The sequence below is a fragment of the Streptomyces sp. NPDC016851 genome (assembly GCF_055562795.1).
In genome coordinates this window covers 1-114480 of the sequence record NZ_JBVHEP010000012.1, presented here as the reverse complement: position 1 = coordinate 114480, position 114480 = coordinate 1, and the positions used below count along the sequence as shown (strand labels likewise).

At 70.7% G+C, this 114480-nt stretch carries 94 protein-coding genes, 10 tRNA genes, 1 other RNA gene, 1 pseudogene and 1 riboswitch (1 of these 107 only partly in view); of the genes and pseudogenes, 58 read left to right on the top strand and 48 right to left on the bottom strand.

Annotation, left to right across the window (positions count from 1 at the left end; all coding sequences use genetic code 11):
- Both ACZ3I3_RS20830 and ACZ3I3_RS20825 read left to right on the top strand, forming a co-directional pair.
- On the top strand, positions 1 to 1889 hold the 3' portion of the coding sequence (locus ACZ3I3_RS20830; protein WP_467367097.1) for a hypothetical protein. The gene continues 859 nt to the left of window position 1, outside the view; only the last 1889 of its 2748 coding nucleotides appear in the window; its start codon lies beyond the left edge, outside the window; it ends in the stop codon at positions 1887 to 1889.
- A gap of 5 nt (positions 1890 to 1894) precedes the next feature.
- Entirely contained in the window at positions 1895 to 3514 is a 1620-nt protein-coding gene (locus tag ACZ3I3_RS20825) for an ABC transporter substrate-binding protein (RefSeq protein ID WP_467367095.1), read from the top strand.
- A 44-nt stretch (positions 3515 to 3558) separates the two neighbouring features.
- Here ACZ3I3_RS20825 and ACZ3I3_RS20820 read toward each other — a convergent pair whose 3' ends face one another.
- The gene (locus tag ACZ3I3_RS20820) at positions 3559 to 4152 is read right to left on the bottom strand and encodes a TetR/AcrR family transcriptional regulator (protein ID WP_467367093.1); all 594 of its coding nucleotides are present in this window, start codon (positions 4150 to 4152) and stop codon (positions 3559 to 3561) included.
- Positions 4153 to 4235: 83 nt separating this feature from the next.
- Between ACZ3I3_RS20820 and ACZ3I3_RS20815 the strand changes: the two genes are divergently transcribed.
- The 3 genes from ACZ3I3_RS20815 (at position 4236) to ACZ3I3_RS20805 (ending at position 5817) form a co-directional block, all read left to right on the top strand.
- On the top strand, positions 4236 to 4658 hold the full coding sequence (locus ACZ3I3_RS20815) for a DUF1707 SHOCT-like domain-containing protein (protein WP_467367091.1): 423 nt from the start codon (positions 4236 to 4238) through the stop codon (positions 4656 to 4658).
- Positions 4659 to 4750: 92 nt separating this feature from the next.
- Positions 4751 to 5086, top strand: a complete 336-nt coding sequence (locus ACZ3I3_RS20810; protein WP_274817472.1) for an ArsR/SmtB family transcription factor — start codon at positions 4751 to 4753, stop codon at positions 5084 to 5086.
- Positions 5086 to 5817 carry a cation efflux transmembrane domain-containing protein gene (locus ACZ3I3_RS20805; protein WP_467367088.1) on the top strand — a complete coding sequence of 244 codons (732 nt, stop codon included), beginning with the start codon at positions 5086 to 5088 and terminating at the stop codon, positions 5815 to 5817. The genes ACZ3I3_RS20810 and ACZ3I3_RS20805 overlap by 1 nt, the downstream gene beginning before the upstream one ends.
- A gap of 47 nt (positions 5818 to 5864) precedes the next feature.
- On the opposite strand, the gene ACZ3I3_RS20800 is transcribed toward ACZ3I3_RS20805, so the two are convergent.
- Positions 5865 to 6341: an ArsI/CadI family heavy metal resistance metalloenzyme gene (locus tag ACZ3I3_RS20800; RefSeq protein WP_467367086.1), complete on the bottom strand. Its 477-nt coding sequence runs from the start codon at positions 6339 to 6341 to the stop codon at positions 5865 to 5867.
- Positions 6342 to 6369: 28 nt separating this feature from the next.
- Positions 6370 to 7770, bottom strand: a complete 1401-nt coding sequence (locus ACZ3I3_RS20795) for an NAD(P)-binding domain-containing protein (RefSeq protein WP_467367313.1) — start codon at positions 7768 to 7770, stop codon at positions 6370 to 6372.
- A 141-nt stretch (positions 7771 to 7911) separates the two neighbouring features.
- Between ACZ3I3_RS20795 and ACZ3I3_RS20790 the strand changes: the two genes are divergently transcribed.
- The gene (locus ACZ3I3_RS20790) at positions 7912 to 8307 is read left to right on the top strand and encodes an ArsR/SmtB family transcription factor (RefSeq protein ID WP_467367084.1); all 396 of its coding nucleotides are present in this window, start codon (positions 7912 to 7914) and stop codon (positions 8305 to 8307) included.
- Between the two features lie 22 nt (positions 8308 to 8329).
- On the opposite strand, the gene arsB is transcribed toward ACZ3I3_RS20790, so the two are convergent.
- Both arsB and ACZ3I3_RS20780 read right to left on the bottom strand, forming a co-directional pair.
- The gene (arsB, locus tag ACZ3I3_RS20785; RefSeq protein ID WP_467367083.1) at positions 8330 to 9418 is read right to left on the bottom strand and encodes an ACR3 family arsenite efflux transporter; all 1089 of its coding nucleotides are present in this window, start codon (positions 9416 to 9418) and stop codon (positions 8330 to 8332) included.
- Positions 9415 to 9723 (bottom strand): ArsR/SmtB family transcription factor, encoded by a 309-nt coding sequence (locus tag ACZ3I3_RS20780; RefSeq protein WP_436728179.1) that lies wholly within the window; start codon positions 9721 to 9723, stop codon positions 9415 to 9417. Before ACZ3I3_RS20780 ends, arsB begins: the two co-directional genes overlap by 4 nt.
- A gap of 46 nt (positions 9724 to 9769) precedes the next feature.
- On the opposite strand from ACZ3I3_RS20780, the gene ACZ3I3_RS20775 reads away from it, so the two are divergent.
- The 3 genes from ACZ3I3_RS20775 to ACZ3I3_RS20765 all read left to right on the top strand — a co-directional run bounded on the left by ACZ3I3_RS20775 (position 9770) and on the right by ACZ3I3_RS20765 (position 15184).
- Complete coding sequence (locus tag ACZ3I3_RS20775) at positions 9770 to 10201, top strand: arsenate reductase ArsC (RefSeq protein ID WP_467367080.1); 432 nt, start codon at positions 9770 to 9772, stop codon at positions 10199 to 10201.
- A 432-nt stretch (positions 10202 to 10633) separates the two neighbouring features.
- Positions 10634 to 13549 (top strand): ATP-binding protein, encoded by a 2916-nt coding sequence (locus tag ACZ3I3_RS20770; protein WP_467367079.1) that lies wholly within the window; start codon positions 10634 to 10636, stop codon positions 13547 to 13549.
- A 144-nt stretch (positions 13550 to 13693) separates the two neighbouring features.
- Entirely contained in the window at positions 13694 to 15184 is a 1491-nt protein-coding gene (locus tag ACZ3I3_RS20765) for an aldehyde dehydrogenase (RefSeq protein WP_467367077.1), read from the top strand.
- A 375-nt stretch (positions 15185 to 15559) separates the two neighbouring features.
- Here ACZ3I3_RS20765 and ACZ3I3_RS20760 read toward each other — a convergent pair whose 3' ends face one another.
- The gene (locus ACZ3I3_RS20760) at positions 15560 to 16408 is read right to left on the bottom strand and encodes a hypothetical protein (protein ID WP_467367075.1); all 849 of its coding nucleotides are present in this window, start codon (positions 16406 to 16408) and stop codon (positions 15560 to 15562) included.
- A gap of 172 nt (positions 16409 to 16580) precedes the next feature.
- The gene (locus ACZ3I3_RS20755) at positions 16581 to 17132 is read right to left on the bottom strand and encodes a hypothetical protein (protein ID WP_467367073.1); all 552 of its coding nucleotides are present in this window, start codon (positions 17130 to 17132) and stop codon (positions 16581 to 16583) included.
- A 413-nt stretch (positions 17133 to 17545) separates the two neighbouring features.
- Here ACZ3I3_RS20755 and ACZ3I3_RS20750 point away from each other — a divergent pair, with 413 nt between their 5' ends.
- Positions 17546 to 18247, top strand: coding sequence for a restriction endonuclease (locus tag ACZ3I3_RS20750; protein ID WP_406008053.1), 702 nt, complete (start codon positions 17546 to 17548; stop codon positions 18245 to 18247).
- Positions 18248 to 18427: 180 nt separating this feature from the next.
- On the opposite strand, the gene ACZ3I3_RS20745 is transcribed toward ACZ3I3_RS20750, so the two are convergent.
- The gene (locus tag ACZ3I3_RS20745) at positions 18428 to 18691 is read right to left on the bottom strand and encodes a hypothetical protein (RefSeq protein WP_467367071.1); all 264 of its coding nucleotides are present in this window, start codon (positions 18689 to 18691) and stop codon (positions 18428 to 18430) included.
- Complete coding sequence (locus tag ACZ3I3_RS20740) at positions 18688 to 19494, bottom strand: hypothetical protein (protein WP_467367069.1); 807 nt, start codon at positions 19492 to 19494, stop codon at positions 18688 to 18690. Before ACZ3I3_RS20740 ends, ACZ3I3_RS20745 begins: the two co-directional genes overlap by 4 nt.
- Positions 19495 to 19704: 210 nt before the next feature.
- On the opposite strand from ACZ3I3_RS20740, the gene ACZ3I3_RS20735 reads away from it, so the two are divergent.
- The 5 genes from ACZ3I3_RS20735 to ACZ3I3_RS20715 all read left to right on the top strand — a co-directional run bounded on the left by ACZ3I3_RS20735 (position 19705) and on the right by ACZ3I3_RS20715 (position 26087).
- Positions 19705 to 20370 carry an HAD family hydrolase gene (locus tag ACZ3I3_RS20735; RefSeq protein WP_467367067.1) on the top strand — a complete coding sequence of 222 codons (666 nt, stop codon included), beginning with the start codon at positions 19705 to 19707 and terminating at the stop codon, positions 20368 to 20370.
- A gap of 929 nt (positions 20371 to 21299) precedes the next feature.
- The gene (locus tag ACZ3I3_RS20730; RefSeq protein WP_467367065.1) at positions 21300 to 22082 is read left to right on the top strand and encodes a hypothetical protein; all 783 of its coding nucleotides are present in this window, start codon (positions 21300 to 21302) and stop codon (positions 22080 to 22082) included.
- Positions 22079 to 23284: a hypothetical protein gene (locus ACZ3I3_RS20725; protein WP_467367063.1), complete on the top strand. Its 1206-nt coding sequence runs from the start codon at positions 22079 to 22081 to the stop codon at positions 23282 to 23284. Before ACZ3I3_RS20730 ends, ACZ3I3_RS20725 begins: the two co-directional genes overlap by 4 nt.
- Entirely contained in the window at positions 23281 to 24714 is a 1434-nt protein-coding gene (locus tag ACZ3I3_RS20720; RefSeq protein WP_467367061.1) for a hypothetical protein, read from the top strand. Before ACZ3I3_RS20725 ends, ACZ3I3_RS20720 begins: the two co-directional genes overlap by 4 nt.
- Positions 24711 to 26087: an AAA family ATPase gene (locus ACZ3I3_RS20715; RefSeq protein ID WP_467367059.1), complete on the top strand. Its 1377-nt coding sequence runs from the start codon at positions 24711 to 24713 to the stop codon at positions 26085 to 26087. The genes ACZ3I3_RS20720 and ACZ3I3_RS20715 overlap by 4 nt, the downstream gene beginning before the upstream one ends.
- 351 nt (positions 26088 to 26438) lie before the next feature.
- On the opposite strand, the gene ACZ3I3_RS20710 is transcribed toward ACZ3I3_RS20715, so the two are convergent.
- Both ACZ3I3_RS20710 and ACZ3I3_RS20705 read right to left on the bottom strand, forming a co-directional pair.
- Positions 26439 to 26675 (bottom strand): DUF397 domain-containing protein, encoded by a 237-nt coding sequence (locus ACZ3I3_RS20710; RefSeq protein WP_467367057.1) that lies wholly within the window; start codon positions 26673 to 26675, stop codon positions 26439 to 26441.
- A complete protein-coding gene (locus tag ACZ3I3_RS20705) occupies positions 26672 to 27553 on the bottom strand; it encodes a helix-turn-helix domain-containing protein (RefSeq protein WP_467367056.1) in 882 nt (293 codons plus the stop codon). Before ACZ3I3_RS20705 ends, ACZ3I3_RS20710 begins: the two co-directional genes overlap by 4 nt.
- Before the next feature lie 222 nt (positions 27554 to 27775).
- Here ACZ3I3_RS20705 and ACZ3I3_RS20700 point away from each other — a divergent pair, with 222 nt between their 5' ends.
- The 3 genes from ACZ3I3_RS20700 (at position 27776) to ACZ3I3_RS20690 (ending at position 30599) form a co-directional block, all read left to right on the top strand.
- Positions 27776 to 29116, top strand: a complete 1341-nt coding sequence (locus ACZ3I3_RS20700; protein ID WP_467367054.1) for a hypothetical protein — start codon at positions 27776 to 27778, stop codon at positions 29114 to 29116.
- 55 nt (positions 29117 to 29171) lie between these two features.
- The gene (locus tag ACZ3I3_RS20695; protein ID WP_467367052.1) at positions 29172 to 29876 is read left to right on the top strand and encodes a 2'-5' RNA ligase family protein; all 705 of its coding nucleotides are present in this window, start codon (positions 29172 to 29174) and stop codon (positions 29874 to 29876) included.
- A gap of 177 nt (positions 29877 to 30053) precedes the next feature.
- Positions 30054 to 30599, top strand: a complete 546-nt coding sequence (locus tag ACZ3I3_RS20690; protein ID WP_467367050.1) for a hypothetical protein — start codon at positions 30054 to 30056, stop codon at positions 30597 to 30599.
- A 93-nt stretch (positions 30600 to 30692) separates the two neighbouring features.
- On the opposite strand, the gene ACZ3I3_RS20685 is transcribed toward ACZ3I3_RS20690, so the two are convergent.
- Positions 30693 to 32000 (bottom strand): protein kinase domain-containing protein, encoded by a 1308-nt coding sequence (locus ACZ3I3_RS20685; protein ID WP_467367048.1) that lies wholly within the window; start codon positions 31998 to 32000, stop codon positions 30693 to 30695.
- A gap of 438 nt (positions 32001 to 32438) precedes the next feature.
- Here ACZ3I3_RS20685 and ACZ3I3_RS20680 point away from each other — a divergent pair, with 438 nt between their 5' ends.
- Complete coding sequence (locus ACZ3I3_RS20680) at positions 32439 to 33152, top strand: PaeR7I family type II restriction endonuclease (protein ID WP_467367046.1); 714 nt, start codon at positions 32439 to 32441, stop codon at positions 33150 to 33152.
- 79 nt (positions 33153 to 33231) lie between these two features.
- On the opposite strand, the gene ACZ3I3_RS20675 is transcribed toward ACZ3I3_RS20680, so the two are convergent.
- From ACZ3I3_RS20675 to ACZ3I3_RS20645, 7 genes are all read right to left on the bottom strand, one after another.
- Complete coding sequence (locus ACZ3I3_RS20675) at positions 33232 to 33957, bottom strand: PaeR7I family type II restriction endonuclease (RefSeq protein ID WP_328582913.1); 726 nt, start codon at positions 33955 to 33957, stop codon at positions 33232 to 33234.
- 13 nt (positions 33958 to 33970) lie between these two features.
- Positions 33971 to 35647: an Eco57I restriction-modification methylase domain-containing protein gene (locus tag ACZ3I3_RS20670; protein WP_467367042.1), complete on the bottom strand. Its 1677-nt coding sequence runs from the start codon at positions 35645 to 35647 to the stop codon at positions 33971 to 33973.
- A gap of 271 nt (positions 35648 to 35918) precedes the next feature.
- Positions 35919 to 37403, bottom strand: coding sequence for an SAVED domain-containing protein (locus ACZ3I3_RS20665; protein ID WP_467367040.1), 1485 nt, complete (start codon positions 37401 to 37403; stop codon positions 35919 to 35921).
- The gene (locus ACZ3I3_RS20660) at positions 37403 to 38323 is read right to left on the bottom strand and encodes an AAA family ATPase (protein ID WP_467367038.1); all 921 of its coding nucleotides are present in this window, start codon (positions 38321 to 38323) and stop codon (positions 37403 to 37405) included. Before ACZ3I3_RS20660 ends, ACZ3I3_RS20665 begins: the two co-directional genes overlap by 1 nt.
- Before the next feature lie 30 nt (positions 38324 to 38353).
- On the bottom strand, positions 38354 to 38869 hold the full coding sequence (locus ACZ3I3_RS20655; protein ID WP_467367036.1) for an HORMA-1 domain-containing protein: 516 nt from the start codon (positions 38867 to 38869) through the stop codon (positions 38354 to 38356).
- A 2-nt stretch (positions 38870 to 38871) separates the two neighbouring features.
- Complete coding sequence (locus ACZ3I3_RS20650) at positions 38872 to 39870, bottom strand: CBASS oligonucleotide cyclase (protein ID WP_467367034.1); 999 nt, start codon at positions 39868 to 39870, stop codon at positions 38872 to 38874.
- 230 nt (positions 39871 to 40100) lie between these two features.
- A tRNA-Ser gene (locus ACZ3I3_RS20645) sits at positions 40101 to 40188 on the bottom strand.
- Between the two features lie 73 nt (positions 40189 to 40261).
- Between ACZ3I3_RS20645 and ffs the strand changes: the two genes are divergently transcribed.
- The 6 genes from ffs to ACZ3I3_RS20615 all read left to right on the top strand — a co-directional run bounded on the left by ffs (position 40262) and on the right by ACZ3I3_RS20615 (position 49389).
- An RNA gene (gene ffs, locus ACZ3I3_RS20640) (signal recognition particle sRNA small type) lies at positions 40262 to 40356 on the top strand.
- Between the two features lie 89 nt (positions 40357 to 40445).
- On the top strand, positions 40446 to 42971 hold the full coding sequence (locus ACZ3I3_RS20635) for a DNA polymerase III subunit gamma and tau (RefSeq protein WP_467367032.1): 2526 nt from the start codon (positions 40446 to 40448) through the stop codon (positions 42969 to 42971).
- A gap of 154 nt (positions 42972 to 43125) precedes the next feature.
- The gene (gene purD, locus ACZ3I3_RS20630; RefSeq protein ID WP_467367031.1) at positions 43126 to 44376 is read left to right on the top strand and encodes a phosphoribosylamine--glycine ligase; all 1251 of its coding nucleotides are present in this window, start codon (positions 43126 to 43128) and stop codon (positions 44374 to 44376) included.
- Between the two features lie 439 nt (positions 44377 to 44815).
- On the top strand, positions 44816 to 46726 hold the full coding sequence (locus tag ACZ3I3_RS20625; protein WP_467367311.1) for a M48 family metalloprotease: 1911 nt from the start codon (positions 44816 to 44818) through the stop codon (positions 46724 to 46726).
- A gap of 218 nt (positions 46727 to 46944) precedes the next feature.
- Positions 46945 to 48420 (top strand): N,N-dimethylformamidase beta subunit family domain-containing protein, encoded by a 1476-nt coding sequence (locus ACZ3I3_RS20620; protein ID WP_467367030.1) that lies wholly within the window; start codon positions 46945 to 46947, stop codon positions 48418 to 48420.
- Between the two features lie 69 nt (positions 48421 to 48489).
- Entirely contained in the window at positions 48490 to 49389 is a 900-nt protein-coding gene (locus ACZ3I3_RS20615; protein ID WP_467367028.1) for a phosphoribosylaminoimidazolesuccinocarboxamide synthase, read from the top strand.
- Between the two features lie 53 nt (positions 49390 to 49442).
- On the opposite strand, the gene ACZ3I3_RS20610 is transcribed toward ACZ3I3_RS20615, so the two are convergent.
- The 8 genes from ACZ3I3_RS20610 to ACZ3I3_RS20575 all read right to left on the bottom strand — a co-directional run bounded on the left by ACZ3I3_RS20610 (position 49443) and on the right by ACZ3I3_RS20575 (position 54042).
- Positions 49443 to 49518, bottom strand: a tRNA-Gly gene (locus tag ACZ3I3_RS20610).
- Between the two features lie 22 nt (positions 49519 to 49540).
- Positions 49541 to 50161, bottom strand: a complete 621-nt coding sequence (locus ACZ3I3_RS20605) for a response regulator transcription factor (RefSeq protein ID WP_010045051.1) — start codon at positions 50159 to 50161, stop codon at positions 49541 to 49543.
- A complete protein-coding gene (locus ACZ3I3_RS20600) occupies positions 50158 to 51426 on the bottom strand; it encodes a sensor histidine kinase (protein WP_467367026.1) in 1269 nt (422 codons plus the stop codon). Before ACZ3I3_RS20600 ends, ACZ3I3_RS20605 begins: the two co-directional genes overlap by 4 nt.
- Before the next feature lie 22 nt (positions 51427 to 51448).
- Positions 51449 to 52252, bottom strand: a complete 804-nt coding sequence (locus ACZ3I3_RS20595) for an ABC transporter permease (protein WP_467367024.1) — start codon at positions 52250 to 52252, stop codon at positions 51449 to 51451.
- On the bottom strand, positions 52249 to 53220 hold the full coding sequence (locus ACZ3I3_RS20590) for an ABC transporter ATP-binding protein (RefSeq protein WP_467367022.1): 972 nt from the start codon (positions 53218 to 53220) through the stop codon (positions 52249 to 52251). Before ACZ3I3_RS20590 ends, ACZ3I3_RS20595 begins: the two co-directional genes overlap by 4 nt.
- A gap of 143 nt (positions 53221 to 53363) precedes the next feature.
- Positions 53364 to 53436: transfer RNA gene (locus ACZ3I3_RS20585), tRNA-Gly, on the bottom strand.
- 82 nt (positions 53437 to 53518) lie between these two features.
- A tRNA-Gly gene (locus tag ACZ3I3_RS20580) sits at positions 53519 to 53590 on the bottom strand.
- 134 nt (positions 53591 to 53724) lie between these two features.
- Entirely contained in the window at positions 53725 to 54042 is a 318-nt protein-coding gene (locus tag ACZ3I3_RS20575; RefSeq protein ID WP_356928543.1) for a histone-like nucleoid-structuring protein Lsr2, read from the bottom strand.
- A 267-nt stretch (positions 54043 to 54309) separates the two neighbouring features.
- On the opposite strand from ACZ3I3_RS20575, the gene purS reads away from it, so the two are divergent.
- The 9 genes from purS (at position 54310) to purM (ending at position 63295) form a co-directional block, all read left to right on the top strand.
- A complete protein-coding gene (gene purS, locus ACZ3I3_RS20570; protein ID WP_010045045.1) occupies positions 54310 to 54573 on the top strand; it encodes a phosphoribosylformylglycinamidine synthase subunit PurS in 264 nt (87 codons plus the stop codon).
- Positions 54570 to 55250, top strand: coding sequence for a phosphoribosylformylglycinamidine synthase subunit PurQ (gene purQ, locus ACZ3I3_RS20565; protein WP_467367019.1), 681 nt, complete (start codon positions 54570 to 54572; stop codon positions 55248 to 55250). Before purS ends, purQ begins: the two co-directional genes overlap by 4 nt.
- Positions 55247 to 57505, top strand: a complete 2259-nt coding sequence (purL, locus tag ACZ3I3_RS20560) for a phosphoribosylformylglycinamidine synthase subunit PurL (RefSeq protein ID WP_467367017.1) — start codon at positions 55247 to 55249, stop codon at positions 57503 to 57505. Before purQ ends, purL begins: the two co-directional genes overlap by 4 nt.
- 102 nt (positions 57506 to 57607) lie before the next feature.
- On the top strand, positions 57608 to 58108 hold the full coding sequence (locus tag ACZ3I3_RS20555; protein WP_467367015.1) for a helix-turn-helix domain-containing protein: 501 nt from the start codon (positions 57608 to 57610) through the stop codon (positions 58106 to 58108).
- Between the two features lie 23 nt (positions 58109 to 58131).
- Complete coding sequence (locus ACZ3I3_RS20550; protein WP_467367013.1) at positions 58132 to 58965, top strand: M23 family metallopeptidase; 834 nt, start codon at positions 58132 to 58134, stop codon at positions 58963 to 58965.
- Positions 58966 to 58974: 9 nt separating this feature from the next.
- Complete coding sequence (locus ACZ3I3_RS20545) at positions 58975 to 59772, top strand: maleylpyruvate isomerase family mycothiol-dependent enzyme (RefSeq protein WP_467367011.1); 798 nt, start codon at positions 58975 to 58977, stop codon at positions 59770 to 59772.
- A 37-nt stretch (positions 59773 to 59809) separates the two neighbouring features.
- A complete protein-coding gene (locus tag ACZ3I3_RS20540; RefSeq protein ID WP_467367009.1) occupies positions 59810 to 60589 on the top strand; it encodes an META domain-containing protein in 780 nt (259 codons plus the stop codon).
- Positions 60590 to 60652: 63 nt separating this feature from the next.
- Positions 60653 to 62182: an amidophosphoribosyltransferase gene (gene purF / locus ACZ3I3_RS20535; protein ID WP_467367007.1), complete on the top strand. Its 1530-nt coding sequence runs from the start codon at positions 60653 to 60655 to the stop codon at positions 62180 to 62182.
- A 45-nt stretch (positions 62183 to 62227) separates the two neighbouring features.
- Positions 62228 to 63295, top strand: a complete 1068-nt coding sequence (purM, locus tag ACZ3I3_RS20530; protein ID WP_467367006.1) for a phosphoribosylformylglycinamidine cyclo-ligase — start codon at positions 62228 to 62230, stop codon at positions 63293 to 63295.
- Positions 63296 to 63387: 92 nt separating this feature from the next.
- On the opposite strand, the gene ACZ3I3_RS20525 is transcribed toward purM, so the two are convergent.
- Together ACZ3I3_RS20525 and ACZ3I3_RS20520 are read right to left on the bottom strand one after the other, a co-directional pair.
- On the bottom strand, positions 63388 to 63639 hold the full coding sequence (locus tag ACZ3I3_RS20525; protein WP_391087973.1) for a DUF3073 domain-containing protein: 252 nt from the start codon (positions 63637 to 63639) through the stop codon (positions 63388 to 63390).
- A 299-nt stretch (positions 63640 to 63938) separates the two neighbouring features.
- Positions 63939 to 65042 (bottom strand): Leu/Phe/Val dehydrogenase, encoded by a 1104-nt coding sequence (locus ACZ3I3_RS20520; RefSeq protein WP_467367005.1) that lies wholly within the window; start codon positions 65040 to 65042, stop codon positions 63939 to 63941.
- A gap of 223 nt (positions 65043 to 65265) precedes the next feature.
- Here ACZ3I3_RS20520 and ACZ3I3_RS20515 point away from each other — a divergent pair, with 223 nt between their 5' ends.
- Entirely contained in the window at positions 65266 to 66111 is an 846-nt protein-coding gene (locus ACZ3I3_RS20515; RefSeq protein WP_356928533.1) for a DUF8083 family protein, read from the top strand.
- A 620-nt stretch (positions 66112 to 66731) separates the two neighbouring features.
- Positions 66732 to 66938 carry a developmental transcriptional regulator BldC gene (gene bldC / locus ACZ3I3_RS20510; protein ID WP_003949541.1) on the top strand — a complete coding sequence of 69 codons (207 nt, stop codon included), beginning with the start codon at positions 66732 to 66734 and terminating at the stop codon, positions 66936 to 66938.
- 461 nt (positions 66939 to 67399) lie between these two features.
- Here the strand turns inward: bldC and ACZ3I3_RS20505 are convergent, their stop codons facing one another.
- The 3 genes from ACZ3I3_RS20505 to hrpA all read right to left on the bottom strand — a co-directional run bounded on the left by ACZ3I3_RS20505 (position 67400) and on the right by hrpA (position 72063).
- A complete protein-coding gene (locus tag ACZ3I3_RS20505; RefSeq protein ID WP_467367004.1) occupies positions 67400 to 67612 on the bottom strand; it encodes a DUF6274 family protein in 213 nt (70 codons plus the stop codon).
- 314 nt (positions 67613 to 67926) lie between these two features.
- A tRNA-Asp gene (locus ACZ3I3_RS20500) sits at positions 67927 to 68001 on the bottom strand.
- Between the two features lie 93 nt (positions 68002 to 68094).
- A complete protein-coding gene (gene hrpA / locus ACZ3I3_RS20495; protein ID WP_467367003.1) occupies positions 68095 to 72063 on the bottom strand; it encodes an ATP-dependent RNA helicase HrpA in 3969 nt (1322 codons plus the stop codon).
- A gap of 261 nt (positions 72064 to 72324) precedes the next feature.
- Here hrpA and ACZ3I3_RS20490 point away from each other — a divergent pair, with 261 nt between their 5' ends.
- Complete coding sequence (locus ACZ3I3_RS20490) at positions 72325 to 72705, top strand: DUF3592 domain-containing protein (protein WP_467367001.1); 381 nt, start codon at positions 72325 to 72327, stop codon at positions 72703 to 72705.
- A 102-nt stretch (positions 72706 to 72807) separates the two neighbouring features.
- Here the strand turns inward: ACZ3I3_RS20490 and ACZ3I3_RS20485 are convergent.
- From ACZ3I3_RS20485 to ACZ3I3_RS20470, 4 genes are all read right to left on the bottom strand, one after another.
- A tRNA-Phe gene (locus ACZ3I3_RS20485) sits at positions 72808 to 72881 on the bottom strand.
- A 24-nt stretch (positions 72882 to 72905) separates the two neighbouring features.
- Positions 72906 to 72980, bottom strand: a tRNA-Asp gene (locus ACZ3I3_RS20480).
- A gap of 37 nt (positions 72981 to 73017) precedes the next feature.
- Positions 73018 to 73090: transfer RNA gene (locus tag ACZ3I3_RS20475), tRNA-Glu, on the bottom strand.
- A gap of 79 nt (positions 73091 to 73169) precedes the next feature.
- Positions 73170 to 74780: a metallophosphoesterase family protein gene (locus ACZ3I3_RS20470; protein ID WP_467366999.1), complete on the bottom strand. Its 1611-nt coding sequence runs from the start codon at positions 74778 to 74780 to the stop codon at positions 73170 to 73172.
- A gap of 83 nt (positions 74781 to 74863) precedes the next feature.
- Between ACZ3I3_RS20470 and ACZ3I3_RS20465 the strand changes: the two genes are divergently transcribed.
- From ACZ3I3_RS20465 to ACZ3I3_RS20445, 5 genes are all read left to right on the top strand, one after another.
- Complete coding sequence (locus ACZ3I3_RS20465; protein WP_059420586.1) at positions 74864 to 75214, top strand: metallopeptidase family protein; 351 nt, start codon at positions 74864 to 74866, stop codon at positions 75212 to 75214.
- Between the two features lie 87 nt (positions 75215 to 75301).
- Complete coding sequence (locus tag ACZ3I3_RS20460; protein WP_467366997.1) at positions 75302 to 75841, top strand: hypothetical protein; 540 nt, start codon at positions 75302 to 75304, stop codon at positions 75839 to 75841.
- 334 nt (positions 75842 to 76175) lie between these two features.
- Complete coding sequence (locus ACZ3I3_RS20455; protein ID WP_467366995.1) at positions 76176 to 78317, top strand: DEAD/DEAH box helicase; 2142 nt, start codon at positions 76176 to 76178, stop codon at positions 78315 to 78317.
- A gap of 159 nt (positions 78318 to 78476) precedes the next feature.
- A tRNA-Lys gene (locus ACZ3I3_RS20450) sits at positions 78477 to 78549 on the top strand.
- A 163-nt stretch (positions 78550 to 78712) separates the two neighbouring features.
- Positions 78713 to 79171, top strand: a complete 459-nt coding sequence (locus ACZ3I3_RS20445; protein WP_467366993.1) for a MarR family winged helix-turn-helix transcriptional regulator — start codon at positions 78713 to 78715, stop codon at positions 79169 to 79171.
- 9 nt (positions 79172 to 79180) lie between these two features.
- Here the strand turns inward: ACZ3I3_RS20445 and ACZ3I3_RS20440 are convergent, their stop codons facing one another.
- Positions 79181 to 80041, bottom strand: coding sequence for an RNA polymerase sigma factor SigF (locus tag ACZ3I3_RS20440; RefSeq protein WP_467366992.1), 861 nt, complete (start codon positions 80039 to 80041; stop codon positions 79181 to 79183).
- 328 nt (positions 80042 to 80369) lie between these two features.
- On the bottom strand, positions 80370 to 80864 hold the full coding sequence (locus tag ACZ3I3_RS20435) for a MarR family transcriptional regulator (RefSeq protein WP_399415717.1): 495 nt from the start codon (positions 80862 to 80864) through the stop codon (positions 80370 to 80372).
- Between the two features lie 165 nt (positions 80865 to 81029).
- Here ACZ3I3_RS20435 and ACZ3I3_RS20430 point away from each other — a divergent pair, with 165 nt between their 5' ends.
- From ACZ3I3_RS20430 to ACZ3I3_RS20410, 5 genes are all read left to right on the top strand, one after another.
- Positions 81030 to 82268: a PP2C family protein-serine/threonine phosphatase gene (locus ACZ3I3_RS20430; protein ID WP_467366989.1), complete on the top strand. Its 1239-nt coding sequence runs from the start codon at positions 81030 to 81032 to the stop codon at positions 82266 to 82268.
- A 116-nt stretch (positions 82269 to 82384) separates the two neighbouring features.
- Complete coding sequence (locus tag ACZ3I3_RS20425; protein WP_467367310.1) at positions 82385 to 83284, top strand: STAS domain-containing protein; 900 nt, start codon at positions 82385 to 82387, stop codon at positions 83282 to 83284.
- Complete coding sequence (locus ACZ3I3_RS20420; protein ID WP_467366987.1) at positions 83281 to 83724, top strand: STAS domain-containing protein; 444 nt, start codon at positions 83281 to 83283, stop codon at positions 83722 to 83724. Before ACZ3I3_RS20425 ends, ACZ3I3_RS20420 begins: the two co-directional genes overlap by 4 nt.
- Positions 83724 to 84167 (top strand): anti-sigma regulatory factor, encoded by a 444-nt coding sequence (locus ACZ3I3_RS20415; RefSeq protein ID WP_467366985.1) that lies wholly within the window; start codon positions 83724 to 83726, stop codon positions 84165 to 84167. Before ACZ3I3_RS20420 ends, ACZ3I3_RS20415 begins: the two co-directional genes overlap by 1 nt.
- Positions 84167 to 85243, top strand: coding sequence for a SpoIIE family protein phosphatase (locus tag ACZ3I3_RS20410; protein ID WP_467366983.1), 1077 nt, complete (start codon positions 84167 to 84169; stop codon positions 85241 to 85243). Before ACZ3I3_RS20415 ends, ACZ3I3_RS20410 begins: the two co-directional genes overlap by 1 nt.
- A gap of 362 nt (positions 85244 to 85605) precedes the next feature.
- On the opposite strand, the pseudogene ACZ3I3_RS20405 reads toward ACZ3I3_RS20410, so the two are convergent.
- From ACZ3I3_RS20405 to ACZ3I3_RS20395, 3 genes and pseudogenes are all read right to left on the bottom strand, one after another.
- A pseudogene (locus ACZ3I3_RS20405) lies at positions 85606 to 86100 on the bottom strand (MarR family winged helix-turn-helix transcriptional regulator); the annotation flags it as partial.
- A 116-nt stretch (positions 86101 to 86216) separates the two neighbouring features.
- Positions 86217 to 86858 carry a GTP cyclohydrolase II gene (locus ACZ3I3_RS20400; RefSeq protein WP_467366981.1) on the bottom strand — a complete coding sequence of 214 codons (642 nt, stop codon included), beginning with the start codon at positions 86856 to 86858 and terminating at the stop codon, positions 86217 to 86219.
- Positions 86859 to 87010: 152 nt separating this feature from the next.
- Positions 87011 to 87526, bottom strand: a complete 516-nt coding sequence (locus ACZ3I3_RS20395; protein WP_467366980.1) for a MarR family winged helix-turn-helix transcriptional regulator — start codon at positions 87524 to 87526, stop codon at positions 87011 to 87013.
- Positions 87527 to 87624: 98 nt separating this feature from the next.
- Here ACZ3I3_RS20395 and ACZ3I3_RS20390 point away from each other — a divergent pair, with 98 nt between their 5' ends.
- From ACZ3I3_RS20390 to ACZ3I3_RS20370, 5 genes are all read left to right on the top strand, one after another.
- Positions 87625 to 88785: a dihydrofolate reductase family protein gene (locus tag ACZ3I3_RS20390; protein WP_467366978.1), complete on the top strand. Its 1161-nt coding sequence runs from the start codon at positions 87625 to 87627 to the stop codon at positions 88783 to 88785.
- A 94-nt stretch (positions 88786 to 88879) separates the two neighbouring features.
- Entirely contained in the window at positions 88880 to 90100 is a 1221-nt protein-coding gene (locus ACZ3I3_RS20385) for an alginate lyase family protein (protein WP_467366976.1), read from the top strand.
- 54 nt (positions 90101 to 90154) lie between these two features.
- Positions 90155 to 90228, top strand: a tRNA-Met gene (locus tag ACZ3I3_RS20380).
- Positions 90229 to 90529: 301 nt separating this feature from the next.
- Positions 90530 to 90686: riboswitch (cyclic di-AMP (ydaO/yuaA leader) on the top strand.
- A gap of 11 nt (positions 90687 to 90697) precedes the next feature.
- Entirely contained in the window at positions 90698 to 91729 is a 1032-nt protein-coding gene (locus ACZ3I3_RS20375) for a M23 family metallopeptidase (protein WP_467366974.1), read from the top strand.
- 133 nt (positions 91730 to 91862) lie between these two features.
- Positions 91863 to 92807, top strand: a complete 945-nt coding sequence (locus ACZ3I3_RS20370; RefSeq protein ID WP_467366972.1) for an aldo/keto reductase — start codon at positions 91863 to 91865, stop codon at positions 92805 to 92807.
- Between the two features lie 33 nt (positions 92808 to 92840).
- Here ACZ3I3_RS20370 and ACZ3I3_RS20365 read toward each other — a convergent pair whose 3' ends face one another.
- From ACZ3I3_RS20365 to ACZ3I3_RS20350, 4 genes are all read right to left on the bottom strand, one after another.
- Entirely contained in the window at positions 92841 to 94259 is a 1419-nt protein-coding gene (locus tag ACZ3I3_RS20365; RefSeq protein WP_467366970.1) for a PrsW family intramembrane metalloprotease, read from the bottom strand.
- 73 nt (positions 94260 to 94332) lie between these two features.
- Positions 94333 to 95166 (bottom strand): tRNA (guanosine(46)-N7)-methyltransferase TrmB, encoded by an 834-nt coding sequence (gene trmB / locus ACZ3I3_RS20360; protein ID WP_467366968.1) that lies wholly within the window; start codon positions 95164 to 95166, stop codon positions 94333 to 94335.
- 390 nt (positions 95167 to 95556) lie between these two features.
- Positions 95557 to 96756 carry an L-2-hydroxyglutarate oxidase gene (gene lhgO / locus ACZ3I3_RS20355; protein ID WP_467366966.1) on the bottom strand — a complete coding sequence of 400 codons (1200 nt, stop codon included), beginning with the start codon at positions 96754 to 96756 and terminating at the stop codon, positions 95557 to 95559.
- 89 nt (positions 96757 to 96845) lie between these two features.
- Positions 96846 to 98267 (bottom strand): MFS transporter, encoded by a 1422-nt coding sequence (locus ACZ3I3_RS20350; protein WP_467366964.1) that lies wholly within the window; start codon positions 98265 to 98267, stop codon positions 96846 to 96848.
- 827 nt (positions 98268 to 99094) lie between these two features.
- Here ACZ3I3_RS20350 and ACZ3I3_RS20345 point away from each other — a divergent pair.
- Together ACZ3I3_RS20345 and ACZ3I3_RS20340 are read left to right on the top strand one after the other, a co-directional pair.
- Positions 99095 to 101212, top strand: coding sequence for an asparagine synthase-related protein (locus ACZ3I3_RS20345; protein WP_467366962.1), 2118 nt, complete (start codon positions 99095 to 99097; stop codon positions 101210 to 101212).
- 399 nt (positions 101213 to 101611) lie between these two features.
- Positions 101612 to 104917 carry an AfsR/SARP family transcriptional regulator gene (locus tag ACZ3I3_RS20340; protein ID WP_467366960.1) on the top strand — a complete coding sequence of 1102 codons (3306 nt, stop codon included), beginning with the start codon at positions 101612 to 101614 and terminating at the stop codon, positions 104915 to 104917.
- On the opposite strand, the gene ACZ3I3_RS20335 is transcribed toward ACZ3I3_RS20340, so the two are convergent.
- Entirely contained in the window at positions 104904 to 106919 is a 2016-nt protein-coding gene (locus ACZ3I3_RS20335; protein WP_467366958.1) for a sigma-70 family RNA polymerase sigma factor, read from the bottom strand. The genes ACZ3I3_RS20340 and ACZ3I3_RS20335 overlap by 14 nt on opposite strands.
- Positions 106920 to 107528: 609 nt before the next feature.
- Positions 107529 to 108308 carry a TetR/AcrR family transcriptional regulator gene (locus ACZ3I3_RS20330; RefSeq protein WP_467366956.1) on the bottom strand — a complete coding sequence of 260 codons (780 nt, stop codon included), beginning with the start codon at positions 108306 to 108308 and terminating at the stop codon, positions 107529 to 107531.
- Positions 108309 to 108683: 375 nt separating this feature from the next.
- Here ACZ3I3_RS20330 and ACZ3I3_RS20325 point away from each other — a divergent pair, with 375 nt between their 5' ends.
- From ACZ3I3_RS20325 to ACZ3I3_RS20315, 3 genes are all read left to right on the top strand, one after another.
- The gene (locus ACZ3I3_RS20325; protein WP_467366954.1) at positions 108684 to 110063 is read left to right on the top strand and encodes an NAD(P)/FAD-dependent oxidoreductase; all 1380 of its coding nucleotides are present in this window, start codon (positions 108684 to 108686) and stop codon (positions 110061 to 110063) included.
- Between the two features lie 173 nt (positions 110064 to 110236).
- The gene (locus ACZ3I3_RS20320) at positions 110237 to 111901 is read left to right on the top strand and encodes an ATP-binding SpoIIE family protein phosphatase (protein ID WP_467366952.1); all 1665 of its coding nucleotides are present in this window, start codon (positions 110237 to 110239) and stop codon (positions 111899 to 111901) included.
- Positions 111902 to 111922: 21 nt separating this feature from the next.
- Complete coding sequence (locus ACZ3I3_RS20315) at positions 111923 to 112084, top strand: hypothetical protein (protein ID WP_467366950.1); 162 nt, start codon at positions 111923 to 111925, stop codon at positions 112082 to 112084.
- Positions 112085 to 112127: 43 nt separating this feature from the next.
- On the opposite strand, the gene ACZ3I3_RS20310 is transcribed toward ACZ3I3_RS20315, so the two are convergent.
- Positions 112128 to 113393 (bottom strand): MFS transporter, encoded by a 1266-nt coding sequence (locus ACZ3I3_RS20310; RefSeq protein ID WP_467367308.1) that lies wholly within the window; start codon positions 113391 to 113393, stop codon positions 112128 to 112130.
- A 122-nt stretch (positions 113394 to 113515) separates the two neighbouring features.
- Between ACZ3I3_RS20310 and ACZ3I3_RS20305 the strand changes: the two genes are divergently transcribed.
- The gene (locus tag ACZ3I3_RS20305; protein ID WP_399415695.1) at positions 113516 to 114064 is read left to right on the top strand and encodes a MarR family winged helix-turn-helix transcriptional regulator; all 549 of its coding nucleotides are present in this window, start codon (positions 113516 to 113518) and stop codon (positions 114062 to 114064) included.
- Positions 114065 to 114480: the final 416 nt, after the last annotated feature.

Genomic DNA, 114480 nt, shown 5'->3' with positions numbered 1-114480 from the left:
TGCTGCGCGCCGTGCTCACGGACCGCCGGGGTGGACAGCGCGACCGCGTGGTCATCGTCGGCACGGCACGCCGGCCGGACGGCGGCGCCTTCCTGCACGGCGGCCTGCCGCCCGAGGAGTCGACGCCCCCGGCGGAGTACCGCCCCGCCGACGGCGCCCCGCCCGCCTGGTCCCGCCGCACGGACGAGGGCGCGGACCGGGCACCCCTGGCCGACGGCGTGCTCCTGCTGCGGATGCCGCTGCTCACCGGCGACCAGCTGCGCCGGGAGACCGTACGAAGACAGCAGCGCGCCGAGCCGGAGGGCGGCACGAACCGCCGCCGTATCGACGCCGCCGTGGCCCGGTTGAGCGGCGGCCGGCCGCACACCGTGATCCGCCTGGCCGAAGCCGCCGCCGCCTTCCGCATGCCGGCGGACGCCAACGACCGGGACATCCTGGACGCCCCGTTACGGCTCCCCGGCGACGACACCCTCGAACGCCCCGTCGCGGACGTCCTCCTGCGGGAACTGATCCTCGACCAGTTACCCGTACGGCTCCCGACCGAGCACCACGACCACTGGCTCGACCTCCTCACCCACCTCTCGGTGGCGCACGACCCGGAGTGCGCGGACGTCCTGCTCCGCCACCACCAGCAGGGCCACGTCCACCACCTGACCGCGCATCACGTCGCCCGGCTCCTCACCGACACGGGCTGGCCCAGCTGCGAACGCCACTTCATAGGCGACTTCGGCCTCCGCCAACTGCTGGTGCACCGGCTGTACGGATTACGCCCCGGCGGGGCCGCCTGGTACGCCGACCATCACCTGCTGCGCGACCACTATGCGCGGCGTGCGGTGGGGGAGACGGGGGGTTGGGGGAGCGCGGCTTCGGGTGGTGGGTCACCAGGTGGTGGGGTGCCGGGTGGTGGGCCGCCGGGTGGTGGGGCGCTGGGTGATGGGTCGCCGAGTGGCGGGTCGCCCGGTGGCGGGGTGCTCGGCGGTGCGGCCTCGCGCGGTGGGGTGCCGGACGGAGGGGCCGTGCCCGGTGGGGTGCCGGACGGAGGCGGCTTGCGAGGCGGAGAGCCGGGCGGCAGGGCCGTGCGCGGCGGAGCGCCGGACGGCGATTCCTCGCGCCACGGGGCGCCGGACGGCGGGGCGTTGCGCGGTGGGTCGCCGGACGGTGGAGGCCTGCGAGGCGGAGAGCCGAGCGGTGGAGCCTTGCCAGGCGGAGAGCCGGGCGGCGCGGCCGTGCGCGGCGCGGATCCGGACGGCGGGGCGTTGCGCGGCGGCGTGCCGGACGGCGAGGCCTCGCCCCAGGGGGCGCCGGGCGAGGGGACGCCGGGCACGGGAGGCCGGCGCGCCGGAGCCTCACCCGGCACGGCGTGGGGGACCAGCGGAGCGTGGGGCGGCGGCGCGGCCCGGCCCGGCAACGGGCCCTGGGGAAGCGGAGCCCCCGGCGGCGGTGCCTTCCGCTCGCTCACCGCCCACCGCATGAACCACCACCTGGTCTCCGGCGGGGTGGACGACGTCGTCAGCCACCTCGCCGCCACCCTCCCCGGCCGCCCCCGCGAGTGGTGCGCGGAGCTCCTGGAGATCGCCCAGGCGCCGTACCCGGGCGGGGCGGACGCCCGGCGGGAACGCGCCCAGGGCCTGGTGCCCGTGGACGGCCCCCCGCTGCGCCGCACCGTCGACCAGCTGCTGCACGCGGTCTGGCTGTGCGAGGAGCGGACCAGGCCGACCGGCAAGGAGACCGCCCGCACCCTCGCCAAGCTGCTGGACCTGCTGTCGATCATGGACTTCGAGGGCGCGGGTCTGCTCAGCAGGACGGCGACGGACTGGAGCGGACTCGCGGAGAACGAACAGCCCCTGTTGCGCTGCACCTGCACCGAACAGCTCCGGAGAAGGAGATAACGGGCATGCCCAGATGGCGGAAGATCCTCTTCTCACTCCTGGGCGCGGCGGCGCTCGCGGCCGGCCTGGTGCTCGTCTACCTGCTCGTCACCAGGCCGGACACCTGCGCGGACGGCGTGGAGCGGATCGACGGCGAGTGCATCGGCGTCAACGGCGAGGGCTACGACTTCGGCACCCCCGAGATCACCGACGTGGCCCGGGCCATCGCACGCGAGAACCGGAGGATCGAGAAGCAGCCGTACGTCACGGTCGCGATGATGCTGCCACTCCAGTCAGACCGGGAGGCCCTGCGCCGGCAGATGCGCAGTGACCTCCAGGGCGCCTACCTGGGCCAGCGCCAGGCCAACGCGGGCGAGGGCGAACCCCCGAAGATCCGCCTGGTGCTGGCCAACCCCGGACAGGACTACGGCCGTCAGGCCAAGGTCGTCGACACCCTGCTGCGGATGGCCGCCTCGCCCGAGGACCGGCTGCGCGCGGTCACCGGCTTCAACCTGAGCCTCGACGCCACCGAGGCGGCCGTCGCCCGGCTGACGGAGAACAAGATCCCGGTGCTCGCCGCCCGGATCAGCGGAGACCGGATCGCCAACGAGGACCGGCCGGACGGGATGGCGAAGCTCCGCTTCCCGGGTCTGGCCCGCATCCTCCCCACCAACCACGACGCGGCCCAGGCCCTGGCCAACTTCAACGGCGAACGCGGCCGGCAGAACCTCAGGACGGTCCTGGTCTACGACAAACGCCCGGACGGCTACAACGAGTCGCTGGCGAAGGCCTTCAGCAGGATCGAGGAGAAGGGCCCGGCCGGCCCCGCCGCGATGTCGTTCGAGTCCCCGTCGATCGACGAGGCGGGCTCGACCGGCAACCAGTTCACCCAGACGGCCAACAACATCTGCGACTCCCGGGCCGACACGGTCTACTTCGCGGGCCGCACCCTCCACCTGCGCATCTTCGCGCTGAAGCTCGCCGAGGTGGGCTGCAAGGACCGCCACTACACCATCGTCAGCGGCTCGGACGCGGCCTCGCTGCGGCAGGACATGACGGAGCGGGACTGGGCCAGACTCCGCGGCGACGACGGCAGGCCGAAGGTGACGGTGCAGTACGCGGCCCCCGCCCACCCCGACGCCTGGACGACGGAACTGACGGCCTGGACGAAGAAGTACAGGGCGACCCACGACCGCGAGCCGGCCGACCGGGACCTCCCTCAGTACCTGACCGAACCGAAGGCGGCCCTGGACGCCCTCAGGCAGCAGATCAGCGCGACCGAGAACGAGGGGATCAAGCTGGGCTCCACTCCCAACTTGGAGGACTCCCGGACGATGCTCGTCCACGACGGACTCATCACCATCGGCAAGGCCCTCCACCAGGCCCAGAGGAACGACCCGGAGTCGGTCCCCACCCGCGAGGACGTGGGCCGTCAGTGGCCCCTTCTGCAGTCCCGCCACCGCGTCCCGGGCACCAGCGGCCTGATCTGCCTCACCACGGGCGGCAACGCCTACGACAAACCGGCCGCGATCGTCGAACTGGACCCGGGCCGAAGGGGCCGCGGCACCCTGAAGTTCGTCGGCCTGGGCTGGCCGACGGGCAAGCCGCAACCGCAGAACTGCGTCATCCCCAGCAGCACTTCGTGAGGCCCTGAGGCCCTGAGGATCTGAGGACCTGAGGACCTGAGGGCTCAGCGGTCCGCCGGACCGGCCGCCCGTTCCGGAAGCAAGGCGTCCAGGGCCCGGTCCAGGACGGTGAGCAGGTGCTCGCGCTCCTGCGGGGTGTAGAGCATGCGCAGGGCCAGCCCGTCGGACACCGCGATCACGGCATCGGCGAGGACGGCCGCCCCGCCCCCGTGCCCGGCGCTCTCCAACCAGGCGGCCAGTGCTTGACGGATGTCCTGGTCGACCTGCTGCCGGATCGCGGCGAGGCGGGGGTGGTGCGCCGCGTACACGGCGAACGCGAGTTGCGTCGTGGCCTCGGCCCGCCGCTCCACGTCCACGGGAAGCGTGGTCAGGATCAGCTCCCGCAGCGCGCGCCGCAACGGCAGCGAGGTGTCCACCCCGGCCATCCGGCGCCCCACCCGTTCGCCGACCAGCTCGGCCGCGAAGGCGAGCATCTCGTCCTTGGTGCGGAAGTACTTCTGCACGGCTCCGGCGGAGCGGCCGGACGCGGCGGCCACGGTGCGCACGCTGACCTCGTCCAGGCCACGGTCGGAGACCAACTGGAGCAGGGCGGCACCGATCTGACGCCGCTGTTCCTCCCGGTCGACGGTCTTGGGCATCGTCACGCTCCCCTTTTAAGATACAGTCGTATTCTAAAGCGCCGTCAGGTCGGGTGCCCCACGGTGCCCGAGAGAGGACAATGATGGACGACCGACACGAGCCCGCCCCGCCCGCGCTGCGGGTCTCGGACAGTGACAGGGACAAGGCGCTCGCCGTGCTGGCCGCGGCGCTGGCCGAGGGCCGGCTCGATCCACCGGAGCATGAGGCCCGCGCCCAACGCGCCCTCCAGGCCCGTACGACCGCCGAACTGGCCGCCGTGACAACCGACTTGCCCGCCCTCGCGCCCACCCGCGCCGACCGGAACCGCAAGGACCTCCACGACTGGCTGACCGAATGGCGCTACTGGCTGGGCGGAGCGGTGATCCTCTCCGCCATCTGGGCCGCCCGGTGCGCCCAGCGGGGAGAACTGACCCACTACTGGCCGATCACGCCGTTGGCGGTGTGGGCGGCGGTCCTGATCGCCCTCGCCATCTGGCCACGCGGGTCGGACGGCACCGAAGACTGACCCGGCCGCGAGCCGACGGACCGGCTGTCACGGACTCCGCCGGTCGATAGTCCAAGGTTTCCTGAATTCAGGAATTAATGTACTGTCGCGCTGTGCTGACTGTTGCCCCCGACATCGAAGTGCTGGCCCGGTTCGGCCGCGCGCTCGCCGATCCGATCCGTTGCCGCATCCTGCTCGCGCTGCGCGAGGCCCCGGCCTATCCCGCCGATCTCGCCGACACACTCGGCATCTCGCGCACCCGACTCTCCAACCACCTCGCGTGCCTGCGCGACTGCGGACTGGTCGTCACCGTGCCCGACGGCCGCCGCACCCGCTACGAACTGGCCGACGAGCGCCTCGGGCACGCGCTGGACGACCTGCGCGCGGCCGTGGTGGCCGTCGAGACCGACCGCACCTGTGCGGAGGCCGACGACAAGGGATGCTGCTGATGACGGCGATATCCCTCGCCCCCTCACCGGCCCGCCGAGAGGAACTCGCCCGGCGCATCCGGCTGCTGGTCACGGTGACGATCGCCTACAACGTCATCGAGGCGATCGTCGCCATCACCGCCGGCACCCTCGCCTCCTCCACCGCCCTGATCGGCTTCGGCCTGGATTCGGTCATTGAGGTCTCCTCCGCCGCCGCGGTGGCCTGGCAGTTCTCCGCCCGTGAGCACGCCGTGCGCGAGGCGCGGGAGAAGACGACCCTGCGGATCATCGCGGTGTCCTTCTTCACGCTCGCCGCCTACGTCGCCGTCGACGCCGTACGCGCGCTGACCGGGGCGGGTGCGGGGGAGGCGGAGCGTTCCGTTCCCGGCATCGTGCTTGCCGCCCTCTCCCTCGCGGTCATGCCGTTCCTGTCGGCGGCCCAACGCCGCGCGGGCCGTGAACTCGGCTCGGCCAGCGCGGTCGCCGACTCCCAGCAGACGCTGCTGTGCACGTACCTCTCGGCCGTGCTCCTGGCCGGCCTGGTCCTCAACGCCACCCTGGGCTGGTCATGGGCCGACCCCATCGCCGCCCTCGTCATCGCGGCCATCGCCGTCAAGGAGGGCCGCGACGCCTGGCAGGGCAAGGGCTGCTGCGCCCCCTCGGCCGGGCCGGCCCCGGTCGCCGGCGCTGACACGGACGCGGACGCGAACGGAGCGTGCGACTGCCGCCCGGGTTGCGCCTGCTGCGCCTGACCCCGCCCCGGTCACGGAGCGCGGTGCCGAGGTCGGTCATCGCCGGATCAGCAGCAGCCGCCCGCGGCGGCCGGTGCGGCCGGTTCCCCGGCACCGGTTCCGGCCGGGGCCGGGTCGGCGCAGCAGGTACTGCCCCGCTGCTTGGCCAGGGAGTCGGCGTCGGCCTTGACGACGTACACCTCCCAGGGCTCCCCGCCGGGGCCGCGGACCCAGACCTTGTCCTGGACGGCGTAGCAACAGGTCGTGTCGTTCTCCACGTCGGTGGTCAGGCCCGCCTCGCCCAGACGTGCGGTGGCGGCGTGCACCGCCTCGGCCGTCCCGACCTCGACGCCGAGGTGGTCCAGGCGGGTCGCCTCATCTGCGGTGCCTTCGATGAGAACGAGCTTCAGCGGGGGCTCGGCGATGGCGAAGTTGGCGTAGCCGTCGCGGAGTTTGGCGGGTTCGGTGCCGAAGAGCTTGGTGTAGAAGGCCACGGACTCGGCGAGGTCGGGGACACGGAGGGCGAGCTGGACACGGGACGTCATGGCGAACCTCCTGGAGGGACAGGGGAGTTCAGCAGCCGCCGGAAGGGGTGGCCGGGGCGGCGGTGCCGATCTGCAGGGTGGACGGGGCGGCGCAGCAGCCTCCGCCCTCGGTGGCGGCCGTGTCGGGCTCGTCGAACAGCCCGGCCCCGCCGCACACACCCGTCTCGGGCAGGGTCAGTTCGACCCGCTCGGCGGCCTCACGGTCACCGGCGAGCGCGGCGGTGACGGAGCGGACCTGCTCGTAGCCGGTCATCGCGAGGAACGTGGGGGCGCGGCCGTAGGACTTCATGCCGACCAGGTAGACGTCCTGTTCCGGGTGGGAGAGCTCGTTCACGCCGTGCGGGTAGACGGTGCCGCAGGAGTGGACGTTGGGGTCGATGAGCGGGGCCAGGGCGGTGGGCGCCTGGAGACGGTCGTCCAGGCCCAGGCGGAGCTCGGAGAGGAAGGACAGGTCCGGGCGGAGACCGGTCAGGACGATCACCTCGTCGACCGGATCCAGGCGGCGCCCGTCCTCGGCGACCAGGACCAGCCGGTCCCCGTCCCGCTCGACGGCGTGCGTACGGAACCCGGTGACCGCGCTCGCGTGGCCTTCCTCCACCGCGGCCTTGGCGCGCAGGCCGAGGGCGCCCCGAGCGGGCAGCTCGTCGGCTTCCCCGCCGCCGAACGTAGAGCCGGTGATACCGCGGCGCAGGACCCACACCGCGTGGGTGCCCGGCTCCTCCTGCGCCAGGTCGGCGAGGGCGGCGAGCGCGGTGAAGGCGGAGGCTCCGGAGCCGACGACGGCGGTGCGCCTGCCCGCGTACCGGGCGCGGACGGCCGGGTCGCCCAGGTCGGGGACGCGGTAGGAGACGTGGCCGGCGGCGGCCCTCTCGCCGAGGGCGGGCAGCCCGTCGGCGCCCAGCGGGCCGGGCGTGGACCAGGTGCCCGAGGCGTCGACGACCGCGCGGGCGCTGATCCGTTCCTCACGGCCGTCGGCCGACAGGACATGCACCGCGAAGGGCTGCTCGTCGCGGCCGGAGTCGACGACGCGGTCGCGTCCGGCGCGGGCGACGCCGGTGACGGTGGCGCCGTAGCGGACCTTGTCGCCGAGGACGTCGGCGAGGGGCTGGAGGTAGTGCGCGGCCCAGTCTCCGCCGGTGGGGTACGTGGAGCCGTCGGGTCGGGTCCAGCCGGTCGGCGCGAGGAGCTTCTCCGCGGCCGGGTCGATGACCTCCGACCAGGTCGAGAACAGCCGCACGTGCGCCCACTCGCGCACGGCCGTGCCGGCCGACGGCCCGGCTTCCAGGACCAGCGGTTCGATGTCCCGCCCGATGAGGTGGGCGGCGGCAGCAAGGCCGACCGGCCCGGCTCCGATGACCACGACGGGCAGCTGACTCGTCGGCAGCTGACCAGTGGGCAGCTGACCAGTGGGCACGCTGTCGCTCGACACGGACACGAGATTCCCCTTTGATTCGACATCTGTCGATGGCTTGTGTTGCCAGCGTCCCACCTGCTTCGACAGCCGTCAACATAGACATTCATCGAATCCACCCCCTGGCCCCATTGATTCGACGCATGTCAACATAGACACATGCCGAATACGCGAGTGCTACCGCTGCTGGACGCCGAGGTCTCCGAGGTCGCCAAGGCCCCCGAGGCCGTGGCGCCGTGCTGCCCGCCCCTCACCGAACGTCCCTTCACCGCGGAGGAGGCGGAAACAGCCGCGCGGATGTTCAAGGCCCTGGGGGACCCGGTGCGGCTGCGGCTGTTCTCGGCGGTGGCCTCGCACGAGGGCGGCGAGGCGTGCGTGTGCGACATCTCCGACGTCGGCGTCTCGCAGCCGACCGTCTCGCACCACCTGAAGAAGCTGAAGGAGGCCGGCCTGCTGACCTCCGAGCGGCGCGGAACCTGGGTCTACTACCGCGTCGAGCCGTCCGTGCTGTCCGCGATGGGCAAGCTGCTGACCATTCCGCAGGCCGCAGCCTGAACCCACCGACGGAAACGCGATCTCAGGCGGAGCCGTTGGCGCTGAATTTCCGCCGCCAGGCCAGCGACACGTACACGAGCGCCACCAGGACCGGCACCTCGATCAGCGGCCCGACCACGCCCGACAGCGCCTGACCGGAGGTCACGCCGAAGGTGGCGATGGCGACCGCGATGGCCAGCTCGAAGTTGTTGCCGGCCGCAGTGAAGGCGAGGGTCGCGGTGCGGTCGTAGGCGAGGCCGATGGCCTTGCCGAGGGCGAAGGTGCCGAACCACATCACCGCGAAGTACACCAGCAGCGGCAGCGCGATGCGGACCACGTCGAGCGGCTGCGAGGTGATCGTCTTCCCCTGGAGGGCGAAGAGGATGACGATCGTGAAGAGCAGCCCGTACAGCGCCCACGGCCCGATCGCGGGGAGGAAGCCGCTCTCGTACCTCTCCCGGCCGAGCCTGCGCTCACCGACGCGACGGGTGAGGAAGCCGGCCAGCAGCGGGACGCCGAGGAAGATGACGACGTTCAGGGCGATCTTCCCCATGGAGATGTCCAGCTGCTCCCCGTCGCCCAGGCCCAGCCAGCCGGGCAGCAGATCGAGGTAGAGCCACCCCAGCAGGCCGAACGCCACCACCTGAAAGACCGAATTCAGCGCGACGAGCACGGCAGCGGCCTCGCGGTCACCGCAAGCGAGGTCGTTCCAGATGATGACCATCGCGATGCAGCGGGCCAGCCCGACGATGATCAGGCCGGTGCGGTACTCGGGCAGGTCCGGCAGGAACATCCAGGCCAGCGCGAACATCACCGCCGGCCCGACGAGCCAGTTGATGACGAGGGAAGAGACCATGAGCCTCTTGTCGCCGGTGACGGCGTCGAGCTTGTCGTAACGGACCTTGGCCAGGACCGGGTACATCATGATCAGCAGGCCGATGGCGATCGGCAGGGAGATGCCGCCGATCTCGACCTTGGCCAGAGCGTCGCCGAGGCCGGGGACGGCACGCCCCAGCCCCAGGCCGACGGCCATCGCGGCGAGGATCCACACGGCGAGAAAACGGTCGAGCGTCGACAGCTTCGCGACGACCGAGGACTCCTCGACGGTCGCGGCTGCTTCGGTGCGGGTCACGGGCAGGCCCTCTTCTTGCCGGCGGCGGTGCGTGCGGACTCGGCCAGGTCGGCGAACTGCCCGGCCAGCCGGGCGATGACGTCCGGGCGCAGCTTGTAGTACATGTACCGCCCGCACGGCTCCGTCTCGACGACCCCGGCCTCGCGCAGCACTCTCAGATGGTTGGACAAGTTGGTCTGCCGAGCACCGGTCTCCTCCACCAGGTGGGTGGTGCACAGCGTCTCTTCCGCGAGCAAGGTCACGATCCGCAGCCTGAGCGGATCGGCCAGGACCCGGATCAGATCAGTTTCGGCTGATGTCAGCATGGGCTGATACTTTCACACCAGTGAACCGCTGACGAAGGAAGAACCGATGTCCTCCAGCCCGCTCGCCTCCGTACTGTTCGTCTGCGTCCACAACGCCGGGCGTTCGCAGATGGCCGCCGGCTTCCTCCACCACCTCGCGGGCGACCGGATCGAGGTCCGCTCCGCCGGCTCCGTCCCAGGCGACAGGGTCAACCCCGCCGCGGTCGAGGCCATGCGGGAGATCGGCATCGACATCGCCACCGCCAAGCCGAAGATCCTCACGACCGAGGCCGTCCAGGCGTCCGACTACGTCATCACCATGGGCTGCGGCGACGCCTGCCCGGTCTTCCCCGGCAAGAAATACCTGGACTGGGCCCTGGAGGACCCGGCGGGCAAGGGCGTCGAGGCCGTCCGCCCCATCCGCGACGAGATCAGAACGCGCATCGAGGCGCTGATCACCGAGATCGACGCCGGGCCCGTGTCCCGTACCGGCACCTGAGACCCCACACGCCGAAGGGCCCCACCGCGAACGGTGGGGCCCTTCGACATCGTGCCCGGTGAGTCTGCCTCGGGGAGGCGCGCTTGCGGTTACGAGAAGGGGGAGCATCAGTGCCCGAACGCGCCCGAGCGCGCTGCGTACCTGCGCATGCTCCTGCACTGCCCCGGGTGCCCGGACTGCCGGGCCGTGGACGCCAACGGCGAGGCCATCGGTACTTGCGAGACCGCCGCCCGGCTCTACGTTCTGGTGTCCCGCCTGCTCCACAAGCTCCGCAGGGAGGCGGTCCAGCACATGGTTTCGTACGGTGAGAAGGAGATGGTGGGCGGCGGGAACAGCTGTCCGGAGACCGAGAGAGAGCCATCGCCATCGTGAAGCCGTCCGGCCGCACATGCGCGTGCGCTACGGAAGCGGGCCTTCGCCCGGTGGGCTCTGGTGCCTGACGGGCCGGGTCGGACCGGCGCCGAGCAACGACTGCTCGAGCGTGAGGGCGAGCTGCGGTGTCTCGGCGCGGCGCTCGTAAGGGCGAAGGCCGGCAAAGGCGCGGTCGTGGCGCTGGAGGGCTCGGCGGGGATCGGCAAGACCCGGCTGCTACGAGCCGCGATGGAGCTTGCGGCGGAGAGCGGCGTGGCCGTGGTCAGCGCTCGCGGCGGGCAGATGGAGACCGAGTTCGCCTTCGGCGTCGCCAGACAGTTGTTCGAGCCGGTCTTGACCGGCGCGGAGAACGGCGAGCGTGAGCTGTTGCTCGAAGGAGCTGCCGCTCCCTCAGCGTGGCTGCTCGGTGGCGGCCGCGCCGATCGTCTCGGCGAACCGGTCGGCGGCAGCGACGACCGCAGCTTCGCCACGCTGCACGGGCTCTATGGGTTGACCGCGAAGCTGGCGGCGCGAACGCCGCTGATGGTGGTGGTCGACGACGCGCACTGGGCCGATGTGCCGTCGCTGCGGTTCCTGGGCTATCTGGCTCGGCGCGTGCACGGGCTGCCGGTGCTGCTGACCCTGGCAGTGCGCCCGGAGGACCCCGGCGCCCACGGCCTGCTGCTCACGGAGCTGGTGGCGGGCTCGGAGGTCGACGTCGTCCGACTGGGCCCGTTCACGATCGAAGCGGTACGAACCCTGCTACTGGACGCATTCGAAGCAGTGCCCCTCGAGCCGGGGTTCGTCCGTGGTTGCTGGACGATGACGGGGGGCAACCCGTTCCTGGTCAGGCAGCTGATCGGCGCCCTGCGTGCCCGGGGTGCGCAGCCGACCTCGGCAGCAGTCGAGCAGGTTGGCGAGATGGGCGTGGAAACAGTGGCGCGGTGGATCAACCTGCGTCTGGCGGGCCTGCCGCCGTCGGCTACGGCGCTGGCTGCGGCCGCGGCGGTGTTGGGTGACGGAGCCGATGTAGTGCTGGCCGCCCGCCTGGCAGGACTCGATCCACCAAGCTGCGACGAGGCCGTGGACGGACTTGTCTCGATGAGTATCCTGCGCGTCGCCAATGGGCTGGGATTCGCCCACCCACTCGTACGCTGGGCGATCTATGCCGGGCTTCCCCCGCGTCGGCGGGCGCGAGTGCACCGGGACGCCGCCCGGCTGCTGTGGCACGCGGGGGTCGCGGTCGAGCACGTGGCGTCGCACCTGCTGGCAGCCGCCCCGGCCGGCGACGGGGAGGTCGCCGACATCCTGCTCGACGCAGCTCGCTCCGCGACCCAAAAGGGCGCACCCGACCTCGCGGTCCGCTACCTCAAGCGAGCCCTCGCGGAGTCGGCACCCGACGCGCCCAGGTCCGGGCTGCTGCGCGAGCTCGGTGCCGCCGAGCAGAACGCAGGCCAGTTCGAAGCGGCCGCAGAAGACCTGCGGCGTGCACTGAAGTGCACCGACGACATGGCGGCGAAGATCGAGATTGCGTTCCGCCTGCGCACGGCACTGGTGTGGTCGGATCGCGCGCAGGAGGTCGCACCCGCTCTGGACGGCCTCATCGCCGAGGCCACCGAGCGGGACTCCGAGGGCGCGCTGCTCTTGGAAGCAGCCGTGGCCGGGGCCTTGCAGGTGGACCTCTCGACGCCGCGCGAGCTACGCGGCCGCGTCCGGCAGGTCGTCGGGCCCGCCTTCGCCGGCGAACCCGTCCCTCCCCACATCTCCAGCTTGGCGGCGGTCGAGGCACTCTTCGCCAACGAACCGGCCACTCGTGTTCTCCGTCTGGCCGAGGAGGCGGTCCGCGGCTGGTACCAGGCGCCCGAGTTCGCACGTGGACCGATAAAGGCCCAGCTCTTCGTGGCGCTGATCCTGGCCGAGAGCCACTCGCTCGCCCGGCGGCTGCTTGACGACGAGGTGGCGGATGCACGCCGCCACGGGTCGGCCGCGCAGTTCCTGAACGCGGCTGTGCTCCGCTCGACGCTCTTCCACCGCGTGGGCATGCTGGCCGAAGCCGAGGCTGATGCCCGCGCCGCGTTGGAGGCGGCGCACCTCCATCCGGGGACCGGGCCGTCCGGCAGCCGGCCGCCGGCTCATTCCCTGCATGCTCCGATGGCGGTCGCCGTGCTGGTCGACACCATGATCGAACGCGGGGAGATCAGGGACGCCGAGCGGCTGCTGACCGAGACCGGGTTGGCCGACGCCGACAGTCCTCTGCTGCTCTTTTCCTTCCTGATCGGCGCGCGCGCCCGGCTGCGGGAGGCCCAGGGCCGGACGGCGGAGACGATCAATGAGCTCCTGGCCCTGGGCGCCCGGACGGAGGGCGCGGTCCTGACACCCGCACTCGTGCCGTGGCGATCGCGGGCGGCACTCGCGCTGGCAGGCACGGACACCGATGCGGCGCGTCGGCTGGCTCGTGAAGAGCTCGAGCTTGCACAGGCCTTCGGGGCGCCGGGAACGTTCGGGGTGGCCTTGCGCGCGGCCGCGCTGACGGGGGCCCCGGACGAGAGGGTGGACCTCCTGCGGGAATCGGTGGCGGTGCTCGAGGACTCGTCGGCGCGCCTTGAGCGGGCACGCTCCCTCGTCGAGCTGGGTGCTTCGTTGCGTCGCCGGGGCCGACGCTCCGAGGCGCGCACCGCGCTGGAGCGCGGAATGGACGGCGCATGGTCCTGTGGGGCGACCGCGCTGGCACAGCGGGCGAGCGAGGAGCTACGAGCCGGCGGTGCGCGACCTCGTCGGCTGGCGCTCACCGGTGTCGACGCACTCACCGGCGCCGAGCGCGGCGTCGCCGGCCTCGCCGCCCAGGGCCTCACCAACCGGCAGATCGCGGAAGCCCTCGTCATCAGCCTGCCCACCGTGGAGACCCACCTGCGCCACGTCTTCCAAAAGCTCGGCATCACCTCGCGCAAGCAGCTCGCAGAGCATCTCGACGGCTCGCACGAGCCCGCGTTCCCGTAGGCGAAATCGTCAGGGTTTCGCGTGGAAAATCTCAACGTCGGCTCAGTGATGTGAAGTCACCTCACGGCTGCCCACCATGGGACCGACAATCAAAGGCGGGCCAGGGCCGCGGTCTCCGACCCGCTGACGACAAGGAGGTCGGCGATGTCTTCGTACGCGACCATCCAAGCCTCGGCCCTCATCCAGGACCGACTCTTCATCGGCGGCGACATGGTCGAGCCGGAGTCCGAAGACCTGCTCGAGGTCATCTCTCCGGCGACCGAGGAGCAGTTCGGTTCGGCTCCCTCCGCCACACCCGCCGACGTTGCGCGAGCTGTCCGCGCGGCCCGTGCCGCCTTCGACGACGGACCGTGGCCGCGCATGTCGCCTCAGGAGCGAGCGGACGCCCTGGAGCCCTTCGCCGACCATCTCCGGTCGCGCGTCCCGGAGATCGCTCGGCTGATCACGGAGGAGATGGGCTCGCCGATCAGTTTCTCCCATCACCTCCAGGCACCGGTTCCCGTCATGCTCCTCGACTACTTCCGGGGGCTCGTCGCGACCTTCCCCTTCGAGCAGGACCGAGCAGGCCTCACCGGAACGTCTCGGATCCTTCGGGAGCCGGTCGGCGTCGTCGGGCAGATCGTCCCGTGGAACGCCCCACTCATCCTCACGATGGTGAACCTGGCCCCCGCCCTCATCGCCGGATGCACCGTAGTGCTCAAGCCGGCGCCCGAGACGCCGCTCGACGCGTACGTGCTCGCCGAGGCCGCGATGGAAGCGCACCTGCCTCCGGGTGTGCTGAACATCGTCCCCGCCGACCGCGCGAACAGCGAGGCACTGGTGCGCCATCCGCAAGTCGACAAGATCAGTTTCACCGGAAGCTCGGCAGTCGGGCGACGGGTCGCCGCCCTCTGCGGTGAGCAGTTCAAGCGGGTCACCCTGGAGTGCGGCGGGAAGTCGCCCGCCATCATCCTGGAGGACGCCGACCTCGACAGCGTCGTGCCGGCCCTCATGCCTTACGCGATCATGATGTCCGGCCAGCACTGTCTTGCGCAGACCCGGATCCTCGCGCCTCGAAGCCGCTACCGTCAGGTCGTCGACGCGATCTCCGAGGCGGCGGCCGCGCTGACGGTCGGTGATCCACACGATCCCGCCACCGAGGTCGGCCCACTGGTGGCGGAACGCCAGCGTCGGCGGGTCGAGGACTACATCGCGAGTGGGCGGCAGGAAGGTGCGGCGATCACGGTGGGCGGCGGCCGTCCATCGAGCCTGACGAAGGGCTGGTACGTCGAGCCGACGATCTTCGCCGACGTCGAGAGCCGCATGCGCATCGCCCAGGACGAAATCTTCGGTCCGGTACTCGTCGTGATCCCCTTCGACGACGACAACGACGCCGTCCGCATAGCCAACGACTCCAAGTACGGCCTGTCGGGAAGCGTGTGGACCGATGATCAGGACCGAGCCCTGCGGATCGCCCGCCGAGTCCGCACCGGAAGCCTGACGATCAACGGATACCGAATCGAGTTCGGCGCGCCCTTCGGCGGCTACAAGGAATCCGGGATCGGCCGGGAGTTCGGGCCCGAGGGACTCGGCTCCTTCACCGAGTACAAGACGATCAACCTTCCCAACGGAACGGCCCACGGACAACCAGACTGAGGAAACGGAGACGGACAACGCCGAAGGGCCCCACCGCGAACGGTAGGGCCCTTCGACATCGTGCCCGGTGAGGCACTGGCGGAGGATACGAGATTCGAACTCGTGAGGGGTTGCCCCCAACACGCTTTCCAAATGTTCGTCCGGGGGTTCTGGGGCGTACGGCAGCGTCCTGACCTGCGGTGCAGCTGGTCCGAGCGGGGGTTCTGAACGGTGCTGTACGCCGGTGAATGCAACCAGAACTGCAACCGCGGAAGTGGAGCCGCGTGAGCGTGCCAGCTTCTGCTCGTGGTTCCTGGTCAGCGGGGAATCGCCTTTTTACTCCCCGCTCTGAGACCAGGCAGCGGTGAGCGCGGTGACCGGGTCACTTCCTACTGGCTACTTCTGATCGGACGCGGTTGCGGCCGAGAGCCCTCTTTCGGGCGTCAGGTAGCCGATTCCGGCATCCACGATCCACTCGGCAGCCGTGGGATCGAGTTTCCACGGGCTCTCCAGCAGCGCGGAACGCAGAATATCGCGGTCCTCCACGGAGGGCGGCTCGACGCTCAGTCTCTCCCTGCGCTCCCCGTTAGAACCCCAATGGGGCTCGGTCGCATCGTCAAGGACGCGAATGAAACGTTCGACGCGGTCGGGCCATGTGGGATGCGCCCACCACTGGGAGCAGGCCAGGGCACCGTGGCAGGCGGTGCGGAGGAGGCCGAATCGGACGCCCTTGTCCTCCATCTGTCCGGTAAAGCCGCTGAGGGCCCGATCCGCGTGGTCCTCGTACTCTTCCAGGTCTTCCCTGGAACGAGCCAACTCGCCGAGAGTCATGCCGGTGGGGAGCCTGCGCTCAGCATTCGTCAGCCATCGGAAGATACGACCGACAAGGACGTCCACATCCTCCACGTCGGTCCCTTCCAGCGCGCTGCTGCTCGCCGAAATGATTCCGGACTCGATGCACCAACCCTTCAGACGTCGACGTACGGCATCCGTGGTGTAGCTGTTGATGCGCATCATGTCGCCGTCCGACAGTCGGCCTTCGGCGTGCCAATTCTCGACGCAGCTGTTCCGCCAGGCGCCGTTGGTGATGCCGATCGCCACGAGATCCAGCAACGTGGCCAGGTGGCTGGGGTCAACGCCGGCCTTGCTGCGAAGGGTCTCCTCCATGACCTCGTCGGTCATCATGGCCTGCGCTTCTTGAATCATGCGCTGCACCTCAGGGGACATGCCGTCGTCGTTAGCCATGCCAGGCGGCCTCTCGCGCGTTGTCGGGTGTGTGCAGTTGAGGGTAAGGGTGAGCAGTGACAGTGGCCGACTGGCAACGGCACTTTGCGCTTTGCCTAGTTCGGCCGCTGACCGCTCCTGAAGGGCACGGCCAGGGCGCGTGCTTTTGGGTTCTCAAGGTTGCTTTACGGAATCAGCGGTTGCGTCGGCGAGATGCCTTGGCTTGCTTCTGCCGCTTGCGCCGCGCTTCCGCCATCCGCCGCTGGGCTTTGAGCCTTGCAGTCTCTTCGGGAGTGCGCATCGCGAGGAGGAACGCAGCCTCTACCGCTGTCTCGTCGTCCAGTAGCCATGGAGGACACGTGCCGGTGAGGGTTTCGGTGTCTGCGTCCACGGCTTCCTTCAACGCGTCCAGCAGGTCCTCGCCGCGTTCGTACTCCAGCAGTTCGAGGGGATGGCCGTACACGCAGCCGGAACCGACCGGCGTCTCCCGGAACTCGCAGGAGTCGTAAGCGACGACGCCGCCCTTATGCCCGCGGGCTTCGCCAGACGGTATCTCTTCGCCATAGGAGTTGGCGCCTTGTCCGCGGCGAGCTTCCGGCCCTCCGAGGAAGGGGCAGACCATCGCGCTGTAGATCATGCATGACCGGTGCCCCGGCCCCTCCTGGGTTGGTGCCATGTTGAGGAACTTGTCACCGACTCCGCGTGAGAGCACTTCCGCCAACATCTCGGTTTCTTCGGTATCCACAACCCGCCACACCGGGCCGGGCGGCATCTCCCGGCCGCATACGGTGCATCTGCGCTGCGTCAGACAAAGGAACACACGTCTCATGCTCAGTGAGGCGAACTGGGGTATGCCTCCTTCCCACGGTGTGATCGCCGGGATGGGGTAGCCGCGAGGGTCACGTGGCCGAGCAGCAATTGCAGGAGGCATAGGCACATCGGAAGGGCGCATGTGACCCACAGTAGTTGCGCGATACTGCGTGCGACTGGCGATTGCTGAGACAGGCCACCTGGTAGGTCATCGATGCGCTCGAGTCGACGTCTGACGTTAGGTATAGGCCCGGCCATCTCGATCTGGCCATGGCCGACTTGCGCCCTTCTCACGCTGCCAGAGGCTGCCCAGACTGCCGTTCAGGACCTGGGGAAAGGGCTTCAATCATGGCTGGGCGTAGACAAGGTGCGGCTGCTCGCAGGCGGCGAGCAGCGCGGCTGAAGTCGGCGGCGGTCGGCGGTGGGCTGGCACTGGTCCTGCTGGTTGTCTTCTGGTCGGTCGTGTGGCCGTACCTCGTCGGGGTGTTGATCCTTGGCGGAGTCGCGGCGACTGGCTGGTGGCTGTGGCGTACAGATCGGCTCGTGCGCGGGCGGGACCGTCTGTGGCGGCAAGAAGAGGCGGTGAAGGCCGGTCACCGGACGCTCGCCGAGGTGGATGCGATGACCGGCACCGAGTTCGAGGAGCTGGTCGCGGAACTCTGTCGGCGGGACGGGTGCATGGAGGTCCGGCGGGTGGGCGGTGCGAACGACAACGGCGCTGACGTCGTCGGCCGCCTCCCGGACGGCCGGAGCGTGGTGATCCAGTGCAAGCGCTACGCGCCGACCAGCACGATCGCGAGCCGTGAACTGCGCGATCTGCTGGGCGCCAAGGTGCACTTCGCGGCTGACCTCGCCGTGTTCGTCACGACCACGCGGTTCAGCCGCCACTCAGAGAAGTTTGCGTTGCAGCACGGAATCCTTGCCGTGCACCGGGACCACCTCGGGCTGTGGAACAACGGGGCCTCTCTGCTGTCCCTGAGTGAGGTGAACGGCCAGGGGCAGGGCGACTCCCGTCACCGAGCGCGCTGGAAGCAGGCGTACGAGAAGTAACCGGCCTCGGGTAGAGCGAGGCCGGATCACGATCCTCGGCCACTTTGGTGCCGTACGCCTCCGGGCCGCGTAGGTAGAGCGCGGCTTGCACCGCCGTGCTCACCGTCATCCAGAATCCCTCGGCAAGGGGCTACCTGATCACCGCCTTGCACGCCGGACAGGCAGCGGAGACCGTGCGCTTCACGGAGCTCGGGTTTCCGCGCTCGTCATCGTCGTCGGCCCGGATGCCGGGCCTGGCCGCTGCAACGTCTCGCCGGCGTCTCCTAGGCTGAAGAGAAGCGCCAGGACGGTCATGACGCCCACTGCCGCTCCGATCGCGCCCACCAGGTCTCCTCGGGTGGAGGAACCAGTATGGGTCCGCGTGGTGTGCTTGTAGACGGCGAGCCCGACGACGCAGCCGATGACGAGGAGCATCACGGCTTCGGAGGAGATCTGTACGGTCATCGCTGGCCTGCCTCGAAGAACTGCGGCCGACTGATCTTCCCGCTCGCCGCGAGCACGCGAGCGGTTCCGCGGAGCCGGCGCAGCTGTCCCTCGACCGCGCGGGCGCTCATACCGCCCAGCAGAGCACCGATTTCGCGCTGGTTCAGCTCCGGACGGCGCAGCATGAGCGTGCAGATGGCAGCAGCCTCCGGGGTGGCCTCGCTGAGTATCCGCCGCAGCGTGTCACGCGAGGCGACCGTTTCGGCGGAGTCGTCGAACAGGCTGAGCTGACCGGGGAACACGGCGTCGGTCTCGGTGAGGTTGAGGAGCCCGTAAGCCATCACCTTCACTTCCCGGCGCCGCTTCCGGGACCAGGTCTTGAAGACGTCGCCGAAGGCCATGACGCATCCGCCCACGAAGAAGGTGAACATGCTGGCGCCCTTGTCCGGGTTCCATTCGCCGCCGCGCAGCGAGCGCTCCAGGAAGCGGGGTGCGGCCGCCGTGACGCTGTCCACGGCCAGGGCTTCGCGCACCTCTGAGGTTCGGGCGAGGATGGCCAGTTCGACCTCCGAGGCGTCGAAGGCCACGTTGTAGCGGTGGCAGTGATGGGAGATGGTGCCCGTGCGCATCCATGCCGTCAGGGTGCGGATGCCGTAGGTCCACAGCTCCTGGGCAAAGACGTCGTAGCGGGGGCCGCAGAACTCGACCCGCAGCAACTCGTCGTACAGCCTCCGGTCCTGCACGAGGGTCGGGGGAGGCGGATCGTCCCCGTCCTCGAATGGGATCTTCACCTTCAGCTCGGCCTCGTCGCCACTGCTGATCATTTTGAGCAACACCAGTCCTCGTACGGTAGTTGTAAGTCTGGCGACTCATATGGATGCGAAGACTCGAGACCCCACACTTTGCTGCGACTTTTTTCTGGCGTTGCCGACAATTTCTTGGGCGCTGTGCTTCGGCGGTCAGCGATGGCAGGACATGGAGCCTGCTCAGTGGGGTGGATCCGGAGCTGACGCTCGCGCACTGGGGTGCGGGATGTGCTGCAGCCCCTGGTTCTCTTCGACCTCGACAACACACTCGCGGACCGGCGGGGAACGCTCGCCGACTGGGCCGCCGAGTTCACCACCGAGCACGGTCTGGAGGACGAGGAGCAGGCGCACGTCCTAGGCATGGTGGCCGAGCCGGCCTATCCGTTTACCTTTCGTGATCCGGACCGGTACCGGCTGCCCATGTCGACGGCGGAGTTGTGGCGTGCGTACTGCAACGACATCTCGGCCTTGGTGTCGTGCCCGGCCGAGTTCCTCGACGGCTTGGACGAGCTGCGTGGGGCCGACTGGCGAGTGGGGGTGGCGACCAACGGCGCGGTGGACATCCAGCGCGCCATGCTGCGGGCCATCGATATCGCCGAGAGTGTGGACGGCGTCTTCGTCTCCGACGAGGCCGGCGCGCGCAAACCGCAGACCCGGCACTTCGTCCTGGCAGCGGCCCGCTGCGGCACCGTGCTGGGCGACGTCGGTTGGATGGTCGGCGACAACCCGGTCAACGACGTAGGCGGCGGACGCTCCGCAGGGCAGGCTGAGCACCATCTGGATCGGCAACGACCGCTCCTGGCCGCCGGACGGGATCACACGGTGCCGCATGCACGCGCCGCCATCGACCTGCTGCTTCTGCACTCCGCCGGCCACACGAGGACCACGGCATGACAGACACGATCGGGCTGCTACACCCCGGCAGCATGGGCTCTGCCTTCGGCGCCCAGCTGAGCGCGCGGCTACATCGTGCTGTGGTGCCCCGACGGACGCAGCGACACAACCCGCCGCCGGGCCGAGCGGGCGGGCCTCGAACCTGAGGCACTGCCCGAGCTCGTCTCCCGCTCCGACGTGCTGCTCTCCCTGTGTCCTCGCGCCGCCGCGGAGGAGACTGCAGCCCCGGTAGCCGAACTCGACATGGTCGGCGCGGGCACGATCTACATCGAAGCGAGCGCCGTCTCACAGTCGCGCGTGCAGCGCATCGCCGACCATTTGGACCCGATGCCGGTCATCGATGCCGTTGTGGTCGGATCGCCTCTGGTGGGCGGCAAGTACCCGACGCTCTATCTCCGGCCCCAGCAAGCAGCCAACCGGATCGCCGAACCTTTCACCGGCACCGATGTGCGGCCCCACGTCCTGGGCGGCACCATCGGCAAAGATGCTCAGCCGCACAGCTCGCCGAGGTCCGACCCCGTCCGATCACCGCAACTGAGATCAAGCACGACGAAGGGCCCCACCGTTCGCGGTGGGGCCCTTCGTCGTGCTTGGTGGGGCACTGGTGTTCGTCTGGGGGTTCGGCGAGGGCCGGGACGTTCTGACCTGCGAGGGAGCGGGTTCTCATGGGGGCTTCGGACGGAGCCGGACGGGGGTGAATGAGACCAAAACTGAGACCAGAGGTGGCCACGTTGCCCCTGATCAGCGACGGTCACGAAGCGTATGAGAGGGCATTGGCGACGAGCTCCCGCGCGGAGATCAGCCGGCGTCCGTGGGTGCAGTTTTTGCTACATCCATCTCTTTTCCGACGAGAGGCATCGCAAAGCTGGAAAAAGCTGGGAGACCCAGGAGGTATTGGCAATGCTGGGAGAGGCGGGTACTCTCGGGTGGTGCCTGAAGAACACTCCACCTCTGCTGACCTCGCCCGAGCGGTCGAGGAGCTGCAGCGCGCCCTGGCCCGCGCCCGCGGGCAGGACATCGACGCGACCCTGCTCGGTGCGGTCGACACCAGCCTCACCGAAGCCCGCAACACGGTCCGTGAACTGGCCCGCCCCACCGGGACCGGCACCAGGATCGGTAAGGCCAGCGTGCGTAGCCAGGTCATCGAAGCGCTCACCGACCTCGGCGTGCCGACCAGCGCCGCCCTCATCGCCGCCTACCACCGCGCCGTGTTCGACTCCGAGCTGCACCCGCGCGGGCTGACCTCGCTACGCCGTGACGAAGCCCGGACGCTGGACAGCAGCAGCTCCACGCCGGTACTGGTCGTACCGACCCTCACCCCCCAGCTCGCGCCTGCCCGCGGCCTGTTCGCCCTGTCGACCTGGCCCGGATGGCTGCGCATCACCGGCGTGTACAGCGAACGGGTCAACCACCTGCACGCCGTACGTCGGATGCTCGACTACCTGCAGAACCTGCCCGCGGCCGACGAGCAGCACCGCGCAGCGATCACCAGTGTGCTGCTGAACTTCGGGCAGAGCATCGACGGGCTCAGCTTCGCCGGCATCGACGTCGCAGCCGCCCGCGCGACCGTCGACCATCAGCTGGCCCTCATCGAGGGCAAAGACCGCGCCGACCGCGAGTCCGCCGCCGAACTTCTCGCCAAGGAGCCCGACATCACCGCGCAGTTGTTCGGCAAGAAGAGGACCCTGCGGGTCGTGGGAGGCGACAAGTGAACCATCGCGCCAACACCGGACCGGCCGCTGACCCGCGTCTCGACACAGTCCGCGGCACTCAGAAAGCGGTCCGGCTCAACGCCCGCCGGGTCGCCGGTATCGCCGACAACCCCGGCTGCCGGCTGCGCACGGTCGCCGACCTGGCCCGCATCAGCCTCGAGAAGACCTCTGAGTCCGCTGGCGTGCCCGCCCCGTACGGTCAGTCGCCGTTCGCGATCACCCGCGGCAACGCCTTCGAGCGGCGCCTCAAACGTGACACGAACTACGACATGCTCTTCGCCGCGCTCACCCAGGCGATCGGCCTGCCACCGGAACGGTACAGCGTCGAAGACCTCGGCGAGGACGGCCCGATCGGCCTGGCCGCGGTGCAACGCCGCGCGTACACCACAGTGCAGAAACTGCGCTGGATCCTCTCCGGTGACCCCGACGCCCCTGCCCTGCTCGATCACCCGGTGCTCACCCTCGTGGTCGCCGGTGAAACCGTCTACGTCGAACCCGACGCGCTTGCGCTGGTCGCCGTCGACGGCAAGTTCGTCCTCGTCGAGATCAAGTCGTTCCCGTCGGTCGACCAGGTCATCGACAAAGCCAAAGCCGCCGCCGCAGCCCGGCAGGTCGCCGTCTACGTGCACGCGTTGCGCCAGGTCGTCGCGGATCTTGGCCACGACCCGAACGTCATCTCCACCGACGCGGTCCTGATCACCCCGGAGAACACCACCACCAGCGCAGCCGTCGGCAGTCGGCTGCCGACGGCTGACCGGCTCATCCACCTGCAGCGGCAGCTGCAGCGCATCACTAGCATTAGCAACATCCTCGACGAGCTGCCGTCCGGGTTCACCCTCGACCCGCAGGCCGCCGACCTGGTCGGCCTCGACGACGACGCCCGTCAAGACGCACTCGCCGACAAGCTGCGACAGGTCCCCTCGAACTACGTGCCGGGCTGCCGGTCCGCGTGCGGGCTCGGCGAGTTCTGCCACCTCGAAGCCGTCACCGCCGGCAACCCCGTGCTGATCGGCCCGAGCGTACGCGACGATCTCGCCGGCATTCGCGACCTGCGCCAGGCCACCCGCATTGCCGCCGGGCAGCCGCTGCCTGCTGACACCGATGCGCCCGCCGATACGTCCCTGGCGCTCCGCCGCGCCCGCCGTATCGAAGACGCTGCCCGCGCCCGCGTCGCGGCCCGCCAGGCCGGAGGAGTCGCATGAGCCTGACCGCGCTGCGCCACGCCGAAGCGTTCGATACCGGCCGGGCCGTCCCGGCCGCCGCGCTGCGGCACCTGCACGTCGAGCAGAACCCGTTCGTCGTCGCGTTCCACGTCCTCGCCGGGGAACCGTTCGCCCTGCTCGGCATCACCTGGGGCACCGAACCGGCCCGGCCTGCTGGGTACGCCGTGGTCGCCGAACCCCGCAACCGGGACCTGCGGTACGCCGGCCTGGAAGCGTTCGCGCAGGCCCTCAACGACCACGTGGCCCCCTACCTGCAGATCAGCTACGACGGCCGGGGCCAGCCGCAGGCCGCCGCCGCCCCGCAGATTGTCGTCCCGAACGCCGCTGCCGCCGACGCGCTCGTGCAGATGGCCGGCCGCGGTGTGCGCTACTCGCCCGGCGCGCCGATCGCCGCGCAGTGGGCCGCCGCGCACCTGACGTTCCTCGGCCTGGAGTACGGCCGGGCTGGGCAGGCAATGCTTGTGCCCGCGACCACCGCACTGCGCACCCACTGGGTCACCGGGCAGGCCGGCGTCGAGGACGAGAATCTCGCCGCGTTGCTCGCCTGGATCGACCCGGACCCGGCACACACCAGCCGCGCGCAGCGGATCGCCGCGATCGCCGCCGCCGAGAAACACGCCTGGGGGCCGCTGCGCGACCCTGCCGCCGACCGGGACCTCATGACCCTGGTTATCACCCACGGCCGCGCCCGGCCCGGCCGGGCCCGCGACTTCGCCGCCCGCCGCATCATCGACGCGGTCATGCCGGAGCTGCGCCACGCCTACTCCGGCACCCACCGGGCGATGCAGCTGCTTCGCACCCTCGAACTCGCCCCCTCCGCCGCCGCCCGAGCCAGCACGGATCGCAGTAACTGGGCGTATTACGCCAAGCGGTGCACCGACGGGGTGCCGCGCTTCTCCGCGCGTGACTCCGTCGGCTGGGCACCGGTCAACGCCGCCGAACTCGAAGACGCTGCGAACGTCGTGCCCGCGCAGATGGCATATGACGACCCGCTGGTCATGGCCGTCGCCGAGGACACCGGCGCCGCGTTCACCGGCGAAGTCGTCTACCTCGACGAGGAGAACCGCGAACGCCGCAAACGCAACCGGGTCAAAGTGCCGATGATCGTGGTACGCACCCCGGACCGGCCCGCGTACCCGCGCGGCACCCGGGTCCGGTGGGCGGCACACCCGCGCGTGGTCGCTGAGATCCGCTCGGCCCAACCCGACCAGCGCCAGTCCGGCGACCACCCCGACGACCGGCCCTACCTCGTCGAGCTCGCCTTTCTGGCGAACTGGCGCGCCCAGCCGTTGCCGACCGAAGGGCAGTGCGTCACCTTCGCGACCAGTTCCCCCGAATCCTCCGGCCGGCTCGCGACCGGTCCGATCCCAAGCTCCTGGACACACGAACCACAGGGAGTGCCTGCATGAGCAGCCCGCAGCCGCCGCTGTCGTACGCGGCCGTCGCCGCCGCCGACCTCAACAACATCCTCGGACTGCTCAACCAGCTGCCGACCGACGACTCGGCCGTCATCGTCAAAGCACCTCCGGGTGCCGGGAAATCGACACTGGTCCGCGGGGTGGCTCGGGCGCTGGAAGCCGACGAGCTCGTCCCGATCGCGACGCAAACCAACGCCCAGGCCGATCAGCTCGTCCTGCAGCTGCACGCCGAGAACCCGACCCTGCGGGTCGGCCGCCTGTTCGCCGGTAACACTCCCGCCAACCAGGTCGCCGCCGCCGCGGCCATCAGCGGCGGGATGCTACTGGCCGCCAACAAGTACGGCGACCTCGTCCATGACGGCGCTCGCATCATCGTCGCCCCGGCCGCCAAGTGGGCGCACATCCAGACCAATGGGCCGTTCCCGTGGCTGATCGTCGACGAGTGTTTCCAGATGCGCGCCGATATGCTGCAGCGCATCGCCCCGAAAGCCCGCCGGATGCTGCTGATCGGGGACCCCGGCCAGCTGTCGCCGTTCACGGTCCTCGACACCGACCGGTGGCAGGCACTGCCGCACTCACCGATCCGCCCGGCGATGGACGTGCTGACCACCAACCGCCCGGGCCTGCCCGAATATGCGATGGGGGTGTCGTGGCGGCTGCCGCCATCCGCGGCCGGGCTCGTCGCCGACTGCTTCTACCCCGATGTGCAGTTCATCGCTGGAAGCATTCCGGCCGCGCGGACGCTGACCTTCACCCGCCCACGCATCGGCGCGACCGTCGCCGACGACGCCCTCGAGCAGGCCGCTGCGACCGGCTGGACGTACCTGGAGCTGCCCGGCCGGCACACCGCCCGCGCGGACAGCCAGACCGCGCAGACGATCGTCGACGTGGTCATCACCGCCCTCAACCGGCAAGGCACCGTCGTCTCCGAACTCGACCACGAACGCGGCGGCCGGCTGCTGACCGCCGCCGACCTGGCCGTGGTTACCACGCACACCGCCCAGGCGAACCTCGTCCTGACCGGCCTGGAAGACGCTGGCGTTGACACCAGCGCGCTGACCATCACCACCGCGAATAAGATCCAGGGCCGCGAGTTCGCGCTCACCATCGCCTGGCACCCGCTCGCCGGGCGGGTCGACGCGACCGAGTTTCACGTCGACCCGGGCCGCATGTGTGTGATGCTGTCGCGGCACCGGCACGCCTGCGTCGTCGTCGGCCGCGCCGGGACCGCCGACATCCTGCTCGAGCACCCTGACAACACCGACCTGATCATCGGCGAGCCCGAACCGCAGGTCGACGGAGTCACCGCCCACCACCAGGTCCTCGAGCGCCTCGGCGCGCACCGCATCCCCGTGGCCGCCTGACACAAGCGCGGACCACCAGCATCAGTGGCGTGGCGGCAGTTCGCGCCGACAGTCCTCGCTCAGGTAGCAGCCCACCCAGGCAAGCCCAACCGCGAGGTCGCCATGAGCGTGAAGGTGCCGACGCTGATCGGCGACAAGCGGCCCGCCGCACGCAGCACCATCACGTACGGCACCCTGCCGCCCGACGTCTAGCGCCACGCCCTGCATGCCCCGGCCCTGGACGGCACCGTGCCGCACACCGGCTACCTCGAGGCAGGGCACACGCACGTTTTGCAGGCGGCCTCAGTTAGCGCCACGCCGGTCGTGAGACCCGATACGCCTACGCCTACGACGACCGTCAAGGCTCTCTGCTCAGTGCCGATGCTCACCGATTGCCCCGCTGGCGATTCCGCCAACCAGCGCGCGCATCGCCGCCTTCGGGAAGAGCAACGGCCCTCGGCTGATGTCCTTTGAGTCGCGCACTACGGCGTGTTCGCCCACTTCCGCGACTTCCACGCAGTCGTTCGCACCCCCACTGTACGAGCTCTTCCGCCCCCGCGCGTGCGCGAGATCGACGTCGTGCGGGGTGGCCATGCGGGGCGTGCTCACTCTTCGAGCTCCTTGCTGATGCGTGCGATGCGGGTGCGGGTCTCCGATGGGTCGAGGGCGCTTTCCCTCAACTGATCGAAGATTTCCGTGTAGTTATCCACGTCCCCCGGCGACTCGAGATACACGGAGTTCTTGGGATTCTCCAGCCACACCAAGTTCGGCGTGGGGTGCGGGAACGTCAGGATGACGAACGGGCCGTACAGCCCGGGATGCGCGCCGAGCGAGAACGGCAGGAGCTGCAAGGTGACGTTCGGCCGATCGCTCGCCTCCACCAGCTTCCGCATCTGGTCGAGCATCACTTCTGCAGAGCCGACCGTCCTGCGCAGCACGGCTTCGTCGAGGATTGCCCAGAGTCTGGCGGGGGATTCACCATCCAGGCGGCTGTTCTGCCGCTCCATGCGGACCCTGACCAGGGACTCGACGTGCGGCGGGGACAGGTCCTTCCTCATCTGGGAGATCACCGCGCGGGCGTAGTCCTCGGTTTGGAGCAGCCCCGGCACGAGCATCGGCTGGTAGCTGGCGAGGTGCGTCGCGCCGGCCTCCAGCGCGAGGTACCCGTCGTAGCGGGTCGGGGTGAGCACTGTCGAGTACTTCCGCCACCAGGGCTTCTGCTGCTCCTTGTCCGCTCGCACGAGGTCGAGCACGTCGGCGCGCCGGTCCTCGTCCTTGACGCCGTACAGGTCCAGCAGAGCCCGGACGAGGACCGGCGTCGTACCGCGTTCGCCGTTCTCGATCCGGCTCAGTGACCCCTGGTTGACCTCCAGCTGATCGGCGACCTCGGTGAGGGTGAGCCCGGTCGCGTCACGCAGTTCCCTCAGCCGTGCCGCGAGCTGTCGCCGGTATACCGACTGCGGGACCAGGCTCCTCTTCAAGGCCATGCCGGAAGTCTCTCCGTACCGGCGACACCTCTACAACCCATACGGGTCAACTTCACCAGACATATTGCCTAGTTGGCGGTTGCGTCGGCATGCTGTCAGGAGTCACGGCGCGCGTTCGTACGGGCGTGCTCCGCAGCCGACCGATGGGCGAGCGTGGTCACGACCTTGCTACCGGCACGCGCCTCCACGGCGGTCCTGCACGCCGCACCAGGAGGGTGGGCCATGCCACGGACAACGCTGCTCCGACGGCTGCTCCAGCAACGGCACCTAACGACGCACGAGGCTTTCACCGCCCAGTACGAGCGGGCCGCCGCCCGGCTGGCAGAGCTCGACCGAGACCCCCGCCTGGCGTCCCTCCATGTCTCTCCACGCCAGTTCGACCGCTGGTACGGCGGGGAGTTGCTGACTCTGCCCCGTCCTGACGCCTGCCGAGTTCTGGAGCACATGCTGGGCAGACCCGTGTCCGAGCTGTTCTCCACGGCATACGACGGCGACTCCGCGCACGACCGCGACGAGGGGCCGAGCACGCGCCAGCAGGTGACGAGTGCCCCTCCGCCACGCGAGGACGACGAGAACCCACTGGACATCGTCGCCCAGACCCGGCAGCTCACGGCCAGCAACACCGACGACGCGACGCTCGCTTTCCTCGATTCCTCCCTGGAGGGCATCGCCAGCCAGTACGAACAGGACGGGCCGTACGCCCTTCGCCCCCAGGCCCGCCAGGTGCGGCAGCTCGCCCACACCCTCCTCAACGGCCGCCAGCCCCCACGCACGCGCCGGGATCTCTTCCGCGTCGCCGCCCGTGCCTCCGGCCTGCTCGGCTACATGGCCGTGAACACGGGCGACTTCGCGCTCTCGGAGGCGTACTGCACCGAAGCCCGGGATCTCAGCCGCGAGATCGGCGACTTGGACACCGACCTCTGGGCGTGCGGCACCCTCTCCTTCAGCCTCTACTACGCCGGCCGGTACGACGAGGCCGACGCCTGCGCGGCCGCGGCTGTCGAGCGAGCCCCGCGCCACACCCAGTCCATCCGCTTGCTCGCCAACGGTCGGGCCCGGGCCCTCGGCAAGACCGGTGACCAGCGTGCCGTCGAGCGGGCCATCGGACAAGCCCTCCGCCTCTCCGACCTCCACGAAGTGCCCGTCGGGCTGACCTCCTGCATCTCCTTCGAGCCGTACGGACGGGCCAGGACGCTGGCCAACGCCGTCACATCACATGTGGCACTGCGTAAAACGGCCCAGGTACTGCGCGATGCCGAGCACATCGACGATCTGGTGGAGCACTCGGCCTCCTCCTGGAGCCGTTCGCTCGTACGCCTCGACGTCGCCACCGCGCTGCTGCAGCAGCGCCCGCCCGACATCGACCACGCGATGGCGCTGGGCCGTGAGGCCCTGCGGCTGTGCGGAGACACACCGATCAGCTCCGTCTACCAACGCTCCCGCGACCTGCACGAGCAGGCCGGGCCGTGGCGTGATCACCCAGCAGTACGCGATTATGGCGACGAGTTCCGGACCTGGAGCTCGCAGCCAGCGGCCCTGGCCATGGCGTCATCCGCGTCGTAGGCGCCGTCGGTGTCGTCGTACTCCGGGGCAGTGTGAAGCCGAAGGAGTACGTCGGGTGCCCCTGCTCAACGCCGATCCCGCCGCGTTCCCCGCCGAGCCCCCCGCCGACACGCACGACCCGGCCGTCACCGCGGCCCACGACTGGGCAGCGTTCAGCGCACTCGACGAGATGACCGACCACTGGGCACGCCCCGGCTGGTCGGACGGCAGCCGTGCGTACTACTGGATGCTGACCTTCCCGGATGATCAGCGGCTCGCGACTCTCGCGGGGCACTGCCAGGAGGAGCTGGCACCCCTCGGCCTCGACCCGGTGCCGACGGACGGCTTGCACATCACCCTCGCCCGAGTCGGAACGCCCGGCGCTGTCACCCCCGGCCAGCTGGACAGCCTGGCGCGGGACGCCGAGGCGCTGCTGCCCTCCGCGTTCGCCGTACACGCCATGCCGCTGGCCGGATCCCGAGGCGCCGTCCGCCTGTCCCTCGGCCCCTGGGAACCCCTGCTCCGGCTGCACCACGCGCTGGCCAAGGCAGGGAGCAGCGTCGGTCTGGCCCCGAAGAAGCCGACGTCCGCATTCCGGCCGCACCTGAGCCTCGCGTACAACAACCGCCGGCGCCCCGCCGCGCCCGTTGTGGGGACGGTCTCAGGGCTTCGCGCTCTACCGGCAGTAGAACTCTCCGTGTCCGCCGTCCAGTTGGTGGAACTCCGCCGTGAGGGGCGGACGTACCGCTGGGATGTGCGGAGGAACGTCGCGCTCGGGTAGCCCGCTGGCGTCCAAGGCGAGAATTACGACCACTTCCTTGCCGATCGCGGTCGACCGGACGGACCACGCGGAGGCCAACTCGCTGACGAGCAGCAGTCCGAGACTACTGCCCGTTAACTCATTCACCGACTCCTCCGCAGAGCGTGCCCGGACCCTGGAGACATCCCGTCCCGCGTCATGAACGCGCAGTACCGCCACGTCCCGGTAGACCTCCACAGCCCCGAGCCCGGCCCCAGCCCGGCCCCCGTCCCAGCGGACCCGACGGTGTACGTCGCCCGACTCGGCGAACGCGTCATCCCGTTCCTGCACCGCGAGCACGCGGACGTGGTGGCCGTGCAGTGGGGCGCTGACCATCCCAACCACGCGGCAGGGGTGGAGGAATGGGACCGGGAGAAATGGGAGGACAGGGGCCCCGGCGGCGCGCGGGCCATCCGCGACAAGATGCCCGACCGCCGGATCGTCCACCACGCCCACGCGGTGTACCTGTCCGGCGGCGACCGGCTCAACATCGGCCGCGATGCCCAATGGTCCGTGATGGCCTGGGAGTTCGAGACCGACCTCTACACGGACCTTCCGGTCCGCTGGCACACCACACGGCGCCCGGGCCAGGAGATTGAGGCCCAAGTCCGTGGCACGGACCAGGACGCTGTCACTGCAGCGTTCGATGAGGCTTGCGCACAGGCTGTGGACCGGGCGAGGAACCCGGGAAAGTACGGCGAGTGACGTAGGAAGGGCTCCTGAGGGGGATGCTGCGCAGGACCACGCAGCATCCCCCTAGGTGCAGTGTCGGGCCTATGGAGGATCAAACGCTCAGCATCAGGATCGTCTTGCCTTGTCGTACTCGCGGTCGATGACGGCCAGGAACTCGTCGATGCTCTGGGGGCGTCTCTCGATCTCCTGCTGTGTTGCTTCCTTGACGATGGTTCGCCAAGGCTCCTCCGCCGGCAGGAGGGGGATATTTGCTTGTGGCCACTCCCCAGTGAGAGCCCAGGCAGCTACTCGGCCGAGGCTGTAGATGTCTGTTGCCGGTACAGAGAGGTCATGTGGCCCGGAGGAAAGCTCAGGCGGAGCGAAGCCAGGAGTGCCTATGTAGGCGCCGGTACGGCCGGCAAAGGTCGTTTGGCCGCGTGGCCGACGGACGGTGCCCCAGTCGGCCAAGGTCCAACGCCCGTCCAGCAGAAGAATGTTCTGTGGCTTGACGTCGCGGTGACGCCAACCGTGACGGTGCGCTTCTGCTAGGGCGGATGCCACCGCCTTGATCATCCTGTGGATATGCTTCGGCTCCTTCAGGTGGAGGAACTGTTCTTCAGCAGTTGCCTCGGCCAGAGGCATGATGAACCAGTGGTGCTGTGCCTCAAAGTCGAGGACTGGCATGACATGTGGGTGTGCGCTCAGGATGCGGGCGATCTCGATCTCGCGCCCCATCCGGGCACCCGCCTTCGTCCACTGAGATAGTCTCCGCTTGAAAGCAATCTCGATCCCTGACGCTTTGTGCACCCCCCGGAGCACTTCTGCTTGCCCGCCCCGCTTTGGTACGCGTTCCAGGGAATAGTCCTTCTTCTCGCCCCGTGCGGCCTCGATGACTTCTCGGTAGCGCTCCAGGTTTGGCGTAATTTCTCCTAGCGGACCCACAGCTCGTGCGAGCAGTCGACGGCTGAACCGGTCGACGAATCGTTGCACCGACATGCCTTCCGATGGCTCCTGCAGTCCCGCCTCGGAGTAACAGGTGTAGGCAACCTCGTCATAGAGCTCGTCGTCGAGGAATTGGTTCAGCGCCGCTTCAAGTCTTGGCTGGACAGAGGCACTTCTTCCTTGCTCCCACATGATGAACAGCCCGAGCTGTGGCTGCAGCCCGCCACTGTGGTCAGAGGTTCGTACCGCGAGGGCCCGTGAGGTCGCCTCGTGGATCCGGTTAGCCAAGTTGTTTGCGGCTGATGGCCCGGACTGTGCGGTGAACTCGATTGCTCCCAGCGGAATTTCATCCTTGATGACGACAATGTCCCACCGTGTATCCCTCAAGCCGAAGGACGCCGGTAGAGAAGCCTCACGCCCCGTCTGAATCCAGGAGCGGTCGATGCCGCGTTCAACGAGTGCATCGATGGTGGAGCTGACGATGGGCTCCATGCGTTGACCTCTACGGGCCCAGCTATCGGAATCAACCCAGTAGTTCCGCACCGCAGCTGTCAACGCCCCTGCCATCTACTCCCCCTTATCGAGTGTCTCCTACCCTGGAGGAGCCTACCTACAGAGTCGTCGCAACAGGGGTGAGCGATCGTCCGTTCCGATCTATGCAGAGACAGACGAAACGTCCATCAATGCTCCACCTGCCTGCCTATGCCTATCTGCTCGCCTCCGTGTCATCTGCCCCCACTGCCCGAAACCTGCGTTCGGACAGGAAGTCCCGACGACCGGGGATCGGCCAGCTTCCATGTGTAACCCCCTTGTCTGCGCTTGAGGCGGCGGTGCATCGACGTAGCCTCCGCGTCGGCTGTCAGTGCTACCCCTCAGACTTGGGCCGACTGAGGTTCGTGAGTTCGAGCCTGTGGCGTATACCGAGTGAGGATGGGTGACGTGAAGCCCGAGGCAATTCAGCAAGCGGTCGAGGACTTCTGGACCAAGCGGGGTGAGCAGAGGGAGAGCCAGGAGGACGGCGGGAGGGCCGGCGGAGAGGCTCGCGCCAATGGACACATCAAGGGCTTCGAGGACGTCGTGAAGGAGGTCTTCCTCGACTGCGGTATCCCTGCGGGAGATATCCGAACGGGAAGGCCCTACCTGCCGGGCTATTACCGTGTCCGCAAGCAATGGGATCTGGTCGTCCTGTACAAGGAAGTCCTTGTAGCTGCCCTTGAGTTCAAGACGCAGGTCGGTAGCGTCGGGAAGAACTTCAACAATCGCTTTGAGGAGGCGTTGGGTAGCGCCACTGATCTGGGGGCTGCCCAGAAGAAGAACGGGCCCTTCGGCGCCGTACCGCCGTGGATTGGTTACGTTTTCGTGCTTGAAGAGACGGAAGAGACCGAGAAGCTGAACAGGCAGTCTCACGCGCTGTTCGAGACCGATCCGGCCTTCAAAGGGATGTCGTACACCCAACGTTACCAGGAAATGATCAGCCGCTTCGTGGGCGAGAACGTCTATGACATCGGGTGGTTCATCACTACCCAGCGGGCGGAGAACGGCAACATCACCTACAAGGAACCTCTACCGACGGCGACTGCGCGAACCTTGCAGGTGGCCATCGAAGGCCGAGTCAAGCTGGTGAAGGCCATCCTTGGTGAGTGAGTCGTACGCCCCTTTTCTCCAGAGGAGACCTGGAGGAAAGGGGCGTACGCGCGTCTGTTCCGGAGAGCTGTGGACGGCTCTAACCGGGAAGCCCAAGGTCCTTCAGGTAGGTGAGACGGGCGTTTATCGCCGCTGAGAAGTGCCGCCAGTCGAGGCTTTCCACCAGCTCGATGGGCTTGGGGTTCTCGGCCGAGGACGTGACGTAGCACGCGGCGTCGTAGAGCTGTTCGGCCATGAGGCGCTCGCAGAAGATCCCGAACCGATCCTGGTATGAGGTGCCGTGCCAGATCTCGTCGGAGGGCAGGGCGCCCTTCGCGGTCTTGACCGGCCTCCGGGAGCCTTCGCCGTCCTGCATTATGAAGAAGTAGCCGAGCCAGGGCTTCTCCTTCGGGTACAGCTCGGCGAGGGCTGCGCGGCGGAGGTCCACCGCGCTGCCGAGTGCTTCCTCTACCCGGTTGTTGTAGTTGTTGCCGAACGACGGCCCTCCGAGCGCCTTCATCTCGAAGGCCGCGACGAGTACGCCCTGGTGAACGACTACGAGGTCCCACTGTTTCTGCGGCCGGTAGTAGCCGGGCAGCTCTAGGCCCTGGGACTTGCTGACGCGGATGCTCTCGGGCGGGAAGCCTGCATCCAGGAAGAACTTCGCCAAGAGGGTCGCGATCACATCGAAGTGCTTGCCACCGCGTACCGATCCGGCTGTGCCGGCGCCAACTGCGGCTTTGATCGCGGACTGCTCGTTCTGGAGCTGTTTCGCACCCCAGTAGGCCGCAATGGCGTCTTCGAAGTCTTGGCGGGTGACCGTCAAGATCCGTTCCTCCCTAGTCAGGCAGCTCGGCGAGTCCGTAGACGCGAAGCGCGGCCTCCGTGGCGGCCTTCACGTCGCGCTTGTCGAAAGCCTCTGCAAGGGCAACCCGGTCGCTCTCGCTGATCGCTGCGGGGTCGGGCACGCGGATCTTGCGGAGGTACTGCGCCTGGAACCGGAGAGTCCCCCCTCGCATCTTGACCGCGTACGCCTCCACGAACGCTTCCGCGACCTTGGAGAGCAGCAGACCACCGAGTACGCGCATGTCCCAGACGTCCGAGACGATGAAGTACAGGTTGTGGTGAGGGTACAGGCCGCCTTCATCGAGGACCGGATGGATCGTCAGCTTCATGTCCGGAAACAGCAGCTTGGGGCGCTCGGTCAGACGGTGGTCGACCTTGTCGATCGTCTTGTACCAGCGTTGGGGCTGCTTGACCGCGATGTAGCGCTTACGGAGGGCGGCACCGTGCTCTTCGAAGTACTTGGCGAGCCGGGGGTGTGCGGTGAGGTCTGCGAGGTCGCCTTCGGCGGTCCACGGATTGACCAGGTAGGTCCCGTGCCAGTTCAGAGTGCCGCTGGTGGTGTCACGGACCATGGCCATCGGCAACAGCCGGTCACGTTCGACGAGGCTGTCGTCGTCTGTGAGGAAGACCTTGTCGGCGCCGGTTGCGATGCCGATGCCGACGCGTGTTCCGGTCTTGTCGTCCTCCAGCAGCCGGAAACGTTCGGTCAGCTCCTCCAGGACTGCCAGCCTGGCTGGTGACGCGGCCGGCCACGAGTCCTCGTCCGGGAACCAGTGCGGCATACGCGCGGCCTGGAAGGCCGGGGTAGTGATCGACTCTGACGTGCCCCTCGTGTACCAGTCGGCGAAGTCGTGGGCCTGGGTGCTTCCGAAGGCGCGGGTGGTATCCGCTGCGACCGCCTCACCCTGGGAACGGTTCGAGATGAGCGTGATCGCCGGATAGGCCGAAACTTGATCATCGAACGCGTCCACGTCGTGCATGACGAGTGCCAGATCCATGCTGAAGCGACGCCTCACCAGCTGCCGGAGCCGACGGCCGTACTGGTTCCGCATCCAGCGGTCCGCGCAGATGAAGCCCAGCTGGCCTCCGGGCTTGAGGCTTTGCAGTGCGATCTCATAGAAGCCGACGTAAATGTCTGCTCGGCCGCCCATCGTGGGGCAGGCGCTGCGATAGGCGGCCATCCGATGGTCGGGGACGTCTTCAAGGCGAATGTACGGAGGGTTACCCACCACGTAGTCGGCACGGTGATCTGCGTCGGACTGCAGTAGGTAGTCGCCCTCTTCGACCCATGCTGCTGCCACCCGCTGAGCTTCCTCGGCCTGCCATCCCTCGTCCACCAGCTGCTTCTCGATGACCGCACGGCTTTGTTTCACGTTGCGCTCCAGCAGGTCCAGAGCACGAACCGCCGCGAGCGCGTCTGTGATCGGTCGATTGTGTGCACGGCAGGAGGCACTGATTCGCGATGCCACAGCCACCAGGAATGCACCCGAGCCGCAGGCTGGCTCGACGAGCTTTGCGTCGCAGAGATCCTTGTCGGCCGTGTAGCCGAGCAGGTCGAGGATCAGATCGACCACCCAGCGTCGCGTGAAGACCTCGCCGTGCTCCACGGCCTCCGCGGGAAGAGCAGGGAGACCGTGCAGATCAGTGTCAGGGAACAGAGGAGTGGCCACGTCTTGACACTACTAGGGAGGATCTCGGCCACGGGAGTTATCCACAGGTCGGCCCGCATGCGCCGCTACCAGCACCTGACCGACCGCCGCTACGAGGACGCGGCGGCCAAGGTCAGTAGGCTGCTTTGGACCCGGCTGGCGAGCCAATCACAGCCTGATCCCACTGTTGCAGGTGGGCCATGCGGACTCCGTCAACGGTCGGAGCCCGCACTTTGTGAAGCGTGCCCGCAACCCTCCGAACTTTGAGGTCCGGCGCCCTTGGTTGAGCCTCTTACGCCTCCACGGTGAATGCCGCTTCGTATCCGTCGCCGATCTTGATGTCCTCATAAACGACGGTCTGACACAACCGGTTCCATCGGTTGCCCAGTAGAACAGCAAGTCCCATCGGGCAGGCGAGGAAGAGATGCATGCGCTGAACTCGGCGGGTGGAGCGGCGGAGGTGATCGCGGATGCCCACTGCCAAGGCGTTGGCGGCGATGCTGCCGGGGACGGAGCCGTCGTTCGCTTTGCCACTCGGCGGGGCGAGGACGATGAGCTTACCGACCGGGAGGTCCTGTTCGCGTAGGTACTCCAAGACGTCACTGGTGATCTCCGTCGCGACCGCGATGGCGACAGCGATCTCGTCGCCTTGGCCAATCTCGTACTCAGCGACTTCTGGGACCAAGGCGGTCTCAAATGGGTCGTTGGTAGACCAGAGCTGGCTGCCGGCCCTCCCCCGCTGCAGCACTGCGAGGTCGGTCCTGGTGACCATGCGGAAGGTGGTACCAACCAGGAAGGCCGGCGCTAGACGGATGCTGCCAGTGACGGAGACAGCGGTCGTACCGGCGGGGAGGCGTCCAGGTGCGGCCTCAATGTCCGCCTGCAGCTGGGCCCAGGTATTCGGCGACAAGGGCCGACGCTTGGTGTATTCGGAGTCGCTTTCGAAGCGTTCGACCCAGTCAATGGCGTGGTCGGCGTCCGGAGCCATCGGGTCTGGCTTAAGGGTGGCGATCGACAGCACGGCCCGAGCGAGGCCAGCCTTGAGGTCCAACTCTGCGACGGCGGTCTCGACCATTGCCAGTGTGAGCTCGCGCTGGCCGTTGCGGACCATCTTGGCGACCCATCCGGCTCCCGCCTCCAACGCCTGCTGGTCATGGCGCAGTCCCGCGACGGCCATCAACAGCTGAAGATGCTCCTGGTACTTGACCATGTTCACCGACAGGTCGAAGTGCAGAACCGACAGCAGGTCGAGGAGCTCGGCCTCGGTCAGACCTGCTTCCTTGGCCCACCGGGCACGTGCCTTGCCGCGATCCGACCTGCCTCCGCCGATGGCTGCTTTGGGCATCAGGAGCCCGGTGCGGGCATCGCAGACCTTCACCAGATCATCGGCAGGGTCGGCCGCCCGGTTGGTGACCAGGTGCAGTTCGACGCTGCGGCCGTCTGCGGTCAGCTGCCTCCACGTCCTGGCGATCTTCTTGAGAATCGACGGGCCGCCGCTGTCGGTGGGCTTGGTCAGGTATTCCGCATTGACCGGTGTGGCGCTGTCGACCGCGTACTTGACCTGCTTGTAGGTGTTCGGGGGGACATCGCGCAGCAGGACTACATCGTCGAGATTGCCGACGCCGTCAAGTTCGACGCCGACGGCGCGCACAGGGTTGTGCGAACGCGCGGTGTTCTCACGGAGGAGGGTCAGGCATGCCTCCCAGGCGACGAGCCATTGGTAGTAGTCGCCGGTGGTGCGGACGCTGGTGGGGCCGGGGGCGGGTAGGTGGGCCATCAGCGCTCCTCGGTGAAGACGGGGGTGGGCTCCAGATCCTCGGCAAGGGCGAGGAGGTCCTCGTCCATGACGGGTCGGTCGGGGAAGGCGCGGAAGACGGCTGCCGGGACCAGGCGCTGGGTGAGGTCGGAGAAGGTGTAGCCGGGGCGGTCCTCGGTAGGGCCGGTGAGCTCGACGACCTTGTGGATGGTCTCCGGCCGGATGCCGAGTCCGTCGAGCGCTTGGGTGAGGACCGCGTGGCGCTGCTCGTCGCCGGGGCGGGTGAAGGTGAATGTGGCCGCGGCGCGGCGCATGACGGCCGGGTCGAGTGCGCCGATGCGGTTGGTGCACAGCACGATGACGACTGGGAGCGCGGCGCCGGCCAAGCCATCGATGCTGGCCAAGAATGCGTCGACGCCGGCCCGATCCTCATGGTGCATCTGCTGGGCCTCGCGGGACTGCACCAGGGCGTCGGCCTCATCGACGACCAGAATCTGCACTGCGCGTGCTCCCTCAGAGCCCGACGCGCGCTTGCCCACCATGTGCATGTGGGTAAAGGCGTCTCCAATGAGGGAGGTCATCTCGCCGACGAGGCCGCTGCCGCGGGTGGCGAGCTTGAGCCGGTACAGGTACACCGGCAGATCGAGCCAGTCGGCGAGGTCGCAGCCGAAAGATTCGGCCAGTGCGGACTTGCCGGAGCCGACGTCACCGGCGAAAACGAACAGCGGCGCCCTATCTGCGAACAGGGCGAGAGCGGCGACGTTGCCGCCGTGGTACTGCGCGGCCCAGGACCGAAGTCGGCGCGGGTCCGCGAGGAGCGCGGCTTCTTTGCGTAGGCGCAGCTTCGTCTCGTCCAGGCCGACCAGACGGTCGTAGCGGGCGCGTCGGGTGGGCTCGGGCAACTCGATGACGGGGTGGAACAGGTCGTCCTGGCTGGTCACGTGCTCGTTCCTCCTGCGGATGGCGCTGGACTAGAAGGCGACGTAGACGTCGCGTGAGACGCCAGTGCCGTTGCGGGCGTAGCCGTGCCCCGCGGTGCTGGTGCCCGCGACGGCACTCGGGGCGGTGCCGGTCGTCCGGGAGATCGGCAGGGCCTCCGTGACCCCGGCCTGCTGGCTGCTGGTCAGAAGCCAGAAGGCGGAGCTGTAGTTCAGGAAGCTGTGAAAGGTGTAGCCGGTGAGGTCGACCGGGTCCGGGAAGCTGCCGGGTCGTGAGTCGACGAGCTGGCCGCCGGCCGTGGCCTTGTAGCGCAGGCGGAACTTCCAGGCGTTGGTGGCGGTGTCGCGGAAGCCGTAGTCGACGGTGTCGAGATAGCCGTCGCGCAGGAGCAGGGCGACCTCCTCGGCGAACTTCTCGATTCTCTCGTGGGAGGGCTCGCCGTAGAGGTTGTACAGCAGGCGCAGGTCGGCGGCGACTCTGCCTCCGACGTAGCGGGCATCGGTGATCGTGAACGAACTGGAAGCGGATCTGGAGTACGAGCCGGTCATGGTCACTCTCCCGGGAAGGTGGGGCCGAACAGCTCGCGCCAGAGGTCGAGCGCCTCGCTCTTCGTGGCCGCGTAGGCGGCCGTCGTGAGGGTGTCGAGGGTGGTCTTGGCGTGATTGACCAACCGCTGGCGGTCGAACTCGGTGTAGCCGCGAGCGACGTTGTTTTCCGGGTTGACCGGGTCCCAGACCTGGATAGAGTCCGTTGTCGCGCTCGCCTCGTCGGCCGTGTAGTAGTCGGTGAAGACGATCGGTGTCTTCAGGCCGGTGCGGACGATGTAGGAGAGGACCTGCTCGATCGCCTGCGGATAGTCGTCGACCTGCAGCGGCTTTCCGTTCCAGCCGACGTCCCAGAGGTGCGCGACCAAGAGTTCGATCAGGAAGGACTTACAGCGCAGCTGCGGATCGCCCTCCTTGCTCTCGCGGATCCACGCTTTCAGCAGGCGGATCAGCTCCCGGTAGCCGTCGCCGGCCTTCCCCTTGCGCTTTTCGATGAAGCGCAGGTGCAGCGTGACCGAGGTGAGTACCTTGATGCCGCCGCTGGTGACCAGGTAGCCCCGGTCGTCCGGCTCGCCGGTGTAGAGCACGGGCACCACGTCGATCTTCAAGCCGGAGCCCCGCATAGTGATGCCGACCGCGTGGTCAGAGGGCTTGAAGTCCTCTGCGACCTTCGTCTTGCCATAGACCTCTTTGCAGCGCTCCTCCAGCCAGGCCAGTACCGTCGAGACGTCGATGTCGGGGTCACCGACGCGCAGGTACGCGGCGACATCCGCGTCGGACCCTGTGCCGCGCCTGCGACGGATCGCTGTGTGCTTGGCCGTGCTGCCGGACGCGCGGAGCTTCACCAGGTCGAAGTCCGGGTGGTCGGCGATGTAGTCCTCCAGCCGCTCCCGCAGGTAGTTCACCTGGCGGCGGCGCTCCTTTGCCTCCTCCTTCGGCACGTTCACCTTGTTCTTCGCGAATGCCTTGAGGACCTCGTGGTCGACGTAGCTCTCCCCCGCCATGGCTGTTCACCCTTCACCCGAGGAGCTGATCGGTAGGAGAACAGGCTTACCAGGCACCACTGACAAACCCGGTCGAAGTTGCGAGGGGTGCCCAGGTGCCGAAAGCGGACCGTCTGTCGGGTCCTCCGGCTACGCCCGCCACACGAACTGCAACCAAAACTGCAACCACGCACGACGAAGGGCCCCACCGCAAGCGGTGGGGCCCTTCGACATCGTGCCCGGTGAGGCACTGGCGGAGGATACGAGATTCGAACTCGTGAGGGGTTGCCCCCAACACGCTTTCCAAGCGTGCGCCCTAGGCCTCTAGGCGAATCCTCCGCCAGGAACATTACATGACCGAGGGGAGTGCTCGCGAACTCGTTCCCTGCCCCCGACATCAGGTAACCTTGGCGCAGCCCCTCACGCGGCGCTATCTGACTGAACTCCCCCAGGGCCGGAAGGCAGCAAGGGTAGGTTGGCTCTGGCGGGTGCGTGGGGGGCGTCTGCGTTCCGGGGCTCTGGGGTTCCGAGGTTCTGGGGTTCTGGGGTTCCTGGGGCGGGGTCGGTTGTCAGTGGCCGCCTATAACCTCGTATGCGTGTCGTCTCTCGCTCTGTACCGCCGCTATCGCCCGGAGACCTTCGCCGAGGTCATCGGGCAGCAGCACGTCACCGACCCGTTGCAGCAGGCGCTGCGCAACAACCGGGTCAACCACGCGTACCTGTTCAGCGGGCCGCGCGGCTGTGGCAAGACGACCAGTGCGCGCATCCTGGCGCGGTGTCTGAACTGCGAGCAGGGCCCTACGCCCACGCCCTGCGGTGAGTGCCAGTCGTGCCAGGACCTCGCGCGCAACGGCCCCGGCTCCATCGACGTCATCGAGATCGACGCCGCTTCCCACGGTGGTGTGGACGACGCCCGTGACCTGCGTGAGAAGGCCTTCTTCGGGCCCGCCCGCAGCCGGTACAAGATCTACATCATCGACGAGGCCCACATGGTCACGTCGGCCGGCTTCAACGCGCTGCTGAAGGTCGTCGAGGAGCCGCCGGAGCATCTCAAGTTCATCTTCGCGACCACGGAGCCCGAGAAGGTCATCGGGACCATCCGGTCGCGGACCCATCACTATCCGTTCCGGCTCGTCCCGCCCGGGACCCTGCGGGAGTACCTCGCCGAGGTGTGCCAGAAGGAGGCCATCCCGGTCGAGGACGGTGTCCTCCCGCTCGTCGTGCGCGCCGGTGGCGGGTCCGTGCGTGACTCCATGTCCGTTATGGACCAGCTGCTGGCCGGCGCCGCCGCGGACGGTGTGACGTACGCCATGGCGACCGCCCTGCTCGGGTACACGGACGGCTCCCTCCTGGACTCCGTCGTCGAGGCCTTCGCCACCGGTGACGGGGCCGCGGCCTTCGAGGTCGTCGACCGTGTCATCGAAGGCGGGAACGATCCCCGCCGGTTCGTCGCCGACCTGCTGGAGCGGCTGCGCGACCTGGTGATCCTCGCCGCCGTCCCGGACGCGGCCGAGAAGGGGCTCATCGACGCCCCCGCCGACGTCGTCGAACGCATGCAGGCCCAGGCCGGCACCTTCGGCGCCGCCGAGCTGAGCCGGGCCGCCGACCTCGTCAACGAGGGCCTCACCGAGATGCGCGGCGCCCACTCGCCCCGTCTCCAGCTGGAGCTGATCTGCGCCCGCGTGCTGCTCCCCGCCGCCTACGGCGACGAGCGGTCCGTCATGGCCCGGCTGGACCGGATCGAGCGCGGCGTGAACTTCTCCTCCCAGGGCCCGGCCGGCATGCCCGCCATGGGGTACGCGCCGGGGCCCGAGGGGCATGGGGCAGCGGCGGCCGGAGCCGCTCCGGCGGCTGCTCCCGTTCCGCCGGGTGGCGGTCCGGCCGCGGCCCGGGCGGCGGTCCGCGCGTCCGGAGCGCCGGGTGGTGAGGGCCCAGGGAGCCCTGTTCCCGGGAGCATCGGCTCCGGGGGTCCCGGGGGCGGCAGTGGCAGTGGCAGTGGCGGTCATCCGGCGGCCGATGGCGGGCATACGCATGCCCCCGCTGCAGCGGGCCAGGAAGCGCAGCAGCCGGCGGTTACGGGCACGCCCGCTCCGACCGGGCCCGCCGCTCCCGCAGATCATGCCGAGCCCGCGCCCGCCGGCAGCCCGGCCGACGGCGGGCACGCCCAGCCTGCGCCGCCGCCCCAGACTCCCGCTCCCTCCCACGCCTCCGCCCCGGCCCCCGGCGCCTGGCCCACCGCGGCCTCCGCCGGCAGCGGCCGTCGTCCCGGCGGCTGGCCCACGGCCGCCTCGGGCGCGCCATCACCCGCATCCGCGCCCGCTTCGGCCCCCCCGGCAGCGAGCGCCCCCGCCCCCAGCGCGCCCGCACCCAGCAGCCCCCCACCGGCGTCCTCGGCCCCGGCACCGGCCGCGCCCGCCCCGGCACCCGGCGGTCTCGACCCCCGCATGCTCTGGCCGAACATCCTGGAAGCGGTCAAGAACCGCCGTCGCTTCACCTGGATCCTGCTCAGCCAGAACGCCCAGGTGACCGGCTTCGACGGCACCACCCTCCAGCTCGGCTTCGTCAACGCCGGTGCCCGCGACAACTTCCTGAGCAGCGGCAGCGAGGACGTGCTGCGGCAGGCGCTGGGCGAGCAGTTCAACGTCCAGTGGAAGATCGAGGCGATCGTCGACCCGTCCGGCGGCTCCGCGCCGCAGGCCACGGGCGGCCCTTCCGGATTCGGGGGAGGCCAGGGCGGTCACGGCGGCGGTACCGGTGGCTACGGCGGTGGCGGTGGCGGTGGCGGCGGTGGCGGCTACAACACCGGCGGTGGAGGCGGCGGCTACAACGCCGGTAGCGGCGGCGGTACGGCGACCGCCCAGCGCCCCGCCCCGGCCCAGCCGACGGCCCCCTCCACCCCCGCCCAGCAGTCGAGCACCCCCACGCGTGGCTCCACCCCGGCCCCCGCGTCCACCGCCCCCGTACCTCAGCCCTCCGCCCCGGCGCCCCGGTCTGTCTCCGTCGAGGACGACATCCCCGAGGACGACGATCCCGACCTCGACGAGTCGGCCCTCTCCGGCCAGGAGCTGATCGTCCGGGAACTGGGGGCGACGGTGGTGGAGGAGTTCTCGAACGAGCCCTAGCCGCCCGACCGAGCGCGATGGCCACGCCACCGACGAGCGGGCCCCCGAGCGACCAGCCAGGACCCCCGTTTAGAGGAACCTCCAACCCAACCTCCCCACCCCCTTCGGAAGCCCGCACAAAGGGAACCCGCCACCTCCCGTTAGGCTGACCCCCGTGAAGGTCCTCGTCATCGGAAGCGGCGCCCGCGAACACGCCCTGTGCCACTCCCTGTCCCACGACCCCGATGTCACCGCGCTGCACTGCGCCCCCGGCAACGCCGGCATCGCCGAGGTCGCCGAGCTGCACCAGGTCGACGCCCTGGACGGCGCGGCCGTCACCACGCTGGCCACGCGGCTCGGCGCGGACCTCGTGGTCGTCGGCCCGGAGGCGCCGCTGGTCGCCGGTGTCGCCGACGCCGTCCGCGAGGCCGGCATCCCGGTCTTCGGCCCGTCCGGCCAGGCCGCTCAGCTCGAGGGCTCCAAGGCCTTCGCGAAGGACGTCATGGCGGCGGCCGAGGTGCCCACGGCACGGTCGTACGTGTGCACGACCCCCGAGGAGGCCGCCACGGCCCTCGACGCCTTCGGGGCCCCGTACGTCGTCAAGGACGACGGGCTCGCCGCCGGCAAGGGCGTCGTCGTCACCGACGACATCGAGGCCGCCAAGGAGCATGCCGCCGCCTGCGAGCGCGTGGTCATCGAGGAGTACCTCGACGGCCCCGAGGTCTCCCTGTTCGCCGTCACCGACGGCGAGACGGTCGTGCCGCTGCAGCCCGCCCAGGACTTCAAGCGCGCGCTGGACGGCGACGAGGGCCCGAACACCGGCGGCATGGGGGCGTACTCCCCGCTGCCGTGGGCCGACCCGAAGCTGGTCGACGAGGTGATGCAGACCGTCCTCCAGCCGACCGTGGACGAGATGAAGCGCCGCGGCACGCCGTTCTCCGGGCTGCTCTACGCCGGTCTCGCGATCACTTCCCGCGGCGTGCGCGTGATCGAGTTCAACGCCCGCTTCGGCGACCCCGAGACCCAGGTCGTCCTGGCCCGGCTGAAGACACCGCTGGCCGGTCTCCTGATGGCCGCGGCCACCGGCAACCTCGCCCACCTGGAGCCGCTGCGCTGGAGCGACGAAGCGGCCGTGACCGTGGTCGTCGCCTCGCACAACTACCCCGGCACCCCGCGCACCGGCGACCCGATCACCGGTCTCGACGAGGTCGCCGCCCAGGACGCCCCGCACGCGTACGTGCTGCACGCCGGCACCAGGCGTGACGGTGACGCGATCGTCAGCGCGGGCGGCCGCGTCCTGTCCGTCACGGCCACCGGCAAGGACCTCACCGAGGCCCGCGACCGCGCCTACACGGCCGTCGGCCGCATCCGCCTCGACGGTTCCCAGCACCGCACGGACATCGCCGCGAAGGCGGCAGGCGCGTAACCGACCGGCCATCCCGGCACCCGGCGCCACCACCACGCGTCACCGCCACGCGCCCCACCTGGGGTCACCAGCCGGGCTCACCACCGGGCGCCACCACCGCGCGTCAACCCGTACACCCTGCGTCACACCAACGTGGGAAACAGCCCCGCTCGATGAACCCGGCAGGCCCCGGATCCGTCTCAGGATCCGGGGCCTGAAGTTTTCGGTATGCGCGGCCTGATCCTCGCTGTCCGTCATCCACCTCTCCCCAAAGCCATTCCATCGAGTGACCGATGTCCTATCCGGCTGACGGGGGGTGGAGCCCCAACTAGGGTGCGGCGCAAGCGTTCCGGCACTTGGCCCACCGGCATTGCGATGTCAGTGGGGGGTGCCACAGTGGGGGAGTGAGCAAGGAAAGCGTCAGGTCAACGGGGAGGGGGTGAGGTCGGTCGTGACCGGAATGGGTGTGGAGGCAGGCGCGCAGGCCGCGCGGGCACGAGCACTGGTCGTGCTGCGCATCCGCAGCCGCGCGCTGGCCGTCGCCCTGCTGCCCGCCGCCGTCGCCGTGATCCTGCTCGCGGGCGCCGCCACCGGCCGCCTCGCGGGCCCCGGCTGGGACGCCGTCCGCTGGGTACTGACGCCGGTCGCGGTCCTGGTGCTGCTCGCCGCCGCCGGTGTGGCCCTGGTCGTCGCCCGGGCCCGTCCCGCCATGAGCCCGACCATCCCGATCGCCGAGGAGTCGGCCCCCGACCTGTACCGGTTGGTGCGCGACCTCGCCGACCGCCTGGACGTCCCCGCGCCCTCCGCCATAGCGCTCACGCCGGACTGCGACAGCTGGCTGGAGGACCGCACGCACCGGGCCCACGGCCCGCCCCCCGCCGAGGAGCACGACGACATAGCGGGCGGCGGCAGACACCCGCACCGCCGGCACCCTGTCGCGCCGGTCCTCGTGATCGGCTCCCCCTTCCTGTGGTGGATGCGGGTCGGGGAGCTGCGTGCGGTGCTCGCCCCGGTCGTCGCCGGCACGGGCCCCTCGGCGCACCCCGACATAGCCGCCGCCCGGCGCTTCGTCCGAGGCCTGGACGCCGCGGTGGCCGTGGCCTCGGCGCCGGATCGCCGGCCGGTGTCGCGGGCCGTGCTGGCCGGTGTCGGCTGGGTGGCCCGGCTGCTGCTGCGCAGTTGCCGGGTGCACGCCGCCGAGATGGAGCGGGGTGTGGCGGCAGCGGCCGCGGAGCGTGCACAGGCTGTGGATTACGGGCTGCGGATCGTCGCCCAGGAGCAGGTGGGCCTGGCGTACGCGGGCTGGGACCGGCTGCTGACCCGGGTCGCGCTGCCCGCCTGGCGGATGGGCCGCTGGCCGTCCCGGCTGGACGCCGGTGTGGTGGCGGCGCTCACGGAGCTGTCCCGGCGCGACCGCCTGGCCGAGGGCTTCGCGTCCCGGCTTGGTGAGCGGCCCGCCTGCGATCTGCTGGAGGAGCCGGGCGCGGTCGACGAGGCCGCCTCCCTCCTCGCCGCCCGCCTCTTCCACGGCGGCCCGGCGGGGCCCGGTCCCGACTGGTCGCCGGTGGGCTGGAGCGAGTATCCGGAGGAGGTCGTGGACCGCAAGTGGCGCATCGACGCGGCCCGGCTCCACCGGGTCCTGGACGACATGGGCGTCCGCCCGGCCCCGGGAAGCACGGCCCCGAACACCGGCGGCCCGACGCTGTCCCGCGTCCTCGATCACCTGACGGACCAGGCCGGAGAACCCCCCTTCGTCACCCGGAGCCCCGAACCACCCCCGGACGACGAAGAGGACCTCGCGGGCACGACCCCCCGCAGCGCCACCCTCGCCGCCCGGCTCAGCGCCGAACTGTCCCGCGAGGAAGCCACCGCGACGCCGGGCCCGCCGACCGCCGCCGCCTCGAACACAGCCACCTCGGCCCCCACCCCCTCGACTGCCGCCACCTCGACCCCCACCAACCCCGCGACCACGGCGGCCACCAACCCCGCGATCACGAACCACGCGACCACCGCGGCCACCACCCCCGCGACCGCGACCGTCCCGCCCATGAGCCCCCCGGCCACCCCGGACCCCGCAGCACTCTGGGACGACCGGACCCTCCCCCTCTTCCCCCTCCAGCCCCCGCGCACGGCCCGTGAACTGCTCGCCGACCACCTCACGGCGATGATCTGCTGCGCCGCGATGGACACCGCGGGCGCGACACCGGGCCTGGACTGGCTGGACGGCCCGACCCTCCTCCACAACGGCGAGCGCACCGCCGACCTGGCGCCCAAGGTCCTCACCCTGATCGAGGACGGCGACTCCACGCCCCTGCGGGCCTGGCTGGCCGAGCTGGGGATACGGCCCGAGAAGCCGGTCCGGCTCGGCTGACCCCCCGGGGTCGCCCCCCGGAGCACCGGCTTCCGCTTCTGGCCAATTCGAAACGAACAGTAACGAAGTGCGCGCATTATGTGATGTGCTTGGACCGTTCGCGCGCATGGCAAGGGCTTGCGACATACGACAAACACATAGGCACGAAGGAACCACAGGGGTCGCAGCTCACCACACAGCACGCACAGCCACGGGGGCGAAGGGGAGGGGAAGCAACCATGGGCTCGGAGCAGATCCGCCGCTGGGAGTCGGGAGCGCTGGCGCACGCCGTGACGGATCCCTTCGGGCAGGGCCCCGTTCCGTGGCTGCGCGGAAACGTGACGTACTTCGACGACAGCGGCCAGGTCGTCCCCTGGTACGTGGACCAGGACCCGGCCCAGGCCCCGAAGAAGGGCAGCCGCTCGAGCGGCCCTCGCGCGGCCGACGACGTCCACTGCCAGATCAAGGGCTTCACCTCCACCGGCGCGGTCGCGCCCGGCGAGGCCATCGACTTCCACATCACCGTCGACCCGCCCCAGGAGTTCGGCGTCGACATCTACCGCATCGGCCACTACGGCGGTGACGGCGCCGCGAAGATCACCACCAGCCCGCGCCTGTCCGGCATCGTGCAGCCCTCGCCGCTCACGGCGGACCGCACGGTCTCCTGCCACCACTGGTGGCTGTCCTGGCGGCTCCAGATCCCGTCGTACTGGAACGTCGGCGCGTACGTCGCCGTCCTCACCACCGCCGACGGCTACCGCTCCCACGTCCCGTTCACGGTCCGCGACGACCAGCCCGCCGACCTGCTCCTCGTCCTGCCCGACATCACCTGGCAGGCGTACAACCTCTACCCGGAGGACGGCCGCACCGGCGCCAGCCTCTACCACGCCTGGGACGAGAAGGGCCGTTTACTGGGTGAGTCCGAGGCCGCCACCACGGTCTCCTTCGACCGCCCGTACGCGGGCGCGGGCCTCCCGCTGCACGTCGGGCACGCCTACGACTTCATCCGCTGGGCCGAGCGCTACGGCTACGACGTCGCCTACGCCACCGCCTCGGACCTGCACGCGGGCCGCGTCGACCCCACCCGCTACCGCGGCCTGGTCTTCCCGGGCCACGACGAGTACTGGTCGGCCGCGATGCGCGGTGCCGTGGAGCGCGCCCGCGACGCCGGCACCTCGCTCGTCTTCCTCTCCGCCAACTCGATGTACTGGCAGGTGGAGCTGGGACCGTCCCCGTCCGGTGTCCCCGACCGCCTGCTGACCTGCCGCAAGCGCAGGGGCCCCGGCAAGCCGGTGCTGTGGCGGGAGATCGACCGGGCGGAGCAGCAGCTCATCGGCATCCAGTACGCCGGGCACGTCCCCGTGCCCCACCCTCTGATCGTGCGCAACGCGGGCCACTGGCTGTGGGAGGCGACCGGGGCGCACGAGGGGGACGAGATCGAGGGCCTGGTGGCGGGCGAGGCCGACCGCTACTTCCCGCGCACCCCGCTGCCCGAGCACGAGGAGCGCGTGCTGCTCGCCCATTCGCCGTACACGGACAAGGAGGGCACCGCCCGCCACCAGGAGACGTCCCTGTACCGCGCCCCCTCCGGCGCCTGGGTCTTCGCTTCCGGAACGTTCGCCTGGACCCCGGCCCTGGACCGCCCCGGCCACGTCGACGCCCGCGTCCAGCGGGCCACCGCAAACCTCCTGGACCGCATCTGCAAACGCGACTGACCCACTGTCCGGGATCAGCCCCGCATACGGGAGAATCAACCCCATTGGACAGAACCACGGGGAGGAACCGTGTCCGGATTCGTAGAGAAGCCCGAGCCGATCCAGGTTCCGGGCCTGGTGCATCTGCACACCGGCAAGGTGCGCGATCTGTACCAGAACGAGGCGGGCGACCTCGTGATGGTCGCCAGCGACCGCATGTCCGCGTACGACTGGGTGCTGCCGACCGAGATCCCCGACAAGGGCCGGATCCTCACCCAGCTCTCCCTGTGGTGGTTCGACCAGCTCGCCGACCTGATCCCGAACCACGTCCTGAGCACGGAACTGCCCGCGGGCGCCCCCGCCGACTGGGAGGGCCGCACCCTCGTCTGCAAGTCGCTCCAGATGGTTCCCGTGGAGTGCGTGGCGCGCGGCTATCTGACCGGCTCGGGCCTGGTCGAGTACAACGAGTCCCGTACGGTCTGCGGCCTCGCCCTCCCGGAGGGCCTGGTCGACGGCAGCGAACTGCCCGCCCCGATCTTCACCCCGGCGACCAAGGCCGCCGTCGGCGAGCACGACGAGAACGTCTCCTACGAGGAGGTCGCCCGCCAGGTCGGCGCCGACACCGCGGCCCGGCTGCGCCAGGCGACCCTCGCCGTCTACTCGCGGGGCCGGGACATCGCCCGCGAGCGGGGCATCATCCTCGCGGACACGAAGTTCGAGTTCGGCTTCGACGGCGACTCCCTGGTCCTGGCGGACGAGGTCCTGACCGCGGATTCCTCCCGCTTCTGGCCGGCCGACGAGTGGCAGCCGGGCCGGGCGCAGCCGTCGTACGACAAGCAGTACGTCCGCGACTGGCTGACCTCGGCGGAGTCCGGCTGGGACCGCAAGAGCGAGCAGCCGCCGCCCGCGCTGCCGCAGCAGGTCGTCGACGCCACCCGTGCCAAATACGTGGAGGCGTACGAGCGCCTGACCGGCACGAGCTGGGCGTAGAGCCCAGGCGGAACACGGAGAAGCCCCCCGGCCGGAGCCGGGGGGCTTCTCACTGGAGCGAACGACGAGGTTCGAACTCGCGACCTCAACCTTGGCAAGGTTGCGCTCTACCAACTGAGCTACGTTCGCATGCGCCGTGGCGCGGGAACCACTATACCCAACCTCGCTCCCGCGCGAGCCGCACCGCGGCATGCCGGTTCTCCGCCCCGAGCTTCGACACGGCCGACGACAGGTAGTTCCGCACGGTCCCCTGCGACAGCGCGGCCCGCTCGGCGATCTCCGCCACGGGCGCACCGTCCGCCGCGAGTTCCAGCACCTCGGCCTCCCGGGCGGTCAGCGGCGAGTCCCCGGCGGCGATCGCGTCGGCGGCCAACTCCGGGTCGACGTAACGGTTCCCGGCGTGCACCGTGCGAATGAGCTCCGCGAGCCGCTGCGCACTGACGGTTTTCGGCACGAACCCCCGCACCCCGGCCTCCAGCGCCCGCTTCAGATGCCCGGGCCGCCCGTGGCTGGTGACGATGAGCACCTTGCAGCCGGGCAGTTCGGTGCGCAGGGATGTGGCGACCTTCACACCGTCGGCGCCGGGCATCTGGAGATCCAGGACGGCGACGTCGGGCTTGTGGGCTCGGGCCATCGCCAGCGCCTCCGGCCCGGTCGCCGCCTCGGCGACGACCATGAGGTCGTCCTCCAGCGACAGCAGCGCGGCGAGCGCCCCGCGAATGAGGTGCTCGTCGTCGGCGAGCAGCAGCCGCACCGGCTCCACGGCCGTCATGGCATGACCTCACTCACAGCAGGCACAGCAGCGCGGGGATCGTAAGGGGCGGACTCCGACGGCAGCGGGATCTCCGCCGTCAGCCGGAACAGCCCCTTGCCCGCCGGCCCGGCCTCCAGCGTCCCGTCGATCTGCGCCAGCCGCTCCCGCAGCCCGGCGAGCCCGGAGCCGGACGCCCCCGCGCCCTCTCTGGTCTCCGTGACCCCGTCGTTCTCCACCGACAACACCACTTGCCCCTCCAGAATCCCGAGCCGCACGGCACACCACCGCGCGTCCCCGTGCCGCAGGACATTCGTCGCGGCCTCCCGCACCACCCACCCCAGGGCGGACTGCACCCCGGCCGGCAGCTCCGCCGGGGCCCGCCCGCTCACCGTGCAGTCGATACCGGCCGCGATCAGCACCCCTTGTGCACCGGCCAGTTCGGAGGCGAGATCGGCCTCCCGGTAACCCCGCACGACCTCGCGGACCTCCCGCTGCGACTCGTGCGCGAGCCGCTGCACCTCGACCATCTGCGCCGCGGCCTCCGGCCGTCCCCGCTGGGCGAGCTGCACGGCCAGCTCGCTCTTGAGCGCGATCACGGCGAGATTCCGCCCCATGACGTCGTGCAGATCCCGCCCGAACCTGAGCCGCTCCTCGGCGACGGCGAGCCGGGCCCGGGTCTCGCGGGCCTCGTCGAGTTCGTAGACGGCGTTGAGCAGCCACACGGAGAAGACGGCCACGAAGGCGATGAACGTGCCGCCGATCAGCACGATCAACGCGGTGAAGAGCGCCGTGAGGGCGGGGGCACCGAGCGCGAACGTCACGATCCAGGTGCCTGCCGCGAAGCCGGCCGCGATGCCGAAGGCGCGCCGCCGGTCGCGGACGCCGAGCGCGATGATGCCGGGCCCGAAGACCAGGATCACTCCGAAGACCCCACCGGCGGCGCTGTCGACGCTTTCGCCGGCGGGCCCGCGCTCGGCGATCCCGAGCGCGGCGACGGAGACCGCGGCGGTGACGGCGGCCAGTGTCCACATCAGCCCGATGGGCTGGGGCCTGCGGCCCCGCGTCCAGTCCACCGCCCGCGACACGGTCACGAAGGCGAGGGTGGCGTGCACGGCCACCACCAGCATGACGGCACCGCCCAGCCGTGCCCCCAGCGGGGCCACGGACGTGAACCCGACGGAGAAGAACTCCATCACCGCGAAGAAGTAGAACGACCACCGCGTGTAGGTCTCGACCTTCTGCGGTGTGCTCTGCCGCCGCCACCACCTGCCCGGCCCGCGCATCAGCCCGTCACTCCCCCTTCGGTCAGCGTCGCGGTTCCCAGCGGAACCACCGCCGTACAGCAAACACCGCGATGACGATCCAGGCCATCGCCGTCGCGAGGGCGCCGAGTGCCTCGTACGCCGACAGATCGCCGGTCCAGCCGCCGCGCACCAGGGTGACGACGGGCGTCAGCGGCAGCAGTTCGCACACGGAGGCCAGCCGGTCGGGCATCAGCTCCAGCGGGAAGAACATGCCGGAGCCCATCATCGAGACGAGCAGCAGCGGCATGGGCGTGGCCTGTGCGCTCTCGCCGGTCCGGGTCACGGCGGCGGTGGCCGCGGCGAGGGCCGCGCACATCACGAGCCCCAACAGCAGTCCGGCGACGGCCAGATGCGGGGCGGACGGCGCGGACAGGTCCAGCAGCACGGTGCAGCCGGCCACGAGCAGCAGGCACTGCACGACTCCGGTGAGGGCGGCGGGCAGCGCGGAGCCGGCCAGGATCTCGACGTCCCGCAGCTCACCGGTGCGCAGCCGCTTGAGGACGAGTTCCTCACGCCGGACGACGTACGTGCCGACGAGCACCGAGTAGACGGCGAACAGCAGGGAGAAGCCGACCGCGGCGGGCAGCACCAGGGTGCCGGTGTTCAGCCCGGCTCCGGCGATGTCCATCCCCTCGGCCGCCGACCGCACGCTGAAAGGCATCACCAGCGGTACGAACAGCGCCGCGACGAGCGCGCCCCTGGTCCGCCCGAGCAGGGTCAGTTCCGCGCGGGCGAGAGCGGTCATCCGGCTCAGCGGAGTGGTCGCCGCCGGTGCCGGGCGGGGCGTCGTGGTGATGGCGCTCATGCCGCGTACTCCTTCGTCTTCGTTCCCGTGGTCCGGTCCTCGGAGACGTCCTTGGCGATGCGGAGGAACGCCTCCTCCAGGGAGGCCGACCGCACGTCCAGGCGGCGTAGTTCCACCTGGGCCCGCGCGGCCCACGTCAGCAGTTCGGTGGCGGTCCGCTGGAGTTCGTGGGTGCGCAGCCGGACGGTCCGGCCGTCGGTCTCGTGCCCGCTCACGCCCAGCTCGCCGAGCGGCGGGAGATCGCCGACGAAGTAGCCGTCGGGCAGTTCGAAGGAGATCCGCGACGGTTCCGCGGCGGTGACCTCGGCCGGGGTCCCGGTGGTGGCGATGCGGCCCTCGTGCATGATCGCCAGCCGGTCGGCGAGGTTCTCGGCCTCTTCCAGGTAGTGCGTGGTCAGCAGCACCGTCGTACCGCCGTCGCGCAGCGCGCTCACCAACTCCCAGGTGTCGTGGCGGCCTTCGGCGTCCAGGCCGGTGGTCGGCTCGTCCAGGAAGAGCACCTCGGGGTCGCCGAGCAGTGCGAGCGCCAGATCCAGCCGGCGCCGCTGCCCGCCGGACAACTGCTTGACCCGGATGCCGGCCTTCGACTCCAGTCCGACCAGCGCCAGGACCTCCGCCGGCGGCCGGGCCCCGCTCACGCACCCCGCCCACATCCGCGCGGTCTCCGCGACGGTCAGCTCGGACGGGAAGCCGCCTTCCTGGAGCATCACGCCGGTGCGCGGCCGTACGAGGGCCCGTTCGGTGTACGGGTCGTGCCCGAGGACCCGGACCCGGCCGTCCGCCGGCGCCGCGAGACCCTCCAGCAGTTCGACGGTCGAGGTCTTGCCCGCGCCGTTGGTGCCCAGCAGGGCGAAGATCTCCCCGCGACGTACGGAAAAGGTGATTCCGCTTACCGCCTCGAACCCGCCCCCGTACACACGCCGCAGGTCAGTGACCTCAATCACGTGTTCGTGTCCGTTCGTTTCCATGCCTTCAGCGTCCCGGCTCCACGGCCGGGGAAGCAGTGCGCGCTGTCATCACTCCGCATGACAAATGTCAGAAGCGGATGCCGGAAGCGGAGAGGGAAACACGAAGAAGACCCCGGTCCATCAGGACCGGGGTCTCATTCCCGAGCGGACGACGAGGCTCGAACTCGCGACCTCAACCTTGGCAAGGTTGCGCTCTACCAACTGAGCTACGTCCGCATGTGCTCCCGATCGGCTCTCACCGATCGGTGCGGGCACCAGCCTACCTGATCCACAAGAGTGGTCGGTACTGGCGATGCAGAGCGGGTGACAGGAATCGCACACTGCGCCTTCCCCCTGGAAGGGGGATGTTCTACTACTGAACTACACCCGCATGTTTCCGTGAGCCGGGCCTTTCGGCCTCGCCCCTCGGCGTGCTCCAGACTCTAGCTGATCAGCCGGGGTGCTGCGCAAGTCGGTTGCCGCGAGGGGCGGGTGACCGGCCGTCCGCCGGGCCTCACCGGGCCGTCACTGGGCGGCGGTGAATGCCTCGTAGATCTTCTTGGGGATGCGCCCGCGCGCGGGGACCTCCATCTTGTTGGCCTGGGCCCAGGCCCGCACGGCCGACGGGTCGGGGGCGACTTCCGTCTGCCGGTACGCCCTGCCCGAGCGGGACCGCTTGCGGCCGGCCTCCACGTAGGGCGCGAGCGCCTTCCGCAGTTCACCGGCATTGACTTCGTTCAGGTCGATCTCGTACGACTTGCCGTCCAGTCCGAAGGCGATCGTTTCCGCCGCTTCCGAGCCGTCGATGTCGTCAAAGAGAGTGACCACGACCTTCTGCGCCACGAATATCGGTCCCTTCCTGCGGCACTTGCCAATTCATTTCTACAGTGCCTGGCAATGCAATGTGAAACCCGACTAAATCTGTCCGCGTGTCCGAACGCAATAGGTTTCGGGTGTCGACCCGGAATCTTTCCCGGAAATTTTCGTGTGTGGGTGCGTCGATGCAGGATCGTGATGACCGTCACGTAGTTTCCTACAAGTCAACGCGCGTAGAATTTTTGTGCGGGTAGTCTGAAGGAACCTGCTCAGCACCACACACCGGGAGTGCCAGTGGCACGCGTCGTAGTCGACGTCATGCTCAAGCCGGAGATCCTCGACCCCCAGGGCCAGGCGGTGCAGCGCGCACTGCCGCGGCTGGGTTTCGAAGGGATCTCGGACGTCCGCCAGGGAAAGCGTTTCGAACTGGAAGTTGACGGGCCGGTCGACGAGGCCGCCCTCGCCCGCATTCACGATCTTGCGGAGTCGTTCCTCGCGAACACCGTGATCGAGGACTTCACGGTACGGGTCGAGGAAGTCGCGGAGGCCGTGAAGTGACCGCTCGTATTGGCGTCGTCACTTTCCCCGGCAGTCTGGACGACCGGGACACCCAGCGCGCGATCCGCCTCGCGGGCGCCGAGCCGGTCGCCCTGTGGCACAAGGACAAGGACCTCAAGCAGGTCGACGCCGTGGTGCTGTGCGGTGGTTTCTCCTACGGCGACTATCTGCGCGCCGGGGCCATCGCCCGTTTCTCGCCGGTGATGGAGCCCCTGCTGGAGCAGGCGAAGGCCGGCCTGCCGGTGCTCGGCATCTGCAACGGCTTCCAGATCCTCACCGAGGCCCATCTGCTGCCCGGCACGATGCTGCGCAACAACCACCTGCACTTCATCTGCCGTGACCAGAAGCTGCGCGTGGAGAACGCCGAGACGGCCTGGACCAGTGACTACACCGCCGGCCAGGAGATCCACATCCCGCTGAAGAACATCGACGGGCAGTACGTCGCCGACCAGCGCACGCTGGACGCGCTGGAGTCCGAGGGCCGGGTCGCCTTCCGGTACCTGGACGTCAACCCCAACGGCTCGAACAACGACATCGCGGGTGTCGCCAACGAGGCCGGCAACGTCGTGGGCCTCATGCCGCACCCCGAGCACGCCGTCGAGCCGCTGATCGGCAGCGGTCGTACCGACGGCCTCCCGTTCTTCACCTCGATCCTCAAGAAGCTGGTCAACGCATGAGCCGGACGCCTCTGGACACGGTCGAGCACGCGGCCGCGACCCCCGACGTCGAGCTGCCCTGGGCCGAACTGGGCCTGAAGAAGGACGAGTACGAGCGCGTGGTCGAGATCCTCGGCCGCCGGCCCACCGGGGCCGAGCTCGCCATGTACTCGGTGATGTGGTCGGAGCACTGCTCGTACAAGAGCAGCAAGGTGCACCTGCGCCAGTTCGGTGAGAAGGCACCCGAGAACGACGCCATGCTCGTCGGCATCGGCGAGAACGCCGGTGTCGTGGACGTCGGCCAGGGCTACGCGGTCACCTTCAAGGTCGAGTCGCACAACCACCCGTCGTACGTCGAGCCCTACCAGGGCGCGGCCACGGGTGTCGGCGGCATCGTCCGCGACATCATCGCCATGGGCGCCCGCCCGGTGGCGGTCGTCGACCCGCTGCGCTTCGGCGCGGCCGACCACCCCGACACCAAGCGCGTGCTGCCGGGTGTCGTCGCCGGCATCGGCGGCTACGGCAACTGCCTGGGCCTGCCCAACATCGGCGGCGAGGTCGTCTTCGACTCCTGCTACCAGGGCAACCCGCTGGTCAACGCCGGGTGCATCGGCGTGATGCGGCACGAGGACATCCACCTCGCGAAGGCGTCCGGCGCGGGCAACAAGGTCATCCTGTACGGGGCTCGTACGGGTGGTGACGGCATCGGCGGCGCGTCGATCCTGGCGAGTGAGACCTTCGACGACGCCAAGCCGTCGAAGCGCCCGGCGGTCCAGGTCGGTGACCCCTTCCAGGAGAAGCTGCTCATCGAGTGCACCCTGGAGGCCTTCAAGGAGAAGCTGGTCGTCGGCATCCAGGACCTGGGCGCGGCCGGCCTGTCCTGCGCGACCAGCGAGCTGGCCTCCAACGGCTCCGGCGGCATGCGCGTGACGCTGGACGACGTCCCCCTGCGCGACTCCACGCTCTCGCCCGAGGAAATCCTCATGAGCGAGTCGCAGGAGCGCATGTGCGCGGTCGTCGAGCCGGAGAAGGTCGACCGCTTCCTGGAGATCTGCGAGAAGTGGGACGTCATCGCCACCGTCATCGGTGAGGTGACCGACGGCGACCGCCTGGAGATCTACTGGCACGACGGCAAGATCGTCGACGTCGACCCGCGCACGGTGGCCCACGAGGGACCGGTCTACGAGCGCCCGTACGCCCGCCCGTCCTGGCAGGACGCCCTCCAGGCGGACGACGCGAACAAGCTGCCGCGGCCGACGACGAGTGAGGAGCTGAAGGACCAGGTCCTGAAGCTGGTCGGCTCCCCGAACCAGGCCTCCAAGTCCTGGATCACCTCCCAGTACGACCACTTCGTGCAGGGCAACACGGTCCTCGCCCAGCCCGAGGACTCCGGCATGATCCGGATCGACGAGGAGACGGGCCTCGGCGTGGCCCTCGCCACGGACGGCAACGGCCGGTACGCCAAGCTCGACCCGTACACGGGCGCGCAGCTCGCGCTGGCGGAGGCCTACCGGAACGTGGCGACGACCGGTGCGAAGCCGCTCGCCGTGTCCGACTGCCTGAACTTCGGTTCGCCCGAGGACCCGGCGGTGATGTGGCAGTTCGCGGAGGCCGTGCGCGGTCTGGCGGACGCCTGCCAGCAGCTGGGCACCCCGGTGACCGGCGGCAACGTCTCGCTCTACAACCAGACGGGCGAGGCGGCCATCCACCCGACCCCGGTCGTCGCGGTCCTGGGCGTCATCGACGACGTCACCCGGCGCACACCGGTCGCCTTCCAGGAGGAGGGGCAGCTGCTCTACCTCCTGGGCGACACGCGTGAGGAGTTCGGCGGTTCGGCCTGGTCGCAGGTTGTGCACGACCACCTCGGCGGTCTGCCGCCCAAGGTGGACCTGGAGCGTGAGCGGCTGCTCGCCGAGATCCTGATCGCCGCCTCCCGCGACGGCATGATCGACTCCGCGCACGACCTGTCGGACGGCGGTCTGATCCAGGCGGTCGTCGAGTCGGCGCTGCTGGGCGGCAAGGGCGCGCGTCTGATCGTCCCGGACGGTCTGGACGCCTTCACCTTCCTCTTCTCCGAGTCGGCGGGCCGCGCGGTCGTGGCCGTGCCGCGTTCGGAGGAGGTCCGCTTCAACGACATGTGCGGTGCGCGGGGCCTGCCGGTCACCCGCATCGGTGTCGTGGACGGCGACTCGGTGGACATTCAGGGCGAGTTCACGCTCCCCCTGTCCGAGCTGCGCGAGCTCCACGAGGGGACGATCCCGGCCCTCCTGGCGTAGCCACGGAGCCCAGGCCCCGCCCGTCCTGGTGACGGGCGGGGCCTTCGCATGTCCGGACGCGCCCCCTTGAACGCAATTACGTAGTTCCGTAATATCCACGGTGTGGAACTGGAACAACGTGTCGCCGACCTCGAACGACGGCTGGCCGCCCTGGAAGGCGCCCACCGCGCCGGACCCCGCCTCGACGCGGGCGACTTCTGGGCCCTGAACGGGCTGAAAGAGCAGCTGTCCGAGCTGGGAGCCGCCGACGGCGGTGTCCTCTACACCGGCTCCGTACGCCTGCCGACGGGCGAGCAGTACGCGTGGCAGATGGGCGCCGTGACGGACGAGCTGCTCGAGGACGACTGGGCGCCGGTCGCCGAGTCGCTGGCGGCGCTCGGCCATCCGGTCCGGCTCCGGCTGCTCCGCGAGATCCTCGGCGGCCGGCGCACCGCGGCGGAACTCGCCGAGCTGGAGGAGCTCGGCACGACCGGCCAGATCTACCACCACCTGCGCCAGCTGACCGGAGCCGGCTGGCTGCACACGACCGGGCGGGGCCGCTACGAGGTGCCGCCGGGGCGGGTCGTACCGCTGCTGGTGGCGGTGGCGACGGCCCGTCCGTGACAGCGACCGGACCGGGGGAGAAGATGTCCGCACACAAGCTCGGAATGGTGGCCTTCCAGGGCCTCCAGCTCGCCTTCATCGCGCTGGTGATCGCCCACATCTGCTTCGGCTGGGGCTATCACATCTTGTGGAACTGCCTGCTGCTGGCCCTCGCGTACGTCGTCATCACCGTCGCCAACCGGTGGGGCGGCGCTCCCGACAGCCCCCGCCGGGCCCGGGAGCCGGTCGAGGTCGCCCCGCCGGTCACCGGCCGCTGGTCCGCGCTGAACAGTCCGGCCGACCGCACCCCCAGCCACGGCGTCCACGCCCACGGGCAGACGTACGCCATCGACATCCTCGCCGAGCCCGAGCCGGGCTCCCGCCCCGCCTTCCGCTGGCTGTGGCCGCTCGCCCGCCGCCCCGACGCCTTCCCCGCCTTCGGCGCCCCGATCCTCGCGGTCGCCGACGCCACGGTCGTACGGGCCGCCGACGGGCAGCGCGACCACCTGAGCCGCAACTCGCTGCCGGGCCTGCTGTACCTGATGCTCGTCGAGGGCTCGGTCCGGGAGATGGCCGGCGTCCGTCACATCCTCGGCAACCACGTCGTCCTCGACCTCGGCAACGGCATCTACGCCGCCTACGCCCACCTCCGGCGCGGCTCGCTCACCGTCCGCGAGGGCGACCGGGTGCACGCCGGGCAGGTACTCGCCCGCTGCGGCAACTCCGGCAACTCCTCCGAGCCGCACCTGCACTTCCAGCTGATGGACGATCCCGACCCGGACACGGCCCGGGGCGTCCCCTTCATCTGGCAGGGCATCGGCGTGCCCCGCAACGGAGAGACCTTCGAGGCGCCCCCGACTGTCATAGCCCGCACTTAGGCTGACGCCATGCCCCCGGCCAAGAAACGCGCCCGCAGCTACGACCCCGCCAAGATCCGCACCGCGGTGCTCACCCAGTTCGGGAACGTCCGTGAGGCGGTGCGCACCCTCACCCCCGACCAGCTCGCGCTGCCCACCCGGCTGGGGGACTGGACGGTACGGGAGCTCGCCGCGCACGTGACCATGGCCGTGGAGACCGTCAGCCGCAACCTGGATCGCGAGGAGCCGGCGAAACCGGAGCTCGGCCTCCTCGACTGGCCCTTCGCCACCGCCGCCCGCGCCGGCGACATCGCCGACGGCACCCGCGACCTGGCCGCCGCCAACCCCGACCTCGACGCCCTCTACACCCGCACCGAGGAGCGCCTCAGGCGGAGCCTGGCGGACGCGCCCGGCGCCCGCGTCCTGGCCGCCCGCACCGGCGCCATCACGCTCGCCGACTACCTGGTCACCCGCACCGTCGAACTCGTCGTCCACACCGACGACCTGAACGCCGCCGTCCCCGGCCTCGACATCCCCTACGACCGCCAGGCCCTCGCCGCCTGCACCCGCCTCCTCGCCGACGCCCTCGCCGCCAAGGCACCCGGCGGCTCCACCGAGGTGCGGATCCCGCCCTACGCGGTGGTGCAGTGCGTGGCGGGCCCGAGGCACACCCGGGGCACCCCGCCCAGCGTCGTCGAGACGGACCCTCTGACCTGGATCCGGCTCGCGACCGGGCGGCTGGCCTGGGCAGGGGCCCTCCAGGACGCCCGCGTGAGCGCCAGTGGCGAGCGGGCGGACCTCTCGGCCCACCTGCCGCTGATGGCATAAGGGGAACCGATCCCCCCGGGTCCCCCGTCGAAGTGGCATGGACAGGCAGAAGCAGCGCATGACCCTGACGGCCGCCGCCATGCTGGTCCCGCTCATGGCGGCCTGCGGCAACGAGAAGGCGGACGGCGGCAGCGGTTCGGTCGGTGGCGGGAAACCGGTGAAGGTGACGGGCGTGCGGTGGAACGTGGACAGCGTCACCACCGGCGGAAAGACCCAGAAGGCCCCCACCGGCGCCCACGTCACCATCGACAAGGGCCGGGCCGAGGGCAGCCTCGGCTGCAACAACTTCGGCGCCGACGCCACCGTCGAAGGCGACCGCCTCCGGCTCGGCACGACCAGGTCCACGGAGATGGCCTGCGAGAACAAGCCCATGGACTTCGAGCAGACCCTCGCCCGCACGCTCTCCGGCCGCGAGTTCGAGACCCGGGTGGACGGCGACCGCCTCACCCTCACCACCGGCCAGGGGGAGACCGTCCGCCTCACCAAGGCGAAGGACGCCCAGCTGAGCGGCACCAAGTGGACCGTCACGGCCCCGGACACCGACGGCCGCGCCCACCTCACCTTCGACGCGAAGAAGGGCACGGTCTCCGGCAGCCTCGGCTGCAACAAGGTCAACGCCGAGGCCACCGTCCGCGACGGCGATATCACCCTCGGCCGCCCGGCGACGACCCGAATGATGTGCGAAGACTCACTCATGTCCGGCGAGAAGGCCCTGCTGCGACTTTTCGACGGGAAGCTGAAGTACGGAGTCGATCACCAAACTCTGACGCTGACCAGCGAAAACGGCACGCGTGTGCGAGCCGTCGCAGAGCAGTGATCCGCTGAAAAGTCCGGTATCCCCAATTCGGACCAGTGGACGACCTCGCCTACACTCGGTGGCGTGCCACGTGGTGACGGACGACTCAACCACGACCTGCTCCCCGGTGAGAAGGGCCCCCAGGACGCTTGCGGCGTCTTCGGTGTCTGGGCTCCGGGCGAAGAGGTCGCCAAGCTCACGTACTTCGGGCTCTACGCCCTCCAGCATCGAGGCCAGGAATCCGCGGGAATCGCGGTCAGCAACGGCTCACAGATCCTCGTCTTCAAGGACATGGGCCTCGTTTCCCAGGTCTTCGACGAGACCTCGCTCGGTTCGCTCCAGGGTCACATCGCGGTCGGTCACGCCCGCTACTCGACCACCGGCGCCTCCGTGTGGGAGAACGCCCAGCCGACGTTCCGCGCGACCGCGCACGGCTCCATCGCGCTCGGTCACAACGGCAACCTCGTCAACACCGCCCAGCTCGCCGAGATGGTCGCCGACCTGCCCAAGCAGGAGGGCGGCCGTACGCCGCGCGTGGCGGCCACCAACGACACCGACCTGCTCACCGCGCTCCTCGCGGCCCAGGTCGACCAGGACGGCAAGCCGCTGACCATCGAGGAGGCGGCCGGCGAGGTCCTGCCCCAGGTGCGCGGCGCCTTCAGCCTCGTCTTCATGGACGAGAACACCCTGTACGCCGCCCGCGACCCGCAGGGCATCCGCCCCCTGGTCCTCGGCCGGCTGGAGCGCGGCTGGGTCGTGGCCTCGGAGTCCGCGGCCCTCGACATCTGCGGCGCCGCCTACGTCCGCGAGATCGAGCCGGGCGAGTTCGTCGCCATCGACGAGAACGGCCTGCGCACCTCCCGATTCGCGGAAGCGAAGCCCAAGGGCTGTGTCTTCGAGTACGTGTACCTGGCCCGCCCCGACACCGACATCGCCGGCCGGAACGTCTACCTCTCCCGCGTGGAGATGGGCCGCAAGCTCGCGAAGGAAGCCCCGGTCGAGGCCGACCTGGTCATAGCGACCCCGGAGTCCGGCACCCCGGCGGCCATCGGTTACGCCGAGGCCTCCGGTATCCCCTTCGGCGCCGGCCTGGTGAAGAACGCCTACGTCGGGCGTACGTTCATCCAGCCCTCGCAGACCATCCGCCAGCTGGGCATCCGCCTGAAGCTGAACCCGCTCAAGGAAGTCATCAAGGGCAAGCGCCTGGTCGTCGTCGACGACTCGATCGTGCGCGGCAACACCCAGCGCGCCCTGGTCCGCATGCTCCGCGAGGCGGGCGCCGCCGAGGTCCACATCCGGATCTCCTCGCCGCCCGTGAAGTGGCCCTGCTTCTTCGGCATCGACTTCGCCACCCGCGCCGAGCTCATCGCCAACGGCATGACGATCGAGGAGATCGGCACGTCCCTGGGCGCCGACTCCCTGGCCTACATCTCCATCGACGGCATGATCGAGGCGACCACCATCGCCAAGCCGAACCTGTGCCGCGCCTGCTTCGACGGCGAGTACCCGATGGAACTCCCCGACCCCGAGCTGCTCGGCAAGCAGCTCCTGGAGACGGAGCTGGCCGCCGGCCCGGCCGCCACGGCCGCCGCCGACGCGATCCGCCGCCCGTAGGCAGCCCGCACTACCTGCTGTACGACACGAAGGTTCTCATTAGCCATGTCTGAGACAACTGGTGCCAGCTACGCAGCCGCGGGCGTCGACATCGAAGCGGGCGACCGCGCCGTCGAGCTGATGAAGGAGTGGGTGAAGAAAGCCCAGCGCCCCGAGGTCCTCGGCGGCCTCGGCGGATTCGCCGGACTCTTCGACGCCTCCGCCCTGAAGAACTACGAGCGGCCCCTGCTCGCCTCCGCCACCGACGGCGTCGGCACCAAGGTCGACATCGCCCGCCAGCTGGGCGTCTACGACACGATCGGCCACGACCTGGTCGCGATGGTCATGGACGACATCGTGGTGTGCGGCGCCGAGCCGCTGTTCATGACCGACTACATCTGCGTCGGCAAGGTCCACCCCGAGCGCGTCGCCGCCATCGTCAAGGGCATCGCCGAGGGCTGTGTGCTGGCCGGCTGCGCCCTGGTCGGCGGTGAGACGGCCGAGCACCCGGGCCTGCTGGGCGAGGACGACTTCGACGTCGCCGGCGCCGGTACGGGCGTCGTGGAGGCCGACCGGCTGCTCGGCGCGGATCGCATCCGGACGGGTGACGCGGTGATCGCCATGGCGTCCTCCGGACTTCACTCGAACGGGTACTCGCTCGTCCGGCACGTCCTGCTCAACCAGGCCGGCCTCGCGCTGGAGACCCACATCGACGAGCTCGGCCGCACCCTCGGCGAGGAACTGCTGGAGCCGACGAAGATCTACTCGCTGGACTGCCTGGCCCTGATGCGCACCACCGAGGTGCACGCCTTCAGCCACGTCACCGGCGGCGGACTCGCGGCCAACCTCGCCCGGGTCATCCCCGACGAGCTGCACGCGATCGTCGACCGCTCCACCTGGACCCCGGGCCCGGTCTTCGACCTTGTCGGCAAGACGGGGAACGTCGAACGCCTGGAACTGGAGAAGACGCTGAACATGGGCGTCGGCATGATCGCGATCGTGCCGCAGGAGTCCACGGACGTGGCCCTGGCGACCCTGGCCGACCGCGGCGTGGACGCCTGGGTGGCCGGAGAGATCACGGACCGGGGCGAGCACCTCACTGGTGCCGCCCTGATCGGTGACTACGCGAACTGAGGCACGGGGGGCGAACCCCACGGGACCTTGCAGGCAGCACAGAACCCGGTCGGTGACCTCCGTCACCGACCGGGTACATGCTCAGTGCAAGGTCAAGCGCCGCGACGGTGTTGCGAGGACTGGCCGTCCTCGTCTTCGTCGTCGTCCTCGTAGAGGTCGGCGTACCGTGCGTACAGGTCGTCGTCCTGATCATCGTCCTCGAACGGCCCGCCGTTAGGCGGCTGCGGATTCGAAGGCGATGCACCCAGCTCCTCGGCCAGGCGTGAGAGGTCAGTCCCACCGCTGTTGTACTTCAGCTGGCGGGCGACCTTCGTCTGCTTGGCCTTGGCCCGGCCGCGCCCCATGGCTCGACCCCCTCAACGACGGGGCTCGACGGCCCCAGAGTCTTGACACGCGTTCATGGTCCGGAACGGCCCCTCCGCAGAGAGACCGGTCCGTAGGGCTTCCACGGTACCTGAGCCCGCGCCCATACGGTACGTCGCCCGCATGACGTGCCCGCGCCCAGGACCTTCGAGGCGCCCCGTCCTCGCTGGTCAACCGCGATTTTAACCACTTATCGGCGGTCGACCCGCCGGTAGAAGTGAGAGTTCTCTCTAACTGCCCACCGACGGGTACCGGCCAAACGTACGAGGGCGCTCCCGATTCAGCGCGCCCGGCGGGCCGCGGCCGCGTCGTGCATGCGCTGCTCGGCGATCCGGTCGGCCGCGGCAGCCGGCGGAATACCGTCTTCCTTCGCACGTGCGAATATGGCCAGCGTGGTGTCGAAGATCTTCGCGGCCTTGGCCTTGCACCGCTCGAAGTCGAAGCCGTGCAGCTCGTCGGCCACCTGGATGACACCGCCGGCGTTCACCACGTAGTCCGGCGCGTAGAGGATCCCGCGGTCGGCGAGGTCCTTCTCCACGCCCGGGTGGGCGAGCTGGTTGTTGGCGGCGCCGCAGACCACCTCGGCGGTCAGCACCGGCACGGTGTCGTCGTCCAGCGCCCCGCCCAGCGCGCAGGGGGCGTAGATGCCCAGACCGTCGATGCGGATGAGCTCGTCGGTGTCCTTCACGGCCGTGACGTCCCGGTGCCGCTCGGTGATCCGCCGTACCGCGTCCTCGCGCACGTCCGTGACGAAGACCTCGGCGCCCTCCTTCACGAGGTGCTCCACCAGGTGGTGGCCGACCTTGCCGACGCCGGCGATGCCGACCCGCTTCGCGCGCAGTGAGGGGTCGCCCCACAGGTGCTGCGCGGAGGCCCGCATGCCCTGGTAGACGCCGTAGGCGGTGAGGACGGAGGAGTCACCGGCGCCGCCGTTCTCCGGGGAGCGGCCGGTGGTCCAGCGGCACTCGCGGGCCACGACGTCCATGTCGGCGACGTACGTGCCGACGTCGCAGGCGGTGACGTACCGGCCGCCGAGGGAGGCGACGAACCGGCCGTAGGCGAGGAGCAGCTCCTCGGTCTTGATCCGCTCCGGGTCGCCGATGATCACGGCCTTGCCGCCGCCGTGGTCGAGACCGGCCATGGCGTTCTTGTACGACATCCCGCGGGCGAGGTTCAGAGCGTCGGCGACGGCCTCGGCCTCGTTCGCGTACGGATAGAAGCGCGTGCCGCCGAGCGCGGGGCCCAGGGCGGTGGAGTGGATGGCGATGACGGCCTTGAGGCCGCTCGCGCGGTCCTGGCAGAGCACGACTTGCTCATGTCCCCCCTGGTCCGAGTGGAACAGGGTGTGCAGTACATCAGCAGGTGCGCCGGTTACGTCGGTCACTGTGGTGACTCCTGAGTAAGTTGCGGCGGGTGGAGACCAGCTCCCGTGCGGGTGGCGGGGGCTGTTGAGCATGAGATTAGAGCCTGACGGGCCCGCGGACCGCACAGTGCTCAGGATCACCTCCGACCGGAGTACACCCGTGCGACGATTTGCATAGATTTCCCGCGCGTTTGTGAGTGGGGTCCGTAGGTTTTCGCGACGATGGGCGGGGGAGGGAGCAGGCGTGCCCAAGGTGTCCTCGGTGATCGTCCCCTACGCGACCTATCTGCGCGTGTACGAACCGCTGGCCGCCTTCGCGGAGCCGGAGCGCAGCCACTGGGCCCGCTACGCCCGCCGTCCGGACCGTCCCTCGTACCAGGACGAACTCCGCAGCGCCCTGGCCGACTTGGCGCCCACTCCTCCGGTCCTGGTGCCGGTGCACGAGAGCGAGGACGCCTTCGTGCTGGAGGTCGACGGTGTCGTGTGCGTCTGCCCCTGGCGCACTCGGCTGCGCGGCTGGCAGGCCCTGGAGGAGCTCTCCGAGGAACTCCCGCCGCCCGTCCTGGACGCGGTCCTGCCGCCCTTCCTGCGTCACCAGGCTGCCCAGGACTACGAGCGCTGGCTGGCGGTGAACCCGGACGCCCGGCCGTGGATCCGCACGGCGACCTGGCAGGTGCCGATCAGCTGGTTCGTGCTGGTCACCGACGAGGAGCGCGAGTACGACAAGGGCGACAGCGACGACAGTCCGCCGGTGCTGCGCTACCGCACGCCCATGGTCCAGGCCCGGCGGCGTGTGGCCCGGGGCCTGCGGGCCCTGAAGGAGGCCATGGACGAGGGGCCGCTGATCGACGGCCTGGTGGACGTCGGGCGCTGGCTGGAGGAGTTCCACCCGCGCTCGCTCGTGGAGCTGGACTACGGCGGCCTGGTGCACGCCGTGCCGGCCGGGACGCTGGAGGACGACCACTCGGCGGCGGACGTGGCCGAGGGGATCGCCGCGCTGCGCCGGGGCGACGGGGCGGCCGCCGGGGAGGCGTACGCACGGCTGGTGACCCGGTGGCGTTCCGTACGGGATCTTCGCTCGGCGAACTGACCGCCGCCCCGACCTCCGACCCGACCTCTGACCTTCGGTTCCTACGGACCGCTCGCGACCGGTCACGAACAGGCGTTTGACGTACCGCCCGTTTTGGGGTTACGTCCTCGCACCGACGTTGCTGAAGTGTGCTCTGCGTCTACTGACGCCTTGTCAACAACGGACGTAGGTTCCGATCCGGGCGTACCGCTCAAGTAGGCCAAACGTGACGGACTGCACGTACATGGCCCTTGCGCCCCTTGCCCCTCCTCATGCCAAAATAGGACAAGGAGTCCGGGGGGCTCCTTCCGTCCCGATGTGCTGCATTGTGGGCGGAATCTCAGCATTGCACGCTTTGGGGGGTCTGGTGACTCCTGATCGTCCTGTGACTGATCGTCACAGTGGCGTGACTGTCCGCTATGGCATGGTCCATCGGCTTCCGTCGCTGATGAACACCTGGGAGGGCAATTCCATCGGTTTGGCCGACGCGGCTGGACAGATGGTGTAGTTGTAGTGCCGAGGACAAGCCGTTCGTCCTATAACCGACTCGACTCGCGTCCGCCATTTCGGGCAACGCGGGTCAAGGTGCAGAATTTAGAGGAAAGAACCGAGAAGGTTCGGTTCTCCCGAGGAGGCCGCTCATGACCGCTCGCACCCCTGATGCCGAGCCGCTGCTGACCCCGGCTGAGGTCGCCACCATGTTCCGTGTCGACCCCAAGACGGTCACGCGGTGGGCGAAGGCCGGCAAGCTCACGTCGATCCGCACGCTCGGCGGGCATCGCCGCTACCGCGAGGCCGAGGTCCGCGCTCTGCTCGCGGGCATTCCGCAGCAGCGCAGCGAGGCCTGAACAACTGAATAACCGGGCAAACCGGCTGGTCCCCCATCAGTCGTGACGTCCGGAACCACAGCTCCAAGCGACGCGGGTCCTGCCCCAACAGGCCCCACGCCCACGCCAGTCAGAGCTCTCCAGGCATATAACAGGGTGCGTCGTCGATCGCGCTGGACTCCGCCGGGTCCAGCGCGATCTTTTTTGTGCGCCGGCTGTCGGACTCGTGGCCTGGCTGTGAGCGGCCTTGTCGGAGTCTGGGGAGGGGTGTCGGATGCCCTGTGTGCGGCACCGTCGAAGGGGTGCAATTGCACATATTAAATTGACCCCTTGTAGGCGGGGTGTAAGTACCGCACTTTTGAAATCTCATGCGGTGACACCCGTCACATACCGAGCGGCTTGTTAGCTCCGCTGCGGGTGCGGTAGGGGAACCATCGGCTCCAGCATCCCGCGTACGAAAGGGTGTTGAGGCCGGCCTCCGGTCAGGCTCGCGCCGGGCTCTCGTTCTCGGTGGCGCCCTGGGAGGCCTGGGCGGTGGCGCGTGGGGCGGGCTGGGTGGACTGGGCGGACTCCATGGCCAGCCGCAGCAGGTGATGGCAGATCGGACAGTGGCGAGTGAGATGCCGGTACGACGACGCGGCCGCCAGGTGCGCACGGAGCAGGGCCCGCGTCTCGTGCCTAGCCGATGCCGCCATACGCCACCTCCAGAAGACCGAACGGGGAACGGCCCTGGTTTCTGGGTACCGAGGGATTGAGAGGCCGTCAAGACGGCGTGAGAGCCCGCGAGGGGGCATCGCGCAGGTCAGGGGCGCAAGGGCGCACAAAGAAAGAGCCCGGATCCGAAGATCCGGGCTCTTTCACTGCGGTCCTGACGGGATTTGCTGCGTCTGATTGCGGCTGCGCCGCGGGCGCGGCCTCCACCTTGCCAGGGTGGCCGGGGTGGGCGAGGTCGTTGGTCACGAGAAAGGGCCCGCGCCCCTTGCGGGGTGCGAGCCCTCTTTCTTCACTGCGGTCCTGACGGGATTTGAACCCGCGGCCTCCACCTTGACAGGGTGGCGAGCACTCCAAACTGCTCCACAGGACCAGGTTTCGCGGCGCGATTCGTGCGTTGCGCTGCGAGAAGAGACTCTACAGGAGGGCGGGGTCCTGGTCGAACTCACCCTGCGTACGCGGCCCGTTACGGCACCGCCGCGTCGATCGCCTTCACGATCCGCTTGTCGGAGACGGGGTACGCCGTGCCCAGCGCGTGGGCGAAGTAGCTGACCCGGAGTTCCTCGATCATCCAGCGGATGTCCAGGACCGACGACGGCACCGGCCGCCCCTGCGGCATCTGTTCCAGGAGCCAGGCGTACTCGTCCTGCATCTCGTGGACCTTCTGCATCCGCGTGGTGTCCCGCTGGACGTTCGTCGGCATCTGCTGCAGACGCCGGTCCGCGGCCACCAGGTAGCGCATCAGGTCCGGCATGCGACGCAGCCCCGCCTCGGTCACGAAGCCGGGCTTCACGAGGCCGTCCAGCTGCCTCCGCACGTCCTGGAGGTTCGGCAGCAGCGCGGGGCTGCGTACGGCCTTCAGGCGGCGTTCACAGGCCTGCCAGGCGGCCAGGACCTGCTGCACCTGGCCCACCGTACGGACGGTCGTGTCGACGATCTCGGCGCGCACCTTCTCGTACAGCTTCCGGTACGACTCCTCGTCCCACGCCGGCCCGCCGAAGTCCGCGATCAGCTTGTCGGCGGCCGCCATCGCGCAGTCGTCGAACAGCGCCTGGATGGAGCCGTGCGGATTCGAGGACAGCGCCAGCTTCTGCGGGTTCGTCAGCTTCTCGGAGGCGAACTTCGCCGGGTTCACCGGGATGTTGCGCAGGATCAGGCGACGGGTGCCCTTCCACATGGCCTGCTGCTGCTCGGCCTCCGTGTCGAAGAGGCGTACGGAGACCGTGTCGCCGTCGTCGACCAGGGCCGGGTAGGCCTTCACCGGCTGGCCGGCCCGCCGGGTCTCGAAGACGCGGGTGAGCGTGCCGATCGTCCAGTCCGTGAGGCCCTTGCGCTCCAGGGACTCGCCGCCCTGGCGTTCCGCCGTGGCGGCGGCCGCCTGGGAGAGGGCCTTGCGGGCCTTCGGCCGGAGCCTGAGCTTCAGCGCCTCCAGGTCCTTGTCCTCGGCGAGCTTGCGGCGCCGCTCGTCGACGATCCGGAAGGTGATCTTCAGGTGGTCGGGGACCTTGCCCCAGTCGAAGTCCTCGGCATCGAAGGGGACTCCCACCATGAGCCGCAGCTCGCGGGCCATGGTCGTGGTGAGGGGCTCCTGCAAGGGGACCGCTTGGTCCAGGAACGCCTTCGCGTAGTTCGGCGCGGGCACGTAGTTGCGGCGGATCGGCTTGGGCAGGGACCGGATGAGCTCCGTGACGAGCTCTTCCCTGAGGCCCGGGATCTGCCAGTCGAAGCCCTCGTCCGTGACCTGGTTGAGGACCTGGAGCGGGATGTGGACGGTCACGCCGTCGGCGTCCGCGCCCGGCTCGAACTGGTACGTCACCCGGAACTTGAGGTTGCCCTGGCGCCAGGTGTCCGGGTAGTCGGCCTTGGTGACCTCGCCCGCCTTCTCGGTGAGGAGCATCTCGCGCTCGAAGTCGAGGAGGTCGGGCTGTTCGTGCCGCTTGTGCTTCCACCAGGAATCGAAGTGGGCGCCGGAGACGACGTGTTCGGGGATCCGCTGGTCGTAGAAGTCGAACAGCGTCTCGTCGTCGACCAGGATGCCCCGGCGCCGGGCCCGGTGCTCCAGTTCCTCGACCTCGGTGAGGAGTCTGCGGTTGTCCGAGAAGAACTTGTGGTGCGTGCGCCAGTCGCCCTCGACGAGCGCGTTCCGGATGAACAGCTCACGGCTGACCTCCGGGTCGATACGGCCGTAGTTGACCTTCCGCTGCGCCACGATCGGCACGCCGTAGAGCGTGACCTTCTCGTACGCCATCACCGCGGCCTGGTCCTTCTCCCAGTGCGGTTCGCTGTAGGTGCGTTTGAGGAGGTGGCCGGCGAGGGGTTCGACCCACTCGGGCTCGATCCTGGCATTGACGCGGGCCCAGAGGCGGGACGTCTCGACGAGCTCCGCGGACATCACGAAGCGCGGAGGCTTCTTGAAGAGGGCCGAGCCGGGGAAGATCGCGAACTTGGCGTTGCGGGCGCCCAGGTACTCGTTCTTCCCGGTGTTCCTCCCGCCCTCCCCTCCGGCGTCCTTCACGTCCTTCATGCCGATGTGGGAGAGCAGGCCCGCGAGGAGGGAGACGTGGATGCGGTCGGCCGGGGCGTCGTCCTCGTTGAGGTGGATGCCCATCTGCTTCGCGACCGTGCGCAACTGGCTGTAGATGTCCTGCCATTCGCGGATGCGAAGGAAGTTGAGGTATTCCTGCTTGCACATCCGGCGGAAGGAGGACGAGCCGCGCTCCTTCTGCTGCTCGCGGATGTAGCGCCAGAGGTTGAGGTAGGCCAGGAAGTCGCTGGTCTCGTCCTTGAAGCGGGCGTGTTGCTGGTCGGCCTGGGTCTGCTTGTCGGCGGGGCGTTCGCGCGGGTCCTGGATGGACAGCGCGGCGGCTATGACCATGACCTCGCGCACGCAGCCGTTCTTGTCCGCCTCCAGGACCATACGGGCCAGCCGCGGGTCGACGGGCAGCTGGGCGAGCTTGCGGCCGGTGTCCGTGAGCCGCTTGCGGGGGTCCTTCTGCGCCGGGTCGAGGGCGCCCAGCTCCTGGAGGAGCTGCACGCCGTCGCGGATGTTGCGGTGGTCCGGCGGGTCGATGAAGGGGAACTTCTCGATGTCGCCGAGGCCGGCCGCGGTCATCTGCAGGATGACGGAGGCGAGGTTCGTCCGGAGGATCTCCGCGTCCGTGAACTCCGGGCGGGCGTTGAAGTCGTCCTCGCTGTAGAGGCGGATGCAGATGCCGTCGCTGGTACGGCCGCAGCGGCCCTTGCGCTGGTTGGCGCTGGCCTGCGAGACCGGCTCGATCGGCAGGCGCTGGACCTTGGTGCGGTGGCTGTAGCGCGAGATGCGGGCGAAGCCGGGGTCGATGACGTACTTGATGCCCGGGACCGTCAGGGACGTCTCGGCGACGTTCGTGGCCAGAACGATCCTGCGGCCGGTGTGCTGCTGGAAGACGCGGTGCTGTTCGGCGTGCGACAGCCGGGCGTAGAGGGGCAGGATCTCCGTGAAGCGGTAGTTCTTCTTGGTCAGGGCGTCGGCCGTGTCGCGGATCTCCCGCTCGCCGGAGAGGAAGACCAGGATGTCGCCCTTGCCCTCCTTCTGGAGCTCCTCCACCGCGTCGATGATCGCGGTGATCTGGTCGCGGTCGGCGTCGTCGCCGTCCTCCTCCAGGAGGGGCCGGTAGCGGACCTCCACGGGGTACGTACGGCCGCTGACCTCGACGATCGGGGCGTCGCCGAAGTGCCGGGAGAAGCGCTCGGGGTCGATGGTGGCCGAGGTGATGACGACCTTGAGGTCGGGGCGCTTCGGCAGCAGCTGGGCGAGGTAGCCCAGCAGGAAGTCGATGTTGAGGGACCGCTCGTGGGCCTCGTCGATGATGATCGTGTCGTAGGCGCGCAGCTCGCGGTCGGTCTGGATCTCGGCGAGCAGGATGCCGTCCGTCATGAGCTTGACGAAGGTGGCGTCCGGGTCGACCTGGTCGGTGAAGCGGACCTTCCAGCCGACGGCCCCGCCCAGCGGGGTGTCCAGCTCCTCCGCCACGCGCTCGGCGACGGTGCGGGCCGCGATACGGCGGGGCTGGGTGTGCCCGATCATGCCGCGGACCCCGCGGCCGAGCTCCATGCAGATCTTCGGGATCTGCGTGGTCTTGCCGGAACCGGTCTCACCGGCGACGATCACGACCTGGTGGTCGCGGATGGCGTCGGCGATCTCGTCCTTCTTCTGGCTGACCGGCAGCTGCTCGGGATACGTGATCTCGGGGACGCCGGCGCGGCGCCCGGCCATCCGCTCCCCGGCCTTGGCGATCTCCGCCTCGATCTCGGCCAGCACGGCGGCGCGGGCCTCCGGCTTACGGATCTTGCGCGCACCTTCGAGCCTGCGCCCGAGCCGGTGCGCGTCGCGCAGGGAGAGCTCGGTCAGGCGGGGGGCGAGGGCGCCGAGGGCGGGGGCGGATTGCGTAGACATACGGGATCCAGGATCTCATCCCGCGGATTTTTGTGGCTAACGCTTTTGTCTCCGGTGGTTCGGCCGGGTCACGCGCCCCTCCGGATCTGTGTTTCCGATGGAGCCGGGATCGGGGCCGGGGCCAGGGTCGAACCGGCGCTCTTCCGCTTTCAGCCCGTGTCCTGGCGGGCAGTGCCCGATCATGGGGCTGTGAGAGGTGGTCAACGGCCGTGGCTTGTGCACTGATGTCGGCGTACCCGCGCTAGGGAACAGGGGTGGGAGATGAGCACGCTGATCGTCATAGGGGTGGTCTTGCTGCCCATGGGGCTGCGCATCTGGTACGTCGAGCGGAGCTTGATGCGCAACGGGGTGCGCGTCGTCGCGACATGCGTCGACCGGGTCTACGAGGGGAACAGCGCGGATCCCAAGAGTGTGCTGTGCGAGCACTTCTTCGAGGACGGCCGCCGGAGGCGCTGGATGGTGGGCGGTGCGCCAGACTTCCCGGAGGTGGGCGACCAGGTCGAGCTGATCTATGACGCGCAATATCCGGAGCAGGCAGTCAGGTGGGCGGAGAAGAGGTCCTCGACCAGCCACGGCGTCGTCTTGACCTCGGTGGCCGCCCTGCTGATCGCCTCGGGAACGCTGGCGGTGCTGCTCACCTGAGGCCACGGGGCGCTGGTCGAGGCAGCCGTTGGCGTAGGCGACACGAAAGAGCCCCTCTCCACTAGCGACGGAGAGGGGCTCAAGCCCTGGTGAGGGCTGCGGTGGCTGGGGCCGGGGTCGAACCGGCGACCTTCCGCTTTTCAGGCGGACGCTCGTACCAACTGAGCTACCCAGCCACGAGGTTTCACGTGAAACCTCAGCGGTCCTGACGGGATTTGAACCCGCGGCCTCCACCTTGACAGGGTGGCGAGCACTCCAAACTGCTCCACAGGACCAAGCGTGTCGTACGACAGTGTCGCACAGGGTGGTGCGTGCCCCCAACGGGATTCGAACCCGTGCTACCGCCTTGAAAGGGCGGCGTCCTAGGCCGCTAGACGATGAGGGCTATCGGCCCGCCTGGGCGCTTCTCAGCGCGTCGGGGACGTGAGAAGCATATGGGATGGCGGAGCTATCGCCAAAACGGTTTAGGGGGACGCCGTCGCGGAGGGCGTCGGGGACTGAGTCGTGGGGGCGGTGGGGGACCCGGTCGCGGGGGGCGTCGGGGACCCGGTCGCGCCGGGCTGGTTCTCCTCCGGGAGGTGGCGGCTGACCTCGGCCGTCGTGAGGCCGAGGCCGCCCAGTTCGATCTCGTCCCAGGCCTGGAGATGACGGGTGTCCCGGTCGAAATACAGGATCGACGCCTCGATGGGGTCCGGGTGCTTGCCCTCGATGGCCCGCAGGCCGCTGCCGCCCGTGGAGCCCTCGATACGGAGCCGGGTGCCGTACTTCAGGACTTCCATCTCGTCGTGGTGGACGTGGCCGGCCAGCACCAGCGGCACCTCGCCGTCGACCTCGCGGGCCGCCGTCGGCTCGTGGGCGATGGCGATGTCCACCGGGCTGCCGGCCGTGCGCTGGTCGCGCAGGGCCGTGGCCAGGCGGGCGCCCGCCAGCTCCTGGGACTGCTCGTTGCCGGGCTGCTTCGAGCGGTCCGGGGTGAACTGGGGATCGCCGATGCCGGCGAAGCGCAGGCCCTTGACCGTCTTGGCCCGGCCGCCGTCCAGGACGTGGACGTTCTTCAGGCCCTCCAGATAGCGCTGCGTGATCATCGAGTCGTGGTTGCCGCGGACCCAGACGTAGGGCGCCCCGAGGTCCTCGATGGGGTCCAGGAAGCCGTTCTCGGCGGCCGTGCCGTGGTCCATCGTGTCGCCCGAGTCGACGATCACGTCCACCTTGTACTGCTCCACCAGCGAGGCGATGATCTTCCAGCTCGCCGGATTCAGGTGGATGTCGGAGACGTGCAGGACCCGGATGGTCGAAGGGTCGGGCGCGTAGGCCGGAAGGGTCGAGGTGGCGTCGTAGAGCTTGGTGACGTTGGTGACCAGGCGGGCCAATTCCTTCTGGTAGACGTCGAATTCGGTGACGATGCTGCGCGCGTTGCCGACCAGGGAGGGGGCCGAGGTGAGCAGCCCGGAGAACTTGGGTTCCAGGACGGAGTCGGGGCGCCAGGTGGCGTACGCCGTGCCGCCCGAGGCGGCGAGGAGGGCGAGCGCGAGGCCGCCGGCCGCGAGGGCGCGGCGCGGGCGGCGGTAGACCGCGAGGCCGAGCGCGGTGGCGCCGCCGACGACCGCGACGCCCGAGCGGACGGCCAGGTCGAGGGTGCCGTGTCCGACGTCCTCGGTGACCTCGTCCTGGAGGCCGGAGAGCCGCTCGGGGTGGTCGACCAGGGCCTGGGAGCGCTCCGGGTCGAGCTGGTCGACGTTCACGTCCAGGCGGACCGGGGCGATGTGGCTGTCCAGCTGGAGGGCACCCAGGGGCGAGACGTTGATCTTGGTGCCGCCCGTGAAGGAGGGGCGCAGGGTCATGGTGGTGTTCATGGGGCCGACCGGGACCCGGACATTGCCCACGACCAGCAGGCCCAGCCAGGCGCCGAGGAGGACGACGGCCACGAGTCCCACCGCACGGGTCCACGGGTGCGGCTGCGGCACGAGTTCGATCGTGGCCGGGGCCTGCCGGGAGCGGTAGCGGCGGGCGAGGGTGTGCGGGGCCTTGCGGATCGGGTTCAGGACACTCAGGACTGCGGCGGGGACGCGGGCCATTGGTCCCGTATGCCCAAGTCCCGGGCCGGATATGCGACGCCGGAAGGCTCTCGTACCGCCCGGTCGTGGCCGACAATGGGCCTGTGCTGGAGATGACGCGCGAGGAGTTCGAGGAACTGGTCGCCGAGGCGCTCGACCGGATCCCGCCGGAGTTGACGCGACTGATGGACAACGTCGCGGTGTTCGTCGAGGACGATCCGCCCTCGGACGATCCCGAGCTGCTCGGGCTGTACGAGGGGACTCCCCTGACCGACCGGGGCGAGTGGTACGCCGGTGTGCTGCCGGACCGGATCACCATCTACCGGAACCCGACGCTGCGCATGTGCGAGTCGCGGGAGGACGTCGTCGCCGAGACGGAGATCACGGTGGTGCACGAGATCGCACACCACTTCGGCATCGACGACGCGCGCCTTCACGCCCTGGGCTACGGCTGAGCGGGTTGTGAATACGGGGCGCGTGTCCTCTTGTGTGCGGCGGGAGTTGGAGGTGTTGACTCCATCACCCTTCCCGGAGGTGGCCCCGTGCGCCCCTTGTACGTTCCCGTCCGCCTGGCCGCCACGGTCGTGGCCGTCGCCGCTGCCGCCGGCTGTATGAGCGTCGGCGACGACGACGCGGGAGGGAGCGCCAGGCCGTCGCACTCCGCCGGACGGCACGGCGGGGAGGCGCCCGACGGCGGGTCCGCGGCAGCGGGCGGCGGTACCGGGGTCGGTGCTGCGGCGGCCGACGGCGAGCGCGGGCACGGCAAGGGCAAGAAGGGGAAGAAGGGCAAGGACGGCGGGGCGGGGGAGCAGGCGTCTCCGGGCGTGTCGCCGTCCGCCGTGGTGAGCGCGTCCGCGCCCGGGCGCGACAAGCCGGGGAAGCCGGTCAAGCCCACACCGAAGCCGCCGGCTCAGCCGACGCCCACCCGGACGGCCGAACCCGAGCCCACGCCGACGCCGACCGAGGTGACGACGTCGCCGGAGCCGTCGGACAAGCCGGAGCCGTCGTCGTCGGCGCACGAACCGCCGGGGCCGCAGCTGGCGCAGCGGGAGCCGGCACCGGAGGCGGGGTCGCCGGCGTAGCCCTGCCGGCTCGTGCCGCCGGGCGGGGACGATTCGGGCGGGAACAATTCCGGGGGGCGGTAGGTTGGCAGACCACGGGAGGTTCTCCGGGCCACTGGCCGGCGGAGCGTCCCAACTGTCTCCTGCGGAGTCCGGTTTGCCTTATGGGACCCGGAGTGCGTATGGTGGCAGATCGTTTGATCCCATCTTGCCCGGCGCCACTGCAGAGCGCGCCGTGTGGCGCGTACTCTCTCCCTTGCCGTGGTGGACCGCATTGAGGCGGTCGTATTGCGAATCGCGAATCACGGAGTTGACGGGCGCGTGCCGACGAGACTCCGGAAGGTTTCGCATTCGCATGTCCATCGCCAGTACTGATCACGTCGTCGTGCCCGAGAACGAGGCAGCCGAGGACGCCCCCGAGGTCACTTTCGCCGACCTCGGTCTCCCCGAGGGCGTCGTCCGCAAGCTCGCGCAGAACGGCGTGACCACCCCCTTCCCGATCCAGGCCGCGACCATCCCGGACGCCCTGCTCGGCAAGGACATCCTCGGCCGGGGCCGCACCGGCTCCGGCAAGACCCTCTCCTTCGGTCTGCCCGCCCTGGCCACGCTGGCCGGCGGCCGCACCGAGAAGCACAAGCCGCGCGCCGTCATCCTCACGCCGACGCGTGAGCTCGCCATGCAGGTGGCCGACGCGCTCCAGCCCTACGGCGACGTCCTCGGCCTCAAGATGAAGGTCGTCTGCGGCGGTACGTCCATGGGTAACCAGATCTACGCCCTTGAGCGGGGCGTCGACGTCCTGGTCGCCACGCCGGGCCGGCTGCGCGACATCATCAACCGCGGCGCCTGCTCGCTGGAGAACGTGCAGATCGCCGTTCTCGACGAGGCCGACCAGATGTCCGATCTGGGCTTCATGCCCGAGGTGACGGAGCTGCTGGACCAGGTCCCCGCGGGCGGTCAGCGGATGCTGTTCTCCGCGACCATGGAGAACGAGATCAAGACCCTCGTCGACCGGTACCTGAACAACCCGGTCAGCCACGAGGTCGACGCCGCCCAGGGCGCCGTGACGACCATGTCGCACCACATCCTCATCGTGAAGCCCAAGGACAAGGCGCCGGTCACCGCGGCCATCGCCTCCCGCAAGGGCCGCACGATCATCTTCGTCCGGACCCAGCTGGGCGCCGACCGCGTCGCCGAGCAGCTGCGCGACTCCGGTGTGAAGGCCGACGCGCTGCACGGCGGCATGACGCAGGGCGCGCGGACGCGGACCCTGGCGGACTTCAAGGACGGGTACGTCAACGTGCTCGTCGCCACCGACGTCGCGGCGCGCGGCATCCACGTCGACGGCATCGACCTGGTGCTGAACGTGGACCCGGCCGGCGACCACAAGGACTACCTGCACCGCGCGGGCCGTACGGCGCGTGCCGGCCGCACGGGCACGGTCGTGTCGCTCTCCCTGCCGCACCAGCGGCGTCAGATCTTCCGGCTGATGGAGGACGCGGGCGTCGACGCCGGGCGTCACATCATCCAGGGCGCCGGCGCCTTCGACCCGGAGGTCGCCGAGATCACCGGCGCCCGGTCGATGACCGAGGTCCAGGCCGAGTCCGTGGGCAACGCCGCGCAGCAGGCCGAGCGTGAGGTCGCCCAGCTCACCAAGGAGCTGGAGCGGGCGCAGCGGCGCGCGAACGAGCTGCGCGAGGAGTCCGACCGACTGCTCGCGCGGGTCGCGCGGGAGCGCGGCGAGGAGCCGCAGGCGGCGGTGTCCGGGGAGTCCGCGGAGGTTCCGGCCGGCGTCGAGCTGTCGGTGCCGGAGCAGCGGACCGCGCAGGACGTGGAGCGCGCCGAGGTTTCCTCCGCGCCGTACGAGCGTCGGGAGCGGCGCGAGGAGCGCGGCGGGGCCGGGCGTGACCGGTACGCCGACCGGGACCGGTCCTTCGACCGCGACCGCGGTGGCCGCTCCTCCGACCGTCGTGACGACCGTGGCGGGCGTTCGTTCGAGCGCCGTGACGACCGCGGTGGGTTCAACCGTGACCGGGACAGGGACCGCGACCGTGGTGGTCGTTCCTTCGACCGTCGTGACGACCGTGGCGGTTTCCGCCGGGACGACCGGGGCGACCGCGGTGAGCGCGGCGGGTTCCGTCGTGACGACCGTGGTGGCCGCTCCTTCGAGCGTCGTGACGACCGTGGCGGGAGCCGTCCGTTCGAGCGTCGTGACGACCGTGGCGGCAGCCGTCCGTTCGAGCGTCGTGACGACCGTGGCGGGAGCCGTCCGTTCGAGCGTCGTGACGACCGCGGCGGCTTCCGCCGGGACGAGCGCACGGGGCACCGCGGCAGCGACCGTCCCTTCAACCGCGACCGCCGGGACGACCGTCCGGGCTTCCGCGCCGGCGGGCACGACCGTCCCGGGCACGACCGCCCGCAGGGCCGTCGTGACGACCACCGTGGCGCTGGTTCCTTCCAGCGCCGCGAGGACAAGCCGCGCTGGAAGCGCAACGGCTGACGCAGACGCGTGACGAGCGCCGTGGCCCCCTTCTCCGGGCGGGCTGCGGCGCTCCGCCGTTTCCGGCGGGTGTTTTCACACCTCCGGCACGGCCGGGTCACCGATACCCGATCGGAGACTCGGCCTCGTCCGGCTATGCTCGTGGGGGCAACATCGCCTGGGCCCTTAGCTCAATTGGCAGAGCAGTGGACTTTTAATCCATTGGTTGTGGGTTCGAGTCCCACAGGGCCTACCGAAGGCGGGCGGGGGAAACATCCCCCGGCCTGCCACGCGGCGCCCGGGTCGGCTTCGGCCGGCTCGGGCGCCGCTGTGTTTCCCGAAGGTCCTTGACCTCAAGCGAGGTTGAGTTTCTACGGTCGGTCGGGTCGAAGTAGCCCAGATCGAGAGGACCTGCCGTGGAGTACTCACACAGCGATGCCGAACTGATCCAGCAGCCCATCGGCTACTGGAGCTGGGCCGCCTACAAGGCTGTCGTCAGCCGCACCCGGGCCGCCCTCGCGGGGGTCGGCACCACGCAGCCGCAATGGTGGGTCCTCGCCCAGGTCGCACGAGCCGACCGTGCCAAGACTCGGCACGAGGTGTCCCGCCTCCTCGAGAACTACCTCGACACGGGCTCGGAATCCATGGAGCGGGAGATCGACGTCACGATCGCCCAGGGCTGGATCACCGAGGACTCCGAGGGGCGCCTGGCCCTCACGGAGGAGGGCCGGGCCTTCTACGACAAGGCCGCGGCACTCCAGGACGAGCTGTGGGCGGAACGGCACGCGGGCATCTCCGACGAGGAGTACCTGACGACCCTCAAGGTGCTGCAGCGGTTCATCCACAACACCGGCGGCCGCGCCTGGCACCACTGAGGGTGTCCGCTAGCCCGTCGCCAGCATCCCCGAGCGCAGGCGGGCCACTGTCCGGGAGATCAGGCGGGAGACGTGCATCTGGGAGATGCCGAGGCGCTTGCCGATGTCCGCCTGGGTGAGTTCCTCGACGAAGCGGAGGTGGAGGATGAGGCGCTGGCGCTCGTCGAGTTCGGCGACCAGGGGGGCCAGCGCGTGGAAGTCCTCGACGAGTTCGAGGGCCGGGTCCTCCTCGCCGATGAACTCGGAGAGCGTGCTGTCGCTGTCCTCCGAGTCGCCGGTGACCGCGGCGTCCAGGGACGAGGAGAGGTAGCCGTTCGCCGCGACCTGGGCCTCGACGACCTCCTCCTCCGTGAGGTTCATCAGCGCCGCCAGCTCCCCGACCTTGGGCGCGCGGCCGAGGCGGGAGGCCAGTTCCTCGGTGGCCTTGGCGAGCTCCGTACGGGCCTCCTGGAGGCGGCGCGGCACGTGCACGGCCCAGGACGTGTCGCGGAAGAACCGCTTGATCTCGCCGATGATGTACGGCACCGCGAAGCTGGTGAATTGCACCTCGCGGGAGACCTCGAACCGGTCGATGGCCTTGATCAGCCCGATGACGCCGACCTGGACGACGTCCTCCATGGACTGGCCGCTCGCACGGAACCGGCGGGCCGCGAACCGCACCAGCGACATGTTCATCTCGATGAGCGTGTTGCGCGCGTACTGGTATTCGGGGGTGCCCTCCTCCAGCACGGCGAGCCGCTCGAGGAACTGCCCGGTCAGCTCGCGCGCGTCCTGCGGGGCGAGCTTCTGGGGCTCGGCGATCTGCGGCAGTTCCTCACCGGTGTCGGTGCCGGAATCCGTCGTCGTGCCGATGCGCGTCGTCGCCGTCACGGGCCCTCCCTCGTCGTCCGGCCCGCTCTCGTCCCCCGTCAGGCCACCTCCAGGCCGCTACCCCCGGTCGCCCCTCTCATGCCCCGTGTTCTGCCCGCCGAGACGTTGACCACAGTCGGTGCAGGTCGGGGCGGTGACGGGGTACCCGCACGGTCGGCTCACGGTACGGGCAGGAGGGCGGGGCGGTGCGGCACGAAGGAGTTGGCGACGGGACACGTGGGGCCGACAGTTGTCGTTTGACAACTATAGTCGTGGGACAACAATCTAGCGTGACGTGTGGGCGCGGGGGAGGATCCGGAATGTTCGTCCCGGTGCCACGACGGGCGGTTCAGGCAGTGCGGGTACCGGACGCGGTGGAGTCGTCGGTGTCGTCGTGTATCTGGGCCGCGGCCGCGTCGCAGAACGCCTCCAGCCCTTGCAGCAGCGCGACCCGCTTGGCGGCGGGCATCTGGTCGAGCACGGCGCGCAGCGTCTGCTCCCGGCGGACGCGCAGGTCGGCCAGGAAGGCGCGGCCCCGCCCGCTGAGGTGCAGCTGCACCTCGCGCCGGTCCGCCGCGCTCACCACGCGTTCGACGAACCCGGCCGCCTGGAGCCGGTCGCACAGCCGGCTGGTGGAGGGCGGGGTGGAGGCGAGGGAGTCGGCGAGGGTGCGCAGGTTGATGCCTTCGTGGTGCTCCAGGATGAGCAGCACGCGCAGCTGGGACGCCGAGGCGGGTGCCGTGGAGGCCCGGCCCCAGAGGACTTCCAGCAACTCCGCGGCCGTGGAGGTCACACGTGCGACCTCTGCTGGCTCAGGGCGGGGTCGGAGGGAAGTCACAGTCACACTCTCGCAGTCACCGGGATGGCCGTCAGCGTACTAGGCGTGCCGCGACACGGGACCGTCACCGGCCCTCCGGACCGAGGGCCGTGTCCGAGGGCCCCGGAGATGTCCCGAGTGAGTCCGGAGTGATGTCCGACGAGGATCAAGGATTGGGCTTCGACCATCGTGATGACGATCGTGAACAGACTCGTCGCCGCCGAGCGCGCCCTGCGCACGGCGGCGCCCCATCAACTGCTGGACGCGGTCCGTCGTGTACTGACCGATCAGTACGCGGCGGACTCCGTCGAGCTGTATCTGGCCGACTACGGACTGACGGTGCTTCAGCCGGTGTCCGTGCCGCCGCACACCCTCCAGCCGGTGTCCGTGGCCAACAGCCCGGCGGGCCGGGCCTTCGGCGCGCAGGAGCCGTACGTGGAGACCCTGCCGGGTGACTCGGCCGGCGGGGTGCGCGTGCATCTGCCGGTCACCGTGCGCGGCGACCGCCTCGGCGTGCTGACGGTGACCCTGCCGGGCGGCGAGCACGCCGACGGCCGCCTCGGCGCGCACACGGACGGCCGCATCGGCGAACTGGCCGAGATCGCCGAGGTGCTCGGGCACGAGATCGTCGTGGCCGAACGGGACACCGACCTGTACCTCCAAGCGCGCCGCAGGGACCGGCTCACGCTGGCCGCCGAGATGCAGTGGCAGTTGCTGCCGGGCCGCTCCTGCGTCCGCCCCGAGTACGAGCTGGGCGCCCAGCTGGAACCGGCGTACGCGATCTTCGGCGACAACTTCGACTGGTCCGCCACGGCCGACCGGCTCAGTCTCTACGTCACCAACGGTATGGGCGAGGGCATAGAGGCCTCTCTGCTGACGAACCTGGCGATCAACGCCCTGCGCAACGCTCGCCGGGCCGGTCTCCCCCTCGCCGACCAGGCGGCCCTGGCCGACCAGGCGGTGTACGCCCACTACCGGGGCCGCTGCTACCTGTCCGTACTCATGCTGGACATCGAGCTGGCCACCGGGCGGGTCCGGGCCGTGGACGCCGGTTCCCCGCGGCTGCTGCGGCTGCGCCGGGGCGCGGTGGAGCGGGTGCCCTTCGACGCCCAGCTGCCGCTCGGCATGTTCGAGGAGACCGACTACGTGGCCCAGGAGTTCACGGTCGAGCCCGGCGACCGGCTGGTCTTCGTCAGCGACGGGGTGTACGACGTCGCCTCCCCGGGCGGTGAGGCCTACGGGGACGCGGCCCTGGCCCGGGCGATCCAGTCGACCCGGCTGCTCCCGGCCGCCGAGGTCCCCCGGGCCGTCCTTCGCGAACTGTCCGGCCACCGCGGCAGGTCCGTCCCGGACGACGACGCCCTGGTGGTGTGCCTGGACTGGCGTGGGCGGGAGGGACCGGGGAAAGCGGAGGCCAGGGGATGTGGGTGAGCGGCCGTTTGGCGGAGCCGTACACCGGCCCTAATGTTTGTCATACGGCAAGTAACGGCTGAGGTGCCGCAGCGCGACCTCGGTCCGGCCCGTGCAAGGGAGCGATGCAAGTGTCGGTGTCGGTATCGGAAGAGAACACGGAACAAGAGCCGCCCGCACAGCAGGTGAGTGCCTTCCTCGAACGGCGCCGGGAGCAGGTCGCCCAACGGTGGGCGGACGCCGCGCTGTTCCGCACGGTCTTCACCGTGTCCCGCGACGAGGCGGTGGAGGCGGGCAGGTCCGTGGCGGCGGCGCTGGCCGCGGTGGCGGCCACCGGGCGGCTGGACGACCTCCGGGCCTCCGGATTCGCGGCGGTGCGCGACCAGTTGGGGCGGATGGCGGCCTCCCGCGCCCGCATGGGCATCGACACGGACGGGCTCGCCGACGAGGTGGCCGCCCTGCGCGAACCGGTGACCGAGCTGCTGCGCGCCGAGTTCCCCGACCCGCACGCCCCCGAGGCCCAGGAGTGCGTGCTGGCGCTCACCGTGCTGATGGGCACGCTGCGTCTGGTCGTACTGGAGACGACGGTCAGCGCGGGCCAGGAGGTGATCGCACGGCAGCGCGAGCAGCTGCACGAAGTGGCCACCCCGGTGATCAAACTCTGGGAGAGCACCGTCGCCGTACCGCTGATCGGCACGCTGGACAGCGCGCGCAGCCAGGTGGTCATGGAGAGCCTGCTGGACGCGATCGTCGCCGAGCGCGCCCGGTTCGCCATCCTCGACATCACCGGCGTGCCCACGGTCGACTCGCTGGTCGCCCAGCACCTGATGAAGACGGTGGCCGCGGCCCGGCTGATGGGCGCCGAGTGCATCGTCTCCGGCATCCGGCCCGCGATCGCGCAGACCATCGTCCAGCTGGGCATCGACCTCGGTACGGTGCTCACCCGCGCGAGCCTGGCGGACGCCCTGGCCTACGCGCTCAGCCGGCAGGGCGTCGAGATCGCGCCGCTCCGGACGGCCGACGCGGGCACGCGATGACCGGCCCCTCGGGGAACGGGCCCGCGGGATCCGGGCCCCCGGTCGCCGGGCCCTTGGGCGGGCACGGTTTCACGGTTCCGGTCCTCCGGCTGGGCGACATCCTGCTGGTCACCCTCCAGGGTGAGCTGCATGACGGGATGGCCGAACAGCTCCAGCAGGACATCACCGACCGCATCGCGCACACCCGGGTGACCGGCGTGGTCATCGACATCTCCGGCGTGGACATCGTCGACTCCTTCCTGGGGCGGGTCCTCGCCGAGATCGCCGCCGGAGCCGGACTGCTGGCCGCCCGTACGGTGCTGGCCGGGATGCGCCCCGCGGTGGCGATCACCCTGGTCGAGCTGGGGCTCACCCTGCCCGGACTGCGGACGGCCCTGGATGTCGAACGCGCGATGGAGCTGCTCACCGCGGGTGAGCGGCAGGGCGAGGGGAGTCCGTGATGCGGGCCTCCCGCCATGCCGTCCCGGCCAGCCTGCCGATCGGCTCGGACGCCGACCTGGCCTGGGTACGGCAGCAGGTCCGGCAGGCCGCCGCCGAGCTCGGTTTCGGACTGGTGCAGCAGACCAAGCTCGTCACCGCCGCCAGTGAGCTGGCCCGCAACACCCTCGTCCACGGCGGGGGTGGCCATGTGGAGATCACCCCGCTGGAGACCGGGCCGTCGCCCGGCCTGCGGCTGGCCTTCGTCGACACCGGGCCCGGCATCCGCGATCTGGACCGGGCGATGACCGACGGCTACACCAGCGGCGGCGGGCTCGGACTCGGCCTGAGCGGGTCCAAGCGGCTGGTCCAGGAGTTCGAGGTGGACAGCCGGCCCGGTGAGGGGACCACCGTCACCGTCACAGCCTGGGCCACGGTCGTGCCGTCGGCCCGGCCGGGGTCGTGATGAGCAGGGTGTGGGACGTGCCGGTCGACGACTCGACCCGGGTGCGGGACGTCCGGGTCGCGGCCGAGGAGGCCGGCGCGTGCGCCGGGCTCGGCCCGCACCGCATCGCGACCGCCGCGCTGGTGGCGACGGAGCTGGCGACCAACCTGGTGCGGCACGCGGACGGCGGGTACGTCCTCATCAACCTCGCCGAGAGCGCCCCCGCCGACGGCCGGCGCCTGTCCGTGCAGCTCGTCGCCCTCGACCACGGCCCGGGCATCCCGGACGTCGCGGCGGCGATGCGCGACGGTTACACGACCGCGGCCTCCCTGGGCGCCGGCCTCGGCACGTGCCGGCGCATAGCGAACGACTTCGACCTGCACAGCGCCCCCGGCCGGGGCACCGTGGCCATGGCCCGTATCGACCACGAACCCCCCGCCGGCCGGTACCGGACGGCCCCGCGGGGGCCGCGTGCCGGTGGCGTCAACGTCCCCCTCGGCCGGGCCGAGTACTCCGGCGACGCCTGGAGCCGGGTCCGCACGGGTGACCGCCTGACCCTGCTGCTCGCCGACGGGCTCGGTCACGGACCCAAGGCGGCGGAGGCGTCGGGCGCCGCCGTGGACGCGCTGCGCGACGTGGCCGACCGGCCGCCCGCCGAGATGCTGCGGCATCTGGGCCGGTCCCTGCGCCGCACCCGGGGCGCGGCCGTCGCCGTGGCCCAACTGGATCTCGGGTCGGGGCTGTTGCACTTCGCCGGGATCGGCAACGTCGGCGCCCGGCTGCGCACCGACGGCAGCTGGAAGGCGATGCTGTCCCAGCCCGGCATCGTGGGCGCGCAGGTCCCGGCGTCCGTGTCCGTGCAGCGGGTGCCGTGGCGGGACGACAGCCTGCTCGTCCTGCACAGCGACGGCCTGCCCGGCCGCTGGACGCCCCCCGACGACACCGTGCTCCTCGGGTGCGATCCGGCGGTGGTGGCCGCGGTGGTCCTCCGCGACGCGGGCAGCGCGGCCCGCCCGGTGCGGGACGACACGTGTGTGGCGGTGCTGGGCGGGGGTGGGGGCGGGGACGGCGGGGGCCGTCAGGGCTCGGGGGGTTGAGGGGCGGACCTTCCGTTGTCACGGCGTTACGGCCCGCCGGTCGGGTCGGTCCTGCGAGTTGGGTCGGTCCGGCGGGTCGGCTCGGTCCCGCGAGGCGGGTCGCCCGTGTCGGCCCTGGTGTCCCGGTCGGCCCCGGTGTCCCGGTCGGTTCCGGCGGGCTGGTCGGTCCCGGTGGCCTGGTCGGCTCCCGTCTCCTGCTCGGTCCCGGCGTTCTGGCCGGTTCCGGCGTCCCGCTCGGTCCCGTCATCCCGGGTGGCCTCCGTGTCCCGCTCGGTCCCCTCACCCCGCTCGGTCCCCTCACCCCGCTCGGTCCCCTCACCCCGCTCGGTCCCCTCACCCCGCTCGGTCCCCTCACCCCGCTCGGTCCCGTCGACGCCCGGGATCCCCGCGCCCCGTGCCGCCAGGAACCCCCGCAACCCCCGGCTCAGCGCCACCCGTTCCGCCGGTTCCATCGCCGCCAGTGCCGTGGTCAGGGCCCGTGCCCGGCGGCCGGCGACGTCGCCCAGGACGTGCTGCCCGTGCGTGGTGAGCCACAGTTGCACCTCGCGTCGGGTGTCCGGGTGCGGGGCGCGTTCCAGGAGGCCGGCCGCCGCCAGGCGGTCGCACAGGCGGCTGGCCGTGGGAAGGCCGATGTCGAGTCGGTCCGCCAGGGCCGTCAGGTTCAGGCCGGGCGCCGCCTCCAGGGTGCGCAGTGCCCGCAGCTGGTGCAGAGACAGCCGCAGGGTCGCGTCCTGGGCGGCGACCGACCACAGAGCCGTCAGGCTCTCCACGGCGTCGGCGATCTGTGCCGCCACGGCCTCCGGGCCATCGCCCCGTCTCCTTGCCCGGGGATCGCCGGGGCCGCCGAGATCGGTCACGAACGGTCACTTTCCATAAGCTCCGGGTACTGCAGAGGTCGCCCTCTTTCAAAGGCTGTACCCGATGAGCCGAGGGGCAAGCCGCCCCGTTCACGCGCCCGGCCGGGCCGGGAGGCTCAGCCCGCGCTGAGCCCCGTCAGCGCGGCGAGCGGCAGCGTGTGCTGGGTCTGGAGGACCTTCGCGCGCAGATACCGGACGTTGTGCGCGGTGGTGAAGACGCCCGTGGGGACGCGGTCGCGGACGGCCACGCCCAGGTCGCGCAGCTGGGCGGCCTTGTCGGGGTTGTTGGAGAGCAGGTCCAGTTCGCCGACGCCCAGAGCCCGGAGCATCTGGGCCGCCGCCGTGTAGTCGCGGGCGTCCTCCGGCAGCCCCAGGGCCGCGTTCGCCTCGTAGGTGTCGAGGCCCTCGTCCTGGAGGGCGTACGCGTCGAGCTTGTTGTAGAGGCCGATGCCCCGGCCCTCCTGGCGGAGGTAGAGGAGCACGCCGCCGCGCTCGGCTATGCGCTCGACGGCCTCGCGCAGCTGCGGTCCGCAGTCGCAGCGGGCCGAGCCGAACACGTCCCCGGTCAGGCACTCGGAGTGCAGCCGCACCAGCGGAACCGGCCCGGGCTCGCCCAGGACGACGGCCACGTGCTCCTGGCCGTCGGCCAGGCCGTGGAAGGTGACGACCTCGGCGTCGACCTCGTAGCCGTCGTGGAAGCGCAGCGGGACCCGGACGCGGGAGCGCGGGGTGGCGAGGACAACGGGGGTGTCGGGCATGCGGGGCCTCCGGGTTCCGTTCCTGTTCGGCTGCACAGCCGTCGGCTTGCAGTCTGCTTCAGATTTGAAGCAGATCCACGTCCGGAACCCTACCCTTGCTTTAAATTTGAAGCAATGAGGGGCGGTGAGGTCGAAGTGTGTTGTGACGTGAGTCACGAACAGGTCGTGGAGGACCTCCGTCGCCACGGCACATCGTCCGACGCCGGCCGCGTCCCGTCCTCCTGGAGCCCCTGCGCGATCGCCGTGGAGATCTCCTCCAGCTGCCCCACCTGCTCCTCGCTGAGCCGGTCGAACAGGAAGCTCCGCACCGTCTCGACATGCCCGGGCGCCGCCCGGTCCAGTACGGCGAACCCGTCGTCCGTCAGGGCCGCGATGCTGCCCCGCTTGTCGTACCGGCAGGCCTCGCGCCGCACCATGCCGTCCTTCTCCAGCCGCGTCACCGCGTACGTCAGCCGGCTGCGCGTGATTTTCAGGCGCTCGGCGAGATCGGTCATGCGCAGCCGCCGCTCCGGGGACTCCGACAGGACCGACAGGATGGAGTAGTACAGGTGCGGCATGCCGGCGTCCTGCTGGAGCTGCCGGTCGATCGCGTCCTCCAGGAGCAAGGAGGCGGCGATGTACGCGCGCCAGGCGCGTTGCTCCTCGGGGGTGAGCCAGCGAGTCGTCATGCACCCAGTGTAGGTTTGTTTCAAACTTGAACCAAGCCCCGTCCTGTCAGCCCGCCGTCCCGCCATCCGCCACGAGTTTCCACGAGCCGGGAGCTTCGATGCCCCACCCGTACGTCCTGCTGTCCGCCGCCGTCTCCCTCGACGGCTACCTGGACGACACCGGCCCCGAACGCCTGCTCCTGTCCAGCCCGGCCGACTTCGACCGGGTCGACGAGGTCCGGGCGTCCGTCGACGCGATCCTGATCGGCGCCGGCACCGTCCGCGCCGACAACCCGCGCCTGCTGGTCAACTCACCCGAGCGGCGCGCCGCTCGGGTGGCAGCCGGCCTGCCGGAGTACCCCCTCAAGGTCACGGTCAGCGGCTCCGGCGACCTCGACCCGGCGGCGCGGTTCTGGCACACCGGCGGCCGGAAGGTCCTCTACACCACCGACAAGGGCGCCGAACGCGCCCGTGCCCTCGGCCTCGCCACTGCCGATGGCACCGATGCCGCCGACGCCACCGACGTCGTCCCGCTCGGCGCCGACCTCGACTGGCGGCGGCTCCTCACCCACCTGCACGACGTCCGGGGCGTACGACGTCTCATGGTCGAGGGCGGCGGCCTGATCCACACCCAGCTCCTCACCCAGGGCCTGGCCGACGAACTCCAGCTGGTCCTCGCCCCGCTCTTCGTGGGCGACCCCGGGGCACCCCGCCTCTTCGGGCCCGGCGGCTACCAGTCCGGCCGGCTCCGGCTGCTGGAGACCCGGCGGATCGAGGACGTGGTCCTCATGCGCTACGAGCCGACCGCCCCCGGCACCGGCCCCCTGCCCGCCGCCGCCGACCACCGCTGGCTGGCCCTCGCCTGCGAACTGGCCGCACAGTGCCCGCCGTCGGACACGGCGTTCAGCGTCGGCGCGGTGGTCGTCGCGGCCGACGGCACCGAACTGGCCCGGGGCCACTCCCGCGAGGGCGGCGACCCGCTCGTGCACGCCGAGGAGGCGGCCCTGGCCAAGCTCGACCCGGCCGACCCCAGGCTCACCGGCGCGACGGTCTACAGCAGCCTGGAACCCTGCGCCCGCCGGGCCTCCCGCCCCGCACCCTGCGCCCGGCTGATCCTCGACGCGGGCGTACGACGCGTGGTCACGGCCTGGCGTGAGCCGGACACCTTCGTGGCGGACGCCGACGGCAGCGGCCTGCTGGCGGCCGGGGGAGTGGAGGTCCTCGTCCTCCCGGAGCACGAGGAGCGCGCCAAGGCCCCGAACCGCCACCTGACGCACTGAGCGCGGGCCGATCGGCCCAACAGATCCTGCGGCCCGGCCGCCTCACGGGTCACGCTGCCTCCAGGGCCGGTACGACAGCGCGGAGGCAGCGGGCATGCGGGCAGCGGGAAGACGACGTACGGCAGCGCTCCTGCTCACCGCGCTCGCCCTCTTCGCCTCCTCGTGCGGAGCGGTCGACGCGGACACTCCCGCCCACGGCCCGGCCCTGCCCGCCGACGCCCCCTTCACCCACCCCGGCGTCCTCGTCGACAGGGACCGGCTGGACGCCGTACGCGAGCACGTCACCGCCGGGAAGCAGCCCTGGCTGAAGGCGTACCTCGACATGCGGGACAGCAGGTACGGCTCGTACCGGTACCGGGCCGAGCCGTACGGGACCGTCGTCTGCCCGGCCGGTGACCTGGAGGGCCGGGGCTGTGCCGAGGAGCGCGCGGACGCCCTGGCCGCCTACACCCAGGCCCTCCTCTTCACCGTCACCGGCAAGCGGCGGCACGCCGGGAAGGCCCGGCAGATCATGGACGCCTGGTCGGCCACGCTGCGCCGGCATGCCGGAGAGAACGCCCCGTTGCAGGCCGGCTGGACCGGGTCGGTCTGGGCCAGGGCCGCGGAGATCGTGCGGCACACCCCGGGCGCCGGCTGGCCCGCCGAGCGCGTGCGGCGCTTCGAGCGCATGCTGCGCACGGCCCATCTCCCCGAAGTCGCCGTCACCGACCCGGACTTCACCGGGAGCTGGGACCTGGTGGCGACCGACGCGGTCATCGCCATCGCCGTCTTCCTCGACGACCACCGGGCCTTCGGCCACGCCCTGGAGCGCTTCCGGGAACGCGTGCCCGCCTACTTCTACCTGGAGAAGGACGGCCCCGCTCCGCTCACCGTGCCCGGCTCCGGCCTCGCCACGCCGCGGCGGACGACGGCGTACTGGTCCGGGCAGGCCACGTACCGGGACGGTGTCGCCCAGGAGACCTGCCGCAGCTTCCGGCACGTCGGTGTCTCGCTCGCCGCCACCGCCCACATCGCCGAGACGGCCCGGCACCAGGGCGTCGACCTCTACGGCGAGGCCGAGGACCGGCTGGTGGCCGCGCTCGCCCTGCACGCCCGTCACCAGCGGGGCGATTCCGTGCCCGGGTGGCTGTGCGGCGGCCGGATCAAGGGGAGACTCGGGCCGCACCTGGAGGTCGCCCTCAACCACCTGGAGGGCCGCCTCGGCCGGTCCGTCCCGGCCGCGCACGCACTGGCCGTGCGCACCCGGCCCGCCGGCACCGACGGCCTGTTCACCGCCTGGGAGACCCTCACCCACGCGGGCGACCCGGACCGCTGAGCACCGGGTGTGCGCGAGCGGTCCCGCGGATGGCGTACACTGGAGTCACAACGACGCGGGGTGGAGCAGCTCGGTAGCTCGCTGGGCTCATAACCCAGAGGTCGCAGGTTCAAATCCTGTCCCCGCTACTGAAGGCCGAGGGCCGGAATCCGAAAGGGTTCCGGCCCTCGGTTTTTTTCCTGGGTTCTCCATTACCGCCGACATTACTGTCGGTGAGTGAAGCACGCCGCTCCGCATCACAACTGACACACCGTCAAAACCCGTGAGTCACTTGCGTGGTGGTCAACTCGCCCGTTTTGGGCTGGTCGTGGCAGGTTGGTCCGCACGAAAAAGGTTAATGATCAAGCGGAATCGCTGGAATACCCACCGCGCGTCTATTAACGTTCGATAACGCAGCGCGGTCGTCCCAGCCGTCACAGAAGGCGGCTCCGTGCGCACGCGCCGAATCCTGAAAGGGAACCGGGGAACCACCACTTGGGGTGAATCGAGCGGATGCCGCCGTGGAAGCACGGCCGGTATACGCGCGTAGGAGACCTTCCTGCTCCGAACCCGTCAGCTAACCCGGTAGGCGAGAAGGAAGGAAAGGAGTACGCCCACGTGGCGTCCAACCGGCCTGCCCCCGCGGCCCCGTCCGCGCCGAACCAGCGCGACACCGAAACCTTCGGCTACGGCGGTCACCACACCGACGAGGGCCCGTTCCAGGAATGGAACCCCACCGCGGAGTCCATCCGCCCCATCCGTGGCCGGCATCGCGTCACCAAGCAGCGCGGCGGAGGCCTCGCGCGCAGCTCCACCGTCCTCGGCGTCGGCGTCATAGCCGCCGTGGGCGCGGGCGGCATGGCCAGCGCCCAGACCGGCAAGCCGCCGGTGTCGATCTCCGTCCCGGATCTGCCCTCGGTGGGTTCCCTCATCTCGGACGACGACACCCCCGAAGGCTCCGCCACTCCGCTCAGCGACCTCACCACGGCGTCCGCCGACACCGAGCAGGGCACCTCCGGCGCCGGTGAGGCACTGCGCGCCCGGATCATGGCGCAGGTCGAGCACCAGCAGGAACAGATCGAGACCAAGGCCGCGCAGGACGCCGCCGAAGCCGCCCGGAAGGCGGCCGCGGAGGCCGCCGCCAAGGCCGAGAAGGAAGCCAAGGCCAAGGCCGCCGAAGCCAAGAGGAAGGCGGAGGAGGAGGCCCGGAAGAAGGCCGAGGCCGAGCGGCTCGCCGCCCTCGCCAAGCAGTACACGCTGCCGACCTCCGCGTACACCATCACCTCGACCTTCGGTCAGGCCGGCGCCTACTGGTCCTCCGGCTACCACACCGGCCTCGACTTCGCCGCCCCCACGGGCACGCCGATCAAGGCGGTGCACAGCGGCACCATCACCGAGGCGGGCTGGAACGGCTCCTACGGCTACAAGACGGTCCTGACCCTCGATGACGGCACGGAGATCTGGTACGCGCACCAGTCGTCCATCGGCGTCAGCGTCGGCCAGAAGGTCAGCACGGGCGACGTCATCGGCCGCGTGGGCGCGACCGGCAACGTCACCGGGGCGCATCTGCACCTCGAGGTCCACACCGGTGGCTCCAGCAACGGCATCGACCCGCTCGCGTGGCTGCGGGGCAAGGGCCTGAGCATCTGAGCGACGGCGGCGTTTGCGGTCTCGTGCGGGTCTCGTACGGGGGTTTCGTGCGGGGGGTTCGTGCGGGGCCGTTTACGGGAGTTTTGCGTCCGCTGTGGAATGAGCCTCCCCCGCACGGCCGTTGACACGGAGCATGACTTCTCTTCGCAAGCTCGGCTCCTCCGACCTCGAGGTCTTCCCGCTCGCCCTCGGCGGCAACGTCTTCGGCTGGACCGCGGACGAGGCCCAGTCGTTCGCCGTCCTCGACGCGTACACCGCCGCGGGCGGCAACTTCGTCGACTCCGCCGACGTCTACTCGGCGTGGGTGGACGGCAACCAGGGCGGAGAGTCCGAGACCGTCCTCGGCAAGTGGCTGACGTCGCGCGGCAACCGCGCGGACGTCGTCGTCGCCACGAAGGTCAGCCAGCACCCCGAGTTCCAGGGCCTGTCCGCCGCCAACATCAAGGCCGCCGCCGACGCCTCGCTGCGGCGCCTCGGCACCGACTACATCGACCTGTACTACACCCACTACGACAAGCCCGACGTGCCGGTGGAGGAGATCATCGGCGCGCTCGACGAACTCGTGACGGCCGGGAAGGTGCGGCACATCGCCGCCTCCAACATCTCCGCGGAGCGGCTGCGGGCCTCCCTGGAGTTCTCCGACCGCGAGGGGCTCGCCCGGTACGTCGCCCTCCAGCCCCACTACAACCTGGTCTCCCGCGACACCTACGAGGGCGAGCTCCAGGACCTCGCCGCGCGGACCGGCCTGGCGGCCGTCCCGTACTACGCGCTCGCGTCGGGCTTCCTGACCGGCAAGTACCGGCCCGGTACCAGCGTCGACAGCGCGCGGGCGGGCGGTGCCGCCCAGCACCTTCAGACCGAGCGTGGCCGCCGGGTCCTCGACGCCCTCGACGAGATCGCCGCGGCCCATGACGTCCCCGTCGCCACGGTCGCCCTCGCCTGGCTCGCGGCCCAGCCGACGGTGGTGGCGCCGATCGCGTCCGCGCGGACGGTGGAGCAGCTGCCCGCGCTGATCGGGGTCGGGGAGCTGACGCTGACGGAGGCGGAGGTCGGGCGGCTCGCGGAGGCTTCGGCCTGAGGGGTTCCGACCGGGGCCGATTGGGGGGGGCGGCTACGACCGGTACGGGTTGTACGCGGGGTACGGGATCTCGTACGAGGGGTACGGCGTCGGCATCTCGTACGTGGGGTACGGCGTCGGCGTATGTGTCGGCGTATGTGTATGTGTCGGCGTATGTGTCGCAGGATGGCCGTACCCGTACGCCCCGTGTACCGGCCACGGCGGGGCCGCCACCGGTACCGGAGGGGCCGTGATGCGGGCGGCGTAGTCCAGCGCGGGGCGGGCCGTCTCGCGGCGGCGCCACAGCTCGTCCAGCAGTTCCCGTTCCCGTGCGACGAAGTCGGCACCGGCGCGGCCGCGGCGGCCCCGGTGCCGGAGGAACGCCAGGGACGTCGCGTACGCCTCGTAGCGCGCGACCTCCCGTGCCGCCGCCCGGCCCGCGTGGCGGCGGGCGTACTGGCGGGCGATCCGCCGGGCCTGCATGGAACCGAGGGCGTAGGGCTCGACAGGAGACAGCCACCCGGCCACGGCGTAGGCGGGCAGCTCCGCCCGTACGGTCTTCAGCTCCCGCTGCCGGGTCCAGATCACCAGCCATGTCAGCAGCCCGAAGATGGGCACCATGAACGCCGCGTACACGGCGAAGAACCCGTATTCGCCGAACGAGGACGAGCCGTTCCACATCGCGTGCATGCCCATCGCGAGCAGCAGTCCGGAGAGCGGGAAGGCGACGCGGCGGATGTGCTGGCGGTCCGCCGCGAGCGCGGAGACGCCGAAGCCGATGCCGGTGAGGACGGTGAAGAGCGGGTGCGCGAACGGCGACATGATGATGCGCACGAAGAAGGTCGCCGCCGTGACGGAGGCGATGCCGGTGCCGCCGGTGAGCTGGTCGGTGCCGAAGGCGGTGCCCAGGTAGAGGATGTTCTCCGTGAACGCGAAGCCGGTGGCGGTGACGCCGGCTGTGACGACTCCGTCGAGGATGCCGGTGAAGTCGCGGCGTCGGAAGAGGAAGACCAGTAAGACGGCCGCCGCCTTGGCGATCTCCTCGACCACCGGCGCTATGACGGTCGCGCCGAGTGTGTCCGCGCTGGAGGGGTCCGCCGTGGCCGTCGCTATCCAGCGGGTCGCGAAGCTGTTGGCGACGATCGCTATCAGCGCCGCCGCGCAGGCGCCCCAGGCGAAGCAGAACAGCAGATTCCGCCAGGGGCCCGGTTCGACCCGGTCCAGCCAGCGGAACGAGGCTATGAGCAGGGGCACCGGGAGCGTGGCCAGCCCCAGCCCGACCAGGAACCCTTCCGTGCCGGTCTCCTCGCGGACCAGGGCCAGGATGACGAGGCCGGATATCGCGAGGAGCGTGGTCAGCGCCCCGTAGCGCACCCAGGCGCGTTGCCACCAGTGGGCGTGCCGCAGGTGGCCGGCGGCGGGTGCGCCGTCGACGGGACCACGGGGGTATGGGTGTGGGGGGCAGGTGGCCACGGCATTGACCCTAACGACGGATGGGCGCTGTCCGCAGGCGGAAGGGACGCGGGTACGGGTGTGGTCCGTGCGGTCAGGCGCCGGCGGGGGGTTGGTCCACGTGCTGTACGCGGCGGAAGAGGAGGTCGTTCACGACATGTCCCTTGTCCAGTCCCTGGCCCTCGAAACGGGTCAGGGGGCGGAAGTCGGGACGGGGCGCGAAACCGCCGTCCGCCTGCGTGTTCTCGAAGTCGGGGTGTGCCGTGAGTACGTCGAGCATCTGTTCGGCGTACGGTTCCCAGTCGGTGGCGCAGTGCACGATCGCGCCGGGCCTGAGGCGGCTCGCGGCGAGGGTCAGGAAGTCCGGCTGGATGATCCTGCGCTTGTGGTGCCGCTTCTTGGGCCACGGGTCGGGGAAGTAGACGCGCAGGCCGTCGAGGGAGTCCGGGGCGAGCATCTCGCGGAGGAGGATGATCGCGTCGCCGTTGCCGACCCGGACGTTGGACAGGCCGGTCCGGTCCGCGAGGTTGAGCAGGTTGCCCTGGCCGGGGGTGTGGACGTCGACGGCGAGGATGTTGGTGGTGGGGTCGGCGGCGGCCATCTGGGCGGTGGCTTCGCCCATGCCGAAGCCGATCTCCAGGACGACGGGGTTGTCGTTGCCGAACAGGTCGGACAGGTCGAGGGTTCGGCTGCCGTCGATGTCGAGGCCCCACTTGGGCCAGAGCCGCTGAAGCGCGTCCGCCTGGCCGGCTGTGACCCGGCTGCGCCGCGGCTGGAAACTCCGGATCCGCCGCTCGAAGTGCGACCCGGCGGGATCGGCCTTCGGCCCATCGGGAAAACGCGGCTCACCCTTGCCGCGACTGTGCCGGATGGAGGCACCGGGGGCGGGCGGCTGGGGGGCTTCGGGGGTATTCACGGAGTCAGACACAGTGAGACCGATTTTACGGCCGCGGTGTGGTCGCCGGGGCGGTGGTGTGCCTGCGGCGGCCTGTGGCGGTTCGGTGGGGGTGCGCGTAGCGCCTACCGGGGGTGCGGTGGGTCGGGGCCGCGCCGGGGGGTGTCCGTCCTCGGAACGGCGCGATGGGGTCGGGTACCGACTGACTGTCCGTTGACGCGCCAACCGCTGCGGGCGGACATCCCCCGACACGTCCCCTTCCGTGCGTCGGCGGCTGCGGGTGCGTGGTGGCTCAGCTGCCGTCGGCCGCCGCTGCGGGCAGTCGTGCCGCTGGGGCGGCACGGGTGGGCGCAGCGGCACCCCGCTCCGCCGGGCTGCGGACCCACCCGGCCTCAGCGACAACGCCGAGCACCTCGAAACCCCTCACAGCGCGCTCAACGCCCTGCGCGCCACCTCCCTGCCGATCGGCAAGGACGCCGTGGCCGCAGGAGACGGCGCGTTCAGCACGTGCACCGTGCGAGGGCCCTCGCGGAACAGGAAGTCGTCCACCAGCGTGCCGTCACGCAGGACCGCCTGCGCCCGGACGCCCGCCGCCGTCGGCACCAGGTCGTCCTCGGACACCCCGGGCAGCAATCTCCGCACCGCCTCCGTGAACGCCCCCTTGGACAGCGACCGCCGCAGCTCCCCCGCCCCGTACCGCCAGTGCCGCCGGGCGATCCGCCAGGAGCCCGGCCACGCGAGAGTCGCCCCCAGCTCCCGCGCACGGACCGTCCCCCACCCGTACCCCTCGCGGGCCAGCGCCGGCACCGCGTTGGGCCCGATGTGGACACCCCCGTCGATCCCGCGCGTGAGATGGACTCCGAGGAACGGGAACGCCGGGTCGGGGACCGGGTACACCAGGCCCCGCACCAGCTCCGGCCGGGCCAGCTCGTAGTACTCGCCCCGGAAGGGCACGATCCGGACGTCCGGGTCGTCCCCGGTCAGCCGGGCGATCTCGTCGCTGTGGAGGCCCGCGCAGTTCACCAGCACCCGCCCGCGCACGACGTCCCCGGTGGCCGTGAGCACGGCGACGCCCCGCTCGGGGCGGCGGTCGACGCGCACGACCCGTGTGCCGTAGCGGATCTCCGCGCCCGAGCCGTGGGCCAGCTGGCGGGCGACCGCGACGAAGTCGCAGATGCCGGTCGTCCCGACGTGTATCGCAGCCAGGCCCCGCACCTCCGGCTCGTACTCCGCGATCTGGGATCCGCCCAGTTCACGGACCGGAATGCCGTTCTCCCGGCCGCGCTGCACGAGGGCGTGCAGGCGGGGCAGCTCCGCGCGGTCGGTCGCGACGATCAGCTTGCCGGTGACCGCGTGCGCGATGCCGTACTCGGCGCAGAACTTGACCATCTCCGCCGCGCCCCCCACCGCGTAGCGCGCCTTGAGGGAGCCGGGGCGGTAATAGATGCCGCTGTGGATGACGCCGCTGTTGCGGCCCGTCTGGTGCCGGGCCGGGCCCGGTTCCTTCTCCAGGACCGTGACCCGTGTGCCCGGTGCGGCGCGTGTGATCGCGTACGCCGTCGACAGACCGACGATCCCCCCGCCGATCACCAGCACGTCACAGTCGTACGCGATCTCCGGCACCCGCGCCACCTGCACCACCTCCCGCTTCGATAGTGCACTGCGCCACTGACAATGCCTTCAAACGCGGGGACGGCAGCATGCCTGTCCGCCTATGCCGGAGCCATCAGCAGCGGCCGGGCGCGCTCGCGCAGCTCGACCACACGTGGTTCGTCGCCGTACGGCTCCAGCCGGTGCAGGAGGTCCTTGACGTACTCGGTGGTGCGGGCCGAGGAGATGCGCCCGGCGACCTCCACCGCCCGCACGCCCTGCTCGCACGCCGCGTCCAGGTTTCCCGACTCCAGTTCGGCGACCGCCGAGACGACCAGGCGCAGGCCGTGCGAGCGGACGAACTCCTCGGTGGGCTTCGACAGGGCCTGTTCCGTGAAGCGGCGGACCTGGCGGGGCGCCTTGAGGTCGCGGTAGCACTCGGCGGCGTCGGCGCAGAAACGGTCGTAGGAGTAGAAGCCGAGCCAGCTCGGGTCGCTGTCGCCGGGGCGGGCGCGCTCCAGCCAGCTCTCGGCCGCCTTCAGGGCGCCGCCGGCCGCCTGGGCGTCACCGGCACGCGCGTGTGCCCGGGCCTCGACGAGGCGGAAGAAGCTCATCGTGCGGGCCGTGGCCAGGCCGCGGTTGCGTTCGAGGGCCGCCTGGGCGAGGTCCACGCCCTCGTCGCCGAAGCCTCGGTAGGTGGCCTGGAGGGACATGGAGGCCAGGACGTAGCCCCCGAGGGGGACGTCCGCCGCCGCCCGGGCCAGGCGCAGGGCCTGGATGTAGTAGCGCTGGGCCGCTTCCTGCTGGCCCGTGTCGAAGGCCATCCAGCCCGCGAGCCGGGTGAGTTCGGCGGAGGCACCGAAGAGGGCCCGGCCGACCTCGTCGGAGTAGGAGCCGAGCAGCAGCGGAGCCGCCTCCACCCTTAAGCACTCGGGGACCATCGACGAACGCCAGTCGCCGCCGCCGTACTTGGAGTCCCAGCGCCGCGCGTCCTCGGCGGCCTCCCGCAGCTTCTGCACATCACTGTGGCCGACTTTGAGCGGTGCGCCGGAGTCCTCGCCGGGGCCCACGTCACGCGCTACCGAACTGTCGGCCGGGGTTATCAGCCATCGTGAGGCGGGCGTCGCGTACGCGCTCACCGCGAACGATCCGGCCAGCGACTGCCAGATGCCGCCGCCGGCGCGGCGGCCCGCGAGGTCGAGACGGTACAGCTCCGTCGCGGACTTCACCGCCTGTCCGACGTCCCGCGGGAAGGCGAGGCCGACTTCGGGCGCGGGGTCCGCGTCCGCCAGGCCGATCTCGTGGAGCGGCACCGGGCGGCCGAGTTTCTGGCCGATGGCGGCGGCGATGAGGTGCGGCGCCGCACCCTGCGGCACCATGCCCTTCGACACCCAGCGCGCCACCGACGTTTTGTCATAGCGAAGCGTCAGTCCTCGCTGAGCGCCAAGATCGTTGACGCGCCGCGCGAGGCCTGCGTTGCTGATTCCCGCGAGGGCGAGAACGGCGCCGAGTTTTTCGTTCGGCCCGCGTTGCTCCCTGGACATGCGCCACCCCTCGACACAGACGGCTGCCGACGTTGGCATAACCACGCGGCATTCGTAAACCCAGCGTAGTTCGCCGCATCCCAAGCGTTAAGGGGCATTGTTCCGGTTGGCGGGATTGTGGTCCGTACTGAAGTGCGGTTCAGATACAGGCTGTTGCGGTGTGCTCCCAGTGTGTGGCCGTGCGCCTGTCCGTGCGCTCTTCTCCGGCCATCGCGGGAGCGGTTCCATGGTCGTTGCGTGGGTCGGCCCGCTGTACTGGATCCAGTGGGCTGGGGGACACCGCCGCCTTCATCCCCGCGGGCGGCGGAACGGTCCGGGAGGCGTGCTCCGTCTCCCGGACTGCGCGACCGCGCGGTGGTCCGCAGGGTCTGTACGGAGAGTGTTCGACGCTGCGCACGAGATGGGGATTTGGCTGAAAATCGACCCCGTCGATGATGGGGTATCAGGCCTTCTACCACGGTAGTTGAGGGCGCGTCGGGCGTATTCGGGGCGTGTATCGGGGGCGCATTCGCGCCGCAGTCGTACTGGTGACGTGTCGCTGACGTGTCTTGCCTCCTGGCCGTCCCTTCTGTTCTTGCCGTCTCCGCCGCCGTCTCCGCCGCCGTCTTCTCCTTCCGTCTTCGCTGCCGTCCTCGCTGTCGTTCTCGCTGTCGTCCCAGGGGTGTTCGGGGTTGTTCGGGGGTGTCCGGGGCGGCGTGGGTGGCTCCGCCGGGGCGCGTTCGGCGGAGCGCAAGCGGCGCGGGCGCACTCTGGAACGCTTCCTTCATGGCAGCATGGTGAACCGGTTCGTACGGTGCACTGGTTGTCCACAGCCTGTGGAGGCGGCGATGCGGTGGTTGGTGGGATGGAGCAGCACCGCCGCGGGAGCCGTCGCTGCCGGCTCGGCGGGGGCCACGGGACCCGACGGCGAGACCCTGCACCCGGTGGGCTCCCAACTCCTGTGGGGCGATCCCGATCCGCTGTGGGCGGTCGGTGACTGGCGCCCCGACGAAGTGCGGGTCGTGAAGGCCGACGACCGGACGCGCATCGCCGTCCTCGGCATCTGCGGCGCCACCGACGAGCAGTTGCGCGTCGCGCTGTTCGCCGCGCGTGGCGGGGCACTTCGGCATCTGACCGCCTGGCCGGGGAGTTACACGGCCATCGTGCAGGTCGGCCGGAGGGTGACCGTCTGCGGCGATCTCGCGGGCGCGCGGCCGGTGTTCTACACCCCCTGGGCCGGTGGCACGGCGTACGCGACGGCCGCGCTGCCGCTGGCCGACCTCATCGAGGCCAACCTCGACTTCGGGCACCTCGCCGCGCTGCTGGCCGCCCCTGACGTGCCCGCGGCGCTTCATGACTCCACGCCGTACGACGGCGTGAAGCGCATTCCGCCGGGGCATGCGCTGATCCTGCGCGCGGGGGCGCGTGAGATCGCCGGGTACGAGCCGGTCGCCTCGCTGGCGGTGGCGGCGCCGACGGCCGACCCCGACAGTGCGGTCGACGCCGTGCGCGACGCGCTCGTGGAGGCCGTACGGACCCGGCTGTCCGCGCCGCGGCACGTCCCCGGGGCGGACATCGACCCCGGGCCCGTGCCCGGCATGGGGCCCGCCGAGCGGCGTGCCGCGCGCGGGATGCCCGTGCCGGGGATCGGGGCGGACCTGTCCGGCGGGCCCGCCTCGGGGACGCTGGCGCTGCTGGCCGCGGGGCTGCCCGGGAGGCCGGGCACGGTGCTGGGGCACGGCACGGGCGCGGGGGAGCGGCTGCTGGCGGTCACGTTCAACGACCTGGCCGTCGGAGGGCGGGAGGCCGAGTTGGAGCGGGCGGGCGCGCTGGCCGCCAACCCGCGGCTGCACCATGTCGTCGTCGCCGGTGGCGAGGACACCCTGCCGTACGCCGACCTGGAGGGCCCGCTGACCGACGAGCCGGGCGCGTCCCTGGTGACGGCGGCCCGGCACCGGGCGCGGCTCGCGGCCGGCAGCGCGGACCACTTCACGGGCTACGGTGCGCGGCAGGTCCTGGACGCCCATCCCGCGCGGCTGGCCGACCTGCTGATGGACCGCAAGCGGCGCCACCTGGTGCGGCCCGTCGCGGCGCTGGCCAGGACGGACGGCTCGGTGCTGGTCCCCGCGCGCGTGTACGCGGCGGCGCGACGGCTGTCCCGTACGCCGTACCGGACGGGGCTCGAATCCCTGGCCGAGCTCCTGCTCGAGCACCGTACGGACGACGGCCCGGACGCGCCCGGGGGCGCGGTGGAGGCCTCGCTCGCCGCGCTGACCTGGGGGAGACCCGGGCCGGCGGCGCGCTGGCTGACCGGTGAGGCGCTCGCTGAAGTATCGGTTCGTCTTCAGGCGGCGACGCACCGGTCGGAGCTGGTGGGGCCGGGGCAGCGGCCGGGTGACTTCCGCGCGCGTGCGGCGCTGGCGCGGTATGCGGCGGACCTGCGGGTGCTGGAGCAAGCCGCGGAGGTCCGCTTCCAGCGGCTGCACGCGCCGTTCCTCGACAACCAGGTCGTGCGCGCGGCGCGGGCGCTGCCCGAGGCGTTGCGGGTGCGGCCGGGGGCGCGGGCGGCGATCCTGCGTACGGTGCTGGAAGGGGCCGGGGTCCGGGACCTGCCGCCCGGGTGGGGCGTCCCGACCCAGGCGACGGCGGCGGCCGTGGCGCGTACGGGGCTGAGGGTGGCGGCGGACTCCCTGATCTCCCTGTTCGACACGCCGCTGCTGGCGGAGGCTGGGCTTGTCGAGGCCCGGGTGGTCCGCAAGGCCCTCCGCTCCGCGGCGGCGGGCGAACCCCTCCCTCTGGACGGACTCGCCGACCTCGTCTCCCTGGAACTGTGGCTCCGCCGCCTGCTGTCCCGACGCGGCACCTGCTGGACGGGCACCCCGGCCCGCCAGCGGGCTGTACCGTCGGGGATCGCGCCGCAGCGGGGGGCGTTGGGGGCGGGGGCCGCCGGGGTGCGGCGCGTGTAGCGCCTTCGCGGTGGTGGTGGGTCGGGGCCGCGCCGGGGGGTGTCCGTCCTCGGAACGGCGCGATGGGGTTGCGTACCGACTGACTGGCGTTGACGCGCCAACCGCTGCGGGCGGACACCCCCCGACACGTCCCCTTCTCGCCGTCGGCGGGTGCGGGCGCGTCTCGGCTGAGCTGCCGCAGGCCGCCGTGGCCGCCCTAGCTGCGGGCAGTCGTGCCGCTGGGGCGGCACGGGTGGGCGCAGCGGCACCCCGCGACGCCGGGCTGCGAAACCCCTAGGGCTCAGCTGCCGCCGGCACCTGGCGCCGAGTCGTGCCACGCCCGCCATCCCCGCCGGCCTCGGAAACACCCGGCCCCGAAAACCCCACAGTCCTCGCACCCACCCGGGCGACAATGACCCGGTGCGGTACAGAATCCTGGGCATCACCACGGCAGAGGACGAGCACGGCACAGCCGTACCCGTAGGCGGCCCCCGTCTCCGCGCCCTGCTCACCGCCCTCGCCCTGCGCCCCTCCCGCGTCACCACCCCCCAGACGCTGATCGACGAGGTGTGGACGGACGACCCGCCCCAGGACGCCCACGCCGCGCTCCAGGCCCTCGTCGGCCGCCTCCGCCGCGCCCTCGGCAAGGACGCCGTGACCTCGGCCCCGGGCGGCTACCGCCTCACGGCCACGCCGGACGACATCGACCTCTTCGTCTTCGAACGGCTCCTCCAGCACGGCACCGACGCCCTCGCCGCCGACGCCCCCGCCCTGGCGGAACGCCACCTCGACGACGCCCTCGCCCTCTGGCGCGGCCCCGCCCTCGCCGACCTCCCCGACCGCACCGCCGCCACCCGCCCGGAGGCCGCGCGCCTGGAGGCGACCCGGGCCCGGGCCGAGGCCCGCCTACGGCTCGGCCGCGCCCTGGACGTCGTACCGGAACTGCGGGAACTGACCGCCGTACACCCGTACGACGAGCCGCTGCACGCCCTCCTCATCCGCGCCCTGCGCGACACCGGCCGTGAGGCCGACGCCCTCGCCGCGTACGAGTCGGCCCGCCGCGCCCTCGCGGAGGGCCTCGGCACCGACCCCGGCCCGCAACTCCGCGCCCTCCACACCGAGCTGCTCGCGTCGGCCGCGAGGAGCGGGAAGCCGGCGCCCGCTCCGCCCGAGCGCACCGGGAACATCCGTCCCCGCCTGACCTCGTTCGTCGGCCGGGAACCCGAGATCGACGCCATCCGTTCAGACGTGCACAGGGCCCGCCTCGTCACCCTCACCGGACCGGGCGGCTCCGGAAAGACCCGTCTCGCCGAGGAAGCCGCCGCCGGGCTCCCGCAGGCGTGGCTGGCCGAGCTCGCCCCGCTCGACCGGCCGGAGGCGGTGCCGGGAGCGGTGGTCAGTGCGCTCGGTCTGCGCGAGACCGTGCTGATGACCAGTGAGCTGACGGCCCTGCAGGACGACCCCGTCGCCCTGCTCGTGGAGTACTGCGCGCCGCGCAGCCACCTGCTGATCCTTGACAACTGCGAGCATGTCATCGGCGCCGCCGCCCATCTCGCCGAGACCCTGCTGACCCGCTGCCCGGGGCTCACGATCCTCGCCACGAGCCGTGAACCCCTGGGTGTGCCCGGTGAACTGGTGCGTCCGGTCGAGCCCCTGCCGCCGGACCACGCCCGCCGGCTGTTCGCGGAGCGCGCCGCCGCCGTCCGTCCCGACGCGGACGCCGCGCTGCGTGACGAGCGGGCGGTGGCGGAGATCTGCCGCCGCCTGGACGGGCTTCCGCTCGCCATCGAGCTGGCCGCGGCCCGGCTCCGGCTGCTCACGCCCCGCCAGATCGCCGACCGGCTCGACGACCGCTTCCGCCTCCTCACCTCCGGGAGCCGTACGGTCCTGCCCCGCCAGCAGACCCTGCGGGCCGTCGTCGACTGGTCGTGGGAGCTGCTCGACGAGGCCGAGCGGACGGTGCTGTGCGAGGTGTCCGTGTTCGCGGGCGGCTGGGACCTGGCCGCGGCGGAGGCCGTGTGCACCGGACCGGCCGCCGAGCTGCTCGGGGCCCTCGTCGACAAGTCCCTCGTCGTCGCGGCACCCTGCGAGCCGGACGGTTCGCAGGGCTCGGTCGGCATGCGGTACCGGCTGCTGGAGACCATCCACGAGTACGCCGTCGAGCGCGCAGCCGAGACTCCGCAGCTGCGTGCGGCGGCCGAGCGGCGGCACCGGGCGTGGGCGCGCGCCCTCGTCCAGCAGGCAGAGCCGCTGCTGCGCTCCGCCGGGCAACTGCCGTGGGTCTCCCGCCTGGAGACCGAGCTCGACAACATCCGCGCGGCCCTCGACCGGGCCCTGACGGCCGGGTACGAGGAGGAGGCCGGCGCCATCGTCCTGGCCATCGGCTGGTTCTGGTGGCTGCGCAACTACCGGCACGAGGGGCTGCAGTGGCTCGACCGGACCCTGCGGCTGGGTGTGGAGAGGGACGCCTCCGCCGGGCTCGTGCCGTCCGGCGGCGAGCCGGGTCTGCCCGATCCCGTCGACCACTTCCTCGCCGCGCCGGACGGGGAGGCGGGGCATCCGCTGCACGCCCTGCGGATGGATCTGCGCGTGCTGCATGTGTTCTTCATGACCGAGGCCGGGTCCATACAGGCGTTCGTCGACGAGCGGCGGCCGTATGTGGAGCGGGTGTGGGCCTACTTCCGGGAAGGCGGCCCACGGGCGGCCCGGATCCCGGGGATCGTCTGCCCGATCGTCTCCTCCTACCTGGGCGACCGCAGCGACCTCAGGGCCGTCATGGACTCCGCCGTCGCCAACTGCCGTGCGCACGGCGGGGACTGGGAGACCGCCGTCGCCCTGATGTTCCGTACGCACATGGTCGTCGACGGACCCGGTGGCCTGGACGGCGTGGACGAGGACCTCGCGGAGCTGCGGATCCTCAGCCGCCGCGCCGGTGACCGCTGGCTGCGGGCCCAGGTGTGCGGCGCGGCCGGCGAGGCGGCCATGGCCCGCAGCCGCTTCGAGGAGGCCAAGGGGGAGTACGAGGAGGCGCTGCGGCTCGCCTACGAGGTGGGCGCCTACGCCGAGTCGCCGTTCCTCATCGCCCGGCTCGCCGAGATCGCCTACCGCGCGGGAGACCGCCCGGCCGCGCTCGCCGGGCTGGACGAGGCGACCGCCGCGGCCGACCGGTACGGCGTGGCGGACTCCAGGGCGTTCGTCCTGGTGCTGCGGGCCCACATGGCGTCCGAGGAGGGGCACACCGCCCGGGCGCGCGAGCTGTGCGACCTGGCGCGTGCGGACGCTGCGCGCGGCACGCCGCCGCCCCAGTTCGTGGTGCTGCTGGATCTGGTGGACGCCGTGGTCACGGCGAGCGAGTCCGGCCCGGGGGCCGCCCTGGCCAAGCTGACCGGCGCGCTTCACGAGGCCGTGGACAAGCGGTGCTCCGACACGGTCCGGGCCGCGGTCGTGGACAACGCGGCGGGACTGCTGGCCGACCTCGGCGACTTCCCGCGCGCTGCTCGGCTGCTCGGCGCCGGTGACCACTGGTGGGCCGGCCGTCCCCGCCCCATGCCGGAGCACGCCCAGGTGGAACGGACCGGGGCAGCCGCGCGCGCCGCCCTGGGCCCTGCCCGCTGCGAGTCGGAGCGCGCCGCGGGCGCGGCCCTCGCGGCGGACGACGTCCTGCGCGAGCTGGAGAAGGCGCGGAGTGCCTACGCCACCGGGCCAGAAGCCGCTAACCGCAGGTGAACCTGGACTCCGCCCAGTCCGCCAGGGCCAGATTGTCGAGGGCGCCGTGCGGCTCCACCACCAGCCGTACGGTGCTGCGGCCGGTGAGGTTCACCTGGACGGGAACCGCAGCGTCACCGCCCTCCACCAGCCCGGACCGCCACAGCCGGGCCCCGTCGGCGTAGACGGAGAAGTACACCTTGCCGAGCTTCAGCGCCATGTCGTCCACCCCGACGAGCGCCTCGTACGAGGAGCAGGAGCGGTTGAGGTCGATGGTGACGGAGGAGCGGCCGTGCACGGTGACGCCGTGCGTGTACCGCCGGTCGCCGGCCGACAGGCCGTACCGCTGCCAGACCCAGCTGCTCTCGCCGATCCGCATCTCGGGCGCGGTGCCGTCACCGCTGATGTCGTACGACAGTTCGCTCCACTGGTAGACGGCCGGGGCGGGCGGCCTCTCGGTCGGGGGCGGGGTCGGGGTCGGCGTGGGCGTGGCCTTGGAGGGCGGTGTCGGCCTCGGAAGCGCGGGCGGTGGGGTGGGCTTCGGGGTCGGGGCCGGGGAGGGTGCGGACGACGGGCTGGTCCTGGGGGTCGGTGCCGACGCCGGCGTCTCGGCCCGCGCGGGCACGATCGCCGGTGACCCCGGTCCGGGTTCCCGCTGCGAAGGAGAGGGCGTGGGCTCGGCGGGCCGGACCACCGGCGAGGTCGGGGTGGAAGCCGGCCTCGCCTCGTCCTCCGGCTTCTCGTTGCCGGACAGCGCCAGCACCACCGCGGCCACCACGCCCACGGCGACCACACCGGCCGCGATACCGGCCTTCACCGGCGCGCCCACCCCCTCGGAGGCCGCACCGCCTCCGGCTCCACCGGACGAGCCGCCCCCCGCAGCCCCGCCGGTCGAACCGGCACCCGCAGCCCCGCCGGTCGAACCGGCACCCGCCGCCGACCCGCCCGACGAGCCCCCGCCCGCCGCGGCGGCCGCGCCCGCGGCTCCGGCCGCCCCCGCTCCCGCGCCGCCGGCGATGAGCCCGGCCGCCTTGGCGTACCCGGCGGCGCCGAACCAGCCGATGACCGCGAGCGGCACCACCGCGGGGATACCGCCGGCGACCTCCTCGATCTGCGTCGCGGCGAGCCGGCACTTCGCGCACTCCTCCAGGTGCTTGCGCAGCCCGCGCTCGGCACGCGTGCGCAGCCGCCCGCGGGCGTACGTGCCGAGCTGGTCGGCATAGCGCGCGCATTCCTCGTCGGCGGTGAGCGTGGCGCTGACGTGGGCCTGGAGGTAGGCCTGCTTAAGGCCCTCGCGGGCCCGGCTGGCGAGCACGCGCGTGCCGTTGGCGTCCAGCCCGAAGAGCGTGGCGACCTCGCTGGGCGACTCGTCCTCGACCTCGGTGTGCCACAGCACGGCCTGCCACCGCTCCGGCAGCGACCGGAAGGCCCGCATGGCCATGGAGCGCTCGGCGTCGTGCATCGCCCGCACGTCCGCGCCCAGGTCGAGCGTGTCGTCGTCGGACACGTAGGAGCCGCGTGCGGACTGGGCGGCGAACACCGCGAAGTCGTCGACGAGCTGCTCCCGCCGCGCCGACCGCGTCCAGGAGGCGGCGACGCGCCGGACGGAGGTGAGCAGGTAGGCGCGTACGGCGTGCTCGGGTCCGGAGCCCCCGCGTACCGCCTGGAGCATGCGGGCGAAGACCTCGGCGGTCAGGTCGTCGGCGGTGTGAGCGTCACGGCAGCAGGTCCGGGCGTACCGGCGCACGGCCTGCGCGTGGCGCCGGAACAGCTCCTCGTACGCCGTGTCGTCGCCCGAGCGCATCCGGCCGATGAGATCGGCGTCGGAGGGCGGCAGCTCGCGCGGCGGCGGCAGGACGCTGTCCTCACGCCAGGCGCGCTGTGGCGGGACCGAGCCGTCGGCGGGACGCCCGCCCGGCGGTACGGCCGCGCGTCCGCCCTGGCTCGGCACCTGCGGCGGGACCGGGCCGCCGGCTGTGGCGTCCCCGTCACCGCTCGACTCGTCCCGCCCGTCAACGCTCATCGCGGAAAGCCCCCGCCAGCCGGCCAACACGTCCAGACCACCGGGTCAGAGTGCCATATTGGCTTTTCGTCAGAACCCCGGAGTTCGGACGATCACTCATCCGTGGGGATTTGCCGCACGCCAGTACTAGCCGTCACTCATTCGGGGAATGAACCCCTGTCGCCCGAACGGGGCTCGGAGGCGACGGGCGCGATCCGGCGGCTGGTCATGACCGCCAGAGCCGACGAGTTCGATGCACGGGGTCGATCGACCAGACCAGACCAGCCGACCGGCAGGCCGACGACATCGGCCGGTCGCTCCGCCCCGTTCAGGCAGCCCGTTCAGACAGCCCGTTCCGGTCGACCACTCCGGCCGACCGCCCCGCCGATTTCCGGCAGCCGGTTACGGCCGACCGGATCAGTCGGCCGGCCAAGCTGACGAGCCAAGCCGACCGGTCGAGCCGACGAGCCAAGCCGACAAGCCAGGTCGATCAGTCCAGCCGAGCCGACCGGCAAGCCGGCCACACCGCCCGATCGCTCCGCTCGCTCCGACTGCAGAGTCCGACTGCCGACTGACCACTGCCGCCTGACGACTGCCGATCCCGGCTGCCCGTTCCGGCAACCGCCCCGCTCACGCCGGCCGCGACCGCAGTCCCTCCAGCAGGATGTCCAGCAGTCGGGCCGACGCGGCCGCCTGCTGTGCCGCGTCCGGCAGTGAGGGCGCCGCCGTCGCGATCACCAGCAGCACGTCCGACACCGACACGTCCGCCCGCAGCTCACCCGCCGCACGCGCCCGCTCCACGAGCTGACCCACGACCTCGAGCAGCGCCGACGCACCGGCGTCGTCCTCCGCCGCGACCGCCGACGCCGGCATCGAGGCGACCGCCACCGGCTCCTCCGGCACCAGCCGCAGCTCCCCCGGGCCCGGCTGCGTCCGCTGCTGCGGCACGCGCGCCTGACCGGCACGGTCCTCCTCGACCGAGACCCGCAGCACCTGCGGCGGCAGCAGCCGCCCGGCGCCGGAGGCCACCGACGTCCGCAGGAAGCGCGACAGCGCCGACCACGGCTCGTCCTCCTGTCCGAGCGCCGCACGCGCCTGGTCGGTCAGCCGGGAGGTCTCCTCCTCGGCTATCCGCCGCACCAGGACGTCCTTGCTCGGGAACCGCCGGTACACCGTGCCCACGCCGACTCGCGCGCGTCGCGCCACGTCCTCCATCGGCGCGCCGTATCCCAGCTCGCCGAACACCTCGCGCGCCGCCCGCAGCACATGCTCCAGATTGCGCTGTGCATCCACGCGCAGCGGCGTCGTCCGCGCTCCGTTCCCGCGTCCGTTGCCCGCCGTCGCGCTCATCGTCACGCCACCCGCTGCGACAGCGGACGCGGACGACCAATGAGAGTCCTGAACATGCATATGCATTCCCCCGGTAATGACGTCTCCCCCCGGAGACACTCCCCGCCATACGATGCCGGGACGGAGGAACTGGCCCGGGTCCCCGGGCCGCCCGTCGCGGATCCGGCGAGCGCATCCCCCTACACCCCGTCGACACACGAACATAGTTGAGAGGGAGTCAATTCAGAAGGGGCACGTTCCGCACGGAGCGCCCACCGATCGGAGTACGGGTCGCATACGTCCTGAATGTGCCCCCGAGCGCCCCCTGTACCACCCCATCTGACCTGCGAGTATCCCCCGTAGCCTGCCTTTCCGGCCAACTCCGCGCGCTCTCCCGCTCCGGTCACACAATTCGTCGAGGCTGTGGACAAACGCAAGCGGCGGGTGCGTCATGGGATGGTGAAGGAACGTGCGCGCATTCTCGTTGTCGGTGGTGGCTACGTCGGGATGTACACGGCCCTGCGCCTCCAGCGCAGACTGAAACGGGAACTGGAGCGGGGCGAGGTGGAGATCACGGTCGTCACCCCCGACCCATACATGACGTACCAGCCGTTCCTCCCCGAGGCCGCCGCGGGTGCCATCTCCCCCCGCCACGTCGTCGTACCCCTGCGCCGCGTCCTCGACCGGTGCCGCGTCCTCATCGGCGAGGCCACCGCCATCGACCACGCCGGGCGCACTGCCACCGTCACCACCCTCGCCACCGAGGAGGAGGGCACGGGCGGGCAACAGCTGACCTACGACGAACTCGTCCTCGCCCCCGGCTCCGTCTCACGCACCCTGCCGATCCCCGGCCTCGCCGACCACGGCATCGGCTTCAAGACCGTCGAAGAGGCCATCGGCCTGCGCAACCACGTCATCGAGCAGATGGACATCGCCTCCTCCACCCGCGATCCCGCGATCCGCGACGCGGCCCTCACCTTCGTCTTCGTCGGCGGCGGCTTCGCCGGAGTGGAGGCGCTCGGCGAACTGGAGGACATGGCCCGCTACGCCGCGCGCTACTACCACAACGTCCAGCCCGATGACATGAAGTGGATCCTCGTCGAGGCCTCGGACCGCATCCTGCCCGAGGTCGGCGAGGAGATGAGCCGCTACACCGTCACCGAACTGCGCCGCCGCAACATCGACGTACGCCTGCAGACCCGCCTGGAGTCCTGCGCGGACCGGGTCGCCGTCCTCAGCGACGGAGCCCGCTTCCCCACCCGTACGGTCGTCTGGACGGCCGGCGTCAAACCCCACCCCGTCCTGGCCGCCACCGACCTGCCCCGCAACGACCGTGGACGGCTCACGTGCACGGCGGAACTGGCCGTCGAGGGCACCACGCACGCGTGGGCCGCCGGAGACGCCGCCGCCGTCCCCGACGTCACGGCCGGTGAACCCGGCCGCGAATGCGCCCCCAACGCCCAGCACGCCCTGCGCCAGGCCAAGGTCCTCGCCGACAACATCGTGCGCACCCTGCGCGGCGAGCCCCTTCAGACGTACGAACACGCCTACGCCGGCTCGGTCGCCTCCCTCGGCCTGCACAAGGGCGTCGCCCACGTCTACGGACGCAAGCTCAAGGGCTACCCGGCCTGGTTCATGCACCGCGCCTACCACCTCAGCCGCGTGCCCACCTTCAACCGCAAGGCGCGCGTACTCGCCGAATGGACCCTGGCCGGGCTCTTCAAACGCGAGATCGTCTCCCTGGGTTCACTCGAACACCCCCGGGCCGAGTTCGAACTCGCGGCCGGTGGAAAGCCTTCTCAAGACCCCCCGGTGAACCCGAAGGGGTCGTCCTGACCGGACCCAGGAACTCCTCCGGCCGGCCCGGCGTCTGACGGATGCCGGTCGGGTCCGCTCACTGCCAGACTGGTCCACCACCGCGGGCGTGCCACCCCTCGCCCCGGTGCGGGCCCCCGGGGCCCCGGCCGGTTCCGGTGCCGGCCGCCGACGACTACACGAGGCAAGGATTCGTGAACTTCACGCGCTGGAGCGCCCGGCTCCCCGGAACGCAGCGCCGCGCCGCAGCGCGGACCGAGCAGACGGCCTCCCCGGACCGGCGGGGGGAAGGTTCCGTACCCGCCGCCCGTGCCGAACAACTGACCGACGAGCCCCCGTCCGTACCCGCCGTCGACGAACTGCGGGTGCGCGAGGTCCTCGACCGCGTTCCGTCCCTCGTCGCCCTGGTCCACGGCCCCGACCACCGCATCGCCTACGTCAACGACGCCTACACCAGCGCCTTCGGCGTACGCCCCCTGGGCGAACGCGCCCGCGAGGCCCTCCCCGAACTGGACGCCCTCGGCCTGTTCCCCCTCCTGGACCAGGTCCAGCGCAGCGGCAAACCCCGCACGGTCAAGTCCCGCAAGGCCCCCGACGGCCGCTCCTACACCTTCACCTGCACCCCCGTCGCCCAGGGCGACGGCAAGGGCGGCGGCGACGGCCGCGGAGTGCTCGTCTTCGCCACGGACGTCACCGACCACGCCGAAGCGGCCGAACGCCTGCGCGCCAGCGAACGCCGCCAGCGCGAAACGGCGGTGACCCTCCAGAGGTCACTGCTCCCCCAGGAGCTCGAAGAACCCGACGACCTGCGCGTCGCCGCCACGTACCACCCCGGCGGCACGGAGGCCGCGGTCGGCGGCGACTGGTACGACGTCATCACGCTGGGCGGCGGCCGCACGGCCCTCGTCATCGGCGACGTCATGGGCCGCGGCGTCCGCGCGGCAGCGGTCATGGGCCAGCTCCGCACGGCGGTCCGCGCCTACGCCCGCCTCGACCTGCCCCCGCACGAGGTCCTCCAGCTCCTGGACGGCCTGGCCGCCGAGATCGACGCCAACCAGATCGCCACGTGCGCGTACGCGGTCCACGACCCGAACGAGGGCAAGCTGGTCTACGCCTCGGCGGGCCACCTCCCCATCCTCGTCCGCGACGAGAACGGCGCGGTCCTGCGCGCCGACGAACCCACAGGACCGCCGCTCGGCACCGGCGGCTGGATGCACTCCTCGGGCTCGATCCCCCTCGGCCCCGGCTCCACGGCCGTCCTCTACACGGACGGCCTGGTGGAGCGCCGCGACGCCGACCTGGACGAGGGCATCGCCGCCCTGGAACGCGCCCTGGCCGGCGCCACCGGCACACCCCAGGTCGTCTGCGACCGCCTGGTCCGCTCGGCCGGCGTGACCCCCGACCACGACGACGACGTGGCCGTCCTGGTCCTCCAGCACCCGGCTCGCACCGGCCCGGAGAGCGAGCTGTTCCGCAACGCCGCCCTGGATCTCCTGGGCGGCGTGGAAGCGGCCCCCCGCGCGCGTGCCTTCGCCTCCGGCGTCCTGACCAGCTGGCGCTTCCCCGCCGACCTGCACGACCTGGGCGTCCTGGCGACCAGCGAACTGGTCGCCAACTCCCTCCAGCACGGCACACCGCCGATGCGCCTGCGCCTGCGTCGCACCGACCGCCGCCTGATCATCGAGGTCACCGACGGCGACGACCACCTCCCCAGGCGCCGCCGCGCGGAACCGGGCGACGAATCGGGCCGCGGCATCGCCATCGTCGCCACGATCGCGTCGAACTGGGGCTGCCGCCGGACCCCGGGCGGCGGCAAGGCGGTGTGGTGCGAGTTCGCCCTGCCACGCGGGGGGATGTGAACGTCCGGCCAGCACGACCCTGTGCTCCCGACCGTCGTCCTCGCGGCGCGGATCTCCGGCTTCGTGCTGAGCGTCCCGTGGTGGCAGCTGGCCGTCCTCGCCGCGGCGATCTACTTCGCCGCGCTGCTCGCCGCGGTCCACTCCGCCCACCGGCTCCGCGTGACCGAGGCGCGATCGGCCTGACCCGGACAGCCCGGCCCGGGCGCACGCCGACGGCGCAGGTGCCTCACACGTCCGCCGACACGGACGCGTCACCCCGCGCCACGATCCGGCTCTTCGCGAGCCACGGCTGATCCTGTACGTCGGTCAGCTGCCGCCCCAGCCGCACGGCGAGAACGGTGATCCCCAGCGAGAACAGCAGGAACGCCACGATGTACGGCGCGTGCAGCGAGGCCCCCAGCGGCCCGCCCACCGCCGGCCCGACGGCCAGCGCGAGCTGCTTGACCAGGGCGAACGCGGAGTTGTACTGCCCGGCCATCCCCTCCGGCGCCAGATCGGCGACCAGCGGGGCGACCGTCGGCGACAGCATCGCCTCACCCAGCCCGAACAAGGCGTACGTCGAGACGAACGCTGCCGTCGCCATCTCCTGGCTCCCGTGCCCGAGCCCCGCGTACCCGGCGACAGCCCACGCCACGGCCCAGATCAGCCCGACAGCAGCGATCACCCGCGAGCGCCGACGCCGCTCCACGAACCGCAGCACGGCGAACTGCGCCACGACGATCACCAGCGTGTTCGCCGCCAGGGCGGTCCCCAGCGCCGACGTCGATATCCCGGCGGCCTCGACCCCGTACGCGCTCAGCCCCGACTCGAACTGCCCGTAGCAGGCGAAGAACAGCACGAAGCCCAGCACGCACAGCTGCACCATGGCCCGGTTGCCCAGCAACTGCTTCCAGCTGCCCCGGCCCGACGTCAAGGGCGCGCCCTCGATCCGCGGCGCGTGCGGCACCCGCACCGTCGCCATCACCACGACCAGCAGCATGAACATCGCCGCCTCGATCGCGAAGAGCAGCGTGAAGGAGGCGGCGCTCGATGTGTCGACGAGATGCCCGCCGATGAGGCCACCGACCCCGAGCCCGAGGTTCTGCAGGAAGAACTGCATGGCGAAGGCCCGCGACCGCGTCTCCGCCGACGAGCAGTCCACGATCATCGTGGCCAGCGCCGGCTGCATCACGGCCTGCCCGGCCCCCAGCAGGGCAGCCGACACCAGCACGGCGGCCGCACTGCTCGCGACCCCCAGACTCAGCGCCCCCAGGGCGGCGGTGACCAGGGCGGCGAGCAGCACCGGCAACGGTCCACGCCGGACGATGGCCCGCCCGGCGAACGGCAGCACGACCAGCGCCGCCACAGCGAAGACGGCGAGCACGAGACCCGCCGTCATGGCTCCCAGCCCCCGCACCTGCGCCACATAGACGTACAGATACGGGACGGTGAAGCCGAGCCCGAACGCGCTGAGTGCGTTGCCCACGTGGATCCGGCGCATCGCTGCGCCCATCGCCCTGGTCACGTTCACCTCTCTCACTAGTTAGGAGTGAAGACTTCGAAACTAAAGTTCGAACCTAAAGAGTACATATCCAAGGACTTCAAGGCAAAGAACGGCCGTGCCATACTGCGCCCATGGGCGACACCCCCGGCCCCAGCGAGCCGACCCTCGAAGAGCAGATCGCGGCGTACCAGCGCGAGTTCCAGGACCTCGACCCCCAGGTCGAGCAGATCGTCTCGGCCCTGTCCCGCCTGAACCGCCGCATGAACGTCGCCTACGGTCGTCAGACCGCGGCCCTCGGCATCAGCAACGCCGAGTGGGAGGTCCTGAAGGCCCTCGTCCTCTCGGGCGCCCCCTACCGACTGGGTCCGAGCGACCTCGCCAAGCGCCTCGGCCTGACCCCGGCCGCCATGACCCACAGGATCGACCGCATGGTCGGCGAAGGACTGGTCACCCGGGAGCGGGACGAATCCAACAGGGTCCGCGTCATCGTGGAACTCACCAGCGGAGGTCGTGAGAAGTGGCTGGAGGCGATGCGCCTGGCGTCGGTCTTCGAGGAGGACCTGCTCCAGGACCTGTCCCCGCAGGAGCGCACCGCGCTCGGCGAGGTCCTCACCCGGCTCCTGCGCCGGGTGGAAGACGCCCAGCCTGACGCCGGCGGCCGCCTCTCCGACCTGGACTGACGCCCGCACAAAAGATCTTGACAGGGGTCACTTGACAGCCCCCTCCCGGATCCGTAAAGTTCTTCGGGTTGCCGCGGAGCCGTAACGGTTCTGCGACAGCACTTCCGCCGCATGAGCGGCACCCAACCACTAGCAAGATCGCTCCCAACGGGATTGATTTCGGCGTGCCCGAATTCAATTCGAATTGGGGCTCGACGACCTGATCGACTCCGCACTGGCTTCGATTTTGGAAACGCCGAGAGAACGCGCTAAGGTTGGACACGTCGGAACGGCCCAGCGGCCGGGAAGACGAACCCCGCTGACTGGGGGTCAGATCGAAGAAAAAGATCTGATAGAGTCGGAAACGCAAGACCGAAGGGAAGCGCCCGGAGGAAAGCCCGAGAGGGTGAGTACAAAGGAAGCGACCGTTCCTTGAG

What these genes read in the sequence shown, in the direction of transcription:
- ACZ3I3_RS20825 (WP_467367095.1), top strand. Translation starts at nt 1,895, where the DNA reads ATGCCCAGATGGCGGAAGATCCTCTTCTCACTCCTGGGCGCGGCGGCG.
- ACZ3I3_RS20820 (WP_467367093.1), bottom strand. Translation starts at nt 4,152, where the DNA reads ATGCCCAAGACCGTCGACCGGGAGGAACAGCGGCGTCAGATCGGTGCC.
- ACZ3I3_RS20815 (WP_467367091.1), top strand. Translation starts at nt 4,236, where the DNA reads ATGGACGACCGACACGAGCCCGCCCCGCCCGCGCTGCGGGTCTCGGAC.
- ACZ3I3_RS20805 (WP_467367088.1), top strand. Translation starts at nt 5,086, where the DNA reads ATGACGGCGATATCCCTCGCCCCCTCACCGGCCCGCCGAGAGGAACTC.
- ACZ3I3_RS20800 (WP_467367086.1), bottom strand. Translation starts at nt 6,341, where the DNA reads ATGACGTCCCGTGTCCAGCTCGCCCTCCGTGTCCCCGACCTCGCCGAG.
- ACZ3I3_RS20790 (WP_467367084.1), top strand. Translation starts at nt 7,912, where the DNA reads ATGCCGAATACGCGAGTGCTACCGCTGCTGGACGCCGAGGTCTCCGAG.
- ACZ3I3_RS20780 (WP_436728179.1), bottom strand. Translation starts at nt 9,723, where the DNA reads ATGCTGACATCAGCCGAAACTGATCTGATCCGGGTCCTGGCCGATCCG.
- ACZ3I3_RS20775 (WP_467367080.1), top strand. Translation starts at nt 9,770, where the DNA reads ATGTCCTCCAGCCCGCTCGCCTCCGTACTGTTCGTCTGCGTCCACAAC.
- ACZ3I3_RS20765 (WP_467367077.1), top strand. Translation starts at nt 13,694, where the DNA reads ATGTCTTCGTACGCGACCATCCAAGCCTCGGCCCTCATCCAGGACCGA.
- ACZ3I3_RS20760 (WP_467367075.1), bottom strand. Translation starts at nt 16,408, where the DNA reads ATGGCTAACGACGACGGCATGTCCCCTGAGGTGCAGCGCATGATTCAA.
- ACZ3I3_RS20750 (WP_406008053.1), top strand. Translation starts at nt 17,546, where the DNA reads ATGGCTGGGCGTAGACAAGGTGCGGCTGCTCGCAGGCGGCGAGCAGCG.
- ACZ3I3_RS20745 (WP_467367071.1), bottom strand. Translation starts at nt 18,691, where the DNA reads ATGACCGTACAGATCTCCTCCGAAGCCGTGATGCTCCTCGTCATCGGC.
- ACZ3I3_RS20740 (WP_467367069.1), bottom strand. Translation starts at nt 19,494, where the DNA reads ATGATCAGCAGTGGCGACGAGGCCGAGCTGAAGGTGAAGATCCCATTC.
- ACZ3I3_RS20720 (WP_467367061.1), top strand. Translation starts at nt 23,281, where the DNA reads ATGAGCCTGACCGCGCTGCGCCACGCCGAAGCGTTCGATACCGGCCGG.
- ACZ3I3_RS20715 (WP_467367059.1), top strand. Translation starts at nt 24,711, where the DNA reads ATGAGCAGCCCGCAGCCGCCGCTGTCGTACGCGGCCGTCGCCGCCGCC.
- ACZ3I3_RS20705 (WP_467367056.1), bottom strand. Translation starts at nt 27,553, where the DNA reads ATGGCCTTGAAGAGGAGCCTGGTCCCGCAGTCGGTATACCGGCGACAG.
- ACZ3I3_RS20700 (WP_467367054.1), top strand. Translation starts at nt 27,776, where the DNA reads ATGCCACGGACAACGCTGCTCCGACGGCTGCTCCAGCAACGGCACCTA.
- ACZ3I3_RS20690 (WP_467367050.1), top strand. Translation starts at nt 30,054, where the DNA reads ATGAACGCGCAGTACCGCCACGTCCCGGTAGACCTCCACAGCCCCGAG.
- ACZ3I3_RS20685 (WP_467367048.1), bottom strand. Translation starts at nt 32,000, where the DNA reads ATGGAGCCCATCGTCAGCTCCACCATCGATGCACTCGTTGAACGCGGC.
- ACZ3I3_RS20680 (WP_467367046.1), top strand. Translation starts at nt 32,439, where the DNA reads ATGGGTGACGTGAAGCCCGAGGCAATTCAGCAAGCGGTCGAGGACTTC.
- ACZ3I3_RS20665 (WP_467367040.1), bottom strand. Translation starts at nt 37,403, where the DNA reads ATGGCCCACCTACCCGCCCCCGGCCCCACCAGCGTCCGCACCACCGGC.
- ACZ3I3_RS20655 (WP_467367036.1), bottom strand. Translation starts at nt 38,869, where the DNA reads ATGACCGGCTCGTACTCCAGATCCGCTTCCAGTTCGTTCACGATCACC.
- ACZ3I3_RS20650 (WP_467367034.1), bottom strand. Translation starts at nt 39,870, where the DNA reads ATGGCGGGGGAGAGCTACGTCGACCACGAGGTCCTCAAGGCATTCGCG.
- ACZ3I3_RS20625 (WP_467367311.1), top strand. Translation starts at nt 44,816, where the DNA reads ATGGGTGTGGAGGCAGGCGCGCAGGCCGCGCGGGCACGAGCACTGGTC.
- ACZ3I3_RS20620 (WP_467367030.1), top strand. Translation starts at nt 46,945, where the DNA reads ATGGGCTCGGAGCAGATCCGCCGCTGGGAGTCGGGAGCGCTGGCGCAC.
- ACZ3I3_RS20605 (WP_010045051.1), bottom strand. Translation starts at nt 50,161, where the DNA reads ATGACGGCCGTGGAGCCGGTGCGGCTGCTGCTCGCCGACGACGAGCAC.
- ACZ3I3_RS20600 (WP_467367026.1), bottom strand. Translation starts at nt 51,426, where the DNA reads ATGCGCGGGCCGGGCAGGTGGTGGCGGCGGCAGAGCACACCGCAGAAG.
- ACZ3I3_RS20595 (WP_467367024.1), bottom strand. Translation starts at nt 52,252, where the DNA reads ATGAGCGCCATCACCACGACGCCCCGCCCGGCACCGGCGGCGACCACT.
- ACZ3I3_RS20590 (WP_467367022.1), bottom strand. Translation starts at nt 53,220, where the DNA reads ATGGAAACGAACGGACACGAACACGTGATTGAGGTCACTGACCTGCGG.
- purL (WP_467367017.1), top strand. Translation starts at nt 55,247, where the DNA reads ATGAGCCGGACGCCTCTGGACACGGTCGAGCACGCGGCCGCGACCCCC.
- ACZ3I3_RS20550 (WP_467367013.1), top strand. Translation starts at nt 58,132, where the DNA reads ATGTCCGCACACAAGCTCGGAATGGTGGCCTTCCAGGGCCTCCAGCTC.
- ACZ3I3_RS20545 (WP_467367011.1), top strand. Translation starts at nt 58,975, where the DNA reads ATGCCCCCGGCCAAGAAACGCGCCCGCAGCTACGACCCCGCCAAGATC.
- ACZ3I3_RS20540 (WP_467367009.1), top strand. Translation starts at nt 59,810, where the DNA reads ATGGACAGGCAGAAGCAGCGCATGACCCTGACGGCCGCCGCCATGCTG.
- purM (WP_467367006.1), top strand. Translation starts at nt 62,228, where the DNA reads ATGTCTGAGACAACTGGTGCCAGCTACGCAGCCGCGGGCGTCGACATC.
- ACZ3I3_RS20525 (WP_391087973.1), bottom strand. Translation starts at nt 63,639, where the DNA reads ATGGGGCGCGGCCGGGCCAAGGCCAAGCAGACGAAGGTCGCCCGCCAG.
- bldC (WP_003949541.1), top strand. Translation starts at nt 66,732, where the DNA reads ATGACCGCTCGCACCCCTGATGCCGAGCCGCTGCTGACCCCGGCTGAG.
- ACZ3I3_RS20505 (WP_467367004.1), bottom strand. Translation starts at nt 67,612, where the DNA reads ATGGCGGCATCGGCTAGGCACGAGACGCGGGCCCTGCTCCGTGCGCAC.
- hrpA (WP_467367003.1), bottom strand. Translation starts at nt 72,063, where the DNA reads ATGTCTACGCAATCCGCCCCCGCCCTCGGCGCCCTCGCCCCCCGCCTG.
- ACZ3I3_RS20490 (WP_467367001.1), top strand. Translation starts at nt 72,325, where the DNA reads ATGAGCACGCTGATCGTCATAGGGGTGGTCTTGCTGCCCATGGGGCTG.
- ACZ3I3_RS20470 (WP_467366999.1), bottom strand. Translation starts at nt 74,780, where the DNA reads ATGGCCCGCGTCCCCGCCGCAGTCCTGAGTGTCCTGAACCCGATCCGC.
- ACZ3I3_RS20455 (WP_467366995.1), top strand. Translation starts at nt 76,176, where the DNA reads ATGTCCATCGCCAGTACTGATCACGTCGTCGTGCCCGAGAACGAGGCA.
- ACZ3I3_RS20430 (WP_467366989.1), top strand. Translation starts at nt 81,030, where the DNA reads ATGACGATCGTGAACAGACTCGTCGCCGCCGAGCGCGCCCTGCGCACG.
- ACZ3I3_RS20420 (WP_467366987.1), top strand. Translation starts at nt 83,281, where the DNA reads ATGACCGGCCCCTCGGGGAACGGGCCCGCGGGATCCGGGCCCCCGGTC.
- ACZ3I3_RS20415 (WP_467366985.1), top strand. Translation starts at nt 83,724, where the DNA reads ATGCGGGCCTCCCGCCATGCCGTCCCGGCCAGCCTGCCGATCGGCTCG.
- ACZ3I3_RS20410 (WP_467366983.1), top strand. Translation starts at nt 84,167, where the DNA reads ATGAGCAGGGTGTGGGACGTGCCGGTCGACGACTCGACCCGGGTGCGG.
- ACZ3I3_RS20400 (WP_467366981.1), bottom strand. Translation starts at nt 86,858, where the DNA reads ATGCCCGACACCCCCGTTGTCCTCGCCACCCCGCGCTCCCGCGTCCGG.
- ACZ3I3_RS20395 (WP_467366980.1), bottom strand. Translation starts at nt 87,526, where the DNA reads ATGACGACTCGCTGGCTCACCCCCGAGGAGCAACGCGCCTGGCGCGCG.
- ACZ3I3_RS20390 (WP_467366978.1), top strand. Translation starts at nt 87,625, where the DNA reads ATGCCCCACCCGTACGTCCTGCTGTCCGCCGCCGTCTCCCTCGACGGC.
- ACZ3I3_RS20385 (WP_467366976.1), top strand. Translation starts at nt 88,880, where the DNA reads ATGCGGGCAGCGGGAAGACGACGTACGGCAGCGCTCCTGCTCACCGCG.
- ACZ3I3_RS20370 (WP_467366972.1), top strand. Translation starts at nt 91,863, where the DNA reads ATGACTTCTCTTCGCAAGCTCGGCTCCTCCGACCTCGAGGTCTTCCCG.
- ACZ3I3_RS20350 (WP_467366964.1), bottom strand. Translation starts at nt 98,267, where the DNA reads ATGTCCAGGGAGCAACGCGGGCCGAACGAAAAACTCGGCGCCGTTCTC.
- ACZ3I3_RS20345 (WP_467366962.1), top strand. Translation starts at nt 99,095, where the DNA reads ATGCGGTGGTTGGTGGGATGGAGCAGCACCGCCGCGGGAGCCGTCGCT.
- ACZ3I3_RS20335 (WP_467366958.1), bottom strand. Translation starts at nt 106,919, where the DNA reads ATGAGCGTTGACGGGCGGGACGAGTCGAGCGGTGACGGGGACGCCACA.
- ACZ3I3_RS20330 (WP_467366956.1), bottom strand. Translation starts at nt 108,308, where the DNA reads ATGCATGTTCAGGACTCTCATTGGTCGTCCGCGTCCGCTGTCGCAGCG.
- ACZ3I3_RS20325 (WP_467366954.1), top strand. Translation starts at nt 108,684, where the DNA reads ATGGTGAAGGAACGTGCGCGCATTCTCGTTGTCGGTGGTGGCTACGTC.
- ACZ3I3_RS20310 (WP_467367308.1), bottom strand. Translation starts at nt 113,393, where the DNA reads ATGGGCGCAGCGATGCGCCGGATCCACGTGGGCAACGCACTCAGCGCG.
- ACZ3I3_RS20305 (WP_399415695.1), top strand. Translation starts at nt 113,516, where the DNA reads ATGGGCGACACCCCCGGCCCCAGCGAGCCGACCCTCGAAGAGCAGATC.